The sequence below is a fragment of the Bacillus sp. S2(2019) genome, assembly GCF_005144805.1.
Lineage (GTDB): Bacteria > Bacillota > Bacilli > Bacillales > Bacillaceae > Bacillus > Bacillus altitudinis.
In genome coordinates this window covers 689444-804786 of record NZ_SWFL01000002.1, presented here as the reverse complement: position 1 = coordinate 804786, position 115343 = coordinate 689444, and the positions used below count along the sequence as shown (strand labels likewise).

The 115343-nt window shown below is 41.9% G+C and carries 121 protein-coding genes, 1 pseudogene and 3 riboswitches (2 of these 125 running past the window's edge); of the genes and pseudogenes, 89 read left to right on the top strand and 33 right to left on the bottom strand.

Translation table 11 applies throughout. The features are described 5' to 3' along the window. From FBF75_RS09255 to FBF75_RS09245, 3 genes are all read left to right on the top strand, one after another. Nucleotides 1-490, top strand: partial view of an immune inhibitor A domain-containing protein gene (locus FBF75_RS09255; protein ID WP_008345712.1) — the 3' portion only. 1892 nt of this gene lie to the left of the window's left edge; 490 of the gene's 2382 nt are visible here — the last part of the coding sequence; its start codon lies off the left edge, out of view; it ends in the stop codon at nucleotides 488-490. Nucleotides 491-697: 207 nt separating this feature from the next. Then, nucleotides 698-961 carry an ORF6C domain-containing protein gene (locus FBF75_RS09250; protein WP_008345710.1) on the top strand — a complete coding sequence of 88 codons (264 nt, stop codon included), beginning with the start codon at nucleotides 698-700 and terminating at the stop codon, nucleotides 959-961. Next, entirely contained in the window at nucleotides 958-1329 is a 372-nt protein-coding gene (locus FBF75_RS09245) for a DUF1304 domain-containing protein (protein ID WP_007498006.1), read from the top strand. The genes FBF75_RS09250 and FBF75_RS09245 overlap by 4 nt, the downstream gene beginning before the upstream one ends. Nucleotides 1330-1472: 143 nt before the next feature. On the opposite strand, the pseudogene FBF75_RS09240 reads toward FBF75_RS09245, so the two are convergent. Continuing rightward, nucleotides 1473-1667, bottom strand: a pseudogene (locus tag FBF75_RS09240) (hypothetical protein); the annotation flags it as partial. 224 nt (nucleotides 1668-1891) lie between these two features. Here FBF75_RS09240 and FBF75_RS09235 point away from each other — a divergent pair. From FBF75_RS09235 to bglH, 11 genes are all read left to right on the top strand, one after another. Further along, nucleotides 1892-2548 carry a type 1 glutamine amidotransferase domain-containing protein gene (locus FBF75_RS09235; protein ID WP_017358640.1) on the top strand — a complete coding sequence of 219 codons (657 nt, stop codon included), beginning with the start codon at nucleotides 1892-1894 and terminating at the stop codon, nucleotides 2546-2548. A 141-nt stretch (nucleotides 2549-2689) separates the two neighbouring features. Then, entirely contained in the window at nucleotides 2690-3817 is a 1128-nt protein-coding gene (locus FBF75_RS09230) for a hypothetical protein (RefSeq protein WP_136944656.1), read from the top strand. A 56-nt stretch (nucleotides 3818-3873) separates the two neighbouring features. Then, nucleotides 3874-3977, top strand: a riboswitch (TPP riboswitch). Between the two features lie 87 nt (nucleotides 3978-4064). Continuing rightward, entirely contained in the window at nucleotides 4065-4751 is a 687-nt protein-coding gene (gene tenA, locus FBF75_RS09225; RefSeq protein ID WP_136944655.1) for a thiaminase II, read from the top strand. Further along, entirely contained in the window at nucleotides 4748-5347 is a 600-nt protein-coding gene (locus FBF75_RS09220; RefSeq protein ID WP_019743666.1) for an ECF transporter S component, read from the top strand. Before tenA ends, FBF75_RS09220 begins: the two co-directional genes overlap by 4 nt. Continuing rightward, complete coding sequence (locus FBF75_RS09215; protein ID WP_136944654.1) at nucleotides 5322-6914, top strand: ABC transporter ATP-binding protein; 1593 nt, start codon at nucleotides 5322-5324, stop codon at nucleotides 6912-6914. The genes FBF75_RS09220 and FBF75_RS09215 overlap by 26 nt, the downstream gene beginning before the upstream one ends. Continuing rightward, nucleotides 6904-7638 (top strand): energy-coupling factor transporter transmembrane component T family protein, encoded by a 735-nt coding sequence (locus FBF75_RS09210; RefSeq protein WP_024719222.1) that lies wholly within the window; start codon nucleotides 6904-6906, stop codon nucleotides 7636-7638. The genes FBF75_RS09215 and FBF75_RS09210 overlap by 11 nt, the downstream gene beginning before the upstream one ends. A 149-nt stretch (nucleotides 7639-7787) precedes the next feature. Beyond that, a complete protein-coding gene (locus tag FBF75_RS09205) occupies nucleotides 7788-8627 on the top strand; it encodes a methyl-accepting chemotaxis protein (protein WP_008345693.1) in 840 nt (279 codons plus the stop codon). Between the two features lie 173 nt (nucleotides 8628-8800). Next, nucleotides 8801-9616 carry a YwqG family protein gene (locus tag FBF75_RS09200; protein ID WP_136944653.1) on the top strand — a complete coding sequence of 272 codons (816 nt, stop codon included), beginning with the start codon at nucleotides 8801-8803 and terminating at the stop codon, nucleotides 9614-9616. 224 nt (nucleotides 9617-9840) lie between these two features. After that, on the top strand, nucleotides 9841-10674 hold the full coding sequence (gene licT, locus FBF75_RS09195; protein WP_017358647.1) for a BglG family transcription antiterminator LicT: 834 nt from the start codon (nucleotides 9841-9843) through the stop codon (nucleotides 10672-10674). Nucleotides 10675-10999: 325 nt separating this feature from the next. Then, nucleotides 11000-12907 (top strand): beta-glucoside-specific PTS transporter subunit IIABC, encoded by a 1908-nt coding sequence (locus FBF75_RS09190; protein ID WP_136944652.1) that lies wholly within the window; start codon nucleotides 11000-11002, stop codon nucleotides 12905-12907. Beyond that, nucleotides 12879-14297 carry an aryl-phospho-beta-d-glucosidase gene (bglH, locus tag FBF75_RS09185; protein WP_098680786.1) on the top strand — a complete coding sequence of 473 codons (1419 nt, stop codon included), beginning with the start codon at nucleotides 12879-12881 and terminating at the stop codon, nucleotides 14295-14297. Before FBF75_RS09190 ends, bglH begins: the two co-directional genes overlap by 29 nt. Nucleotides 14298-14506: 209 nt before the next feature. On the opposite strand, the gene FBF75_RS09180 is transcribed toward bglH, so the two are convergent. The 3 genes from FBF75_RS09180 to FBF75_RS19825 all read right to left on the bottom strand — a co-directional run bounded on the left by FBF75_RS09180 (nucleotide 14507) and on the right by FBF75_RS19825 (nucleotide 16039). Beyond that, a complete protein-coding gene (locus FBF75_RS09180) occupies nucleotides 14507-14761 on the bottom strand; it encodes a hypothetical protein (RefSeq protein WP_017358650.1) in 255 nt (84 codons plus the stop codon). Between the two features lie 115 nt (nucleotides 14762-14876). Then, nucleotides 14877-15866, bottom strand: coding sequence for a GNAT family N-acetyltransferase (locus tag FBF75_RS09175; protein WP_017368347.1), 990 nt, complete (start codon nucleotides 15864-15866; stop codon nucleotides 14877-14879). Between the two features lie 71 nt (nucleotides 15867-15937). Continuing rightward, nucleotides 15938-16039 (bottom strand): PqqD family peptide modification chaperone, encoded by a 102-nt coding sequence (locus FBF75_RS19825; protein WP_231131646.1) that lies wholly within the window; start codon nucleotides 16037-16039, stop codon nucleotides 15938-15940. Between the two features lie 683 nt (nucleotides 16040-16722). Here FBF75_RS19825 and FBF75_RS09160 point away from each other — a divergent pair. Further along, nucleotides 16723-17268 carry a JmjC domain-containing protein gene (locus tag FBF75_RS09160; protein WP_234781019.1) on the top strand — a complete coding sequence of 182 codons (546 nt, stop codon included), beginning with the start codon at nucleotides 16723-16725 and terminating at the stop codon, nucleotides 17266-17268. Between the two features lie 213 nt (nucleotides 17269-17481). Here the strand turns inward: FBF75_RS09160 and FBF75_RS09155 are convergent, their stop codons facing one another. From FBF75_RS09155 to FBF75_RS09135, 5 genes are all read right to left on the bottom strand, one after another. Beyond that, a complete protein-coding gene (locus tag FBF75_RS09155) occupies nucleotides 17482-18603 on the bottom strand; it encodes a 5-methyltetrahydropteroyltriglutamate--homocysteine S-methyltransferase (RefSeq protein ID WP_017358654.1) in 1122 nt (373 codons plus the stop codon). Nucleotides 18604-18690: 87 nt separating this feature from the next. Further along, nucleotides 18691-18803, bottom strand: a riboswitch (SAM riboswitch). 81 nt (nucleotides 18804-18884) lie between these two features. Then, a complete protein-coding gene (locus FBF75_RS09150) occupies nucleotides 18885-20204 on the bottom strand; it encodes a gluconate:H+ symporter (protein WP_017358655.1) in 1320 nt (439 codons plus the stop codon). A 50-nt stretch (nucleotides 20205-20254) separates the two neighbouring features. Next, nucleotides 20255-21676 carry a four-carbon acid sugar kinase family protein gene (locus FBF75_RS09145; protein WP_136944651.1) on the bottom strand — a complete coding sequence of 474 codons (1422 nt, stop codon included), beginning with the start codon at nucleotides 21674-21676 and terminating at the stop codon, nucleotides 20255-20257. A 6-nt stretch (nucleotides 21677-21682) separates the two neighbouring features. Then, nucleotides 21683-22576: a 2-hydroxy-3-oxopropionate reductase gene (gene garR, locus FBF75_RS09140; RefSeq protein ID WP_017358657.1), complete on the bottom strand. Its 894-nt coding sequence runs from the start codon at nucleotides 22574-22576 to the stop codon at nucleotides 21683-21685. A gap of 200 nt (nucleotides 22577-22776) precedes the next feature. Then, the gene (locus FBF75_RS09135; RefSeq protein ID WP_017368342.1) at nucleotides 22777-23634 is read right to left on the bottom strand and encodes a MurR/RpiR family transcriptional regulator; all 858 of its coding nucleotides are present in this window, start codon (nucleotides 23632-23634) and stop codon (nucleotides 22777-22779) included. A 161-nt stretch (nucleotides 23635-23795) separates the two neighbouring features. On the opposite strand from FBF75_RS09135, the gene FBF75_RS09130 reads away from it, so the two are divergent. Further along, nucleotides 23796-24473 carry a DUF3298 and DUF4163 domain-containing protein gene (locus FBF75_RS09130; RefSeq protein ID WP_017368341.1) on the top strand — a complete coding sequence of 226 codons (678 nt, stop codon included), beginning with the start codon at nucleotides 23796-23798 and terminating at the stop codon, nucleotides 24471-24473. Nucleotides 24474-24552: 79 nt separating this feature from the next. Here FBF75_RS09130 and FBF75_RS09125 read toward each other — a convergent pair whose 3' ends face one another. Together FBF75_RS09125 and pepT are read right to left on the bottom strand one after the other, a co-directional pair. Continuing rightward, a complete protein-coding gene (locus tag FBF75_RS09125) occupies nucleotides 24553-24732 on the bottom strand; it encodes a hypothetical protein (RefSeq protein ID WP_008345664.1) in 180 nt (59 codons plus the stop codon). A 288-nt stretch (nucleotides 24733-25020) separates the two neighbouring features. After that, nucleotides 25021-26253, bottom strand: a complete 1233-nt coding sequence (pepT, locus tag FBF75_RS09120) for a peptidase T (protein WP_008345662.1) — start codon at nucleotides 26251-26253, stop codon at nucleotides 25021-25023. A gap of 226 nt (nucleotides 26254-26479) precedes the next feature. Here pepT and FBF75_RS09115 point away from each other — a divergent pair, with 226 nt between their 5' ends. The 5 genes from FBF75_RS09115 (at nucleotide 26480) to FBF75_RS09095 (ending at nucleotide 29876) form a co-directional block, all read left to right on the top strand. Continuing rightward, entirely contained in the window at nucleotides 26480-26803 is a 324-nt protein-coding gene (locus FBF75_RS09115; RefSeq protein WP_136944650.1) for a WXG100 family type VII secretion target, read from the top strand. A 4-nt stretch (nucleotides 26804-26807) separates the two neighbouring features. Then, on the top strand, nucleotides 26808-28004 hold the full coding sequence (locus FBF75_RS09110) for a DUF6861 domain-containing protein (RefSeq protein WP_017358662.1): 1197 nt from the start codon (nucleotides 26808-26810) through the stop codon (nucleotides 28002-28004). Between the two features lie 12 nt (nucleotides 28005-28016). Continuing rightward, entirely contained in the window at nucleotides 28017-28775 is a 759-nt protein-coding gene (locus FBF75_RS09105) for a hypothetical protein (RefSeq protein ID WP_136944649.1), read from the top strand. Nucleotides 28776-28796: 21 nt separating this feature from the next. Next, a complete protein-coding gene (locus FBF75_RS09100; RefSeq protein WP_007497966.1) occupies nucleotides 28797-29324 on the top strand; it encodes a YfjD family protein in 528 nt (175 codons plus the stop codon). A 96-nt stretch (nucleotides 29325-29420) separates the two neighbouring features. Further along, nucleotides 29421-29876, top strand: a complete 456-nt coding sequence (locus tag FBF75_RS09095) for a helix-turn-helix domain-containing protein (RefSeq protein ID WP_007497964.1) — start codon at nucleotides 29421-29423, stop codon at nucleotides 29874-29876. Between the two features lie 51 nt (nucleotides 29877-29927). Here FBF75_RS09095 and FBF75_RS09090 read toward each other — a convergent pair whose 3' ends face one another. Next, complete coding sequence (locus FBF75_RS09090; RefSeq protein ID WP_017368336.1) at nucleotides 29928-30275, bottom strand: helix-turn-helix domain-containing protein; 348 nt, start codon at nucleotides 30273-30275, stop codon at nucleotides 29928-29930. 206 nt (nucleotides 30276-30481) lie between these two features. Here FBF75_RS09090 and FBF75_RS09085 point away from each other — a divergent pair, with 206 nt between their 5' ends. The 6 genes from FBF75_RS09085 (at nucleotide 30482) to FBF75_RS09060 (ending at nucleotide 36206) form a co-directional block, all read left to right on the top strand. Continuing rightward, on the top strand, nucleotides 30482-31471 hold the full coding sequence (locus tag FBF75_RS09085; protein WP_017358664.1) for an asparaginase: 990 nt from the start codon (nucleotides 30482-30484) through the stop codon (nucleotides 31469-31471). Between the two features lie 28 nt (nucleotides 31472-31499). Further along, on the top strand, nucleotides 31500-32921 hold the full coding sequence (gene aspA, locus FBF75_RS09080; RefSeq protein WP_017368335.1) for an aspartate ammonia-lyase: 1422 nt from the start codon (nucleotides 31500-31502) through the stop codon (nucleotides 32919-32921). A 143-nt stretch (nucleotides 32922-33064) separates the two neighbouring features. Beyond that, nucleotides 33065-34471, top strand: a complete 1407-nt coding sequence (gene nhaC, locus FBF75_RS09075) for a Na+/H+ antiporter NhaC (RefSeq protein ID WP_017358666.1) — start codon at nucleotides 33065-33067, stop codon at nucleotides 34469-34471. A gap of 295 nt (nucleotides 34472-34766) precedes the next feature. After that, entirely contained in the window at nucleotides 34767-35192 is a 426-nt protein-coding gene (locus FBF75_RS09070) for a YwqH-like family protein (RefSeq protein ID WP_017358667.1), read from the top strand. Nucleotides 35193-35229: 37 nt separating this feature from the next. Further along, nucleotides 35230-35496: a YwqI/YxiC family protein gene (locus FBF75_RS09065; RefSeq protein ID WP_008345634.1), complete on the top strand. Its 267-nt coding sequence runs from the start codon at nucleotides 35230-35232 to the stop codon at nucleotides 35494-35496. A 284-nt stretch (nucleotides 35497-35780) separates the two neighbouring features. Further along, nucleotides 35781-36206: a YwqH-like family protein gene (locus tag FBF75_RS09060; protein ID WP_007497950.1), complete on the top strand. Its 426-nt coding sequence runs from the start codon at nucleotides 35781-35783 to the stop codon at nucleotides 36204-36206. A 47-nt stretch (nucleotides 36207-36253) separates the two neighbouring features. Here FBF75_RS09060 and FBF75_RS09055 read toward each other — a convergent pair whose 3' ends face one another. Further along, nucleotides 36254-36451: a hypothetical protein gene (locus FBF75_RS09055; RefSeq protein WP_025208222.1), complete on the bottom strand. Its 198-nt coding sequence runs from the start codon at nucleotides 36449-36451 to the stop codon at nucleotides 36254-36256. 137 nt (nucleotides 36452-36588) lie between these two features. On the opposite strand from FBF75_RS09055, the gene FBF75_RS09050 reads away from it, so the two are divergent. The 8 genes from FBF75_RS09050 to FBF75_RS09015 all read left to right on the top strand — a co-directional run bounded on the left by FBF75_RS09050 (nucleotide 36589) and on the right by FBF75_RS09015 (nucleotide 44597). Next, entirely contained in the window at nucleotides 36589-38547 is a 1959-nt protein-coding gene (locus FBF75_RS09050; protein ID WP_136944648.1) for a BglG family transcription antiterminator, read from the top strand. An 89-nt stretch (nucleotides 38548-38636) separates the two neighbouring features. Further along, nucleotides 38637-39947, top strand: a complete 1311-nt coding sequence (locus tag FBF75_RS09045) for a PTS sugar transporter subunit IIC (RefSeq protein ID WP_024719533.1) — start codon at nucleotides 38637-38639, stop codon at nucleotides 39945-39947. Between the two features lie 15 nt (nucleotides 39948-39962). Then, nucleotides 39963-41027, top strand: a complete 1065-nt coding sequence (gene uxuA / locus FBF75_RS09040; protein ID WP_136944647.1) for a mannonate dehydratase — start codon at nucleotides 39963-39965, stop codon at nucleotides 41025-41027. Beyond that, the gene (locus tag FBF75_RS09035; protein WP_136944646.1) at nucleotides 41024-42457 is read left to right on the top strand and encodes a glycoside hydrolase family 1 protein; all 1434 of its coding nucleotides are present in this window, start codon (nucleotides 41024-41026) and stop codon (nucleotides 42455-42457) included. The genes uxuA and FBF75_RS09035 overlap by 4 nt, the downstream gene beginning before the upstream one ends. A 12-nt stretch (nucleotides 42458-42469) precedes the next feature. Further along, complete coding sequence (locus FBF75_RS09030) at nucleotides 42470-42793, top strand: PTS sugar transporter subunit IIB (RefSeq protein WP_008345616.1); 324 nt, start codon at nucleotides 42470-42472, stop codon at nucleotides 42791-42793. Nucleotides 42794-42812: 19 nt separating this feature from the next. Beyond that, a complete protein-coding gene (locus FBF75_RS09025) occupies nucleotides 42813-43142 on the top strand; it encodes a PTS sugar transporter subunit IIA (RefSeq protein ID WP_008345614.1) in 330 nt (109 codons plus the stop codon). 64 nt (nucleotides 43143-43206) lie between these two features. Further along, nucleotides 43207-44061 (top strand): polysaccharide deacetylase family protein, encoded by an 855-nt coding sequence (locus FBF75_RS09020; protein WP_136944645.1) that lies wholly within the window; start codon nucleotides 43207-43209, stop codon nucleotides 44059-44061. Nucleotides 44062-44231: 170 nt separating this feature from the next. Then, a complete protein-coding gene (locus FBF75_RS09015; protein ID WP_017368328.1) occupies nucleotides 44232-44597 on the top strand; it encodes a VOC family protein in 366 nt (121 codons plus the stop codon). A gap of 69 nt (nucleotides 44598-44666) precedes the next feature. Here FBF75_RS09015 and ribD read toward each other — a convergent pair whose 3' ends face one another. From ribD to FBF75_RS09000, 3 genes are read right to left on the bottom strand one after another with little or no spacing between them, the layout of a single operon-like run. Continuing rightward, nucleotides 44667-45758 carry a bifunctional diaminohydroxyphosphoribosylaminopyrimidine deaminase/5-amino-6-(5-phosphoribosylamino)uracil reductase RibD gene (gene ribD / locus FBF75_RS09010; RefSeq protein ID WP_019743883.1) on the bottom strand — a complete coding sequence of 364 codons (1092 nt, stop codon included), beginning with the start codon at nucleotides 45756-45758 and terminating at the stop codon, nucleotides 44667-44669. Continuing rightward, on the bottom strand, nucleotides 45745-46506 hold the full coding sequence (locus tag FBF75_RS09005) for a GTP cyclohydrolase II (protein WP_008345606.1): 762 nt from the start codon (nucleotides 46504-46506) through the stop codon (nucleotides 45745-45747). The genes ribD and FBF75_RS09005 overlap by 14 nt, the downstream gene beginning before the upstream one ends. Further along, a complete protein-coding gene (locus FBF75_RS09000; protein WP_041091551.1) occupies nucleotides 46484-47377 on the bottom strand; it encodes a VOC family protein in 894 nt (297 codons plus the stop codon). The genes FBF75_RS09005 and FBF75_RS09000 overlap by 23 nt, the downstream gene beginning before the upstream one ends. Before the next feature lie 179 nt (nucleotides 47378-47556). Between FBF75_RS09000 and FBF75_RS08995 the strand changes: the two genes are divergently transcribed. From FBF75_RS08995 to cydC, 15 genes are all read left to right on the top strand, one after another. Beyond that, entirely contained in the window at nucleotides 47557-47889 is a 333-nt protein-coding gene (locus FBF75_RS08995; protein ID WP_007497926.1) for a winged helix-turn-helix transcriptional regulator, read from the top strand. A gap of 372 nt (nucleotides 47890-48261) precedes the next feature. Beyond that, nucleotides 48262-48720 carry an NEAT domain-containing protein gene (locus FBF75_RS08990; protein ID WP_136944644.1) on the top strand — a complete coding sequence of 153 codons (459 nt, stop codon included), beginning with the start codon at nucleotides 48262-48264 and terminating at the stop codon, nucleotides 48718-48720. Nucleotides 48721-48740: 20 nt separating this feature from the next. Beyond that, complete coding sequence (gene isdC / locus FBF75_RS08985) at nucleotides 48741-49397, top strand: heme uptake protein IsdC (protein ID WP_099496947.1); 657 nt, start codon at nucleotides 48741-48743, stop codon at nucleotides 49395-49397. Nucleotides 49398-49416: 19 nt separating this feature from the next. Further along, nucleotides 49417-51225 (top strand): NEAT domain-containing protein, encoded by a 1809-nt coding sequence (locus FBF75_RS08980; protein WP_099496946.1) that lies wholly within the window; start codon nucleotides 49417-49419, stop codon nucleotides 51223-51225. Between the two features lie 76 nt (nucleotides 51226-51301). Continuing rightward, nucleotides 51302-52189, top strand: coding sequence for a heme ABC transporter substrate-binding protein IsdE (isdE, locus tag FBF75_RS08975; RefSeq protein WP_099496945.1), 888 nt, complete (start codon nucleotides 51302-51304; stop codon nucleotides 52187-52189). A 33-nt stretch (nucleotides 52190-52222) separates the two neighbouring features. Then, entirely contained in the window at nucleotides 52223-53209 is a 987-nt protein-coding gene (locus FBF75_RS08970) for a FecCD family ABC transporter permease (protein ID WP_099496944.1), read from the top strand. Next, on the top strand, nucleotides 53196-53966 hold the full coding sequence (locus tag FBF75_RS08965; protein ID WP_008345591.1) for an ABC transporter ATP-binding protein: 771 nt from the start codon (nucleotides 53196-53198) through the stop codon (nucleotides 53964-53966). Before FBF75_RS08970 ends, FBF75_RS08965 begins: the two co-directional genes overlap by 14 nt. Before the next feature lie 26 nt (nucleotides 53967-53992). Beyond that, nucleotides 53993-54742: a class B sortase gene (gene srtB / locus FBF75_RS08960; protein ID WP_099496943.1), complete on the top strand. Its 750-nt coding sequence runs from the start codon at nucleotides 53993-53995 to the stop codon at nucleotides 54740-54742. Between the two features lie 18 nt (nucleotides 54743-54760). After that, on the top strand, nucleotides 54761-55699 hold the full coding sequence (locus tag FBF75_RS08955) for an ABC transporter substrate-binding protein (protein WP_099496942.1): 939 nt from the start codon (nucleotides 54761-54763) through the stop codon (nucleotides 55697-55699). Then, nucleotides 55696-56709, top strand: a complete 1014-nt coding sequence (locus FBF75_RS08950) for a FecCD family ABC transporter permease (RefSeq protein WP_099496941.1) — start codon at nucleotides 55696-55698, stop codon at nucleotides 56707-56709. Before FBF75_RS08955 ends, FBF75_RS08950 begins: the two co-directional genes overlap by 4 nt. 1 nt (nucleotide 56710) lies before the next feature. Further along, a complete protein-coding gene (gene isdG, locus FBF75_RS19920) occupies nucleotides 56711-57832 on the top strand; it encodes a heme oxygenase (RefSeq protein ID WP_025208211.1) in 1122 nt (373 codons plus the stop codon). Between the two features lie 329 nt (nucleotides 57833-58161). After that, complete coding sequence (locus FBF75_RS08940) at nucleotides 58162-59577, top strand: cytochrome ubiquinol oxidase subunit I (protein ID WP_072367996.1); 1416 nt, start codon at nucleotides 58162-58164, stop codon at nucleotides 59575-59577. Then, nucleotides 59564-60580, top strand: a complete 1017-nt coding sequence (cydB, locus tag FBF75_RS08935; RefSeq protein WP_039963052.1) for a cytochrome d ubiquinol oxidase subunit II — start codon at nucleotides 59564-59566, stop codon at nucleotides 60578-60580. The genes FBF75_RS08940 and cydB overlap by 14 nt, the downstream gene beginning before the upstream one ends. Continuing rightward, on the top strand, nucleotides 60580-62316 hold the full coding sequence (gene cydD / locus FBF75_RS08930) for a thiol reductant ABC exporter subunit CydD (protein ID WP_136944643.1): 1737 nt from the start codon (nucleotides 60580-60582) through the stop codon (nucleotides 62314-62316). The genes cydB and cydD overlap by 1 nt, the downstream gene beginning before the upstream one ends. Further along, on the top strand, nucleotides 62306-64042 hold the full coding sequence (gene cydC, locus FBF75_RS08925) for a thiol reductant ABC exporter subunit CydC (protein WP_136944642.1): 1737 nt from the start codon (nucleotides 62306-62308) through the stop codon (nucleotides 64040-64042). Before cydD ends, cydC begins: the two co-directional genes overlap by 11 nt. A 57-nt stretch (nucleotides 64043-64099) precedes the next feature. Here the strand turns inward: cydC and FBF75_RS08920 are convergent, their stop codons facing one another. After that, nucleotides 64100-65131, bottom strand: a complete 1032-nt coding sequence (locus FBF75_RS08920) for a pectate lyase family protein (protein WP_017358687.1) — start codon at nucleotides 65129-65131, stop codon at nucleotides 64100-64102. A 489-nt stretch (nucleotides 65132-65620) separates the two neighbouring features. On the opposite strand from FBF75_RS08920, the gene sigY reads away from it, so the two are divergent. From sigY to FBF75_RS08860, 13 genes are all read left to right on the top strand, one after another. Then, the gene (gene sigY / locus FBF75_RS08915) at nucleotides 65621-66151 is read left to right on the top strand and encodes an RNA polymerase sigma factor SigY (protein WP_017358688.1); all 531 of its coding nucleotides are present in this window, start codon (nucleotides 65621-65623) and stop codon (nucleotides 66149-66151) included. Continuing rightward, nucleotides 66151-66462 (top strand): YxlC family protein, encoded by a 312-nt coding sequence (locus tag FBF75_RS08910; RefSeq protein ID WP_008345570.1) that lies wholly within the window; start codon nucleotides 66151-66153, stop codon nucleotides 66460-66462. Before sigY ends, FBF75_RS08910 begins: the two co-directional genes overlap by 1 nt. Beyond that, the gene (locus tag FBF75_RS08905; protein WP_017358689.1) at nucleotides 66459-66671 is read left to right on the top strand and encodes a hypothetical protein; all 213 of its coding nucleotides are present in this window, start codon (nucleotides 66459-66461) and stop codon (nucleotides 66669-66671) included. Before FBF75_RS08910 ends, FBF75_RS08905 begins: the two co-directional genes overlap by 4 nt. Nucleotides 66672-66979: 308 nt before the next feature. Next, nucleotides 66980-68350 (top strand): NADP-specific glutamate dehydrogenase, encoded by a 1371-nt coding sequence (gene gdhA / locus FBF75_RS08900; RefSeq protein ID WP_017358690.1) that lies wholly within the window; start codon nucleotides 66980-66982, stop codon nucleotides 68348-68350. Between the two features lie 83 nt (nucleotides 68351-68433). Further along, a complete protein-coding gene (locus FBF75_RS19810) occupies nucleotides 68434-68547 on the top strand; it encodes a hypothetical protein (protein WP_008345567.1) in 114 nt (37 codons plus the stop codon). A gap of 111 nt (nucleotides 68548-68658) precedes the next feature. Beyond that, entirely contained in the window at nucleotides 68659-70041 is a 1383-nt protein-coding gene (locus tag FBF75_RS08895) for a copper amine oxidase (protein ID WP_099496940.1), read from the top strand. A gap of 68 nt (nucleotides 70042-70109) precedes the next feature. Continuing rightward, the gene (locus FBF75_RS08890; RefSeq protein WP_057078883.1) at nucleotides 70110-70724 is read left to right on the top strand and encodes a class F sortase; all 615 of its coding nucleotides are present in this window, start codon (nucleotides 70110-70112) and stop codon (nucleotides 70722-70724) included. Between the two features lie 242 nt (nucleotides 70725-70966). After that, complete coding sequence (locus tag FBF75_RS08885) at nucleotides 70967-72910, top strand: BglG family transcription antiterminator (protein WP_057078884.1); 1944 nt, start codon at nucleotides 70967-70969, stop codon at nucleotides 72908-72910. 121 nt (nucleotides 72911-73031) lie between these two features. Continuing rightward, the gene (locus FBF75_RS08880) at nucleotides 73032-73337 is read left to right on the top strand and encodes a PTS sugar transporter subunit IIB (protein WP_007497889.1); all 306 of its coding nucleotides are present in this window, start codon (nucleotides 73032-73034) and stop codon (nucleotides 73335-73337) included. A gap of 14 nt (nucleotides 73338-73351) precedes the next feature. Further along, on the top strand, nucleotides 73352-74701 hold the full coding sequence (celB, locus tag FBF75_RS08875; protein WP_007497888.1) for a PTS cellobiose transporter subunit IIC: 1350 nt from the start codon (nucleotides 73352-73354) through the stop codon (nucleotides 74699-74701). A gap of 26 nt (nucleotides 74702-74727) precedes the next feature. Then, nucleotides 74728-75054, top strand: coding sequence for a PTS lactose/cellobiose transporter subunit IIA (locus tag FBF75_RS08870; protein WP_008345561.1), 327 nt, complete (start codon nucleotides 74728-74730; stop codon nucleotides 75052-75054). Continuing rightward, nucleotides 75051-76379, top strand: a complete 1329-nt coding sequence (locus FBF75_RS08865; RefSeq protein WP_007497885.1) for a 6-phospho-beta-glucosidase — start codon at nucleotides 75051-75053, stop codon at nucleotides 76377-76379. The genes FBF75_RS08870 and FBF75_RS08865 overlap by 4 nt, the downstream gene beginning before the upstream one ends. 117 nt (nucleotides 76380-76496) lie before the next feature. Beyond that, nucleotides 76497-76895: a hypothetical protein gene (locus FBF75_RS08860; protein WP_007497884.1), complete on the top strand. Its 399-nt coding sequence runs from the start codon at nucleotides 76497-76499 to the stop codon at nucleotides 76893-76895. 324 nt (nucleotides 76896-77219) lie between these two features. Here FBF75_RS08860 and FBF75_RS08850 read toward each other — a convergent pair whose 3' ends face one another. Beyond that, complete coding sequence (locus tag FBF75_RS08850; RefSeq protein WP_136944641.1) at nucleotides 77220-78311, bottom strand: branched-chain amino acid aminotransferase; 1092 nt, start codon at nucleotides 78309-78311, stop codon at nucleotides 77220-77222. 359 nt (nucleotides 78312-78670) lie between these two features. Here FBF75_RS08850 and FBF75_RS08845 point away from each other — a divergent pair, with 359 nt between their 5' ends. From FBF75_RS08845 to ywaC, 5 genes are all read left to right on the top strand, one after another. Then, nucleotides 78671-80098: a DUF1565 domain-containing protein gene (locus tag FBF75_RS08845; protein WP_136944640.1), complete on the top strand. Its 1428-nt coding sequence runs from the start codon at nucleotides 78671-78673 to the stop codon at nucleotides 80096-80098. Between the two features lie 117 nt (nucleotides 80099-80215). Then, nucleotides 80216-80325, top strand: a riboswitch (SAM riboswitch). 173 nt (nucleotides 80326-80498) lie between these two features. Further along, on the top strand, nucleotides 80499-81617 hold the full coding sequence (locus FBF75_RS08840; protein ID WP_035389900.1) for a sugar ABC transporter substrate-binding protein: 1119 nt from the start codon (nucleotides 80499-80501) through the stop codon (nucleotides 81615-81617). Nucleotides 81618-81689: 72 nt separating this feature from the next. Further along, on the top strand, nucleotides 81690-83186 hold the full coding sequence (locus tag FBF75_RS08835) for a sugar ABC transporter ATP-binding protein (protein ID WP_136944639.1): 1497 nt from the start codon (nucleotides 81690-81692) through the stop codon (nucleotides 83184-83186). Next, nucleotides 83183-84196: an ABC transporter permease gene (locus FBF75_RS08830; RefSeq protein WP_046526779.1), complete on the top strand. Its 1014-nt coding sequence runs from the start codon at nucleotides 83183-83185 to the stop codon at nucleotides 84194-84196. Before FBF75_RS08835 ends, FBF75_RS08830 begins: the two co-directional genes overlap by 4 nt. Nucleotides 84197-84290: 94 nt before the next feature. After that, nucleotides 84291-84923, top strand: coding sequence for a GTP pyrophosphokinase YwaC (gene ywaC / locus FBF75_RS08825; protein ID WP_007497867.1), 633 nt, complete (start codon nucleotides 84291-84293; stop codon nucleotides 84921-84923). Between the two features lie 50 nt (nucleotides 84924-84973). Here the strand turns inward: ywaC and FBF75_RS19660 are convergent, their stop codons facing one another. Both FBF75_RS19660 and FBF75_RS08820 read right to left on the bottom strand, forming a co-directional pair. Then, nucleotides 84974-85123 (bottom strand): hypothetical protein, encoded by a 150-nt coding sequence (locus tag FBF75_RS19660; RefSeq protein ID WP_017368302.1) that lies wholly within the window; start codon nucleotides 85121-85123, stop codon nucleotides 84974-84976. A 19-nt stretch (nucleotides 85124-85142) separates the two neighbouring features. After that, nucleotides 85143-86228: a Rap family tetratricopeptide repeat protein gene (locus tag FBF75_RS08820; protein ID WP_136944638.1), complete on the bottom strand. Its 1086-nt coding sequence runs from the start codon at nucleotides 86226-86228 to the stop codon at nucleotides 85143-85145. A 529-nt stretch (nucleotides 86229-86757) separates the two neighbouring features. Here FBF75_RS08820 and FBF75_RS08815 point away from each other — a divergent pair. The 3 genes from FBF75_RS08815 (at nucleotide 86758) to FBF75_RS08805 (ending at nucleotide 88962) form a co-directional block, all read left to right on the top strand. Beyond that, nucleotides 86758-87522, top strand: a complete 765-nt coding sequence (locus FBF75_RS08815; RefSeq protein WP_007497862.1) for a transporter substrate-binding domain-containing protein — start codon at nucleotides 86758-86760, stop codon at nucleotides 87520-87522. 70 nt (nucleotides 87523-87592) lie between these two features. Next, nucleotides 87593-88237, top strand: coding sequence for an amino acid ABC transporter permease (locus FBF75_RS08810; RefSeq protein WP_007497860.1), 645 nt, complete (start codon nucleotides 87593-87595; stop codon nucleotides 88235-88237). Beyond that, complete coding sequence (locus tag FBF75_RS08805; protein ID WP_007497858.1) at nucleotides 88234-88962, top strand: amino acid ABC transporter ATP-binding protein; 729 nt, start codon at nucleotides 88234-88236, stop codon at nucleotides 88960-88962. The genes FBF75_RS08810 and FBF75_RS08805 overlap by 4 nt, the downstream gene beginning before the upstream one ends. Before the next feature lie 87 nt (nucleotides 88963-89049). On the opposite strand, the gene FBF75_RS08800 is transcribed toward FBF75_RS08805, so the two are convergent. Continuing rightward, nucleotides 89050-89433, bottom strand: coding sequence for a VOC family protein (locus tag FBF75_RS08800; protein ID WP_008345541.1), 384 nt, complete (start codon nucleotides 89431-89433; stop codon nucleotides 89050-89052). A 117-nt stretch (nucleotides 89434-89550) separates the two neighbouring features. On the opposite strand from FBF75_RS08800, the gene FBF75_RS08795 reads away from it, so the two are divergent. Beyond that, the gene (locus FBF75_RS08795; RefSeq protein ID WP_136944637.1) at nucleotides 89551-90732 is read left to right on the top strand and encodes a class I SAM-dependent rRNA methyltransferase; all 1182 of its coding nucleotides are present in this window, start codon (nucleotides 89551-89553) and stop codon (nucleotides 90730-90732) included. A gap of 37 nt (nucleotides 90733-90769) precedes the next feature. Here FBF75_RS08795 and FBF75_RS08790 read toward each other — a convergent pair whose 3' ends face one another. Next, the gene (locus FBF75_RS08790) at nucleotides 90770-91450 is read right to left on the bottom strand and encodes a CidB/LrgB family autolysis modulator (protein ID WP_007497850.1); all 681 of its coding nucleotides are present in this window, start codon (nucleotides 91448-91450) and stop codon (nucleotides 90770-90772) included. Then, nucleotides 91444-91827, bottom strand: coding sequence for a CidA/LrgA family holin-like protein (locus FBF75_RS08785; protein WP_008345527.1), 384 nt, complete (start codon nucleotides 91825-91827; stop codon nucleotides 91444-91446). The genes FBF75_RS08790 and FBF75_RS08785 overlap by 7 nt, the downstream gene beginning before the upstream one ends. A gap of 165 nt (nucleotides 91828-91992) precedes the next feature. On the opposite strand from FBF75_RS08785, the gene cidR reads away from it, so the two are divergent. From cidR to FBF75_RS08765, 4 genes are all read left to right on the top strand, one after another. Beyond that, nucleotides 91993-92880, top strand: coding sequence for a cidABC operon transcriptional activator CidR (cidR, locus tag FBF75_RS08780; RefSeq protein ID WP_035702495.1), 888 nt, complete (start codon nucleotides 91993-91995; stop codon nucleotides 92878-92880). A gap of 17 nt (nucleotides 92881-92897) precedes the next feature. After that, nucleotides 92898-93722, top strand: a complete 825-nt coding sequence (thiM, locus tag FBF75_RS08775; protein WP_136944636.1) for a hydroxyethylthiazole kinase — start codon at nucleotides 92898-92900, stop codon at nucleotides 93720-93722. Further along, nucleotides 93709-94398: a thiamine phosphate synthase gene (gene thiE, locus FBF75_RS08770; protein ID WP_025208193.1), complete on the top strand. Its 690-nt coding sequence runs from the start codon at nucleotides 93709-93711 to the stop codon at nucleotides 94396-94398. The genes thiM and thiE overlap by 14 nt, the downstream gene beginning before the upstream one ends. Before the next feature lie 113 nt (nucleotides 94399-94511). Then, a complete protein-coding gene (locus tag FBF75_RS08765; RefSeq protein WP_008345523.1) occupies nucleotides 94512-94886 on the top strand; it encodes a nuclear transport factor 2 family protein in 375 nt (124 codons plus the stop codon). Between the two features lie 349 nt (nucleotides 94887-95235). Here FBF75_RS08765 and FBF75_RS08760 read toward each other — a convergent pair whose 3' ends face one another. The 6 genes from FBF75_RS08760 to FBF75_RS08735 form a co-directional block, all read right to left on the bottom strand. Then, nucleotides 95236-95574 (bottom strand): DUF4288 domain-containing protein, encoded by a 339-nt coding sequence (locus FBF75_RS08760; protein ID WP_017360152.1) that lies wholly within the window; start codon nucleotides 95572-95574, stop codon nucleotides 95236-95238. Between the two features lie 294 nt (nucleotides 95575-95868). After that, on the bottom strand, nucleotides 95869-97407 hold the full coding sequence (locus FBF75_RS08755) for a solute symporter family protein (protein WP_136944635.1): 1539 nt from the start codon (nucleotides 97405-97407) through the stop codon (nucleotides 95869-95871). Continuing rightward, the gene (locus FBF75_RS08750; RefSeq protein ID WP_017360149.1) at nucleotides 97404-97718 is read right to left on the bottom strand and encodes a DUF485 domain-containing protein; all 315 of its coding nucleotides are present in this window, start codon (nucleotides 97716-97718) and stop codon (nucleotides 97404-97406) included. The genes FBF75_RS08755 and FBF75_RS08750 overlap by 4 nt, the downstream gene beginning before the upstream one ends. 107 nt (nucleotides 97719-97825) lie before the next feature. Next, nucleotides 97826-98494: a glycosyltransferase family protein gene (locus FBF75_RS08745; RefSeq protein ID WP_046526772.1), complete on the bottom strand. Its 669-nt coding sequence runs from the start codon at nucleotides 98492-98494 to the stop codon at nucleotides 97826-97828. Further along, a complete protein-coding gene (locus FBF75_RS08740) occupies nucleotides 98487-99176 on the bottom strand; it encodes a class I SAM-dependent methyltransferase (protein WP_017368290.1) in 690 nt (229 codons plus the stop codon). Before FBF75_RS08740 ends, FBF75_RS08745 begins: the two co-directional genes overlap by 8 nt. A 298-nt stretch (nucleotides 99177-99474) precedes the next feature. After that, nucleotides 99475-99615 (bottom strand): anti-repressor SinI family protein, encoded by a 141-nt coding sequence (locus tag FBF75_RS08735; RefSeq protein WP_008345506.1) that lies wholly within the window; start codon nucleotides 99613-99615, stop codon nucleotides 99475-99477. A 458-nt stretch (nucleotides 99616-100073) separates the two neighbouring features. Here FBF75_RS08735 and FBF75_RS08730 point away from each other — a divergent pair, with 458 nt between their 5' ends. Continuing rightward, nucleotides 100074-100457 (top strand): GtrA family protein, encoded by a 384-nt coding sequence (locus tag FBF75_RS08730; RefSeq protein ID WP_024719496.1) that lies wholly within the window; start codon nucleotides 100074-100076, stop codon nucleotides 100455-100457. 26 nt (nucleotides 100458-100483) lie between these two features. Next, nucleotides 100484-100741: a hypothetical protein gene (locus FBF75_RS08725; protein WP_008345502.1), complete on the top strand. Its 258-nt coding sequence runs from the start codon at nucleotides 100484-100486 to the stop codon at nucleotides 100739-100741. 34 nt (nucleotides 100742-100775) lie between these two features. Here FBF75_RS08725 and FBF75_RS08720 read toward each other — a convergent pair whose 3' ends face one another. Continuing rightward, on the bottom strand, nucleotides 100776-101621 hold the full coding sequence (locus FBF75_RS08720; protein ID WP_007497828.1) for an AraC family transcriptional regulator: 846 nt from the start codon (nucleotides 101619-101621) through the stop codon (nucleotides 100776-100778). 181 nt (nucleotides 101622-101802) lie between these two features. Here FBF75_RS08720 and FBF75_RS08715 point away from each other — a divergent pair, with 181 nt between their 5' ends. The 8 genes from FBF75_RS08715 (at nucleotide 101803) to qoxD (ending at nucleotide 111071) form a co-directional block, all read left to right on the top strand. Continuing rightward, complete coding sequence (locus tag FBF75_RS08715) at nucleotides 101803-102981, top strand: galactokinase (RefSeq protein ID WP_377862794.1); 1179 nt, start codon at nucleotides 101803-101805, stop codon at nucleotides 102979-102981. Next, entirely contained in the window at nucleotides 102981-103973 is a 993-nt protein-coding gene (galE, locus tag FBF75_RS08710) for a UDP-glucose 4-epimerase GalE (RefSeq protein WP_024719494.1), read from the top strand. Before FBF75_RS08715 ends, galE begins: the two co-directional genes overlap by 1 nt. A 31-nt stretch (nucleotides 103974-104004) precedes the next feature. Next, nucleotides 104005-105525 carry a UDP-glucose--hexose-1-phosphate uridylyltransferase gene (gene galT, locus FBF75_RS08705; protein ID WP_060832747.1) on the top strand — a complete coding sequence of 507 codons (1521 nt, stop codon included), beginning with the start codon at nucleotides 104005-104007 and terminating at the stop codon, nucleotides 105523-105525. Between the two features lie 7 nt (nucleotides 105526-105532). Further along, the gene (locus tag FBF75_RS08700; protein ID WP_136944633.1) at nucleotides 105533-106615 is read left to right on the top strand and encodes a M24 family metallopeptidase; all 1083 of its coding nucleotides are present in this window, start codon (nucleotides 105533-105535) and stop codon (nucleotides 106613-106615) included. A 514-nt stretch (nucleotides 106616-107129) separates the two neighbouring features. Then, a complete protein-coding gene (qoxA, locus tag FBF75_RS08695; protein ID WP_089374137.1) occupies nucleotides 107130-108086 on the top strand; it encodes a cytochrome aa3 quinol oxidase subunit II in 957 nt (318 codons plus the stop codon). A 27-nt stretch (nucleotides 108087-108113) separates the two neighbouring features. Further along, nucleotides 108114-110072 (top strand): cytochrome aa3 quinol oxidase subunit I, encoded by a 1959-nt coding sequence (gene qoxB / locus FBF75_RS08690; protein ID WP_008345496.1) that lies wholly within the window; start codon nucleotides 108114-108116, stop codon nucleotides 110070-110072. Then, nucleotides 110072-110689 carry a cytochrome aa3 quinol oxidase subunit III gene (qoxC, locus tag FBF75_RS08685; protein WP_099682291.1) on the top strand — a complete coding sequence of 206 codons (618 nt, stop codon included), beginning with the start codon at nucleotides 110072-110074 and terminating at the stop codon, nucleotides 110687-110689. Before qoxB ends, qoxC begins: the two co-directional genes overlap by 1 nt. Before the next feature lies 1 nt (nucleotide 110690). Beyond that, nucleotides 110691-111071, top strand: coding sequence for a cytochrome aa3 quinol oxidase subunit IV (gene qoxD, locus FBF75_RS08680; RefSeq protein WP_007497818.1), 381 nt, complete (start codon nucleotides 110691-110693; stop codon nucleotides 111069-111071). Between the two features lie 77 nt (nucleotides 111072-111148). Here the strand turns inward: qoxD and FBF75_RS08675 are convergent, their stop codons facing one another. Next, nucleotides 111149-111412 carry a spore morphogenesis/germination protein YwcE gene (locus tag FBF75_RS08675; RefSeq protein ID WP_008345491.1) on the bottom strand — a complete coding sequence of 88 codons (264 nt, stop codon included), beginning with the start codon at nucleotides 111410-111412 and terminating at the stop codon, nucleotides 111149-111151. Nucleotides 111413-111887: 475 nt separating this feature from the next. Between FBF75_RS08675 and FBF75_RS08670 the strand changes: the two genes are divergently transcribed. From FBF75_RS08670 to FBF75_RS08660, 3 genes are all read left to right on the top strand, one after another. Continuing rightward, a complete protein-coding gene (locus FBF75_RS08670) occupies nucleotides 111888-113099 on the top strand; it encodes an FtsW/RodA/SpoVE family cell cycle protein (RefSeq protein ID WP_008345489.1) in 1212 nt (403 codons plus the stop codon). Between the two features lie 110 nt (nucleotides 113100-113209). Continuing rightward, entirely contained in the window at nucleotides 113210-113959 is a 750-nt protein-coding gene (gene nfsA, locus FBF75_RS08665; RefSeq protein WP_017360135.1) for an oxygen-insensitive NADPH nitroreductase, read from the top strand. 54 nt (nucleotides 113960-114013) lie between these two features. Beyond that, the gene (locus tag FBF75_RS08660; protein WP_025208183.1) at nucleotides 114014-115018 is read left to right on the top strand and encodes an LLM class flavin-dependent oxidoreductase; all 1005 of its coding nucleotides are present in this window, start codon (nucleotides 114014-114016) and stop codon (nucleotides 115016-115018) included. Nucleotides 115019-115029: 11 nt separating this feature from the next. Here FBF75_RS08660 and FBF75_RS08655 read toward each other — a convergent pair whose 3' ends face one another. Next, nucleotides 115030-115257, bottom strand: coding sequence for a hypothetical protein (locus FBF75_RS08655; RefSeq protein ID WP_017360133.1), 228 nt, complete (start codon nucleotides 115255-115257; stop codon nucleotides 115030-115032). 81 nt (nucleotides 115258-115338) lie between these two features. Next, nucleotides 115339-115343, bottom strand: partial view of a S8 family peptidase gene (locus tag FBF75_RS08650; RefSeq protein WP_136944632.1) — the 3' end only. Its footprint extends 2419 nt past the window's final position; 5 of the gene's 2424 nt are visible here — the last part of the coding sequence; its start codon lies off the right edge, out of view; its stop codon occupies nucleotides 115339-115341.

Below are 115343 nucleotides of genomic sequence, written 5' to 3'. Positions count from 1 at the left end.
CGCTCAGTATTATTTACTAGAATGGCGCTCTTATGCTGATGTCGATAAAGGCTTAAAGCATATCAAACGAGGAGCAAGTCTGATGAGCTATAATAACGGTTTGGTCGTGTGGTACGTCGATCAATCGTACAGTGATAACTGGGTTGGAAAACATCCAGGGAACGGCTTCCTTGGAGTCGTAGATGCAGATCAACAAGTGTTGAAATGGAGTGACGGCTCTATTGCAGCGACAGGTTTCCAAGTACATGATGCAGCATTCTCTTTGAATCCAAGCACCAAGCTGAATATTGATTATACAGCGACAACAGGCTTAACCTTAGAGGATCGCTATATCCGCCCAACGCGTACATTTAGTGATAAAAAGAACTATGTGAATCCAAATAACCCGGATGCAGGACGTGATGTGCCAACATACGGCCTATCCTTTAAAGTCGTCGGACAAAGTAAGGACCGTTCTGTTGGAAAGGTATTAATTTCTAAAAGCAACTAAACAAAAAGCCGGATTCTATCCATGAATCCGGCTTTTTGATACGTTAAGACATGGATTTTTAGCGTATGACTCGTCTTTGATCGAATGTTTGTTCTTTTTTATTTTGATATCCGAATGAAACCATTATATAATAGAGATTGGAAGGTTTTTCTTTCATTCAATGTTCTTTTTAGTTGTTAAAAAACCAAGAAAGGATGAGCGTTACCAATGAGTTGTGTCACTGCCAAGCAATTAAAGGTGATTCGAGGGACGATGCAGACTTTTTGCAGCCATTTAGAGTATGATGGCCACGGTAAGCTTCATATTAATACCATCATGGCTTTTATTAAAAAGGAATTTGGTGTAAGAAAAATGAAGGACATTCCACAAAGTCGTTTTCATGAGGCGTTAGAGCTGATCCAAGACTTTGATTTATACACGGACAAAATACAAATACGAGACCGTCTATCAGAAAGGAATTCACTAAATTGAATATTTTAGCAATGATTTTAGTAGGAATTGTCGCTTTAGAGCACATTGTCATCATGTTACTAGAAATGTTTTTTATGGAATCAAAAATGGCGAAAAGATCTTTCAATCTGCCTGAACACTTACAAAAGGATCCAAATGTGAAAGTGATGTTTGCTAATCAAGGGCTATACAATGGCTTTCTAGCTGCTGGACTCATTTGGGGGCTCATTCTTGGTTCGAATACCGTAGGATATATGATTCAGCTATTTTTCGTTCTTTGTGTGTTCATCGCAGCAGTATTTGGCGGGGTGACGTCTAATAAATCGATTATCATCAAACAAGGGTTACCAGCTTTTCTTGCATTAATTGCACTTATCCTGGCTATATAATCCTATCAGCGTGATAGAAAACCTTTGCAGTTTAGGAAGGACGAGCATCGGAGCGAATTTGACATGGGTGAGCACCGAAGCGCAGGACTGACACCGAATGCGAGGGTTTGTCTACACAGTAAAGCCGCCCCAGAGGGCGGCTTTTATCTTTTACGCATTCCCATCAAACGAATAATGGACGTAAGACAAAGGGCAACAGCGACAGCCAATATGATTTTTCCATACATGACGCCCGTAAGATTCATTAAAAAGACAGCCAATATGATACAGAGCGTGATGATAATCATCACAATCGAATAGGTTTTCATCTCTTTTTCCACTCCTTTTAAATTCCCTCTAGCGCAAGAGGTCTGTCAATTGTTTCTCATATTATATCATTTCATCACAATTTTACATGAAATTCCCTGTCAATAGAATGTGACAGAATGATTAGATTTGAAGTGAGGCTATATTTTTTAAAAAATCGGGTATAACATAAAGAGTTGTATCCAAGTCTGATTGCTTGATATTTAATTGTGCAAAATATAAAATAGCCACATGATAAATAGAAAGGATGATAAAGTTGAGCAAGAACGTTTTATTAGTATCAACAAGCAGCTCAGAAATGAACGGACACCCAACAGGCTTATGGCTAGAAGAATTGGCCGAGCCATTTCATATTTTTAAAGAAAATGGACTCAACGTGCAAATCGTTTCAATAAAAGGTGGAACAGTACCGATCGATAAAAATTCAATTCCTGAAGGAGTTCCAGCACAATATCAAGATGTGTATGAATTACTTCAAGACACAAAGGCACTGACAGATGTAAACCCAGCTGAGTATGATGGCATTTTCTTTGCTGGAGGACATGGCCCAATGATCGACTTTGCATCCAATCAATTGGTTGCCGATGCGATCTTAGCGATTTCAGACAAAAATGGAGCCGTTGGGGCAGTTTGCCATGGCGTTTCTGCCTTTGTTGATGTGAAGGATCGTGATGGAAAATCATTTATCGACGGCAAGAAAATAACAGGATTCACAAATGAGGAAGAAGATGCTGTTCAGCTGACATCTAAAGTTCCATTTTTATTGGAAACAAAACTTCGCGAGCAAGGGGCAGCATTTGAAAAAGGCGATGCATTTGCGCCATTCGCTGTTGTAGATGGACAAATCATTACTGGACAAAATCCAGGATCAAGTGCAGAAACAGCACGCTTATTTGTCAAAACCATTGCATAAATCATCAAAAAAACCAGTCGTGACTCATACGGCTGGTTTTTTGTTATAAAAATTTCCTAAAAAAGTCCAAAACAAGTATTAGAAAAATGGTAAAATAATCACAGGGTAAAAAACCCAAATTAGGGAAAAGGGGATGTTCCTGTGAGAGCATTTTATGTCAAAATCACCGCCGCCTTACTGTCTATTTTATTGGTCACAACAGGTTTATTTTCACCAGCAATCAATGCAGAAGATGCACCAAAATCAAGTGAAAAAGTATCGCCACTGACTGAAAAAGCCATTCAGCAAGTGCAAGAGTCGTTTGAAAAGCAAGATAAAGGGACTGCGGTTCAACAGAAGGAAGTAAAAAAATCATTTAAAGTAGATAAGAAAAAAGGAATAAGTATTAAACGAAAAGCGGCTGCAGATGGAAAGATGCGTACGTCTGCCGTTCGCTCTATTGATGGACTAGCCATTAATCAATCGGCAGTTTTAAACGAGGAAGATCCAGTTGATTTATGGTTCTTAAGTACATCGTCCCCTCAGGCGCTCATCAGCCGGATTACCTCTCCAAATGCTGATTATTTCGTTCAGTTATTTGTTATTGATTATGAAGAAGGACAAGCTTATCCAACGGATCTGATTCAACCAGCAGGCAGTCTGCTTGCGTTAAGCAATTTACCAGCGGGTGATTATGCGTTTGGTATTACTAGCGGTGGAGACTTTGGAGACTCATATACATTACAGGTGAACGCAAAAAACCCACCAAATTTCACAGGTGCTGAATCCCTATCATCAACATTGCAATACTTTGTTGCTGCGTATGCCAATGGGGATGTTTTCGCAAATGGTACAAAAGTGTATAACAAACAATCTAAGACCGCCGATTATAAATGGGAGCGTGTATTTTATTTCTCATATGATGGAAAATATCAACAGAGAACGCATTCTGTTGACAGTGTAAAAGTGAAAAGTATTTCGGCACCAGTATCGTACTCTGCTCCATATGCGAGTTCCTCTGAGGCCATTCTTGTATACTTAGATGTGGAGACATTATTTATGTATCATGAATCATCGTTTGCTAGTGGGCAGTACTACCATAGCAGCTTTGTTGATACTCTCGGAAAGACAACGCCAAGGCGTTTAGACATTGATGACCTGACAAATTACGGAGATCATATTTTGGCTGTTGATTTAAAGACAGGAAAGCCAATTGATTTCTTCAGTGTCCTTAATTTCTACTATGCAGCAGGGATCGAGAAGCTGCCAACGATCAATACATTGAATTAAGATCGGCGGTTGACATCAAATCGCCACATGTGTAGAGTAAAGATAATTAAATGACAAAAGTCCACTAGGGGAGTCATGTATGACTGAGACAAGAGGAAATCTTGGACCCTTTGAACCTGATCTAGTTTGTACTAGCGGAGGGAAGTGGAGCTGGACCTTGTCTTATTCATGATTGAATCGATAAGAAGGCCGCTCCATTTGGGGTGGCTTTTTCATTTATTCAACTGAAAAAGAGGAGGCTTTTTTTATGACATTTTCAATGCAATTAAGGCAAGAAGCAGAACCATTATTTGAAGCGATTTATCAGCATCCGTTTGTGAGAGGACTAGCAGCAGGAGAACTCGAAAAGGAACAGATCATTCATTATGTCAAACAGGATGCAGAATATTTAAATGCCTTTATTAAAATTTATGCGGCAGCCATTAGCAGATGTACAGACAGAGAGGACATTACCTTTTTCCATCAACAAATGGCTTTTGTCCTTGATAGTGAGACACATCCTCATCAAAACCTTTGCCGAGTGGCAGGTGTCGCTTATGATGAACTGCAAGGTGCATCTTTGGCGCCAAGTGCTCATCACTATATTCATCACATGCTGCAAGTCGCCGAGGAAGGGACGCTAGGAGAAATCATTGCGGTTTTGCTCCCTTGCCCTTGGACCTATTGGGAAATAGGCAAACGAATGCTCAGAGATGTAGAGCCCGATCCTGCCCATCCATTCTATGAGTGGATCACGTTTTATGGCGGGTTAACGGACTCTGTTACAGTGGAGCTTTGCAAACGGCTTGATCAGTGGGCGGAAGAAGCAAGTGAGAAGGAAAAGAAGAAAATGAAACAGCACTTCATCTTAAGCTGTCAGCTTGAGTATAAATTCTGGGACATGGCCTTTACTGTCGAAGAGTGGCCTGTCCAAATGGAGGTGCATTCTTCATGACATGGAAGATGAAAGAAGTCGTTCTTGCTGTCATTTTATCAGTGGCATGCGGAGTTATCTATTTAGGGTGGTCGACGCTTTATTTACCGATTACAGCCCTTGTCGGTCCAGCAGGAGGCAACATCATGTTCGGAATTTGGGTCATTGCCAGTCCAATCGTTGCTTACATTATCCAAAAGCCAGGAGCTGCCCTCATCGCAGAAACAGCTGCCGCCGCCGTGGAATTACTGACAGGCAGCCACTTCGGTCTTTCTGCGCTTTTGATTGGTGTATGCCAAGGACTTGGAGCAGAAATCGCCTTCGCTCTATTTGGCTATAAGCGATATCGTATGTGGACACTCATGTTGTCTGGTGCCTTTGCAGCAGTAGGGGCAATGGCATATAGCCTCATTGCCAATGGATTCGGCTATTACACGCCTCAAGTGTTACTCATGACACTTGTCACTCAAGTCATCAGCGGTATGTTACTCGGCGGTTGCTTGGCAAAGGTTGTGGTGGATGCTTTATCTAAAACGGGTGTGCTGAATCAATATGCCATCATGAAAGAAAAACGAAGTAAGGGTGACCAGCATGGATTCATTTCTCGCGTGCAGTAATCTCACTGTCCGTTTTTATGAACAGGCGAATCCCGTTCTTCATCAAGTATCTCTTTCTATTCAAAAGGGGGAAAAGGTGCTGATATTAGGACCAAGTGGAAGCGGGAAATCTACGCTGATTTCTGTGCTTGCTGGTATTATTCCAGAGCATATGGAAGCTGAAGTACAGGGAGAAGTGATGCGGCAAAGGCATACTGGTGTCATGTTTCAAGACCCAGATTCGCAGTTTTGTATGCACCGAGTCAATGAAGAAATTGCGTTTAGCTTAGAGAATCGATCTGTCCCTCGAGAACAAATGGATGACATGATTCAACATCTCATGAAAAAGGTACAGCTGGATGTTGACCCAAATACAGATATTCATACCTTATCTGGCGGAATGAAGCAGCGGTTGGCGCTTGCTTGTTTACTAGCATTAGAGCCAGATGTCCTGTTCTTTGATGAACCGACTGCACAGCTTGATCCAGCAGGAAGAATGGAGATATTTCAATTGCTTCAGCAGCTTTCGGCTGAACAGAATCAGACGATGATTTTTGTGGAGCATGTGTTAGACGGTGTCATCGAGTGGATGGATCGGGTGATCTTGTTAGATCTTCAAGGCTGTATTATAGCAGATGGAACGCCAAAAGACGTGATGAACACATTTGAGGGAGAAATGAAAGAAGCCGGCATTTGGCGTCCGAAAATATTTCCCGATAAATGGTCCACTATCGTACAAGATCCGTTTCATCCACTGAGTCAAACACTCTTGCAAACCTTTGAGGCGAGAAAAGAACGTCATGAGACATCAACAAATCGAGAGACAATCATTCGCACAGATCATCTACAATTAAGCTACGGGAAAAAAAGCATTATAGATGACCTGCACCTTGATATAAAAGCAGGAGATTGGGTTGCGATCATCGGTGAAAATGGAAGCGGAAAAAGTACGTTTCTTAAACATGTCATCCGTTTAGAACCAATAAAGAAAGGTCACATTTTTTTAAAAGGAAAACACCTGAAAAAGTGGTCTGACCGAACATTATATGAAAAAGCAGGCTTTGTATTTCAAAATCCAGAACTTCAATTTATACAGGACACAGTGTTTGATGAAATCGCATTTGGTGGGAGACAGCGAAATTGGCCAGAGTCTGTGGTGCAAGAAAAAACGAATCAGCTATTGGCAGAGTTCGGTCTAGAGAAGCATAGAGACGCGCATCCTTTCACCTTAAGCTTAGGACAAAAAAGAAGATTAAGTGTTGCCACGATGCTTCTTTTTGATCAGGATGTACTCATTTTAGATGAGCCGACCTTCGGGCAGGATGAGAAAACGGCGAGGGAGTTAATCCGGCGTTTAAAAGAACGTCAACGACAAGGCACCACTATTATCATGGTCACACATGATATGGAACTCGTTGATGAGTGCGCTGATCAAGTGCTTGTTTTTCATCAAGGGGAGCATGTTTATGATGGTACGCCTTTTGATTTATTTTCTCATCAGGAACTTGTCACTTCCTGTGAGCTGAGAGTGCCGTTACATTATCGCTATATGGCTGAAAGAAAGGAAGTGATGACGATTGCAAAGTAATCACTCCTTTCTATCCACTGTAAATCCAGTCATGAAATTACTCGCCCATCTCCTTGCGATGTGCTGTCTGATGGCAATTTCTGATCCTAAAACGACGTTCATCATCTGGCTGTTTGCACTTGGAATTGGACTTGTCCTAGGCGGCTGGAATTTGAAATACCTCATCACCAGACTTGTACCTTATCTGCTCTTTTTCATTCTCGTGTTTTGGATGATCGCGGCCTTTGGCAAGGGAGATCATACAGTTTGGAAGTGGGCATGGTTTCATATCACAGAGGAGAGTTTAAGAAATGGGCTGACCATTTCTTTTAGAATGCTTGGCTTTGTGACATTTGGTCTCCTTTTTACATCAACAACTGATTTGACGGCCTTTATGATGAGCTTAATCCATCAATGCCGAATGTCACCCAAATGGGCATATGGGATGCTGGCAGGCTTCCGGTTTATCCCGTTGTTTCAAAGTGAATTGAAGCAAATGAAGGCTGCACATAAAATTAGAGGTTACAAGCAAAAAAACAGTTGGAAAGCGTTTATACGTTATGCACTCCCTCTTTTCACGCAAGGCGTACGGAAATCTGAACGACTAGCCATTGCGATGGAAGCAAGAGGCTTCACAGGGACGAGGGAGAGAACGTATTATCATGTCATCAGCACTTCATGGATCGACTGCATGTATCTTTTTTTCATCGTCATTAGTGTGTTGATATGCATCTTCTTCTTTTAAAAACAGCCACATTCTCTTGATGGAATGTGGCTGTTTTATATGTCTTAGGTCATTTGGTTGATATTAGTACACATTGCAGGCTGTAATAGATCATATAAAGAACCGATAAAGAGAGTGTACTGAGAAAAAGAGAGGATGAACGTGAGCGAATGTCACAGAGAATTGATAACATAATAGACGCTTTACCAATCGTTGGACTAGCTATGAGAGAGCAGCTAACCTTTTCTGTATTAGGGAAAGAGAAGGTTCTTTATTATCAGCAGCACGGGAACATTGACTTAGGGTTTAAAGCAGGCGACGTTGTAGCTCCCGGGTTCCAAAACTTTTCGATGTTGAAAAATGGGAGAGAGCCATCATTTATCCAGATTCCTAAAGAGGTGTACGGAATTCCTATGGACATCGTCGCCGTCCCGATTAAAGATGACAATGGTCAAGTAATCGCTGCCTTCTGTGTAGCATATGACCAAACGAATCAACAACGATTAGAACACATTATGACGGAAAGTAACGATGCTTCCGAAAAACTAGTCGCGATGGTACAGCAAGTGGCTGCACATTCAGAGGAACTACAAGCGACAAGTGAACAAATTCTACAAAATACAAAAACCACTGTCGAAAATTCCTCTAAAATCAACCAAGTGTCTAATCTCATCAAAGGTATCTCTGATCAAACGAACTTACTTGGACTCAATGCATCCATTGAGGCTGCAAGAGTCGGTGAAGCAGGAGCAGGCTTTGGGGTGGTTGCTACGGAAGTGAGAAAGCTGTCTACTCACGCGAAGCAAGCAACGACTGATATTGAAACAGCGCTAAAAGATGTGCAAGGCTCTATCAAAGGAATGGAAGAAGAAATAGCACAAATCGTGGCTTCATCTGAACATCAAGCAGAACTCGTTGGCACTTTCACAAAAATTATTGAGGGGCTGCACGAAACGAACGAAACGATGAAAACATTGGCAACAGACTTAGTGAATTATCAAGTGAAATAAATAAACGAATCACAAAACCTCCAGCCGTATCGGAGGTTTTTTAACGTGTTGAAGTGAGTTTTTTGTCATGATATTGACCGGTTTTTCACTGACAGGGAAGTTACACTTCTGTATGATAGAAAAAGAGAGACCTGTTTTGATCATTAGACCTATACATAAGGAGGAAGCCCATCTTGACACAATCAGCAAAGCTGCAAGAAGTACTTGCGCCTTACCGTCCATTGTTAGATCAAACTGAAAAACCACTGATTCAATTACAGATAAAACAAGGAAAAACAGGACCATATGACAGCAAAATATCAGGTGATCCTTATTTCCCAAAAAACGACGAATATCCCGTTGATGGAGAAGGCCATCCTATGAAGCTGCTGGCACAAATCAATTTCGGCCAGCTGCCAAAGCTGAAAGATTACCCAGAAACAGGACTTTTGCAAGTTTTTATTTCTGTACATGATGATCTTTATGGGATGAATATTGACCATAAAACAGAGCAAAAAGATTTTCGGATCAAATTTATTGAGGAACCTTTCTTAGCTGAAGAAGACTTATTGACTGATTTTTCATTCGTGAAAATTCCTGACGATTTTTATTTTCCAGTTACGAAGGAAGGTGCAATTACAGGTGAATTATCAAGCGAAACGATCAGTGTAGGGGATTTCCGCTTTGAAAAAGTCACAGGAAAGCAAAGCTGGGATCTATTCGAAGATGCTGTTGGTATTGATGGTGATGAAGCAGATCAATTGCTAGATGAATTTTATGAGACAGCAAGTGGTTTTGGCCATAAAGTTTGCGGATACCCAGGTTTTACACAAGAAGACCCGCGTACCTATGTAGACCAAGAACATACTGTGCTATTATTGCAAATTGACTCAGATGATGAAGTGGACATGTTGTGGGGAGATTGCGGCATTGCCAACTTTTTTATCAAACCAGAAGACCTCAAACGAAAACATTTCGAAAATGTCGTCTATAACTGGGATTGCTCCTAATTTTGTAAAAAACACTCTTTTTGAAGAGTGTTTTTTGTCTATTTTTAGCCTTTTTGCCCCTAAATCGTCATTTCTGAGAGGTAATATGTCATTCTTTCTAGTTGACCGTATCAAAAAAAAATGTAAAATCATCTTAAAGTCCTCTTTTTTGAAAATAATAATAAAATGACATATCAATCAACAATGAAATGCTCGAAAAAGCGGAATGTACTGGGGGGGATCAATTGATCATTTCGAAAGTAATCAACAATAATGTGGTCAGTGCGTATGATGACGAGCAGCATGAGCTGGTCATTATGGGTAGAGGGATTGCGTTTCAAAAGAAAAGCGGAGACCCGATTGACGAAGAACGTATCGAAAAAGTATTTTCCATTCAAAATAAAGATATATCAGAAAAATTCAAAACCCTGCTTTATGATATTCCGATCGAGTATATGCAAGTGTGTGAGGCAATTATCGATTACGCGAGAACGACCCTTAACAAAAATTTAAATGACAGCATCTATGTCACATTAACGGATCATATTACCTTTGCTATTGAACGTCATCAAAAAGGAATGGACATAAAAAATGCCTTGCTTTGGGAAATCAAACGGCTGTACAAAGAGGAATTCATGTGTGGTGTAGAAGCGATTCGGATCATACAGGACAAGCTCAACATCCATCTTCCCGAGGATGAAGCAGGCTTTATTGCGATGCATATTGTCAATGCAGAACTGAATGAGGAAATGCCGAATGTCATTCAAATTACAAAACTGATTCAAGATATTTTGAACATCGTAAAGTATCATTTCCAAATTGATTTGGACGAAGAATCATTAAATTATTTCCGTTTTGTCACGCATTTGAAGTTTTTTGGACAGCGTCTGTTTAACGAAACACAAATGGAAAATCAAAATGAGTTTCTGTATGAAGTGGTAAAGGAAAAAAATACAGCCGCTTTTCAATGTGCGGAGAAAATTAATGACTATGTTCAAAAAGAATACAACCGAAGTCTCATAGAAGATGAGATGTTATACTTAACTTTGCACATCGATCGAGTCATAAAAAGAAAATAAATCAAAAAGAAAGCGTTGACATATCAAAATTAACATGCTAATTTATAACTATAAACTCAATAACCCACAATCTTTTAGGATTGTTACTGGTCAAGCAGGCAAAACCTAAATCATTGTCCCTATCTTTGATAAGGCATGATTTAGGTTTTTTTGTATCTAAAGGCTTATAAAATTGAATAACGATCAATCGCTATGAAGGATTGTTACTGGTTAAGCAGGCAAAACCTAAATATCGATTAATGTCTGAATCGCTATTTTTCGGGCATTAATGGATGTTTAGGTTTTTTCTATATCAAGATGAAATCAACGATTGGAGGGTAACACAATGAACCACAAACAAACAGCAAAAGAAGTTCTAGAGCTTGTCGGCGGTGAAAAGAATGTAAAGCAAGTCACGCATTGTATGACAAGACTTCGCTTCAATTTATACGATGAAGGCAAAGCGGATAAGGAGAAGCTGCAATCAACAGATGGCGTCATGGGCGTGAATCAAAGCGGCGGTCAATACCATGTCATTATTGGCAACGACGTATCAAACGTCTATCAAGCAATGATTGCTGATTCTGGGTTATCAACAGATGTAAAGTCAGGCGATTCAGAAGAAGCATCAAAACAAAATGTGATTTCAAAGCTTTTCGATTTTATCTCTGGTGTCTTCACACCGATTCTTCCAGCCATCGCTGGAGCTGGTATGATCAAAGGAATCTTGGCATTAATGCTGACGTTCCAATGGATCTCAGATAAAAGCAGCACATATGCGATTTTAACAGCTATAGGAGACGGAGCCTTTTACTTCTTACCGATTCTGCTTGCTGTAAGCGTAGCCAAAAAAATTGGCACAAATCAGTATATCGCCGCTGCCATTGCAGCAGCCGCACTGCACCCGCAGCTCACTGCCTTACTAGGTGCAGGAAATACAGAATTTCTAGGCTTGCCAGTGGTTGCCGTTGTGTACTCTTCATCGGTGATTCCAATTCTACTCACTATCTGGCTCGGCTCATATGTGGAAAGATTCGCAGAAAAATATAGTCCGAAATCACTAAAAATCATTCTTGTTCCAACAGTTACACTTCTTGTCGTGGTACCAGTTATGCTTATCGCGGTTGGACCGCTTGGTGGGATTATCGGAAATGGCCTTTCAGGTGGAATTGATTTATTGTTCAAACATGCAGGTATTTTGGCCGGACTCTTAATCGGTGGATTTATGTCACCATTGATCATTACGGGCATGCACTATGCACTACTTCCAATCATGATCAACAACATTACATTAAACGGTTTTGACTTCATTCTTCCAATGATGTTTGTAGCGAATATGGCACAAGCAGGCGCAGCATTCGGTGTCTTCTTAAGATCAAAAAACAAAACATTCAAATCATTGGCGATGTCTACAAGTATCACTGCATTAATGGGTATTACTGAACCTGCTATGTATGGTGTGAACATGCGATTGAAAAAACCGTTCCTTGCAGCCCTCATTGGTGCAGCAGCAGGCGGCGTGTTCATGTCTATCTTCAAAGTAAAGTCATATGTGATATCAGGATCAGCAGGTCTTCCAGGTCTCCCAACGTTCATTGGACCGACATTTGTGTACTCCATCATTGGATTAGTGATCGGCTTTGTTGTAGCAACCATCATGACACTTGTTCTAGGGTTCAAAGATGTACCAGTGAAAGATGATACAAAAGCAGACAAACCAGAAGAAAAGAAAGACACAGTAGCGCTTCAAAATGAAGTGGTACAAAGCCCGCTTGAAGGTCAACTAAAGCCGCTCAATCAAGTAAATGATGCAACATTCTCTAATGAAATCATGGGTAAAGGAACAGCCATTGTCCCAACAGTTGGACGTGTAGTAGCCCCGTTCAACGGCAAGGTTGAAACCATTTTCCAAACGAAACATGCCATTGGTTTAAAGAGTGATCAAGGCACAGAGCTTCTCATCCATGTGGGGATTGATACAGTAAAACTTGGCGGTAAACATTTCACAAGTCATGTAGAGTCAGGTGATCTCGTTCAAGCAGGAGATCTGCTAGTTGAATTTGATATCAAGAGCATTCAGCAAGATGGCTATGATGTAACAACGCCAATTATCGTCACCAACACAAATGATTATGCACAAGTTAATGCGAAAACAGATGGGGCGATTACAGTAAAAGAGACATTGCTTACAGTCAGTGTAGAAGAAAATGAGGAGGGCATTCAACATGACCAATTTAGAAAAAACATTTCCTAAAGGTTTCTTATGGGGCGGCGCAGTAGCCGCCAACCAAATTGAAGGTGCTTATAACAAAGATGGAAAAGGCTTATCGACAGCGGATGTATCACCACACGGTATTATGCACCCATTCGATGAATCAATGAAAGACCTTAACTTATATCATGATGCGATCGACTTCTATCATCGCTACAAAGAAGATATTGCCCTGTTTGCAGAAATGGGATTCAAGTGCTTCAGACTATCCATTTCTTGGCCACGTATTTTCCCAAATGGCGACGATGCGGAACCGAATGAAGCGGGCCTCGCTTTCTATGAAAAAGTATTTGATGAACTGCATAAGCATGGAATTGAGCCAGTTGTCACGATCTCTCACTATGAAATGCCACTTGCACTTGTGAAAAACTACGGCGGATGGAGAAACCGTAAGCTTGTGGGTCTTTATGAAACATACGCTAAAACATTATTCACTCGCTTTAAAGATAAAGTGAAATATTGGATGACCTTCAATGAAATTAACGTCGTCTTACATGCTCCTTTCACAGGGGGCGGCCTTGTATTTGAAGAAGGCGAAGACGAGAAGAGCATTCAATATCAAGCAGCGCATCACCAATTTGTTGCAAGTGCTCTAGCTGTTAAAGCAGGACACGAAATCATTCCTGATGCGAAAATCGGTTGTATGATTGCAGCGATGACCACATATCCGTACAGCTCAAGACCTGAAGATATGTTTGCTGCGATTGATCAAGATCGTAAAACATTGTTCTTCTCAGATGTACAGGCAAGAGGCTATTACCCTGGATACATGAAACGTTATTTCCTGGAAAATAACATCAACATTGAATTCCAAGACGGTGACGAAGACATTCTAAGAAACCATACAGTCGACTATATTGGCTTCAGCTATTATATGAGTTTTGTGACAAGTACAGATCCAGAGGTTCTTGGACAAGTTACTGGTGGCAACCTATTTGAAGGCGTGAAAAACCCTTATCTAGAAGCAAGTGATTGGGGCTGGCAAATTGATCCAAAAGGACTTCGTACAACACTAAATCAACTATATGACCGCTACCAAAAACCATTGTTTATCGTAGAAAATGGATTGGGTGCTGTGGATCAAGTAGAAGAAGACGGCTCCATTCAAGACGATTACCGAATTGATTACCTCAGAAGTCATTTGCTCGAGGCAAGAGAAGCGATCGCAGACGGCGTTGATCTGATCGGCTATACAAGCTGGGGCCCAATTGACCTTGTCAGTGCATCAACAGCTGAAATGAAAAAACGCTACGGCTTCATTTATGTCGACCGTGATAACGAAGGAAAAGGTACATTAGATCGAAAGAAAAAGAAAAGCTTTGATTGGTATAAACAAGTGATCGCGACAAATGGAAAGCATTTAGACGACTAAATAGAGAAAATATTTGGTTTCTTTGAGAACACACGGTGTCATAAAACGATGAAAACAATTTGAATCGAGGCATTATCATTCTTTAGGTGTCACTTTGGAATGATAATGCTTTTTGTTTTATGAAAAAGACAAAATTGCACAAAAAATAAACCACACTTTAAATTTTTGCGTGGTTCAAATAAATCATATGATCTTTCGAATATATTTATTTATGCTTTTGAAGAAGAGCTTTGATCTTCAAAAAGTGGTTTTAATTCGATAATATCAAGTAATACTGATTCTTCAAGTCTTTCTTTTATATCTCTAAAGTTTTGATTATTTTGAGATAAAATATCTTTTATGGATTTGATACCATTGATTTTACTTAAAAAAGTAAACCATTCATAATCATCGCGTGAATCAACAAGGTATTCAATGTTATTATTAATAGTGATATATAATAAGTTATCCTCTTGTAAAGGCATTAAAACATCTATGTTTTCTTTTAGTATTGGAATGTGTAATGTATTAATCGTGAGAGCTGCGTCTTGGTTTAAGTTAAAAGTGAAATCGCAATAATAATCAATCTGCTTTTTATAGTCATCGTATCAACCTTTTTTCAAATTCTAATTCATCTTTGACATTTATTCCGTAATTTCCTATAGAGGGAATTGTCGGCTTAAGCATTCTTGCTTTATCAATTGCACCGATATAGATGTTTTTGAAAGAATATCCCTTTCTTTGATAAAACCTAATGGCATTTAAGTTATCATTACTAGTGATTAAATTAATAGATTGTATATTTTGTGTTTTTAGATGTTGTTCTAACTCAAAAAGCAATTTACTGCCAACCCCATGGTACTTTTCTAGAGCCTCTAAAGTCAGGATTTCCGCCTCTTCTTTGAATATTTTGTAAACTAATATTCCTACTATAGTATCTCCACGTTTAGCCAACATAATGTTTTCATTTAAAACATTATAAGTTGTCCCTTTAGACACCATAGTCGTTCCACCCCAATGTTCATTGAAAAAACATGTTAACCACGAAAAGTCTTTTGAACTTGGCTGAGTTACTGTCAATTCTTCTGAAAGAGACCATTTTTTTGAAAGCTGGATATGAGCTATTTCGTTGTCATTCGCTTGATCCTTAGAAAAATTGATTGAGATACCTAGTTTTTCGGCGTTTATTTGAGCAAGTTTTTGTGCGTAGTTCGAAAAATCTTCAGGGTCAATACCAAAATAAAAAAAACTTTCAGGTGGATTCTTTTTGTACCACAATTTGCTACTGATGACATATTCGTTTTGTTTTGTTTCAGTTATGTTGATATCATCATATAATAGTGCTCTTCCTTCAATAAACTCTACGACAAATTCATCTAATTTGTTTTGAGTAAATAAACGGTTTTTTTCTTGAAAATATCCTATTGCACTTAATTTACTGTGAATCCAATTAATTAAATCATCCTCGTTTAGTTCATGATCTCTTGCTAGTGCCATTAGCATTGCAATGTAATTAACGATTGTTTTGCTTCTCTTAGTTGAAATGTTTTTATAGATGTTTTCTAGAATATCATCATTCATTTTATTCATTTTACATATACAACTTCCTTTTCAATTAATTGTTTACTCAATGCTTGGGGGTCTTTGATACAAGTTTGAACTTATGTATCATATTCTTCAGCAATTTCCGTTACTATTGAAATAAACTCTCTTTGTCCGTCAATTCGTTCATAAAAATCAGCTGCGACTTGATTTAGGGACATGCCCGGTTCGATAATGATACTTTTTAAGTTCTTTCTTGTTCATTATCAGGATTTTTTACGAAAATTGTATTATTCTCCATTGTGATTCCCTTCATTCTTTTTTCTATAACAAGGTCCAAGATTGTAGCTTTGGCTCGTTTGTGTCAGGGTATGATTTAAGATTTTATTATCTTCAAAGGATATATGTATAGTTGATTTTCTTTGACAAAATCATTATATAAATAACATTCACCATGAGTCAGCAAAGATTGTACACTCCTTTCATAAAGTGTTAGGGTATGAAAAACTAGTTATTAATGTCCTCCAGCAACAACTACATTACGAATCTCAACAAGACATGGAGTTTTATAATTTTTTTGATGTAACATTCCTCTTATATATGTATTAAATTCCTATTTTATATCCTAACAAAAGAGATAATAGCATGTCATTTATATTTTTTTCAATATTTAAACAATGATTTTTTGACAAATTTTATGTTTATAAAGTAATAGTGATGAGTAGATTGATGTTGCAAATAGATTGATAGTTTGTAAAAAAGAAATTGGAGAAAATACAAAAGATGGCTAGAATCATCGGTTATTTTAATCTAGGAAGGCGTTTATGGTTTTAGAGAGCTGTATATCCACTAAATTGAATTCTAAATGGTATAGGATAATCTTTTAGGCTTGCCTGAGGGAACAATGGCAAAAGCAGTATTGTACGCTGTTAAAGAATCAGCTGGATTTTCAGCACATTTTGATGCGTATTGTAATTTCATTTTTCAACTTAAAGGGAAAAAGAAATGGAAGTTGGCTGAAAATTTTAATACAGTGAATCCACTTCAACATTATGAATTAATTGAGGCTCCTCATTTGCCAGATCCATTAAAGTCGTATTGGAATGGTGATTTTCCTGATGAAAATTTATCTAATGGTAGGGAATTGATTTTGGATACGGGATCATTTTTATTTCTTCCAAGAGGTTGTTGGCATTCAACTAGTTCTTCTGAAGAAACCATTGCATTAAACTTTACCTTCGGTCAGCCAGCTTGGCTAGATCTAATTTTAATAGAATTAAGGAATCGATTGATTCAAAAAGACGAATGGAGAGAACTCGTTAATATTGATCTTTTGGATGAAAATGAACGAAAAAAGGTAGAAGAAAAATTAAAATCAATGATAAATAATTTACCAAACGATTTCAAGGGAATTTCAGTAGGGGATATACTGGCAAGAAAGATGACTTAGATGTATATCAATCTACACAACTTGTTGTAAGACAACTTATGAGTATAAAAGATGGTTTTTAAGAAGATAACTTATATTCATTATCTTCTTAACTCTACTATAGAAGTATGACGATTAAACTTCATATAATGTTGATAGAGATGACAAAAAATAAAGAACCGCCAAAAAAGCGGTTCTTTATTATGACGGTAATCTTTTTCTGCAGATTTCCGCCTATTTCCACACTTGATCCGCAATCTCAATCACATGACGCAGCTTTTCCCATTGCTGCTCTTCTGTTAACAAATTGCCTTCCTCTGTTGAGGCGAATCCGCATTGTGGGCTCAAACAGATTTGGTTGATGTCCACATATTGAGCTGCTTCCTCGATTCGTCTTTTGATCTGATCAACGGGTTCAAGTTCCCCATACTTTGAAGTGACAAGACCTAGTACGATTTGAAGGTTTGGATTTTTCACATAACGCAGGGGTTCAAATCCGCCAGAACGGTCATCGTCGAATTCTAAGAAGAGACCATCCAAATCGAGACCTGCAAAAATCGTTTCTGCCGCTGCCTCATAACCACCTTCGGCTGCCCATGTTGATTTAAAGTTACCACGGCAAATGTGCATGGTGATCACTAAATCATCTGGTCGATCGGCAACTGCTTCATTGATTGTTTTCGCAAACGATTCACGCAGTTCATCTTCTTCGCGGCCAAAAGCTTTGATTTGTTCATGTCCTTTTTCAGAAAAGAACACAGCCCAAGCTGTATCATCTAGCTGTAAGTAACGGCAGCCTGCATCATAAAAAGCACGGATGGCTTTTTTATAAGCTTGTGCCACGTCACGGTGAAAATCATCTAAGCTGTCGTACACACCTTCTTCAAGCTTTCCACGGAAAAAGAGCATATTCGGACTTGGAATCGTCATTTTAGCCGTATGATCACCCGCGATGCTGTGAAGGAAGCGATAATCCTCCAGCATTGGATGATCAGTAAAATCAATCTTACCTGTTACTTTGATGCCTCTCGCTTTTGTCGTCGTATTGTGGAATTGAATGCCTTGGTCTGCTTCAAATCCTTCGACCCCATCAAGCCCTTCTAGAAAGTCAAAATGCCACCATGCACGTCTGAATTCTCCATCTGTGACAACCTCTAATCCAATTTCTTTTTGCTTCTCTACAATACGAGTGATTTCTTCGTTTTCAATTTGTCTGAGCTGTTCTGCTGTCAGTGTACCGTCTGCTTTTTGCTTGCGGGCTTCTTTGATGCGTTCAGAACGAAGTAAACTCCCTACTTGATCTGCGCGAAATGGCGGCTTTGTTGTTTTCTTACCAATGGTTTGTACTTGTGTCATGCTGAATCCCTTCTTTCTTCAAGTTATAAATCAAATAAAAAAGCTCTTCCTTGGATAAGGAAGAGCATCATATACTGTGAGATCTCTGCCTTATCTTCAAACAAGCATCAGCTTGCTTAAGGAATTAGCACCATTCTGTTCCTAGGAACAGCGGTTGCCGGGTTTCACAGGGCCAGTCCCTCCACCACTCTTAATAAGGTTACCTTTGATTCAATTTTCTTAATAAACACAATTATTCAATCTTTTCGAGAAAAAGTCAATGGTTTTTCCTATTTATTTTCCTACATAAACAAATCAGCGACGAGAACACCGGCTAATCCAACAAGTGATAGAACAGTCACCATCAATGTCCAAGTTTTAAAAGTTTGAGCCATCGACAAATTAAAGTATTCTTTGTAAATCCAGAAACCTGCATCATTCACATGAGAGAATGTTATACTGCCGGCGCCTGTTGCAATCACCATTAATTCTGGGCTGACTCCCGTCAAACCAATCAGCGGTGCAGAAATGCCAGCTGCTGTGAGACCCGCGACAGTTGCTGACCCTAAAGAGACACGAAGGACAGCTGCAATCAGCCAAGTGAGGAGCAGAGGAGACAGTGTGCTTCCTTGCATAATCCCTGCAATGTATTGATCAACGCCGCTGTCAATGAGCACCTGTTTAAAGGCGCCGCCGCCTGCAATGATCAATAGAATCATCGCAATGGAGCCAATTGAATCTGTAATCGACTTCATGACGTCCTGCATGCCCTTTCCTCTGCCAAGACCAAATGTGTAGATGGCAAGCAGCACAGAGATTAATAGGGCAATCGCCGGCTCGCCTAAAAACTCAGCTGCCGGTAGCAGCGGGGAGGACGGGAAGAAAATTTCTAAACATGCTCTGAATGTCATGAGCAATACAGGTAAAATAGCGGTGAAAATACTAATGCCGAAGCTTGGCATTTCCTCTTCTGTAAATTCCTTTGGATTAAACAAGTCCTTTGGAATGTGTGCATGCAGTTGGTCTTTCTTAAATAGTTTCGTAAACAGAAGTCCGCCTACTAAAACAGCAGGAATGGCTAAAATAATTCCAACCAATAAGGTTTGTCCCATGTTGGCTTGAAATACATTGGCAATGGCTGTCGGCCCTGGGTGAGGAGGGAGGAAGCCATGTGTGGTAATGAGTGCAGCGACGAGCGGCATTCCCACATACAACACAGGAAGTCTTGCGGCTTGAGCAATGGTAAAGACTAATGGAATAAGAATAATGAATCCGGTTTCATAAAATAGAGCAATTCCGATAACAAATCCAGTCAGCATCGTCGCCCATTGGATTTTCCCGATACCAAAGCGGTCGATGAGTGTCATGGCAATACGCTGAGCACCGCCAGAATCAGCCATCAATTTACCAAGCATCGCTCCAAAGCCAAGAACCAACGCCAGATGGCCGAGTGTACTTCCAAGCCCTTTTTCGACTGAAGCAATCGCTTCAAGTGGTGACATGCCTTCTAAAACGGCAACGATTAAAGAGACAATAATCAACGAAATGAAAGCGTTTAACTTAAAGACAACCATGAGTAAAAGTAATAACAAAACGCCAAGTCCGATAAAAACTAACGACATGATCTTTCCTCCTTTGTGCTGCATAAGGGAGCGTGAACGCCCCCTCTGCTTTATCCTTCAAGTATGTCTACTGCTTCTTTTAACGTATCCTTTGAGCCAACATTTCCCGGGAAAATCACATAAGACATAAATGGGAATTTGCTTTCTTCTCCTGTTTGCCAAACGGGAATACCTGGTTTGATTTGACCTGCGACGGTCGCACGTTTGACGCTGAGTCCTCTTGTTCCAATATCGCTTGAGGTGATTCCACCTTTGGCAATGAGGTACTTAGGGCGAATGGAGAGGCGCTGGACAATGCTTGTCACCGCATCACTAATCTGAACAGAGAGTTTCAATTCTTCCTCTCGGCGATTGTCTCCAAGATCAAGCCGTTCTCTCCTTGTATAAACAGCAACCGATTGTCCGGTTGTTAAAAGCCTTTCAGTTTGTTGAATCACGCGGTCAATTTCCTCTTGAAATGCTTCAGGTTCTAACACGAGGTGTGTATCAAATTCAATAAATGCAATGTCTTTATTTTGCTGCAGCGCTCGCAATTGTTCGGTTGTTTTTTTGACATGGGAACCGACCATGATGAGGCCACCGTGCGTGCTTTCTTCCTGTATTAAGTCTTGTCTAGTTAATAGTGCTTGATCCTCAACACCGCCAAGCACTTTTGTGAGAGCTGCCGCACTTCTAAATAGAAAGTGCTGACCTGCTTTGATGGCATCTATGAGGGCAACGACAAAGACTTTGACATCGTCATAGTCCACTGCATTCACAACCACCTTTTGAAAATCTTTCACGGTCATCAGCTGATCCTTGATTTGTTCAATACGTAAAGCCCGGATATCTTCTAAAGAAATATAAGTAGTGTTTTCCTTAGTGAACGATCCGTTTGATTTCTCTTCGATCCATTCTCCGAGGTGAGAAGATTGAAATCCGAATGTACGATCCAATGCAAATTCTGTGTCACCAGCAGGAATTAATTCGTGACCTTCCTGTACGTAGTGAATATTGCCAATCGTAAAGCGGCCGCCTTCTTTAAAAAAGGGAAGAAGAATTTCGCCGTCAAATTGGCGGGAGCTTTGCTGTTCAATGGTCGTTCTGAGAATTTCAGTCTCCAGTGGGAAATGTCCACGCAGGGTGGAATCCCCCCGGCTGACAATGATGAAATCTTGATCAAGCTGTTCAGCCGTTTTCACAATCGTTGATGCGATCGTTTCATGAAGAACCGCCGTTTCTTTCTCTGTCATACTGCGAGAGTTGGTTAAGATAAAGAACATACGGCTGTCTTCAAGAAAACCAGCCTCAATGCTTTTCTCTGACCAATCGGTGAAAACAGAGACGCCGTGTACCGTTTGAATGCCTGTTGGGTCATCGTCTAATACAATCACTTTATTGTGAAAATGGTTTAGTGCTTGTTCGTATGCTGATTGAATGCGGGCTGAATCCGCTTTCGGAATGGCATTTAGTAACTCAATGCTTTGTTTCATAGAACCTCATCCTTTCTTCACTTCAACATGAGCCATTTTTTCGTAATATTGAACGATTCCGCCGTGATCAAGTCCAGACTTTCCGTCCGCTTTGAGGGCGTGGAAGATTTCCAGCAGCTGACTAGAAAGCGGGAGAGGAACGCCGATATCGTGGGCAGTTTCCATGACATTGGTTAAATCCTTTAAGTTGATGTCAATACGTCCGCCAGGCTCAAAGTTTCGTTCTAAAATGAGAGGAACCTTCGCATCGAGTACAGCACTTCCTGCCAGTCCACCTCGGATGGCTTCATACATTTTATCAATCGCAATGCCAGACTTAGCGGCAAGGACGAGTGCCTCGGACATGGCAGCGATATTTAAGTTGACGATGATTTGATTCGCAAGCTTTGCGGTTGTCCCGCTTCCATTTGAACCAACTAATACGACATCTGTGCCCATGGCATAGAGGACATCCTTTACTTGTTCAAAGATCTCTTTTTCTCCGCCCGCCATAATCGCAAGTGTCCCGTCTATCGCCTTTGGCTCTCCGCCACTGACAGGAGCATCGATAAATTCGACCTGATGCTGTTTTGCCAGTGCCGCTAATGCTCTAGAAGTAACAGGTGAAATAGAGCTCATATCTATAATGATCGTGCCAGGTTTTGCTGTAGCCAATATGCCTTGTTCACCTGCTACGACTGCTTCTACATGCTCACCTTTTGGAAGCATCGTGATGATGATATCGCTTTCAGATGCTGCCTCAGCAGCTGATGCAGCGGCATTTGCGCCCACTTCTTTTAATGCTAGAACAGCTTCTGTATGAATATCGAAAACAGTCACAGTATGACCGGCTTTTAATAGATTGAGTGCCATAGGTTTCCCCATAATGCCTAATCCAATGAATCCAATTTGCTTTGCCATTTTGTCCGCCTCCTATTTAGAAACCCCTTACAAAAAGCGCTTTCTTTTCTTTTTGTTAGTATATATACTATCTTTCTAATTTAATAGTAGGAAATAAACTATTGTTCATTTAATGTACATGACGAAATAGGAATGTGTCAACGGAAAATATGAGAAAAGTCACAAAAAAAAGACCGGAAACAGCTCCGGTCTATTGTCGATTATGTTTTATTTTTAGCTACAGCTAATCGAGAACGTTTGACGTTGTCGATCGCATTTGATCCTAATTCTAAAACAGCTGCGACATACAAAACATCAATAATCACAAGCTGATTAATACGAGAAATCATTGAGTCAGAACGATAGGTTGTTTCTCTCGATGAACTGAGCAGATGAAAGTCGGATTTCTTGGCGAGCTCTGATTTCGGATAGCTCGTGATCGAGGCGACCGTTGCACCTTTTTCCTTTGCAAATTGCACGGCATCAAGGATTTCTCTACTTTCCCCTGAATGTGAGATCGCGACGATAAAATCATGTTCCGTTGCATGTGTTGCAATCATATTCATCATATGAGGATCACTGCATAGACTCACTTCAAAGCCAAGCTGGAGAAACTTATGATAGGCATCTCCGGCAATAAAACTGGAGGCACCTGCTCCAAAGAAGACTGTTTTATGTGCCTGTTTCATTTGCTCAATAAATTGTGTCACAGCTTGGTCTTCTAAAATATGCTTCATATCCTGAATAGAGTTGGTTGTTAACTCTATGACCTTATGTTTAATATCTGCGACACTATCAGATGCTTCGATCTCACCGTATATAGATTGAGGCGTATTGGTCGCAATATCCTGCGCGACATGGACACGAAACACTTGATAGGACTCATAGCCAATTTTTCGCAGAAAACGAAAGATCGTCGTTTCACTTGTGTTGCATTCAGCAGCGAGTGCACTAATCGAATGAAGCACAACTTTCTGAGGGTTTTGTAAAATGTAATTGGCAATCTTTTTCTGGGTAGGGGACAAACTATGAAATGTTGTCCGGATATGACTGAAAATATTCTCTTCTATGATAAACACCACACTTCATCTAACATTCTATCTTAAGCATACAGGAACTTATGAAAACGGTAAACAAACCTCACATGAAAAATAAAGAATAATATGGAAGAAAACACTTCTTTTGGTTCTTTTGTCATGGTATACTCAATTGGTAATAGACAAAAATGGGGGTTTTTACTATGACAATGAAAAAAGGCCTAACGATCAGCCTGCTCATTTTTTCGCTGATTGTTTCATTGTTTGCGCCAGTTGGATCTGCGGATGCCAAACAAGTGAAAAAAGCAAAAGTAAGTACACACTATTATAAAAAGAAAAAAACGTTTAAATATGCACAGGTGAAAAACCTTAGTAAAGCGCATATGAAAACCATCAACCATGATTTAAAAGAAGATATCGCATTTTCCTATTCTACGTATTTGTTCTTAAAGGACGAAGCGAAAAAAGAAGGCATTGGGAAGATCACATACGAGAGATCGTTTAAAACGAAATTTAACAATGGGAAGAAACTAAGTATCCTAAACTATGATTACATGAATGACGGTAGCATGCATGGGGATACGATGGTTACGAGCATGAACTATGTGTTAACAAAGAAAAAAACAAAGCAACTGTACTTTACAGATGTGGTAAAAACAAAGAAAAAGCGTACAAAAGTAAGAGATTATATCTATAACTACACAAAGAAGCATAAAAGTAAATTCTATGCGAATCTGAAAAAAAGCGATATTCAAATCGGCTACGACACGCAGTACTACTTCACGAAAAAGGGAATCGCTGTTGTCTTCCAGCCATATGAAATTTCACCGTACTATGTAGGAATTCCTATGATTCAAGTACCTGCGAAGGTGTATAAATAAACAAGAGAAACGGCCATGAATTTGGTCGTTTTTTTATACATAAAAAGAGCCCCTGGTGATGAGGCTCTTCTTTTTACATTTATACTTGTTTGGGTGCATCGTTTAGTGGGTGACGGCGTTTGCCGTTGTAGTGGCGGCGCATACGAAAGATTTCAAACTCCGAAAGCTCTGCGCTTTTTCGTTTTTGGGTGCGGTTATCTTTTTTGAAAGAGAATAGTAAGTAGCAGCAAAGTGAAGCGATAATCAATAAAATCATCATATGACATTCCTCCAATTCATCCTATTCTTTAAGTGTAGACAGGGTGAGTGATGTTTATAACTGAAAATAGTTAGCAAATAGCGTTTAGTTCTAAAGGTTTATTCTGGCTGCTTTTTTAGGTCTAAAATACTGGTTGTTTTTAACTATTATATTTCCAGTTATTTCACTCGTCAAGAAGAATTTTTCTGGGGTTGTCTCTATTAGTACGATTAAGTGTCATAAAAGTTTCAGAAAATTGTAAACTTTTATTAAAAAACCGTTCCCGAACAGGAACGGTTGTAAACATGTTTATGCTTTTTCTTCAAATAAACGTGCAATTTCCACGATCACTTCTGACGCTTTCAGCATGTTCTCTACAGAGATGAATTCATATTTACCATGGAAGTTTTCCCCGCCAGTAAAGATGTTTGGCGTTGGAAGTCCTTTATATGAAAGCTGTGAGCCATCTGTACCGCCGCGGATTGGTTCAATGACAGGTGTCACTGAGCGGTTTTCCATGGCTTCATGAGCGATGTCTACGATATGTTTAACTGGCTCAATTTTTTCTCTCATATTGTAATATTGATCCTGAATGCTAAGGGTGATGCTGTTTTCGCCGTAGACTGCTTTTAAGTCGTTTGCGATTTTTTCAAATAGTGCTTTGCGCTTGTTGAATTTCTCTTTATCAAAATCACGAATAATATATTGCAACTCTGCTTCTTCTACTTCTCCTACAAATCTTGTGAGGTGGAAAAAGCCTTCGTATCCTTCTGTGTATTCTGGAGATTCATCTGAAGGAAGTTTGTTGTGAAAGAGCATGCCGATCTTTGCAGCACTGACCATTTTGTCTTTTGCTGTCCCTGGATGGACGTTGTTTCCTTTAATTGATACTTTTGCACCTGCGGCGTTGAAGCTTTCATATTGAAGCTCTCCTAGCGGGCCGCCGTCAATCGTATAAGCATAAGAAGCGCCAAAGGCATCAACATCGAATTTGTGAGGTCCTCTGCCGATCTCTTCATCTGGTGTGAAGGCGACACGAATTTTTCCATGCTTGATTTCTGGATGCTCAATCAGGTAATGCATGGCGGTCATAATTTCTGCGATACCAGCTTTGTTATCTGCACCGAGCAGGGTCGTGCCATCAGTCGTGATGAGCGTATGTCCTTGGTATTTTTGTAAATTTGGAAACTGTGCTGGAGATAATACGATATGTAGATCTTCGTTTAACGTGATGTCCCCGCCTTGATAGTTCTCGTGAATCTGCGGTTTCACGTTCTTGCCAGTGAAGTCAGTGGCTGTGTCGATATGAGCCAGGAAGCCAATGGTTGGCACTTCTTTGTCTGTGTTAGATGGGATCGTGCCCATGACATAACCGTTTTCATCCATTGTCACTTCTTGAATGCCGATGGATTTCATCTCTTCAACTAGCTGCCTTGCTAGGTTCAGCTGTCCTTCAGTGGATGGGCAGCTCTCTATGTCTGCATCAGACTGTGTATCCACTTTTACATAACTTGTGAATCGCTGGATCATTTCCTCTTTCATCAATACGTCACTCCTTTTGTAGAATATGTTCATTTTATCATGTCTTGAATGCGCTTCATAACAAGAAAGGCTTTCTCTGACAATTAGAGAGGAAAAAGACCTACTTTTATTTTGCGATGTGCTGAATGGTTCTTTAGGGTGATTTTTTTGGGTGTCTTTTTATTTATAATGAGGACATATAAAATCATCCATTTGTACGTTAATTTGGGAGAAAGGGGTGCGAAAGTTGGATTCTAGTCAAACACTTGCACTCGCTCAAAAGTTCCAGGAAGCCGCTGATGGCATTCGGCAGTCGAAGCAGCTGCTTGAGAATCGGCTGAAGGCAGTTGGATCAGGCTGGCAAGGGGAAGCAAGAGATAAATTTGATCAAAGCTTTGAGGAAACAGCGGTACGCTATGATCAATTTGAAAAGGACTTGCTTGAAACAAGTCAGGAACTGCGGGATGCTGCTGTCAAAATCGAGGAACGTAAAGCTGAAATCGCCAAAATGGAAGAGCTTGAGCGAAAAAGGCGAGAAGAACGGAGAGAAAGAAATCGAGAAGGGAGATGATGTGATGGCGCGTGACATTGTAGTAGATCCAGATCAGCTGACAGGGCTGGCGAATGATTTTGTAGGAGAGCTTTCGGCCATCGAAACAAAGCACCACGATTTACATAGTGAACTGGATGGCCTCATCCTAGGCTGTGATCCCCGTTATCGAAGCTGTTTTTCTGGAGTAGGAGATGCATGGGGTTCTGGACAAGCCTTAATGAGCAAATTGAGCAGTGACGACATTGCCATTCGTCATGCAACGGATAAAATGGTCGAAGCTGATGATATTTTAAGGAAAATGTACAGTCTGTATGATCAATATGGTACACTCACGAGCCTAGCTGGTATTGTGATGATGCAGGCAAAATACTATGGGCTTGGCATGACGACTTTTATTAAAGAAAATGGCCGATATGCTGCGCAGCATTCAAAGCTCCTTCTTGATGTGACCGGACGGGTAGAAGGTACGAGATTTGACCGGTTGGCAAGGATTTGGCTGAGCAAAAAAGAATTATTAAAACGATCGAATTGGTCGATGGCTGACCTGGTCCATAAGAAATTTACAAAATTTTATCCTAGCGATACAGTGGCGTTCACGAACAGTGTACGTGATTTCACAAAAGGAAGTATCAATTGGAAGGACACAGCTGGCATCAAGTCTGTTCTGAAAAATGGTGCAAGATTTGCGAAAGGAAATGCTATCATTGCAACGGTCGTCACAGGTGCAACAGAAACGGTTGGCTGCGGTCTGAAAATTGCGGAGAACTATGCGGAATTTGGGGATCAGCCAGAAGTTCTCAAGCGTGAAAATGCAAAGGCTGTTGGAAATGCAGTGAATAATACGGTCTTTATTGCAGGCGGATCTGTTGCAGGTGCCGTTGTGGGCGGCGCTCTTGGAAGCTTTGCAGGACCGATTGGAACAGTGGTTGGCGGTGCGATAGGATCAGCAGTAGGTGGCTTTATTGGTGAAAAAGTCGCCAAGCTTACTTCTGGTTTTGCAGAACAGGTCGCAGTGAAATTAAAAGACCCAATTCATGCGGTTGTCGATAAAGGAAAAAAAGCATTTGAACTGGCAGGTCAAGGTGTTAAAGCAGTCAATGACACCATTGATCAAGCAAATCAGGTGATACATAAAGGAATAGAAAAAACAAAAGAAACCGCAGATTCGCTGTTGAAAGGTGCAGGTGATTTCTTGAAGGGCGCATTTTCTTTTGGATAAGGAGAGATCAAGTTGGATCAGCTAAGTCTAAGTATCGAGGAACTCATCTTTAGTTTTTACAGTGAAGGCTATTTTGAGCAAGGGATGTCTTTAAAGGAAGCCTATTATCCAGATGTAGAGGATGAACGTCTTGGATTTTTATTTGAAATTGCATGCCGCTCTTTGCTGGCAAAAGACGTGCTGGAATTTCGAAATAGACAATACCGTTATAAAGAAAAATACCGGCATTTCATTCAAGCCATGAACGATGCATCACATACCGTGAAAGCTTCAAGGTTTGGTGCATTAGATGAAGAGGTCAGTACGTCCTTTCATACGACTCAGGCAGGTGTGTATTCACACCATACGCTTTATGATCAACAAGTGCATCAGATTCACAAACTAAAAGACGATCAGCAGACTGTGGAGCAAGTGACAACCTTTTTGAACATACACATGAGTGAACACCTCACACCAGTCATCAATTTGCAGGCAGAAGAATTTGAACTGCTGTTAGAACAAGCCAGTCAAGGGAATGATGATTGGCCTTCTTTTCTAAATAAAGCAGAGAACCAAGAGCTTGTGAGGGCATTTGTTTCTGATGTAAGGGTTAGAAAAGGAAAAATGGATTCTTTGATGAAGGTCACTTATGATAAAAATAATACGCCGGATGTAGAGTCTATGATATTTGTTATTCCGGGGCAGAAGCATTCTTGGCTAGTGTCGGGCATGAAGGAAAATGAATTTCGGATAGAGACGGCTCATATGGACGGTTTACGTTCTATATTCTAATGGAGAAAAGGAGAATGGCGCTTGAATCCAAGTGAAGTAATAGAAGTGAGGAGCAGACCCTTTCTAAGAGTATGGGCATTCTTAGCAACGGGCGGGTTTGGCATCATCGGTATTTGGTTATTTTCAGAAGCTCTTACATTTGAATCGAATTATACGTTGTTTTTATTTTTAGGTGGATTATTAGGCATTGTCTATGGGTGGATCTCTTTTTTGATGATTCTTCCGGCTTTTACGAAGAGGGGAAATGTGATTTTTCGCATTCAGCGAGGAGAGAATGGCGCTGTTTTATACCGGCAACAAACAATCCCTTTTCAAGACATTCAATCTATTGATATGCGCAGGCATCGTTACAGTATCAGGGGATTTCTGTTCATGGATGTGCTCATTCGGAAAATGGATGGGAAATTGATCAAGATTCCGGCGTACAGTATTTTAGATGAAGAAGTATTTGAGCAAACGGTGAAACAAAACATTTATCCATATTTACATGAGACTGCCCAAGAAAATTGGAAACAGCAGCATGGTCATGGTGAAAAGCAGAATCAATAGATGTTTTAGCCATCATTCCATGAGGTGAGACGCCACTTTTTTTAAGAAATCGTGTATGATGTCAGTAAAGACTGAACAATCAAGAGGTGATGAGAGATGGACAAAGAAATGGTAATCGACCTCGTCACAGAACAAATGGCACGAATTCGAAAAGAAAAAAACTATACACAGGACCGCATGGCTGAGGTGCTTGGGCTATCCAAACGGCATTTGCAGCAGGTAGAAAAGAATCGTCTTCGCCTCAACTGGACGCAATCTGCGGCCGTATGTGCATTATTCAGGGATAGTGACATTTTAAAAGGGACACTTGGGGATGATCCGCTTGAGATTTTGGAAGTCGTCGCCCACGATGAATTGCATTTATCTGTTGAACGTACGATTGGCGGAAAGGTTTGGTGGCGGACGTCTGTGAAAAAAGGTACGTTTCGTCTCCAGCAAAATGTACTAAGCCAGCATTACCGCATCTTAGATGATGAGAATTATCGCTATTATAGTTCCTTTAATAAAGAAGAAGCGAAGCGGCGGTTAGAGGAATTAAGTGAGCTGTCGTAAGCAGAAAAAGAGAGGTCCCTCTATGACAGGGACCTCTCTTTTTTGTGTTGTTTATACTTTCAGAGTGTTTTTCGCCCGAATAAAGGCAACAAGCTGTTTGATTTCTTCATCTGTTAGTGGAACGCCGTCTACATGGATGGTTCCTTCTTTTGCTTCCGTCAGCTCAATTTTGATATCAGAGATTTTGCGTTGGATCTCTGGCTCGTCCGTTCTACCAAGTAAAAAATCAATGGACGTATCATACAAATCAGCCAGCAGTTTCACTGCTTCAAGCGAAGGTCGTCGGTACCCAGATTCGTAACCGGCATAGGTGCTTTTGGCGATACCTAGGCGATCTGCCGTATGCTGGAGAGACCATTTTTTCTTTTTTCTAAGGGTGGTTAAACGATCGAGTATCATACATGAACGCTCCTTTATATACAACAACAGTATATCATATTTTGACAAAGAGTGTACGCGTTATGCGTAATAATTTCTTGATTAATTCGCGTTATGTGACTATAATGGCAATGAAGGTACGCGTAAAGCGTATATTATAGAATAGCACAAGCTGGCTTATAATATGTGTGACAAACGAAGTAATTTTACTGAAAGAGGTGGACCTGTTGAAGAAATTATTGCTTTTAACCACTGGTGGGACGATTGCATCTGTAGAGAGTGAAAATGGTTTAGCTCCAGGTGTTAAAGCTGAGGACCTTTTAAGCTATTTAAACGAAATTAATGCAGACTACACAATGGACACAAAGTCCCTAATGAGTATAGATAGTACCAATATGCAGCCTGAATACTGGGTTGATATCGCAACAGCCATTTATGAAAATTATGATCAATATGACGGATTTGTCGTCACGCATGGTACGGACACAATGGCCTATACATCAGCAGCACTATCGTATATGCTGCAAAATCCTGATAAGCCAATTGTCATTACAGGGTCGCAAATCCCGATTACGTTTAAGAAAACAGATGCGAAGAAAAACATTACAGATGCGATTCGTTTTGCATGTGACGGTGTTGGCGGCGTATACGTCGTGTTTGATGGCAGAGTCATTCAAGGAACTCGCGCAATCAAACTAAGAACGAAAAGCTACGATGCATTTGAAAGTATTAACTACCCATATATTGCATCGATTGAAAATCATCAAATTGAATACAATAGCAAAGTAAAAAGATCATCAATGAAACCGCTTAAATTAGATGCATCCTTGAACACAGACGTTTGTTTATTAAAACTGCATCCAGGACTGAAGCCTGAGTTTTTAGATTCAATCAAAGGTTTGTACAAAGGGGTCGTCATTGAAAGCTACGGCAGCGGCGGAATTCCTTTCGAAGGAAGAAACCTTTTAGAAAAAATCAACGAATTGCTGGAAGAAGGCATTTCTGTTGTGATCACCACTCAGTGTCTCGAAGAAGGAGAAGACATGAGTGTGTATGAAGTAGGACGTAAAATCAATCAAGAACTGGTTGCTCGTTCAAGAAACATGAACACAGAAGCCATCGTGCCAAAGCTCATGTGGGCATTAGGTAAAACAACAGATCCACGAGAAGTGAAAAAGATTATGGAAACGCCAATCGCAGAAGATTTAGTGATTTAACTATTCTATAGAAAGCAGGTCATACGAGATGGTTCAAGCAACTTATCGTTACGAGAAGGATTTTCTAGGTGAAAAAGAAATTCCCGCAGACGTGTATTATGGTGTTCAAACGCTTCGTGCAAAAGAGAATTTCCCGATTACAGGATATCGCATGCATGAAGAACTCATTCGAGCATTTGCCATTGTCAAAAAAGCAGCAGCTCAAGCCAATATGGAAGTCGGACGTTTATATGAAGGAATTGGAAATGCGATCGTTCAAGCTTCAGATGAAGTGATTGAAGGCAAATTCCATGAATATTTCATCGTAGACCCGATTCAAGGCGGCGCAGGAACGTCTATGAATATGAATGCCAATGAGGTCATTGGAAACAGAGCCCTCGAGATCATGGGACATCAAAAGGGCGAATACATTCATTTAAGTCCAAACACACATGTGAACATGTCACAATCGACAAATGATTCGTTCCCAACGGCGATCCATATTGCAGTGCTCAAGCAGTTAGACATTTTACTTGAGACGATGCAGGCCATGCATGACGTATTTCAAAAGAAAGCAAAAGAATTCGATCATGTCATCAAAATGGGGCGTACTCATTTACAAGACGCTGTTCCGATCCGTTTAGGACAAGAGTTTGAAGCATACAGCCGTGTGCTCAGCCGTGATATTAAACGAATCAACCAATCAAAACAGCATTTATATGAAGTGAACATGGGTGCGACCGCTGTTGGGACAGGCCTCAATGCAGATCCTCGCTACATCGAAATCGTCGTGAAGAAGCTTGCTGATATTTCTGGACTGCCATTAGTAGGCGCAGAGCACCTCGTAGATGCGACGCAAAATACAGATGCATACACAGAAGTATCTGCTGCCTTAAAAGTATGCATGATGAACATGTCTAAAATTGCGAATGACCTTCGCTTAATGGCATCTGGCCCACGTGCAGGACTTGCTGAGATTGCATTGCCAGCCCGTCAGCCGGGATCATCCATTATGCCTGGAAAAGTCAATCCAGTCATGGCAGAGCTCATTAACCAAATCGCATTCCAGGTCATTGGGAACGACCACACCATCTGTCTTGCTTCTGAAGCAGGCCAGCTTGAGTTAAATGTGATGGAGCCTGTTCTGGTCTTTAACTTGCTTCAATCTATTAGTATAATGAATAACGGATTCCGCTCATTCACAGATCATTGTTTAGCGGACATCGAAGCAAATGAAAAACGTTTGAAAGAATATGTCGAAAAAAGTGCAGGTGTCATTACTGCGGTAAACCCTCACTTAGGCTATGAAGCCGCGGCTAGAATCGCAAGGGAAGCCATTTTAACAGGACAATCGATCAGAGATCTTTGCCTGCAAAATGATGTGTTAACAGAAGAAGAACTTGATATTATTTTGAATCCTTACGAGATGACAAAGCCTGGCATTGCGGGTGCAGAGCTCCTAGAGCGATAATAATATCAAAAATTTTATTTTATTAATATGTGGAATTGCCTGTGAAATAGAGAAAAACAGGCAATTCACTTTCTTTCGAATTGACACACTTTTTTCACAATATTTTGAAAACGCTTAACGCACGCACAAAGGGAGGAAACAAAATGAAAACACCACGTCTACCGTCTATTTTAGAAGTCGTGTCTGTACTTGGCTTATTTTTAGCAATTGTTTTATCATTCACTCTTTACTTCAAACTAGATATTCAGCTAGCATTGTTCATCTCATGGTTTATGGTTATTGCTTTAGGAATTCGTTTAGGGCATTCGTACAAAGACCTTCAAAATGCGATCACAAAAGGGATATCAAATGGATTAGAGGCTGTTTTAATCTTAATTGCAGTAGGTGCACTTGTTGGTACATGGATTGCTGGCGGTGTTGTACCCACGTTAATTTATTACGGACTGGAATTTATTCATCCTAATATCTTCTTATTAGCTACACTGATTATCTGTTCTATTATGTCTGTTGCTACTGGTACGTCTTGGGGTACAGTTGGAACGGCAGGTATTGCGATGATTGCGATTGGTGAAGGATTGGGTATCCCATTACCGATCGTAGCTGGGGCTGTTTTATCTGGCGCTTATTTTGGTGATAAATTATCTCCTCTATCTGATAGTACTGTGCTCGCTTCCTCTCTTTCAAAAGTGGACGTGCTGGCGCATGTAAGAGCCATGATGGTTTTATCCATACCGGCCTTTGTGATTACGGCTATTATGTTTACAATTACTGGATTTATGTATGGTGGAAGAAATATTGATCAAGATAAAGTAGAGTTTTTGAAACAAGCATTGCAGGATACATTCACGATTAATATTTGGATGATCATTCCGGCAGTCATTGTTGTCCTATTACTTGTATTGAAAAAACCGTCAATGCCTGTTATCGCAATTGGTGCACTGCTTGGGGCAGTCTGGGCGATGGCATTCCAAGGAATGAACCCAGCTGATGCGCTTGGTACAGCTTATAACGGCTTCTCTATTAATTCAGATGTAGATTTCTTAAATACACTGTTGAACCGTGGCGGTATTGTGAATATGTTAGGATCTCTAGTGGTCATTATTCTTGGACTTGGTTTTGGTGGAGTTCTTGAATACTTAGGCGTGTTAAAAGTGATCGTCGCAACATTCGAGAAAAAATTGCACAATGCAGGAAATGTGACACTGTCTACACTTGTAGTAGCATTCTTTGCGAATATCTTTGGTTGTGCAATGTATGTCTCATTAATTCTTACACCAAAAATCATGGAAAAAAGCTATGACAAATTAAAATTAGACAGACGTGTGTTATCTAGAAACTCTGAGGTTGGTGGAACACTTACGTCTGGTATGGTTCCATGGTCAGATAACGGAATTTACATGGCAGGGATTCTAGGCGTCTCGACATTCTCTTATTTACCATTTATGTGGCTGAGCTTTGTTGCCATTGGTCTTGCCATCATCTACGGATATACAGGGAAATTCATTTGGTACGTGAAAAATCAACAAGACTCAGAAGAATCGGCATCATAAGCCACTGCAAAAGCCGCCCCTCCCCCGGGCGGCTTTTGTTTGTCCTAGGACCGTAAGACTATGTATGTTTCCAGAAGGGTGGTTGTGTATTTTGACCCCCTATAAAAGAGGGCTTAAGGTGTGGTGTGAAGCAGATTGAAAGCATATTTATACCATAAAAAGGGCACAAATCCCTATTCAAACATGAGTCTTTGAACCTTATAATAACAATATTGGAAAAAGTGCGATTCACCATTACGCTCGTTTAGAGGGACTCTAAGCAGCGTTTTTATTTTTGACAGGAGGAGGAACCCATATGAGCTTATCGGATATGCTGTCTGCCCTTAACGGTGGCATTTCAAATAAAAAGGCAGAGATCGAAGAGAAAATTGCTCGACTCAAAAAGGCAAAAAGTAAGATTGAACGTGAACAAGATGCCGCAGAAACAGACCTAAAACAAATCAAGCAGCCAAAGCTTGGGGCCTCTTGGAAAGGGGAGCGGAGCCAAGATTTCAAATCAGAACGAAATGAAGCGCATGATGCGCTGCAAACGATCGTAAGCGATAAATATCCACGCTACGTGAGCCGAATCGAATTCAAAATCAGTACACTAGAAGCAGAGCAGGCTGCCTTATCCTTTGCCAGCTCTTTAGCTGGAGATGCCGCACGTTTGGCTGAAAAAGGAGAAGACGCAGTAGAAGACGCAAAACGCTTGATCTCAAAAGCATGGAGCAGCTTGTAAGCGAGCTTCATGCTGAACCAATCTGGAGGATATCATAATGGGACAAATTAAGTTAAACTACCAAACAGTGATGGATAAACTAGATGAAGTCTCCCAAGCAGTTGAAGCTTTAACAATGAAAAAAGCAGCAGATAAAGCTGGTGAAAACAGCCTTGAATTTGTAACCAAATGGACGGCACGTGAAGCAGAGGTGGGCGAAATGGTCTCAAGCTTTAAAGAAGCCTTAATCAAAAACGTTCAGGATACACGCTCAAATGTGAAGACGCTAAAAGAACAGGATGAAGCGATTGCGGCAAAATCATAAGCCCCAATCGTTTTATTGATAGCGTAGCTGAGTACGATGTAAAATATAGTCGTAAAGACTCATATATAATTCGGGATTTATGACCTTAGATTATTCCGTTTTTCTTCCAAACACCATGTTAAAAGGACACCTTTTCCCTATTTAAGCCTAAGGCTTTTCACCTTATACTATACTTAATGAAAGCGAACGATAGAAATGTCAGGACTGGAAAAAGCAGATGATCTGCCCGGTTTCAAAAACGCTGACGCCGTGCTTTCTTATGAGGTCTAATAGAGGTGGATGACATGAGTTTATCCGAGATGCTGCACCATCTGCATATGGGGATTGAAAACAAACGTGCAGAATTTGACGAAATGATCTCTCGGTTAAAGACAGCCAAAAGTAATATTCGAACAGAACAAGATCTTGCGCAGTCTGACATAAAGGAAATCAAGAAGCCTGCTCTAGATTCGTCATGGAAAGGTGAGAGAGGAACGGACTTTCACCGTCATCGGAAAGAAGCCTATCACGTGCTGCACGACATTGTGAACAATGAGTATGAAACCTATATTACGGAGATAGACCAAAAAATTATGCACTTTGAGTTAAAAAAAATGGAACTCGCTGTCGCTAGTAATTTTGCAGGAAGAGCCCAAGATGTGATGGAAAAAGGCGAGGATTTTGCAAAGGATGTCAAACATTTAATTGAACGGGGCTGGAAAGCTCTTTAATAAAATAAACGAAACAGCCGGCTGAACAAGCGGCTGTTTTTTTTGGTTTAGTCACATCCGCTGCTACCACCTGAATCACCACCGCAGGAGGCATCAGAAGCGTGATGTGTATACGAATCAGTATAGTTACTGGTTGTTGAACTGTGATGTGCAGAATGCCTAGAAGATGAACGCTTATCTTTTGGTGTAAACATGTGGGCGGTAATGGCGCCTAAAGAAGCTATGATGATGATGATAACAAACATGATGTATCCCTCCTCTTGTTTCATATTCATACGTTTGAGCCATAACAAAGTTCCCGGTCGGAAAGAAAAACTGGGCAAAGAGTTCTATTTTCGTTTATGATGATAGGCAAAAGTAATTGACCAAGGGAGGGGAGTCTATGTTATCTCTACGTCAGGAGGAGCTGTTGAGGCGGTTAATGCAGGCAGAGCAGGAGCTGACAGGTGAAGAAATTGCACGCCTGATAGGCGTCACATCACGAACAGTTCGAACAGATATGAAAGCGCTTAAATCAATATTAGAAGCACATGGGGCAACACTTCATATGAAACGTGGAGCAGGGTATACATTGACTGTCGAAGATTATGGAGCATTTCGTACTTTTTTGAAAAACTCAATGAGAGAAAGAAATGAAAAAAAGAATCAAGTTATTCCAAATCAGCCTGAGGATCGTATCTCTTATTTATTGAGAAGGCTTTTGTTGTCCGAAGACTATAAGAAATTAGATGAATTGGCCGAGGAATTATTTGTGAGTGAATCTACTGTGAAAAATGACCTGAAAGCAGTCAAGCATCTATTTTCTTTACATGGACTTTCTGTTGCACACCGACCTAAATATGGACTGAGGCTGACTGGAGATGAAATGAAATTAAGGTATTGTCTAGCTGAGCATGTGTTTCAGCAGGAGCATCCGAACCCTGCCCTTTTACCTGAAGAAACGTATCAATTGATTCAAGATATGGTGCGTTCACGTACAAAGGCAAGCGGCCTTCATGTCTCAGAGATCGGTTTAAGCAACTTAGTGACACATATCGCCATTGCGTGCAAACGAATTGAAGAGAAAAAATTGGTGATGATGCCGGAAGGAGAACTCAAAGACATTCAAACACAGCCCGCTTTTCAAGTGGCGAGGCAAATGGCAGAAGATATGCGTCACGTACTCGGTATAGATTTTCCATTATCTGAAATGGCCTATATTGCGATTCATTTAATGGGTGCAAAAATGATGGCGTATGGAGAAACGGGCCACACGCTATTTCACATGCTTGATGAAGAGCATTTCCGTTTAACTCACCAACTACTTGGTTATGTCGAAGAGCACATGTCACTTGATATTCAGACAGACAAGGAATTGATTGTGGGACTAAGTCTTCACCTGAGATCAGCGATTCATCGGTTCCGATATGATATGAACATCCGTAACCCCTATTTATCAGACATAAAAAGGCATTATCCGATTGCTTTTGAAGCAGGTGTCTATATGGGAAGATGGTTGAAGGAAAATGAGAATGTAGAGATTCATGAAGATGAAATCGGATATTTGGCGCTGCATATTGGTGCTGCCATAGAGCGGACAAAAACTCAGACTGTGAGAAAAAAATGCTTGATTGTGTGCGCAACGGGTGTCGCGAGCAGTCAGCTTCTTCTCCATAAGCTGAAGGCCGCCTTTAGCGAAAGGCTAGAGATTGCTGGTACTGCAAGTGTCAGTGACCTTTTGTCGTATGACTTGAGAAGTATCGATTTGATCATTAGTACCATCCCGCTTCAGAACACACTACCTGTGCCAGTGATTGATGTACATACGATCCTCAGTGAAGACGATATGTTGAGGCTGAAACAATTTGTACAGGGGTCACAAGAAATGGGGGTCTTGCGATATATCAGTCCGAAGATGACTTTTTTTCAGCAAGATCTACAAACAAGGGAAGAGGTTCTTCAATTTTTCGTGAATGTATTGCAGGAACAAAACCGAATCCCCGATGATTTTGAACAGCTATTGCTGGAAAGAGAGGAAGTGTCACCTACGTCGTTCGGTCATTTGGTCGCAATTCCTCACCCAATCAAACCGGCAACAGATGATACGTTTTGTGCGATCTGTACGTTGAGAAAACCAGTGCTGTGGGGCGAAGAGCGGGTACAGGTCGTCTGTTTGTTAAGTATACAGAAGACGTATCAGAAAGAATTGCAGTCACTTTATCAATTTCTTGTGCGTTTGACAGAGCAGAAGGAAGTGGTGGAGCAAATCATCAAAGCTGCTTCATTTGAAGAACTGACGGCGGCGCTGCACGTGTTGGAACAGCCAGATGAAAAAAAAGGATACCCATTTCCGCATCTGTGAGGAAAAAGATTGGATGTTAATGAAAGCGCTTTTAAAATAACATCAAAAAGGAGGATGATCACGAGTTTTTGTAAAGGGGGAGACGGATCATGAGCTTTAAAGAGAGAGCGGCCGACGTCATGGGACATGTCGCTTATCGTATTACAAATCAGAAATATATTATGGCGATTAAGCAAGCATTTGTCACATTAATGCCAATTATCATTACGGGGGCATTTGCTGTACTGGTCGCAAATATGATCATGAGCCCGGAAACGGGGCTTGCCCATTTTGAGATATTCAGGTTTTTAGCAGAGCTTCAGCCAATTATGAAGGCAATCAATTATGCCACGCTGAACTTTTTAACGATCGGGGCTGTGTTCCTCATCGGGATTGAGCTCGGGAAAATCAATGGACACAAATCATTGTTCCCAGGATTAATGGCATTGATTTCATTTATATCCGTTATTCCGACGACACTTCTTCTTGAAGTCGATGGATCAATGCGTGAGGTTGTCGATGTGCTGGCGAGGCAATTCTCCGATCCAAAAAGCTTATTTTTGGGTATGATCATTGCCATCGTCTCTGTAGAAATCTTTTGTAAGCTTACCGAGGTGAAGTGGCTGCAAATTAAGATGCCAGATTCTGTTCCATCAAATGTGGCGACGTCTTTTTCTTCACTTTTCCCATCAATTATTACGATTACAATCATTAGTTCATTCGGGTTTGCGTTTCATCGTGTGACAGGCATTTATTTGCATGAAGCGGTGTATAACGTCGTGCAGCGTCCGCTTGAAAGTGTTGTGCAGGGACTGCCTGGTATTTTAACGTTAATGTTTGTGGCTCAATTTTTCTGGGTGATCGGTATTCATGGCAACCAAATGATTAAACCGATTCGCGAGCCGCTGTTATTAGGATCAATTGCAGTGAATATGACAGCATTTCAAGAGGGCAAAGAGATTCCAAATATTATCACGATGCCATTTTGGGATGTGTATATGAGCATTGGTGGTTCGGGTGTGACGATTGGTCTGTTGATCGCCATTTTTATAGCAGGAAGAAGAGAAGAGATGCGGAGCATTGCCAAGCTTTCATCAGGACCTGGACTGTTTAACATCAATGAACCAGTTATTTTCGGATTACCTGTCATGTTGAACCCTGTGATGGCAATTCCGTTTATCGTTACACCACTCGTGACAGGTACGATTGGTTATATCGCAACCGCTACAGGTTTTGCGGGGAAAGCGGTGGTGATGGTGCCGTGGACGACACCTCCGATTGTGAATGCTTGGCTGTCTACCGCTGGCAGTATGGGGGCTGTCATCACACAGCTTATCTGTATTGTTGTCGCTGTTTTCATCTATTTACCTTTTGTCCTCTTATCCAACCGGAAGCCAGAAGCAGCACCTGATTCAGAATAGAAGGAGGGCTCATGAATGAACATGCAATTTAGATGGTATGGCAAAGAAGATCCTGTCTCCCTTTCATATATTCGGCAAATTCCCGGCTTGAAAGGGATTGTCAGTGCCGTCTATGATGTGCCGGCTGGCGATCTGTGGCCGGAGGAAAGTATTGCTCATTTAAAAGCGGAAATCGAACGTCACGATCTTGCTTTTGAAGTCGTAGAAAGTCTCCCGGTCCATGAAGATATTAAGCTGGGAAAGCCTAGCCGGGATGTTTATATCGAGCATTATCAAGAAAATATCCGGCGATTAGCAAGGCATGGTGTGAAGGCCATTTGTTATAACTTCATGCCAGTCCTTGATTGGACACGAACACAGCTCGATTTCCCACTAGCTGATCAATCGACGACTCTTGTTTATTTTCAGCATCAGCTTGAACAGATGGATATAGAAAAAGATCAACTTTCCTTACCAGGGTGGGATACGTCTTATACGCAGGAAGAAATGAGAAAGTTGATGGCTGCATACAGGGCATTGGGGGAGGAAGGGTTGTTTGAGAACCTAGACTATTTCTTGGGAAATATCCTTCCAGTTGCAGCGGAAGAGAACATGAACATGGCACTGCATCCAGATGACCCTCCTTGGAACATATTTGGTCTGCCCCGCATTGTCAGCTGTGAAGAACAAATAGATCGTATCCTTCAGCTCGATGAACGCTCACAGCATGGACTGACCTTTTGTTCCGGTTCCCTAGGCTGTAATGCGAAAAATGATGTTCCTGCACTTGCGAGAAAGTATGCTAAAAAAGGGCGTATACACTTTGCTCATTTACGCAATGTCAATTTGTATGAAAACGGTGATTTTGAAGAGTCGGCACACCTGTCGTCAGCAGGTAGCCTCGATATGGGAGCGATTGTGAACGTATTGTTTAAGGAAGGATTTGCTGGCTATGTCCGGCCAGATCATGGACGAATGATCTTTGGTGAGACGGGCAGACCTGGCTATGGATTATACGACCGAGCACTTGGAGCTATGTATTTACAAGGGATGTGGGAAGGACTTCAAATTCACACGAAGAAAGGTCAGGTGGCAACATGAACAAAATCGACATACCCAATGACTTTATTCTAGGTGCTGCGGCTTCTGCTTGGCAGACGGAGGGTTGGAAAGGGAAGAAACCGCATCAGGATTCGTATATAGACCTTTGGTATAAGGAGGGGTATCACGTATGGCACGAAGGATACGGACCAGCAGGAGCAACGAATTTTTACGAGCGCTATCCTGAAGATGTAGCCCTTATGAAGGAAATTGGGTTATCTCATTACCGGACATCGATCAATTGGTCGAGGTTTCTCATCGATTACGAGAATGGAATTGTAGATGAGACCTATGCTCGTTATATTGATGATTTCATCAATGAATTACTTGAAGCAGGTGTAGAGCCGATGTTTTGCTTAGAGCATTATGAGCTTCCTGCCGTTTTACTTGAAAAGTACGGCGGCTGGTCATCTAAACATGTTGTCGAGCTGTTTGTTCTTTATGCAGAAAAAGTGTTTGAACGCTATGGAGACCGGGTCAAATATTGGTTTACCTTTAATGAACCAATTGTTGTTCAGACTCGTGTGTATCTAGATGCTATTCGTTATCCTTTCGAGCAAAATACGAAGAAGTGGATGCAGTGGAACTATCATAAAGCCTTGGCGACAGCAAAAGTGGTGAAGCTGTTTCAGGAAATGGGCTTGAAGGAATCAGCCGGTGCAAAAATCGGGGTCATTCTCAATCCAGAAGTGACGTATGCGAGATCGACTGCGTCACATGATCAAGAAGCTGCCCGCATGTATGATTTGTTTTTTAATCGAGTGTTCTTAGATCCCTCCATTAAAGGCGAGTATCCAGAAGAACTGCTTGATGTATTGAAAAAGCATGACATTCTTTTCGATGCAACGGAAGAAGAGCTTCAGATCATTAAAGATCATACAGTCGATGTGGTCGGTCTTAATTTATACTATCCGCATCGCGTTAAGGCACCTAGCAAGGCTTGGAACGAAAATACACCGTTTCATCCATCTTATTATTACGATCTATTTGAGCTCCCAGGGAGAAAAATGAATCCATTCAGAGGTTGGGAAATCTATCCGAATATTGTCTATGATATGGGTATGAGAATAAAAGAGGAATACGGGAATATCGAGTGGTTTGTGGCTGAAAACGGTATGGGGGTCGAGCAGGAAGAACGGTTTAAAAACGAAGACGGCATCATTGATGATCAGTACCGAATTTCATTTATCAGTCAGCATTTGAAAAAAGCCCTTCAAGCGAAAAAAGAAGGTTCAAACTGCAAGGGATATATGCTGTGGGCTTTTACGGATAATGTCTCACCGATGAATGCATTCAAGAATCGCTACGGATTAGTAGAGATCCAGCTGGATAATGAACGGAATCGTCAGATGAAAGCGTCAGGATACTGGTACAAGACATTAATCCAAACGAGGAAATTAAGGGATGAACCAGATTTTATTTATCAATAGGAGTGATGGGATATGAAGCGAATCATTCTCGCTTGTGCAGCAGGAATGTCAACGTCGATTGTGGTATCTAAAATGAAGGCAGCCGCAGAAGGAAAAGGGCTGGATTATGAAATTTATGCGATACCTGAAGGGGCCATTGCGGACGAATTAGAAGAGCATGGGGACGATGTAAAGGTCATTTTGCTAGGGCCGCAAGTTAGCTTTATGAGAAAGGCAGCAGAAAAAACAGCGGCACCTTATCATATACCTGTCGATGTGGTAAATGTAAGATTATATGGAACAGCGAATGGAGAAAAAATTCTAGAACATGCACTGAAACTAGCAAATGAATCTTGAGCAATCGGAGGAGAAGCAGATGACGGTATTAGAGGAAATGCAGGGAGCAGCCTTTCAAATCATTGCCCATGCAGGTGAGGCACGAAGCCATTATGTAGAAGCCATTCGTCTAGCAAGAGCGGATGACTTTGAAGCAGCGCAGCAGTTGATTGAAAAAGGGGAGGAAGCGTTTCGAAGCATCCATGACCTGCACTTGTCACTGATACAAAAAGAGGCGGCAGGGGAACAGCTTCCCTTTTCTTTACTGCTCATACATGCAGAAGACCAAATGCTCACAACAGAGACCATCCATCTGCTTGCCATTGAAATGATCGAAATGTGTAAAAAAATGAATACCCTGTCAAAATAGATATAGTTATTAACCAATTTCTGTTATAATCATTCGATAGATAAAGAGAAAGCAGGATTGGTGAATGAAAAAAACATGTATGTGGCTTGCAGTTGGTCTAGTCATGCTGCTCATTTCGGGCTGTATGGGTACGAAACAGCAAACAGAAGGAAACCAGCAAGCCATCAAAGAGGTAAAGGGTCAAGGACAAACGAAAGAAACAACAGAAACGCAGCAAATTGAAGCGGCAGAGATAGACAAACAAAACTGGATTCAGCAAAAGGAACCCGTTGCACTTCCAATCTTGATGTATCACAGCATTTCTAGGGGTAATTCTTTACGTGTGCCAAAAAGCGAATTTGCGGCTCATATGAAGTGGCTGAAAGACAACGGCTATGTCACGCTGTCGCCGAAAGAGGCATATCAAGTTCTCGCGACCAATTCGACACCAAGTGAAAAGTATGTTCTTATCACATTTGACGATGGATATACGGATAACTACACAAAGGCATTTCCGATTTTAAAGGAATATGGAATGAAAGCCACGATTTTTATGATCGAGCAGTCCATCGGCCGCCCGCATCATTTAACCGATGCCCAAATGGATGATATGGTGGCGCATGGTATTTCAATAGAGAGTCACACCATTCATCATTTAGAGCTCAATCGTTTATCACAGAAGCAGCAGGAAGAAGAATTAAAAGGATCGAAGGTATTCTTTGACCAGCGGTTTTCCCAACAAACGGTCATGGTCAGCTATCCGGTCGGTCGCTATAACGAAGACACGCTGAAGCTGGCGAAGGAAGCAGGATATGAAATGGCTGTAACCACTGAACCAGGACATGCGAAAAAGGAACAAGGCATGATGTCCTTACACCGCCTGCGCATTTCACCGGGACTTTCACCCGAAAGCTTTGGCAGGCTGATAAAGGGAAATTGATCAATATTAGATCACAGATGTTTCACATGAAACATTTTACGACACGTTTCGTGGAGATGATTTGTGGATCGACAACATCATAGGGCTTGAGTACACATCTAGATATATTCTTCAGACGTGATCGTCACACATAATGTTTTTTAAATGATGTGAAAAGGGAGAGAGCAAAGATGTCAAATTTTCTTGGAATTGATCATGTCCAGTTAGCTGCCCCAAAGGGGAGTGAAGAGAAAGCACGTTTGTTTTTTGGAGAGATTCTAGGAATGAAGGAAATACCTAAGCCTGTTCACCTAGCAAAACGTGGTGGTGTTTGGTTTCAGTGTGGCAATCAACAGCTTCACATTGGCATTGAAGATCAATTTCAAGCAGCGAAAAAAGCTCATCCAGCTTTTCAAGTAAAAAAATTATCAAATGTAAAAGAGACATTAATGAAACATCACATTCTTATAAAGGAAGATCAGCCGTTAGATGGAGCCATCAGGTTTTATGTAGATGATCCATTTGGAAATCGAATTGAATTTTTAGAGAGACTGTAGAAAATAAATCTTGTGAGAAACAATAAGGATGTCGAGAAAATCTCGACATCCTTATTTTATGAAAGTATGTTATTGATAAACAGGATAACCCGTTATCTTTATATCTTTTCCCAGCGGTTCAAGAGAGAGTTGATCCAGTTCAATTGCATCACTCATGAGGCGTATGCCTTCGCCTCCGAAAAAAGAAGGAGAGAGTCGTCCGCCAATGAGCTTGGGCGCCATGTAGATGACGAGTTTATCGACCAGCTGCTGCTCTAAAAATGAGGCATTGATTTGTCCGCCGCCTTCAATCATCAGGGAGGAGATATTTCTTTCTCCGAGCACTTGAAGTACTTCTTGTAAGGGCACCCGGATATCGCTATCCGTCATGATGACGCTGACGCCAGCTGCTTCTAAAGCGGCTCGTTTTTCTTCATCGGCTTGTTTTGTTGTAAAGATCCAAGTTGGCGCCATTTGATCCGTGACCACCTTTGCTGTCAGCGGGATAGACAGTTTAGAGTCTAAGACAATTCGAATCGGATGATGACCGTTTGGAATGCGTGCTGTTAATGAAGGATCGTCGTGAATGACGGTTTGCGCACCGACCAAGATCGCATCGTTGATACTGCGAATGTGATGTGCATCATAACGGGACGTTTCTGATGTAATCCACTTGCTGTCAGACGTAGCAGATGCAATTTTTCCGTCTAACGTAATGCCTGCTTTGAGTGTCACGAAAGGCGTTTTTTTCGTAATAAAGTGGTTGAACACTTCATTCATGAGAATGGATTCCTGCTCCATGACGCCTGTGATGACTTGAATGCCTGCATCTTGTAAAATGGCAATCCCGCGCCCGGCAACAAGCGGGTTCGGATCCAGTGCAGCAACGACAACTTTTTCTACGCCAGCTTTCACAAGTGCTTCAGCGCATGGGCCTGTGCGGCCATGGTGGGAACAAGGCTCTAGTGTTACATAGATCGTGGCACCTTTTGCCTTGTCTCCAGCCATTTTAAGTGCATGAATTTCTGCATGTGGTTCGCCGGCCTTCATATGCGCCCCGACCCCAACAATTTCATTTTCTCGCACAATCACAGCCCCGACGAGCGGATTGGGAGATGTCTGACCTTTCATTGCTTCAGCATTTTCAAGGGCTAGTTTCATATATCGCTCATGATGTGGCAATCGTACGCACCTCTTGATCCGCTTTCATATGGCCTGAGCGGTTAATTTTTGTCTGCAAGTATTTTTCATTGAACTCAGAGACATCACCCCAAAGTGGAATCCGTCCAGAAAGAGAAAGGCCTGCATGACTGATAGCATCCGTCTTTTTCGGATTATTTGTGATCAGTCTGACTGGCTTTGTACGCAATGTTTGAAGAACAGCAATCGCTTCTTCATATTGACGTGTATCATCTTCAAAGCCTAGTGCTTCGTTCGCTTCTACTGTATCGTAGCCGTTTTCTTGCAAGATGTAGGCCATGGCTTTACTGAAAAGACCGATCCCGCGTCCTTCATGGTTGGCTAAATAAAACAGTGCGCCTGCTCCATTGTCCTCAATCATTCGCATAGACTGTTTCAATTGGAACCCACAATCACAGCGTTTGCTTCCGAAAATATCGCCGGTGTGGCAGATGGAATGCATGCGGATCAGCGCTTCATCAGCATGTTCGAAATCTCCGTAAACAAGGACGCTTGATTGCTGGTGATCTGCAAGTTCACGGGAGGAAAGGCTTTCGATTAAAGCTTCATCTGATAATGGTTCTTTCCCATCGTCTTTTAACCATGAATACCAGTTAAACATGACCGTTCTACCGTCTAAATTCACTGGCAGTTTAATAGGTCCAGTGATATATATAAATCCGTCTTCTTGCTGTACTCGTTTGATTTTATCTTTTAAAATGGCTGTTTTAACCTCTGTGTGTTTGTCCATATTCTACACCTTCTTTTTTGTCTGTTTCTTCAATCTGTAAACGAACGAGAACGCCAAATGGATCAATAAATTCGTTGCTTTTTCCTGTCGTGTTCATGTGAACACCTGCTTTTGTCAGACGTTCGACGACGGATGTTCTATCGTCTTCTTTTGGGAAAACCAGTGTATAGCTTCTAATTCCTGAAAAACGTGGATCAATGGCTCCTTTTCTCCCTCGTCCCCATGCATTAAAGGCAAGGTGGTGATGATAGATGCCACCAGCAACGAATAAGCTGGCTGGGGGAGCCATTCGGATATGAAAACCGAGCGTGTTCACATAAAAGGAATCGGCTTCTTCTGGGTTGAGATGGAAATGCAAGTGTCCCATGACTGTACCAGCCGGGAGTCCTTCCCAGGTGGAATCAGCGGCTTCTTGCAGGAGACCATCTCCATCAAGCGGGGCATTTCCGCCACCTTTCAGCTCTCCATGCTCACCTACCCATATGTCCTGAGGACGATCAGCATAAATCTCAACGCCGATGCCATCTGGATCACTTAAATAAATGGCTTCACTGAAAAAGTGATCGCTTGCTCCAATTAAAGGATAGCCTTTTTTGATCACATGCGCCAGCCATGTGCCCAGGTTTTTTCTGGTAGGTAATAAAACCGCAAAATGATAAAGTCCTGGCTCATGATCCGGCTTCTCTTTCAGCTGCACATCTTCTTTCAGCACAAGGATTGGTTCCTTTGCGTTGCTGCCAAGCGTGACAGTAGAATCCGTCTGTTCTAATAAAGTAAAACCTAAAATGTCTGTATAAAAAGGCAAAGAACGCTCAAAGCTGGACACATGTAATTCTGTTACACCTAATCTTACTTGCTCTATTGTATTCAAAGCTCGGTCATCTCCTTCATGTTATATGCATCTGTATGTTCAATGGTTTATTGAAAATTGATAAAAATGATTACCTTGTTACTTTTAGTAACTAAACTATATAATAGTTAGTGACTTATTTCAAGTAATTAATTATGTTATAATGAAAAAAAGTAGAGAAAAGCAGGAGGGAGTAAAGTATGGCTCAAGTAGATGGCTGTCCAATTACAGATGCCATGGAGATTTTAGGGAAGAAGTGGGTGATTCTCATCATCAATCAGCTTTTGACAGGGCCAAAACGTTTTTGTCAGCTAGAAAATGAAATGAACATCAGCGGACGGTTATTATCAGAAAGGCTGAAAGATTTAGAAGCTGAAGGACTTGTTGAGAAAAAAGTATATCCCGACATTCCAGTGCGGATTGAATATGAACTAACAGAACAAGGAAAGAAAATTGAACCAGTCATACGGGAAATGTATGCTTGGTCTTTAGAGCGAAAAAATAGTGAAAAGGGTGAACATGTCCCTTCTTAATCGACTTCGATCAGTGTCCCTGATCGATTTTTTTTTGTGATTTTCCAGAAATCTAAGTCAATAGTATGAAAAATGATGTTGACAATAATTTCATTCATCATATAATATCAAGGAGAAGAGGGTTCTTTTCCCTGTAATGGAATGGGGGAGGTTATGCCATGGTATCATGAATGGGACAGATTACCTAAACCGTGTATCACTACATCATGTAGCAGCAGACATCTTTGACTTGTCGAAAGCAAAGATTTATTTTTTAAACTCAATTGATAATGATTATCATAATCATTTATGAGTGTGATTCATACGCTGATAAAGGTTATTTTTTTTATTATCTATTGAGAATAATTATCAATATCAATTAGGAGGATATATATGAAATCACTTCGTTCAGCATCACACGTCTTATTATTCTTTAGCTTTGTTCTATTGTTTGCTCTAGCCCCGGTTAGCTCTGCCTCAGCAGCAGGCTTAGCAGATGGTCAATATTCAGCACAATATGTGGTATGGAAAGCAGACAGTGATTCAACTTCAACAGCAAATACGTATTTTGAAAAACCAGCTAAGCTTGTTGTGAAGGACGGAAAAATCAAAGCGCAAGTCACGTTAACGAACAGCTCTTGGATTACAAGCTTTAAAACATTGGATCAAGGTGTCTACAAAGATGCGAAGGTGATCAGTACAAACGCAGCTGCCAACAAGAGAACGGTAGAGTTCAATGTCAACAGCCTGACAGATGTTGTACCAGCTAAAGTGAGTGTGACTGTACTGGTCATTGGATATACAGGCAATTACGATATTCGCGTCAAGTTTGATGCAGCAACTGTTCAATAAAAAGGGAGGAAATTCATCTGATGAAAAAATGGATCAGGATGCCAGCCTTTGTGGCTGCATTATTGCTGGCACTTATACTGCCTTTTTCAAATGCACAGGCTGCCTCATTAAATGATGGTACATACTCCGTCAATTACACTGTGATGAAGGCCGAAGGGACTGCCGTTTCGATGGCAAATGATTACTGGCTGAAGCCGGCAAAAGTGATCGTGAAAAATGGCAAGCTGACTGTGCAAATGACCATTAAAAACAGCAGCTGGGTAACGGAATTTAAAGTGCCGGGAAATGGCGGCTATGTCGATACGACGATTCTATCAACGAATAAGAAAGCCAATACAAGGCTTGTTCAATTCCAAGCACAGAGTTTGTCTAAACCAATCAAGTCAAAAATCCATGTCACAGTCAAATCGGCTGATTATGATCACGACTATACCATCCAGCTGAAATTCGACGAAAGCAGCATCAAGTCACTTTCTTCTGACAATTCAAAAGAAACAGCAGGTGCAGCAAAACATCAAGAAACATCAAAAGAAACAACTAAAACAACTGATTCATCCACCAAAACAAAACAAGAAGAAAATCCTCAAACTGGTGATACAAGCCAGATGGGATGGCTCCTTGTGCTTGTCTTATGTTCAGGCGGGTTTTTAGCGAGAAAGTGGATCATCAAGCATTAACGGAAGGAAGTGTCATCTTTTGAAACGTCTTTTTCATCTACAGACAGCTATTCTGCTCGTTTTATTCAGTTTGTTGACTGCGTTTCAGCTGCCTCAAGGAACGGCTCAGGCGGCATCATTGGTTGATGGTGAATATACGGCCGGATTCACCATTTTAAAAAATGGCAGCACTGAAGCATCCATGATGGATACGTATACAGAAAAGCCAGCTAAGCTCATCATCGAAAATGGCAAGACGACTGCCTATCTTACGCTGAAGCAAAGCAAAGAAATCACAGATTTCAAGGTCGAACAAAATGGTTCTCTCGTCACCACTGAAACGGTCAGTGAAGATGAGACAGCGAATACGCGTGTGATCAAATTTGATGTAGCCGATGTATCAGCCAAATTAAATGGCTGGGTCAAAATTTACTGGGACTTAGGCGGCTTTATTTATGATGAGGCGTATGACGTACAGCTCGCTTTCGACGAGAGCAGTCTCACACTTGTCACGCCTGCGAAGCCAGACGATAGTGAAACAACACCTGATGATCAAAACGGTACGACGCCAGGCGACAGCGAAACAAAGCCGGATGATCAAAGCGGCACGACGCCAGGCGACAGCGAAACAAAGCCAGATGATCAAAACGGCACGACGCCAGGCGACAGCGAAACAAAGCCAGATGATCAAAACGGCACAACACCAGTTGATTCGACACAGAACCAATTAAAAGATGGTGTGTATCGTATCAACTACAGTGTGCTGAAGGGCGATGAGGATGAGGTATCTCGGATGAGCCAATACTTCTCACATCCAGCATCGTTAACCGTTAAAAATGGAACGCAAACCGTTTCCTTTACGGTGAAGGATCATACGTCAGTTGATTCTTTGAAAATAGAGAAAAACGGTTCTTATCAAGAAGTGAAAAACGTGAGCACAGATCAAGCAAAGAACACAAGAGTGGTTTCATTTGAAGTGTCTGATCTGAAAAAAGCAGTTAACGGAAAAGTACACATTGTAGTAGCAGCCGCTCACTATGATCAAACGTACGATATTCGTTTTCAATTTGATTCAAAAAGCATCGTTCCACTGAAGGACGGTCAAATAGAGGAAGAAACACCGGCTACACCAGAAACACCAAAACCAAATAAACCAGCACCAGACACAACGAACGGCGGAACGAATCAAGAGACAGTTCAGCTAAAAGACGGAGTATACAAGCTTCCTTTTTCAATGAAGAAAGCAGACAAAGATGAGCTTTCTCGCATGAACGATTACGTCGTGAGCCCTGCGACATTGGTGGTGAAAAATGGCCGCCATTTCGTTTCATACACTGTCAAGAATAGCTCAGCCATCACGTCGTTCCAAGTAGGAACCGGCGGTAAATTTGAAGAGACGCTAGTTGCAAAGGCTGATCAAAAAGCAGATACACGAGTGATTCAATATGAAGCAAAAAGTTTGAGTAGTGATCAGGCAGCACGCGTGAAAATTGACATTCCAGCTGCCAATTATCATGAGCAGTACGATGTCAAACTTGTCTATGATACGAAAGGCATCGCAAGTGGTGAAGGAAGCGGAATTGCGACGGTGATCGGAGACGATGAGAGCATCGGCTTTGTGAAAAATCCGAATGATCACGATTCTCAACCAAACCAGCCTGCGAATCTCGCACCAGAGGAAACGGGCGCAGAGCAGATGACCTTTACGCCATCAGATGACCAAACCAAGTCTGAGACAGGTCAGTTGAACCCGAAAACAGGAGATACTTCACTTCTTTGGGTGTACATTCTTTTATTCGGCGGGTCACTATTCGTGCTCGTCAGAAAGTATCAAACTCGTACAAGATAAAGAATCTATTTTAAGTGAGGTGCGCCATTCATCTCGGCGCATCCACTTCCTTTTTTCGAAAGGAGGCTTCCGTTTTTTGAAGCATCGAATGTTATGTACCCTGATCACGGCTCTATGTGTGTGCGTCTTCTTAGCAGGCTGCTCACAATCAGCTGAAAGCTCAGCGAAAGGCAAAAAAAGCGCAGCATCAAGTGCCCGCATTGTGGCAACGACTGTAGCTGCTGCTGAGATCATGGATGCGCTAGAGGTGGATCTTGTCGGGGTGCCAACAAGTCAAAAATCCTTGCCGGCTCGATACAAAGGACTCCCAGCAGTCGGTAACCCAATGAGCCCGGACATGGAAATCATCCAATCACTTCAACCGACAGATGTCCTGTCTGTCACGACCCTTCAATATGATTTAGAAACGCCTTTTCAACAAGCTTCTGTCCCTGCGACATACCTCAACCTTGAGAGCCTGGACAAGATGGAGAACGCCATCACAAAGCTTGGAGAAAAATATGATAGAAAGACACAAGCGAAACGCATTGTGGATGATTTTGAACAAAAAAAGAAAGACATACAAGAGAGAACGAAGGGAAAGACGAAGCCATCCGTTCTCATTTTGCTTGGTGTACCAGGCAGTTATTTAGTGGCAACAGAGAATTCGTATATCGGTGATCTTGTGCGTATTGCAGGAGGAAAGAACATCGTAAAAGGTGAGAAAATGGAGTATTTGGCATCCAATACGGAGTATTTACAAAAAGCCAATCCAGATATCATTCTCCGAGCCGCACATGGGATGCCGGATGAAGTCGTCAACATGTTTGATCAAGAATTTAAAACAAATGATATTTGGAAACATTTTAATGCGGTCAAACAAGACCGGGTGTACGACCTCGAAGAAAGCTTATTCGGGACAACAGGCAACTTAAAGGCAGCAGAGGCATTAGATGAATTAACTCGTATGTTGTACCCGTCATAAGCGGCGAATCTTAATGATAAAAGGACGTTCAAGATGAAAAAAACAGGGATTTTATTTCTGATAGTCAGTCTCTTACTAGCCGGCGTATTTATTTATTCCGCCATTACGGGGAGCATTCATGTTACACCGATTGAATTATTGGAAGGGCTTATGACCGGTCAACATGCACAGGTAGAAATCATTAAAGATTTAAGAATCCCCCGCATGCTCATTGCGATGTTTACAGGGGCGGCTTTATCTGTCTCCGGTGTCCTCTTGCAGTCTGTGATGAGGAATCCATTAGCAGATGCCGGTGTTATTGGTATTTCATCGGGAGCTAGCTTCTTTTCTTTAATGGCAATTACAGCGCTTCCTCAATTTTATTTCTACTCTCCTTTATTTTCAGTTTTAGGCGGGGCAATTGCCTGCTTCCTCGTATACGTGTTGTCTTGGAAAGGCGGCTTAAGCCCGATTCGAATGATTCTGGTGGGGATCGCCATCAATGCCATGTTTACAGGGTTGGCAGAAGCGTTTGTGACCATTTGCAGCTATTTCAATATCACCATTAATCAGTCGGGACAGTCGAATCTGACGATGAAAACGTGGGGAGATGTCCGTTTAATCGGTGTCTATGGCGTCATTGGGCTTGTGGTTGCGCTTTTCTTTAGCAGATGGTGTAACTTGCTTGCCCTTCAAGATAAGACGGCGAAAAACTTAGGATTGCGTGTGACCAGAATGCGCCTTTTGATTTCAATCACGGCGGTGTTATTAGCAGCGGTGACTGCTGCGGTAGCGGGCGTGATTGCCTTTGTCGGTTTGCTCATTCCCCATATCTCTAGAAGGCTCGTCGGTTCGGACCATCGGGTACTGATTCCATTTTCTGCGTTAAGCGGGGCCTTGCTCATTTTGACGGCTGATACGCTCGGCAGAACGCTTGTGGCACCAAATGAAATCCCTGCTTCTACAATCATGGCTGTCATTGGCGGGCCGTTTCTGATCTTTTTATTAAGAAGGGGGGATCGTCTGCATGGACATTCGTGAGGTGTCGTTTTCCTATGATCGGCAGAGGGACATTGTTCAATCGGTCACCACGCACATCGAAAAAGGAAAAATCACGACCATTATCGGTCCAAATGGCTCGGGCAAATCCACGCTGCTTTCCTTGATGGCACATAACCATTGTCCACATAAAGGACAGATTCATTTAGATGGGCAAGAGCTGAATGCGTTCAAGCCAAGGGAACTCGCGAGAAAGCTGGCAGTCGTACATCAGCAAAATGAAGCGCCGCTCGATTTAACGATCGAACGAGTCGTGGCATTTGGGAGAACGCCCTACCAGACGATGCGCGGCAGTGACAAGGAAGAGGATGAGAAAGCAATTGAGTGGGCACTGTCCTGTACAAAGCTGACGGATAAGCGAAAAGTGCCTCTCGCCTCATTGTCAGGCGGAGAACGGCAGCGTGTATGGATTGCCATGGCTTTAGCGCAAAAAACACCGATCCTTTTCTTAGATGAACCGACGACTTATTTGGATATGTATTATCAATTTGACATTCTGGAGCTCATTCGAGAGCTCAATGTCGAGCATGGATTAACCATCGTGATGGTCTTGCACGATATGAATCAGGCGATTCGCTATAGTGATGTCATCATCGCCATGAAAGATGGGCAAATCATCCGCGAAGGACGGCCAAATGATGTGTTAACAGAAGAGATGGTGCGGCACATTTATCATGTGTCCGTCACAATTAAGCAGGATGCAGAAACAGGGATGTATATCGTGCCTGTAGGCATATAAGTTGTGCAAAAAGCAGGTGAGACAGTGTGAAACGAGGGAAAAGAATCGGGCAGCGAATGCTGACGATCGTCTGTTTAGGTGTTTTTCTATATAGCGGTACTGCCATTGGCTTGGAGCTCTTAGGCTATTATCAAAATCGTCAGGTGCTTGCAAAGGCTCAGACACTTTACACACACGAGGATGGAATGAAACAGCGAAAACCTGGAGAAATTCGTCAGTCATTTGATGATTTGCGAAAGGTGAATGAAGACATTGTCGGTTGGATTGATATGAAGGACACGATGATTCAGTATCCAATTGTTCAGTCAAACGATAATGCATTCTATTTAACTCGTAATTATGTAAAGGATGACACACGGGCAGGCAGTATCTTTATGGATTATCGTAATGACGTCTTGCATGAAAGTCCCAATACAGTGGTGTACGGTCATCGAATGAGGGATGGGTCTATGTTTGCTGGTCTCACAAACTATTTGAAAAAAGATTTCTTCCAAGATCATCGCACATTTCAGTACGATACGCTGTATCAAAGCTATGAAGCAGAAATTTTTGCTGTGTATGAGACGACAGTCGATTTCGATTATATTCAGACTGATTTTCAGGATCTTGGTGAATATGCGCACTACTTGCAAGCTGTGCGTAGGAAGTCCATCTATCAAACGAAAACAGACGTATCCACAGATGACTTGATTCTCACATTATCGACCTGTGATCACGTGCTGGCACCTAAAAACAAGCGTCTCGTGGTACAGGCGAAGCTAAAGAAAGTTTACTAGAAAAGGAGAGACAGACGGTTGAAATGTTTACATGTGATTTTGGCAGGACTCGTCGTTGTGCTGCTCCTCGGCGGATGCAGCCAGGCGGCGCCTGTCGAGAATGAGAGCAAGCAAGGTGCGCTCAACATTCAGGATTTTGCCGGCAGAACATTATCGTTTCATGAATCACCTGAACGGATCGTCTCGTTGTCAACTGGCGACATGAGCATCATTTATGCCTTAGGTGGCCAGGTTGTCGGCCGGCCAACTGCCGAATTGCCAGACAATCTACAAAAGGCAAAGTCCGTACAATCAATTGGCACAACCCATCAATTTGATGTCGAGCTGATCACGAGTTTAAAGCCCGATGTGGTGCTTGGGAATGAATCATTAAACAGCAAGGATATCTCTACTATAGAAGGAATTGGTTCACAGCTTCTTTTGACAAGTGCCAACTCAGTGAAGGACATCCAGCGTCAAGTTTCTTTATTTGGTGATTTACTTGGAAAACAGCAAAAGGCCAAAGCGCTCAATGCTCAAATCGATCAGCGGATCAAGCAAGTGAAGCAGCCTGAGAAAAAAGTAAAGACGCTCGTTGTATATGGTGCGCCCGGCACATATATGGCGGCACTTCCGCAATCTTTAAGCGGTGATCTGCTGCGGATCGCTGGTGGGGCGAATATTGCTGAAAATGAACCAGCACTCGAAAAGTTTCCGCAATATGCACAAATCAATGCAGAAAAGGTAATCGAGGCCGATCCAGATCTCATTTTGCTGATGACACACAGCAATCCTGAAGATGTCAAAGCAGGCTTTATGAGTGAAATGAAGCAAAATGCGGCGTGGCACGATGTATCAGCTGTCAAAAATGGACACGTTGAGATTCTGCCAAGTGACCTATTTGGGACAAATCCAGGCGCAGAAGTCATCAGAGCGATCGATGAATTAGAGAAGAAATTGAAGCGATTGTCATCATGAAGATGAATGCAGAACTAGATTTTCAAAAAAGGCAGTCAAGACGAAAATGGCTGTTACCAGGATTGTTTCTCACTTTATGTGTGGGCGTCTGTCTAGGACTTGCGGTAGGTTCTGTCCAATTATCGCTGACGGATTTAATGGCTGTGTTCACGGGATCAGGTCTGCCTGTTCATGAAAAAATTGTCATGGATTTACGGCTGCCGCGTGTGCTCATTGGTTTTCTCGTTGGGGCCTGCCTCGCTGCATCAGGGGCGATTTTACAAGGAGTTGTCCGAAATCCACTGGCTGACCCTGGGATCATTGGTGTGACTGCGGGCGGCGGGTTAGCTGCTGTACTCAGCATGATTGTTCTTCCACAATTCACGTATTTGCTTCCGGCAGCCGCTTTTCTGGGCGCCTTATTAGCAGCTCTTGTCGTGTATATGCTGTCATTTGATCAAGGGGTTTCACCGCTTAAATTGATCTTGGCAGGTGTTGCCGTCAATGCCTTGCTCGGTGCGGTGATGAATGGATTTATGGTGCTTTACAGTGAGCGTGTGCAGGCTGTTTTGCCTTTTCTATCAGGGGGATTAAACGGACGGAGCTGGCATCATCTTAGCTTTGTGTCGCCATATGCGCTGGCTGGATTATGTCTTTGTTTTTTCGCCATTAAACCGTCCAATCTCCTTTTGCTTGGCGATGAATCGGCTCAACTATTGGGCCTTCGAGTAGAGCGGACTCGATTTTTTCTCATTGCGCTGGCCGCTCTTTTAGCTGGAGCAGCTGTCAGTGTCAGCGGTTTAATCGGTTTTGTCGGGCTTGTTGTGCCTCATTTTATCCGTCTTTTAATCGGAGATGACTACCGGTATTTGCTACCGATTTCAATGCTTGGAGGGGGCGTGCTTGTGGTCTTTGCTGATACAGCGGCACGGGTCTGGTTTACACCGGTTGAATTGCCTGTAGGGATCTTGCTTGCCTGCATCGGTGCACCTTTCTTCCTCTATTTATTAAAAAAGAAAGGGAGGGGTTAAGATGGATGTCATTGCAATGGATGACGTGAGTCTCAGTCAAGGCGGCTTTCGGCTGTCTTCCATTTCAGCAGCTGTTCCTAAAGGGAGTGTGACCGGAATCATTGGCCCGAATGGGTCAGGTAAGTCGACTTTTATCAAAGCGGCCGCACGACTGACCTCAATCGAAAGCGGCATGATTTACATTCACGACATCCCGCAAAAAGAGATGACGGCACAGGAGATCGCCAAGGAGGTGGCAGTTCTCATGCAAACAAGAACCGCCATTCCATCGATGACAGTACGTGAGTTGGTCGCACTTGGACGCAGTCCGCATCGTTCCATCTGGAAAAAAAGCACCACGTCAGATCATGAAGCGATTGAGTGGGCGCTTGAGGTGACGAATAGCCGCATGAATGCAAATAGAATGCTTCATACATTATCAGGCGGAGAAAGACAAAAGGCATATATTGCAATGGCACTGGCTCAGAAGACAGAGACCATCATTCTGGATGAGCCAACCACTTATTTAGACATTGCACATCAGCTTGAATTATTGGAGCTGCTCAAACAGCTGAATCAAACACATGGCATCACCATTTTAATGGTTCTCCATGACTTGCAGCAGGCCGCAAAATATTGTGACCGTCTCATTGCTATGAAGCGAGGTCAGGTGCATCAAATTGGCTCACCAAAAGAAGTGTTAACAGAAGACTTTTTCAAGGAGGTTTTTGGGATTCAGGCGGAGGTTCACTTAGACGGACCGCATCCGCTCATTATCCCCATTGCCTCCATTCAACAACAAAAGGGAGATGAACCAAACATGATTATTGTAAACAACCAAGTAAGAGTAGAAAAAGGCAGTGCCGACCACCTTGTTAAACGGTTTAACAAGCAGGGACAAGTAGAATTTATGGAAGGCTTTTTAGGTATGGAAGTATGGGTCACTCAGCAGACAACTGATTACGATGAAGTGACCATTCACACCCGCTGGAATCGAAAAGAAGACTTTGTGAATTGGACAAAATCTCAGGCATTTGGTGATGCGCACGCTCACGGAAAGGCGAAACCTGAAGGCCTGTTAAAAAACAAAATTACGTACTATGAAGTGCAAGTCACAAGACCCGCTTTACAGAAAAAAGCCTAAATATTCAAAAGCGCTGCAGCGAAGAAGCAGCGCTATTTTTTTTGTGATTGTCTCTTTCCGTCACATATTTTTGACAAAGTATTCAAACAACTGACACAATCCTATCCAAATTTTAGGTAAAATTTACTTTATTTTTGAAGCGCATGGGTGTAAAGTACAGGTATAAATAACTAACCGAATGAAAATCAAGAGTAAAATTTCACCGAGTGAACTATATCAAATGGACTTTCATTTGTGAATCATTGAACAAATAGTGAACTTTTTGTGAAATGGTGAGCATAAATATCTCGAATCATTCGGCATGCGAAAGTAAGGGAGGATGTAAGGTTGTGAGTGAGCTGTTTTTAGCAAGATTTCAATTTGCCTCTACGACATTATTTCATTTTATTTTTGTTCCTATGTCTATAGGTTTGGTATTTATCGTTGCATTGATGCAAACCCTTTATGTGGTGAAGAAAAAAGACATCTATAAAAAGATGGCAAAATTTTGGGGTCACCTTTTCTTAATTAACTTTGCAGTAGGTGTGGTGACAGGGATTCTGCAAGAATTCCAGTTTGGGATGAACTGGTCTGATTATTCAAGGTTTGTCGGGGATGTCTTTGGTGCACCGCTTGCCATTGAAGCGCTATTGGCCTTTTTCCTTGAATCGACCTTTATTGGTCTTTGGATATTCGGCTGGGACCGTCTGCCGAAAAAAATCCATTTGTTATGTATTTGGCTCGTTTCTCTTGGTACGATCTTTTCGGCGTTTTGGATTTTACTCGCCAACTCATTTATGCAGGAGCCAGTTGGATTTGTGATTAAAAATGGCCGTGCAGAAATGAATGACTTTGGGGCGCTCGTGACAAATCCGCAACTTTGGGTAGAGTTCCCGCACGTTCTGTTTGGTGCATTGGCAACCGGTGCTTTCTTTATCGCAGGAGTTAGTGCCTATAAAATGGTCAAAAAACAAGAAGTCGCCTTTTTCAAAAAATCTTTCCAGATTGCCATGGTGCTTGCTTTCATTTCTGGCTTAGGTGTAGCGTTCTCTGGACATGATCAAGCGAAACACTTAATGGAATCACAGCCGATGAAGATGGCAGCAAGTGAAGCCCTTTGGAAGGATAGTGGAGATCCAGCGGCTTGGACACTATTTGCCAACATTGACACAGATAAAAAAGAAAACTCTGCGGAGATCAATATTCCGTTTGCTTTAAGTTACTTGGCTTATTCGAAGTTTAGTGGAGATGTGCCAGGCATGCTGACCCTTCAAAAAGAATATGAAGCCAAGTTTGGTCCTGGAGATTACATTCCTCCAGTCAAAACAACCTTCTGGAGCTTTAGAATCATGGTGGGTGCCGGTATGTTGATGATTTTTGCTAGTATGATTGGTTTGTATTTGAGCTTTAGAAAAAAACTAGAATCAAACAAATGGTATTTACGCTTCATGGTATGGATGATTGCGTTCCCGTTTATTGCAAACTCAGCTGGTTGGATCATGACGGAAATTGGGCGTCAGCCGTGGACAGTCTTTGGTATGATGACAACCGCACAATCCATTTCACCAAACGTATCGTACGGCATGTTGCTATTCTCAGTCATTAGCTTTACGACCATTTATCTGATTCTTGCCATCGTGCTTGCCTACTTATTCATTCGAGAAATTAAAAAAGGTGCACATTCTGAAGAGAATACAGATCAAAAGGATGAAACGGACCTGTCTACAGATCCATTTGATGGAGGCGCATATCATGGCATATCTTAACGAGATTTGGTTTATTCTTGTCGCAGTACTGTTTGTTGGATTTTTCTTCTTAGAAGGATTTGATTTTGGTGTCGGGATGTCCATGCAGCTTCTTGGAAAAGATGCACATGAGCGCCGCATTTTAATCAATACGATTGGCCCTTTCTGGGATGCGAATGAGGTCTGGTTGATTACAGCAGGCGGAGCTATTTTCGCCGCTTTTCCTCACTGGTACGCTACGATGTTCAGCGGATACTATATTCCGTTTACGGTTCTCCTGCTAGCGCTCATTGGGCGGGGGGTCGCCTTTGAATTTAGAGGGAAGGTCGAGAAGGCTTCATGGATCAAAACGTGGGACTGGGTGATCTTCTTTGGCAGCCTGCTTCCGCCATTTTTACTCGGCGTGCTATTCACAAGTATTTTACGAGGAATGCCCATTGATCAAAGCATGAATATGTACGCTGGATTTACAGACTTTGTGAATCTTTATTCAGTGATCGGCGGGGTAGCTGTGACGGTTCTTTGCCTTCTGCATGGATTGATTTTCGTCACACTCCGCACTGAGGGTGATTTAAGAAATCGTGCAAGAAAGCTCGGTCAGCGTGTTTTATTGATTGCACTACCAGTTCTTGTTCTATTTGTTGGTGTGTCTATTCTTGAAACAGACATTTATACCGTACGTCCGATCATCACAATCCCTTTAACTGTACTCATTGTGGTTTGTTATGTAGCGGCTCTATTCTTTATGAGAAAAGAGCGTGATGGATGGACATTTTTATTCACAGGTGCAGGTATTATGGTGACAGTGACCATGCTTTTCACAGCATTATTCCCGCGTGTCATGATTAGTTCGATCAACCATGCATTCGACCTCACCATTCAAAACGCTGCATCAGGATCTTATTCACTGACGGTCATGACGATTGTTGCCATTTCTTTGCTGCCTTTTGTGCTTGGGTATCAAATCTGGAGCTACTATGTCTTCCGTAAACGTGTAAGCGGTAAGGAGCCAATGACCTACTAATGGATAAACGTTTGCTTCAACTAAAAGGAATGAGGGGGCTTCTTGCCCTCTTAGGTATTGTGTCAATCATCCAAGGAGCAAGTATCATTTTTCAAGCACAGTGGCTGGCACATGCCATAACAACGCTGTTTGACGGGAAGAGCCTCATGCAGGCAACACCTTATGTCTTGCTGTTTCTTGCTGCCTTTCTGGTGCGGCACGGTCTCACCTTGATGCGGGAGAAGGTCATGTTCACCTATTCTTCCCGAATTGGAGCAGACGTCAGAAAGCAGCTGTTGGACCAGCTGTTCCGTTTAGGGCCAGCTTTCACGAAGAAAAAAGGAACAGGAAAGCTTGTGACATTGGCGATGGAGGGCATTGCCCAATATCGTCAGTATTTACAGCTGTTTTTGCCGAAAATGGTGAACATGGCAGTTATTCCGGTGATGGTGCTTGTCTATGTTTGGACATTAGATGAAACATCTGCTGTCATTCTCATTGTCACGCTGCCAATTTTAATTGTTTTTATGATTTTGCTAGGACTTGTCGCTCAGCGTAAAGCGGCCAAACAATGGAGATCGTATGAGAAATTATCCAATCATTTTACTGATTCTCTCCGTGGCCTGGAAACGCTTCGCTACTTAGGGATTAGCAAAAAGCATTCTCGCAATATTGGAGAGGTCTCAAAGCGTTATCGAAAGGCGACGATGAGCACACTGAAAGTCGCCTTTCTTTCATCTTTTGCTCTCGATTTCTTTTCTATGCTGTCCATTGCGACTGTCGCTGTATTTCTCGGCTTGCGCTTAATTGAAGGAGATCTTTTGTTATTGCCGGCTTTGACCGCACTGATGCTCGCGCCAGAATATTTTTTGCCAGTCCGTGAAGTGGGAAATGATTATCATGCGACGTTAAACGGTAAAGAAGCGAATGAGGCGATTCAAGTGATTTTAGAGGAAAAGGGCTTCCGAGAGCAGGAGACACAATCCGTGCAGCTGAACGAGTGGAATGAGCAATCTGAGCTCACACTGCAAGATGTCAGTGTCTTGCATGATGAGCATGCACCATATTCGATTCAGGATGTGGACCTCACTGTGAAAGGAAAGAAAAAAATTGGGATCATCGGTGCCAGTGGTTCGGGGAAATCGACGTTAACGGATGTTCTCGGCGGTTTTGTTGAACCGTCTGCAGGTGAAATCATCCTAAACGGAAAGCCGCTTGCTCATTTACAGCTGGCGGCATGGCAAAAAGAAGTCGTTTATATGCCGCAGCATCCTTATTTATTTCACATGACACTGAGAGAAAATATTCGTTTTTATGAACCGAATGCAACCGATGAAGACGTCGAAAGAGCGGTGGAAGAGGCAGGTTTGTCTCATCTCGTAGCGGAACTCCCCAATGGACTGGATGAGGTCATTGGCGAACAGGGCAGAGGACTGAGCGGCGGACAAGCGCAGCGGATTGCACTCGCTCGCACAGTGCTCGGCCAGCGATCCATTATGCTGTTAGATGAACCAACGGCTCATCTGGATATTGAGACAGAGTATGAATTAAAGAAAACAATGCTTCCATTGTTTGAAAATAAACTTGTGTTTTTAGCCACACACAGACTTCATTGGATGACGGATATGGATGAAATCATTGTGATGGATCATGGGACGATTGCAGAGATGGGGACTCATGAATCATTAATGGAAAGAAAAGGTGTGTACTATCAATTGGTACAGGAACAAATGGGGGCGGTCACACATGGTCAGTAAAGGCTGGTTTATACCTTATATCAAGGAGAATCAAAAGCTGTTTGCCTTGGTGCTTTTTTTAGGGGCGATTGCGGTGTTTTCTGCTTCTATGCTCATGTATACGTCAGGGTTCCTCATTTCAAAAGCTGCCACAAGACCTGAGAATATCTTGATGGTCTATGTCCCAATCGTGGCAGTACGTACCTTTGGTATTTCACGCTCAGCGGCTCGTTATGCAGAGAGACTGGCGAGTCATCAACTCATTTTGACGATGATTGAAAAAATGCGGGTACGTCTTTATGATATGGCTGAACGAAGTGCCAAACAGACGAAGCTTGGAACAGGTGAAATGCTTGGGCTGTTATCAGAAGATGTGGAGAGATTACAGGATGCGTATTTAAAAACAATTTTTCCATCCATCGGTGCGCTGCTTTTATATGCCGCTTCGATTGGAGCACTTGGGCTTTTTTCATGGCCTTTTGCCGGATTGATGCTGCTTTATATGGCGCTGCTCGTATTTGTATTCCCATACATCACAGTACTTGTGAACCGGGCACGACAAATTCAAATGAAGAAAGGCAGAAATGAACTGTACAGCCATTTAACAGATGCCGTCATGGGCGTGAGTGACTGGTTGTTTAGCGGCAGACAGAACGATTTTGTTGAAGGCTATGAACGAAAAGAAGCAAAGCTATTAGCACTCGAAGCGGCAAAGCATCGGTTTATCCGTCTGCGCCAATTTTTAGCACAGCTAGTCATTGGAGGAGCAGTCGTCTTTGTCGTGTATTGGAGCGGCTCAGTCGTTCAGGCTGGTTCTATGCCGCACACGCTCATCGCAGCCTTTGTGCTTGTGCTGTTTCCATTAACAGAAGCTTTTCTTCCGCTGTCAGATGCAGCAGGTGATATTCCTGTTTATCAGCATGCCGTCAGCAGATTAAATCATTATGAAAAGCAATCGTATGAAGGATTAGTGAAGAGGGAGGCAGCAGACGAGACACCCGTCTCTGATGGCGTTGAAGCGGTCTGTTTTGATCAAGTCACCTTCGGATATGAAGTCAATCAACATGTACTAAAGCATTTTTCGTTTTCACTGAAGCAAGGTGAATCGCTCGCTCTTTTAGGAAAAAGCGGTGCAGGCAAATCGACCATTTTAAAATTGTTAGAAGGGGCAGTCGTGCCAAATCAAGGGGTTGTCAGCATTCAGGGGAAACCGGTACAAAGCATTCAAGAGGAGATTTCCTCCTATGTGTCTGTACTCAATCAACAGCCCTATTTATTCGATACATCTGTTTTAAACAACATTCGCTTAGGTTCTCCAGAAGCGACAGAAGAGCAAGTAAAAGAAGCCGCGCGGCAAGTGCAGCTGCACGATTACATTGAGTCTTTGCCAGAAGGTTATCACACAGGTGTACAAGAGACAGGGGTTCGTTTCTCTGGTGGAGAAAGGCAGCGTATGGCCCTAGCTCGGATTTTGCTGCAAAACACACCGATTGTTGTATTAGATGAGCCAACCGTCGGGCTTGATCCACGCACAGAGCGTGAATTGCTTGAAACAATCTTCCGTGTGTTAAAAGGAAAAACAGTCATTTGGATCACCCATCATCTCACTGGCTGTGAGGCATGTGACCGTATGATGTTTATTGAAGATGGACGCATTGAGATGCAGGGGCAGCATCATGATTTGCTGAAAGAAAATGTGCGTTATCAAAAGCTGTATGAAATGGACCGTCCATTTTCGGTCGTGTAAAAAATGGATGACAAGAACGTTCGGACAGAAGATTTCTGCCCGAACGTTTTTTTGAGATTAAGGATTTACTTTTCCTACACCCGCATTTGATACAACTTCTGATTTCACATTGTTCACGTTAAGCAAAGAGTAGTTATAAGGAGGGTTGTACGTACCTGTTGAAGACGTTGGCAGGCTACCTGTGCTGTTAATATAAGAGTTGTTGATGACATGCCAAGTACCGACTTGACGGCTGTCCCAGCTGCCGATGGCATTTTTCGTGTTTTCAAATACGTTGTGTTCAATTCTCATTTTCGCGCCCATACGTGAATTAATCGCTGTTGTTAGGATGTTTTTATAATAGTTGTTATACACATGGCCTTCCCCGAAGCGCATAGACGGTACACGAGAGTTCAAGTTTTCAAAACGGTTGTTGTGGAACGTGATTTTTCTGTTGTAGTTATCGTTATCGGAGCTGCCCATCAGCATCGTTTTCCAGCTGTCATGGACATAGTTCCATGAGAACGTAATGTAATCAGAGTCATTTTTCACATCGAATAACCCATCATAGTCATCTTTATCAGAGTTTAAAGTGTTGTAGAGTTCATTATGGTCGACCCATACGTTTTTAGAGGCACCTTCGATTCCGATGGCATCTTTATCACCGATTTTGCTGTGATGGATTTTGAGGTTGCGGATGATGACGTTATTGGCGCGCCATACTTTAATACCAATCCCGTTAAATTCGCCGTTTGTCCCTTTACCGACGATGGAGACATTGTTTGTATCTTTCACATCAATTTTATTGGCTGAAGTATTAGAAGGAGTAATGGTTCCGTCTACCACGATTTTCAATTTTTCATTTGTTCCTTTGCTTTTGAGGGCAGCTAATAGTTCATTTCCGGTTTTCACCGTCACCGTTTTACCGCCTTCACCGCCTGTTGTACCGCCATTTAATGTGGAGAATCCTTGCTGATTAAAATTGGCCATAATCGAAGGGCTTTCTGGATATTTCGTTGCTGCTTTTGCCTCCCCATTTGGCGCAAATAATGAAGTCACGAGACCAACCGCTAACACACCAGCTAACATTGGAACTTTTTTCTTCAACATGAACATCTCCATTCTATATTTTGTTTTAATGTAAACGTTTCCAAAATAAGCTGCGATTCAATCGCTCCTCCTTCCTTCGCCAGCATCGCCTCTTTCGGAATGTAGGAAGAGCATAGCACGCAAAAAGGTATCATCGGCTAAGAATTGAAACGAAGTATTCCACGATTTTCAAGGAAACTAAGGCAATGATTATTTCAATTTATCTACATGAGACAAGGATCATTGACGATAGGTATTGGGGTAACCTAGTGATTATGAAAAGGACGTTCCCCATTTGAAGGAAAATCAAGATGATTACAAAAGCGTCATTTTGTTAGAGACAAAGACATGTCATAATCATTACATAAGAAAAAAATGGATATCAAATAGATCCATGCGCTGAACAGCAGGTAGAAAAGGCTCCAATTTAAAAAAAGAAGGTCTATTTTAAACGATGCGATCACCGGTGTCGTCTAATCAATAAGAGAAAGAGAGGAAGGAGGGACGTGTTTGGAGCAGACCGAGGAGACTTTATGGATTAAGCGGGCAAAACAGGGGGATGATGCCGCATTTACCGCCCTTTATCGGCATCATTATTCGTTTCTTTACCGTTATTTGATGAAATTGACCCTTCAACAAGAGCTGACAGAGGAGATCATGCAAGAAACGATGCTCAAAGCGTACATGAAACTTTCTTCTTTTAGAGGAGATTCATTATTTTCAACATGGCTCATGTCCATTGCATCTAGACAATTTTTAGATCATCAAAAGAAAAGAAAACGTGAACATACGAGAGAAGGAAAGGCGAATCAAGAAGCCATCCGCCGGTTCAAATGGGATGTTCAGCAAAAAGGCCATACTTGGCATGACATGTGGGATGCTTTAAATGAGTTAAAGGCTCAGGAGAGAGCACCGATCCTTCTCCATTACTATTATGGCTTTACTTACCCTGAAATCGCTTCGATGCTCGGGGTGAGAGAAGGTACGGTGAAATCGAGGGTTCATCATGGGATCAAGAAAATTCGAAAGGAGTGGGACTGATGAAAGAAGATCGTTTCGCCGATCGTTTAAAAGAGGAGCTGCAGGAGCTCGATGAACAAATTGAAGTAGAAAAGCCGAGTGAACAAGCTTTGATGTTGATGCTAAAGCAGGCAAAGGAAAAAGAGAAAAAACGTTTTAAACAAGAAGTGCTGGCGTACATCATCGTCAGTCTGACCATCATGACACTTTTTGCAGCTGCCATTACTCATTTGCCCATCATCTTCATTCTTCTCCAAGTGGTGAGCGTGCCACTCTGTGTGGTTGTCGGCATCAAGGAATATCAACAGATTAAAGGAGGGTCTTCCTTATGAGTCAGACAGAAATGATCATCTTATTGTGCGTATTGCCGTTACTGTTTGCACAAGGATTTCTCTTATTTATGGATGCCAAGAAAAGAGGACGTTATAAATGGTTCTGGGGCATCATTGGGTTAATCAACTTCCCATCTTCTTCTATTTTATATTGGCTGTGTGTTGTCTTACCTGATCGGAAAAGAGGAGAAAAGCTCAGAAAAGATTGAAAGACGTTGTAAAACTTTTGACCTTTTTTTTGAATGATCATCATCTAGAAAAAGTGAAAGTTTCATGAATGTGTCAAAGAAAGCGGGATGTTGAACGTCCAGTTCGTCATTTCTAGCACGATAGTCATTCTTTGAGCGGGTCATCTTCATGATGAAAGGTGATCCTGCTTGATCTATCTCATTTCGGCATCGTTTTCATCTGTTATCAATATTGATCAGTTTTTACAAATGGTGTTAAATTAATCTCAATATGCGTTAGAAAATCTAACAACCAAAGAGTGAGATATTGACAAGGAGGCAGATGAGACATGTTGACCTTAGATCGAGCAGCACAAACAGCACAAAGCTACATCCACCGTGTGCTAGAGGATGTAGAAAAACGGAATCCAGGCGAGGCGGAATTCCAGCAAGCTGTGAAAGAAATTCTGGAATCCCTCGTCCCGGTTTTTGCAAAACACCCAGAGTATGAAAAACAGGGGATCTTAGAACGCTTAATTGAGCCTGAGCGGCTTGTGATGTTTCGTGTACCGTGGGTAGACGATGAAGGCAAAGTACAGGTGAACAGAGGATTCAGGGTTCAATTTAATAGTGCCATCGGTCCTTATAAGGGGGGCATTCGTTTCCACCCATCGGTCAATGCAAGCATCATCAAGTTTTTAGGATTTGAACAAATCTTTAAAAACGCACTGACAGGTTTGCCGATCGGCGGAGGAAAAGGTGGATCAGATTTTGACCCTAAAGGGAAATCTGATGGAGAAATCATGCGTTTTGTTCAAAGTTTTATGAGTGAACTCAGTCGTTATATTGGACCTGATCAAGATGTACCGGCAGGAGATATTGGGGTAGGTGCACGCGAAATTGGCTATATGTTCGGCCAGTACAAAAAAATGCGTGGTGCGTATGAAGCAGGTGTCCTGACAGGAAAAAGTCCTGGTTTTGGAGGCAGCTTAGCGAGAAAAGAAGCGACAGGCTATGGACTGGTGTACTTTATGGAAGAAATGTTAAAAGCCCACGGAATGCAATTTGAAGGGCGATCTGTTGTTGTGTCTGGGTCAGGAAATGTATCGATTTATGCGATGGAAAAAGTATTGGAATTAGGCGGAAAGGTTGTGGCTTGTAGTGATTCAAGCGGAGCCATTTACGATCCTCAAGGCATTTCACTTGAGACAGTGAAGCAGCTGAAGGAAGTCGACAACCAGCGAATTGGTGCCTACATAGACATTCACCCGCATGCTGAATTGATTGAAGATTGCGAACAAATTTGGTCTCTCCCTTGTGACATTGCGCTGCCATGTGCGACCCAAAATGAAATTTCAGAGTCGCAAGCACAGCAGCTAGTGGCAAACGGTGTCATCGCTGTAGGAGAAGGGGCCAATATGCCGTCCACACTTGGGGCCGTCAAAGTATTTGAACAACATGATATTTTGTTTGCACCAGCAAAAGCGGCAAATGCTGGCGGAGTGGGTGTTTCGGCGTTAGAAATGGCGCAAAACAGTGCGAGAATGTCTTGGACTTTTGAAGAAGTAGATGGTCAGTTGAAACAAATGATGCAGTCGATTTATCGTCAGTGTACCGAGACTGCTGAAGAATACGGACACTCTGGAAACTTAATGGTAGGCGCAAATATTGCAGGATTTCGCAAAGTGGCAGATGCCATGATCGCACAAGGCGTCATTTAACTCCTGCTCTCCCGCACCTGTTTATTTCATGACAAGATCGGGAATTGTCTTGTAAGAATGACAATAAGGAGGCGCGGGAGAAAATGAAAAAGTGGCTGAAACAAATTGTCAAATGGGCACCAGTGATTTATCCAGTGGTGAGGAAAATATACAAAGAACGAAAAGCATCCAAAAGTCGTAACGTATCAGCCGGGTAATCCGGCTTTTTTTTATGAAATGAATGAAACAAAAAAATATGCTGTGGGAATGATCCATTTCACTTCTCTCTCCGTTAAGTACATAACAAACGGAAAGAGGAGGCAAAACAGATGAAAATGAAAAAAGCATTTTTAACGATCCCGCTTAGTGCAGCATTATTATTACCAACTGCTCAAATGGCAAGTGCACACGAAGGACATATGCATGGGGATGCAAAAAAGTCGTCATCATCACAAGAGGTGTCAAATAAAGCAACGGATCTTCGCGCAGCGCTTGATCAGCTGTTCTCAGAACATGCTTATTTAGCAGTGATCACGATGCAAAAGGGAATTGATGGAAGTGAAGATTTTGATCAAGCAGCAGCAGCGTTAAATGAAAACACGAATGATCTATCAAATGCGATCGCCTCTGTGTATGGAAAAAAAGCAGGGAAACAATTCAAAGAGATTTGGTCAAGCCATATCGGTTACTTTGTTGATTATGTACAAGCAACAGCAAAAAAAGATGAAGCAGGTAAAAAGAAAGCGGTCAAAGAGCTTGATCAATACCGCATGAAACAAGCTGATATGCTTGATAAAGCAACGGATGGAAGATTGAAAGCAAGTGAACTTGAAGAAGGTTTAAAAATGCACGTCAATGAACTGCTAAAAGCTTTTGACAGTTACACAGAAAAGGATTTTGATACAACCTATGAAACGGTCAGAAAATCCATTCATCATATGTTTGAAGTAGGTAAAGGCGTATCATGGGCGATTACAGATCAATTTCCTGGGAAATTTGATCAAAAATCAGTGGATACTCCAGCCGCAGATCTTCGTGAGGATTTAAACTACTTGTTCTCAGAGCATTTGGCACTCGCGGTAGTGGCTATGCAAAAAGGGAATGATGGCAGCAAGGACTTTGACCAAGCGGCAGCAGCGTTAAATGAAAACACGAATGATCTATCAGATGCGATCGCTTCTGTTTATGGAAAAGATGCAGGAAAACAATTTAAAACGATCTGGTCAAGTCATATCGGATATTTAGTTGATTATGTTAAAGCGGATGCATCAGGAGACGAGCAAGCAAAAGAGAAGGCTGTTAAAGATTTAGATGCTTACCGTATGAAACAAGCAAAATTTTTAGATCAAGCGACAGATGGCCGCTTGAAGGCGACTGACTTAGAAGCCGGGTTGAAAACCCATATTGATGAGCTCATCAAAACGTACACGTCTTATCACAATGGCGAATATGATCAGCTGTACCCGACTGTCAGAGAAGCATACGGCCATATGTTCATGGTTGGTCAAGATGTCGCATCAGCTATTGTCGATCAGCATCCTGAATTATTCAAATCCAACAAGCCAAATGAGATGCCGAAAACAGGTATGGGAGGCACAGCCGGTCCATTAGGTATGTCATATGAAGCATTTGCTGGGATGATGGCAAGTCTCATCTTAGCCGGAGGTGCAGTGGGCGCGTTCTTCCTCATTCGCCGTAAACCATCAAATTAAACAATATCAAGACAAGAGGGAACGTGCACAATCGTGCCGTTCCTTTCTTCAAAAGGAGGTCGACTTGCGTGAAAAGATGGCTGTTTGGTATTCTTACGCTTCTCATCATCACGGGCTGCGCATCCCAATCAATAGATGAAAAGTCATCCTCTGAAACTGCATCATCTCCTGAGCCAATGACAGCAAAACAAGCCAAGAATCAATCTCATTCACACGACACGTTAAAAGATGAGCCATCGGGTATTGTCCCCGCTGACATCTCCATTCCAGCGATTGATGTCCAAGCAAAAGTGGAGAAAACGACTTTATCAAAGGATGGCAGTATGGGTGTTCCGCAAAATACAGATCACACGGCTTGGTTTGAAGATGGTCCGAAGCCTGGTGATAAAGGGAATGCTGTCATAAATGGACATGTTGATAATAAGTGGGGTCCAGCTGTTTTTTATCGACTAAAGGAGCTAAAAAAGGGAGACAAAGTCATTGTGACATCCTCGTCAGGTGAAAAGCGAACCTTTGAGGTTCTCAAGTTGAAAAGCTATCCGCGTGATGAGAAACCAAATGCTTTTTTCGGGTACGCCTTTACACGGAATCTCAATTTCATCACATGTACGGGAACTTTTGATCATGCAGCCGGTACACATGAAAAAAGATTGGTTGTCTTTACACAACTGATTTCCTCATAAGAAAAAGGCGGATACACGGAGGTGTAACGCCTTTTTTTCATGATTTCCACAACAGCATCTTAGAAGAAGATTCATAGGTCATTAGATATGGTTGGTTGTATAAATAGGGGCGTTTGTCATATAAATGAGTTGGCAATTTTTATTTCTTTTCAGTAGAATATGAGTAATGAAGAGAACTGTAAGCGTATACAACCTGTCCAAACAAGGCAGATTCTCCACCCTAAATGAAGGAGGCCGACCTAATGCTGAGTAAAAGACTGGCGCACATTTTAAGTCAGCTGATGGCAGCTGAGACTCCTCTCACGAGCGCAGCGCTTTCTGTCAGTTTACAAGTGACAAGCCGCACCATCCGAACAGACATCAAGGAACTGAATGAGCGTCTAGCCCCATATCAAGCAGCTGTATCAGCTGTTAGAGGCGCTGGCTATGAGCTGTTGATCAACGATGAGAATGCCTTTCGCCGTTTTATGAAGGAAGAAGTCGAACAGGAAGAACCGCTTGCTGTTCTTCCAGAAGAACGAGTTCGATTTATTTTGAAAAAGCTGCTTCTAGCGGAATCATATGTGAAGCTGGAAGACTTACAGGAGCAGCTGTTTATTAGTAAATCGACGATGAGTAATGACATGAAATGGGTCAAACGTAAGCTCGAACCCTTTGATCTGAAGCTGGAAGCAAAGCCGAATAAAGGCTGCCGGATTAAAGGATCTGAGATGAAAATCCGTTATTGCATGTCAGAATATTTATTCAATGAACGGCGTTCCTATCAAACAATGCTGGACACGGCGGTTACGATTTTGCCAAAACATGAGCTGGAATTGATTCAGAGAACCATGATTGATTATATCAACGAGGAAAAAATGAATCTATCAGACATTTGCATGAATAATTTAATTGTTCATATTGCTATTGCCTGTAAACGGATTAGACACGGAAACTATGTATCTGTGCTGCCTGAAGAAATCAACGAAATCCCAAGGGCAAAAGAATACAAGGTAGCCAAAAAAATGGTTGAGCGTCTTGAAGGGCTGCTGGATGTCTCATTTCCACAAGAGGAAATCGTTTATATCGCCATCCATTTGCTAGGAACAGCCAAAATGGTACAGTCTTTTTCAACGGGCGGTCAAAAACAAATTGTGGATGATGACACGAGCCGTCTTGTTCAGCTGATGCTGAAAGCCATTGATCAAAAATTGCAGCTGGATTTAGCGGGAGATGCGGAATTGCTGATTGGCCTCAGTTTGCACTTAAAGCCAGCGATCAATCGGTGTAAGTATGGAATGAATTTAAGAAATCCAATGCTAGATGAGATCAAAGCGGGCTATCCAATTGCCTTTGAAGCAGGGATTGTGGCGAGCAGGGTCATTGAAGAAGAGACAGGTTTGTCCATTCATGAAAATGAGATCGGCTATATGGCACTTCATTTTGGTGCGGCCTTAGAGCGCAGGAAAATGGAGATACCACCGAAGCGATGCCTGATTGTCTGTGCGTCTGGTGCAGGGAGTGCAAGGCTACTTCAAGATCGTTTGCGGTCACAATTTGGGTCGAAGCTGACCATTTTAGGAACAGCAGAGCTTTATTCCCTTCCGCATGTCTCTTTACATGCATTGGATTTAATTATTACGACCATTCCCATTCATATGGATTTACCGATTCCTGTCATTCAAGTGAACACGATTTTAGGAGGCAGTGATTTTTTAAAAATAGAAGAAGCTTTGACAAGTGAAACAAGAGTGACATTAGCCACGCAATATATGAAAAAGGAATTGGTCTTTACAAAACGCGCCTTTCAAACAAAGGAAGAGGTCATACACTTTCTCACGCAAAAGGTCATTGACATGGGCTTAGCGCCAGTAGAACTTACACAATCTGTGATGGAAAGAGAAGAGTCTGCACCGACTTCATTTGGGCATTATACAGCGATTCCGCATCCGATGACCCCGCTGACAGAAGAGACGTTTTGGGCGATCTGTACATTAGAAAAACCGATTATTTGGGGAGAGAAAAAAGTTCAATTTGTGTGCTTGCTTTGTGTCGAAAAAGAGAATGCCAAAGACTTAAAAGGCATGTACCGTCTGCTTGGAGAGCTTGTCCATCATGTGAAATTTATTCAGCACCTCATCACCTGTGACACCTTTGAAGACATGCTGGATGTCATGGATAAAAAAGCGCCTTCGTACAAGAACTAATGGTGTGATATTAACTTTTTCCGCTTCCTAAAGGAAAAAGTATGGGTGTTTATGAAAGCGGTTTCATAATATGATGAATGTGTAAAGAAAAGCTTCATACTTCAAAAAGGGGGCGTTTACAATGAACATTTTATTAGTTTGTGCAGCAGGTATGTCAACAAGCTTACTTGTCACAAAAATGGAGAAAAGTGCACAAGAACAAGGAAAAGACTATCGTATTTGGGCAGTATCTGGAGATGCTGCAAAAAATCATATTGATCAAGCCGATGTGCTTTTATTAGGACCTCAAGTTCGTTATTTATTACCGCAAATGAAAAAACTCGGAGAAGACAAAGGAATTCCAGTAGACGTGATTAATACCGTGCATTATGGCGTATGTAATGGTGCTGAGGTTTTAAAATCTGCTGAACAGTTAGTGAACGGATAAAGGGGGCGGAAGGGATGAATGGATTCAACCGATTTCTAGAAGAGAAGGTTATGCCGTTTGCAGGGAAGATTGCCGCTCAAAGACATTTACAAGCATTGCGTGACGGAATTGTTTTAACCATGCCTCTCATTATCGTCGGTTCACTGTTTCTCATTTTAGCCAACCTTCCGATTCCAGGATACAGCGATTTTATGGCAAGTGTCTTCGGAGCCGAATGGGCCACGAAACTATCCTATCCTGTGAATGCCACCTTTGACATTATGGCACTTGTTGCGACCTTTGGGATCGCGTACAGGTTAGCTGAAAAGTATGCAGTCGATGCACTGTCATCTGGTGCAATTGCTGTCGCAGCTTTCCTTCTAGCCACACCTTATCAAGTCCCGTTCACACCTGAAGGATCAACAGAAGCTATCCTCGTGAATGGCGGTATTCCCGTCACACTGATGGGCAGTAAAGGGCTATTCGTTGCCATGATTATTGCCATGCTTTCCACCGAAATTTACCGCTTTATTGTACAGCGGAATATTGTCATCAAAATGCCTGATGGTGTACCGCCAGCAGTTAGTAAATCGTTTATCGCACTTATTCCAGGTTTTGTGGTCATCACGCTGATCTGGGTCGCTAGGCTTCTGATTGAGATGACACCTTTTGAGAGTATTCATAATATCATCACGGTCTTAATCGGCACACCACTATCCATTCTTGGTGGAAGCTTAGGCGGAAGTATCGTTGCCATCGGTGTGCAAATGCTCCTCTGGGCATGTGGTATTCACGGAGCCACCATTGTCGGCGGAGTCATGGGTCCGATTTGGCTCGGTGCGATGGATGAAAACCGTCTTGCCTTCCAAGCAGGAGAAGTGCTGCCGAATATTTTCACAGCGCAGTTCTTTGAAATCTTTATCAATGTCGGCGGAAGCGGCGCGACGCTTGCTTTGGTACTGACCATGATCTTGCGTGCGAGAAGTAAACAAATGAAACAGCTTGGCCGTCTTGCGATTGGGCCAGCCATCTTTAACATCAACGAACCGATCATTTTTGGAATGCCGATTGTGATGAACCCAATGCTTCTCATTCCGTTTATCCTTACGCCAATTATGATGATCATCACCACATATATCGGAATGAGCACAGGACTTGTAGCAAAACCGGCAGGGATCGCTGTCCCGTGGACAATGCCGCCAATCATTTCAGGCTATCTCGCAACAGGCGGGAAAATCTCTGGCGCGGTCATGCAGCTGATTAACCTTGCCTTGTCATTTGCGCTATACTATCCATTCTTTAGAATGTGGGATAAGCAGAAATTGAAAGAAGAAAATGAGCTTGAAGCAAAAGCATCAACAGATGAAAATGTCGTCAGCATGTAATAGAGGGAACAAGGGGGATGCGGCCGATGGAAATGGAACAAATTGTGTTTCAACTCATCTTGCACGGTGGTAATGGCAGAAGCTCGGCCATGGAGGCCATTACATGTGCAAAGCAAGGCAATTTTGATGAGGCGAAGCAAAAATTGCAGGAAGCACAAGACGCGTTAAATGAGGCGCATCACGCACAGACAGAGCTAATCCAAGGAGAAATCAGAGGAGAGAAAACCGACGTCAGTCTCTTGATGATTCATGCACAGGATCATCTGATGAACGCTATGACCGTCAAGGAGCTTGCAGCTGAAATCATTGAGCTCCATGAAAAAATGAAGCAATTCGGAGGTGTCAATTCATGAAAGACGGAATCAAAATTGTCACAATAGGCGGTGGATCAAGCTATACGCCTGAGCTCGTCGAAGGGTTTATTAAACGATATCAAGAATTGCCTGTAAAGGAATTATGGCTTGTGGATATTGAAGCAGGTCAGGAAAAGTTGAACATCGTGGGTGCCCTTGCAAAACGTATGGTTGAAAAAGCAGGTTTGCCGATTGAAGTGCACCTCACCCTTGACCGCCGGGCAGCTCTGAAAGATGCGGACTTTGTCACGACACAATTTCGTGTAGGACTGCTCGAAGCCAGAGCCAAGGATGAAAGAATCCCACTTAAATATGGCGTCATTGGACAGGAAACGAATGGTCCAGGCGGTTTATTTAAAGGTCTACGCACCATTCCAGTCATTCTAGACATCGTGAAGGATATGGAAGAGCTTTGCCCAGATGCCTGGCTGGTGAACTTTACAAATCCAGCAGGCATGGTCACAGAGGCGGTGTTACGCTACACGAATCTGAAAAAAGTGGTCGGTCTATGCAATGTGCCGATTGGAATCAAAATGGGCATTGCAAAAGCGCTGGATGTCGATGTCGAACGCATTGAAGTACAATTTGCAGGCCTCAATCACATGGTCTATGGCTTAGATGTGTATTTAGACGGGGTCAGCATTATGGATCAAGTGCTCGATGAATTAGGAAATCCAAATAGCCAGTGGTCGATGAGGAATATTGAAGCGAAAAACTGGGAGCCTTCTTTCGTCAAAGGCTTAGGGGTTATTCCATGTCCGTATCATCGTTATTACTATAAAACGAAAGATATGCTGGAGGAAGAACAAAAAGCGGCTCAAGAAAAAGGAACAAGAGCAGAGGTTGTGCAGCAAGTCGAGCATGAATTGTTTGAGTTATATAAAGACCCAGATTTATCGATTAAACCGCCGCAACTCGAAAAAAGAGGCGGAGCTTATTACAGCGATGCAGCATGTAATTTGATCAGCTCCATCTATAATGATAAACATGACATTCAACCGGTAAACACAGTGAACAGAGGAGCGATTGCCAGCATTCCGGCCGAATCAGCGGTTGAAGTGAACTGTATCATTACAAAGGACGGACCAAAACCAATCGCGACAGGTGATCTGCCTGTGGCTGTGAGAGGACTCGTTCAACAAATCAAGTCTTTCGAGCGTGTGGCAGCTGAAGCAGCTGTGACAGGAGATTACGAGACGGCTCTTGTCGCCATGACCATCAATCCACTCGTTCCTTCTGACGAAATTGCAAAGCAAATCTTAGATGAAATGCTTGAAGCGCACCGTGAATATTTACCGCAGTTCTTCAAATCAGTGAATGCGTAAAATAAAATGGCCCCTTTATGGGGTCGTTTTTTATGATTTTTTCATATGGAAACCGGAGAAAGCAGTGTATGATAGAAAAAACAACATGTACTGCTTCAAAGAAAGGACGGTTAGAATATGGTGGCAATTGGGTTAATGCTTTACGGCTTTATCGTTCAACCTCTACTTAGTTACGGCACAGTGGTTTTGTTTTTGTATGGAATCATCGCTTCATTTATTGGCCTGATTCGGCATAGACAGGATGTGTGGATGTATGTTCTCCGCCTGCTCGTTTGTTTTACTATTCCAGTAACCAATCTGTTAATGTATTTCGCAACCATCGGTGGAGATGAAAGAGACTTTGATTTCCAGCCGATGCCGCCAGTTTATCATCTTGTTTTTATCCTAGAAATCATCATCGTCTTTTTACCAGAGATCTTTTTACTGATCGAGAGAAAGCGGAGTATCAAAGGGAAACAGTGGATATATGCAGGGGCCATTGTGGGGATATCGGTCTTGTTTTGGTGCACGCTTTGATGAGAGGCTGATGGACATCTAAGTCTTTTTCGCCTTTTTGTTGCGTAACCTCTTTCGCCTCACTTTTACAAAAGTAATGGAAAGAACAAAGATAGAAATTCCGAGAAACTTAAATAGAAAACGGGTGAAGAACGATGAATCATCGAAACCTGTAGCGATGATGATTGATCCGATGCAAATCCCAAAGAACGCTAGTAAATAAGTAAAAAACATATCATCACTCCTTAAGCGTGGAATAGATCCATATTTTCCATTATGAGGTAGTGAAGGAGATAAAGAAACAAAAAAAGAACCCTTCATCAAATGAAAGGTTCTTTAGCTTGCTTATGCCTGCTTGACGACCGAATCGACTTCTACTGTCCAGCCGAAGATATCTGGCTGAGTTCCTTTTTGGATTCCGGTAATCGCTTCGTACAATTTCTTCGATACTTCGCCTGTTTGACCATTTTGAATGACGTATGGCTGATCGTCATAAATTAATTCACCGACAGGAGAAATGACGGCTGCCGTTCCTGTCCCGAAGATTTCTTCAAGTTCACCGGATTGATGTGCTTCAATTAACTCATCAATTGAAATTTTACGTTCTGTCACAGGGATTTCCCAATGCTTTAACAGCTCAAGCACAGAATTCCGTGTGATCCCTTCTAAAATGCTGCCATTCAGTTCAGGCGTCACGATTTCTCCATTGATTTTAAAGAAGATATTCATACTGCCGACTTCTTCAATGTACTTTTTCTCGATGCCATCAAGCCACAGGACTTGTGAAAATCCTTTTGTTTCAGCAACTTGCTGTGCTTTCAAGCTCGATGCATAGTTTCCAGCTGTTTTGGCATTCCCTGTTCCGCCTTTAACGGCGCGGACAAATTCGTTTTCCACCGCAATTTTGACCGGATGGATGCCTTCTTTATAATAAGAACCTACTGGAGATAAAATGATGATCAGCTTATAGGTGCTTGACGGTGCAACACCTAAATAGGGCTCAGTAGAAATAATGAATGGACGAATATACAAAGAAGTGCCCTCTGCATCAGGTACCCAATCCTTATCAATGCGAATGAGTTCATTTAAGCCTTCTAAAACCGTTTCTGTATCAATTTGCGGGATACATAGACGGTCATTTGATCTGTTTAAGCGTTCCATATTTTTTTCGGGACGGAATAAAAGAATCTTTTGATCCTCAGACACATACGCCTTTAAGCCTTCAAAAACAGATTGGCCATAATGATAAACCATAGAAGCTGGGTCCATTGGAATCGCCTGATAAGGGATAATTCTCGGATCATACCAGCCTTTATCAATTGAATAATCCATCACAAACATGTGGTCTGTGAAGATTTTTCCGAATTCAAGTTGATCAGATTGAGGTTTTGGTTTTTTTGTTGAACTAAGTTCAACGCGGATGGGTTGTTTTGGCATCGTAAATCTCCTTGCTGTTTGATTATTTGAAAATTCTAATAATATGAAATAATTATGATTCTATTCTATACCTTCACAAAATATTAGCAATAGGTTTTCTGGAATTCAGACAAGAAAAATCTGTTAAAGCGCTTTCCTCCTCTCTGTCGTGTTTTTACTGAAGTTTCCCCTTAGAAATAAAATCCAATTTCATTATTAACTGATTAATCTGACAATTTAAAAGCGATTTGTTTTCCTGTAAGATATTCTTTCAACCATACACCTTTTGACTAGTACATTGCAAGGGGCATTGCCATATTTTAATCCTCTTTTTTTTAACCGATAAAGGTAGAAGAGAGTGGAAGGGAGCAAACAACGAGATGAAACGAATGATATCAGGCGCCTTATTGATTTTATTGATGACCGCCATTAGTTTTGGCTGTCAAGCGATGACGGAGGAGGCTGGTGCGAAGCAAGGTACTGCCTATTACGTCGCAGCAAATGGGAACGACAAACATCCAGGGACAAAGCAAAAGCCTTTCCGTACGCTGAAAAAAGCGGCAAGTATCGCGAAAGCTGGGACAACAGTTTATATGAGAGGCGGTACATACAAAGAGAAATTGATTGTCCGCCATTCTGGAACAAAGAAAGCACCAGTTGTTTTTCAAGCGTATGGAAAAGAGAAGCCTGTCATTAGCGGAGCATCTCTTAAAGGAAATCAAGCAGACGGTGGTCTTGTGAAGATTGATCAAAAAAGCTATATCACCCTGAAAGGGCTGACAGTCGGTCATATTAAAACGAATCAAGAAGATGTGACACCCATCGGTATATTCATCACAGGAAGCGGCAAAGGCGTCAAACTGCTTAACAACCGTGTGTACGACATTCAGACGACACATCAAAATGGGAATGCTCATGGCATTGCGGTCTATGGAACGAAAGCACCTGCAGCCATTGAAGACATTGAAATCAAAGGAAACACTGTGGAAAAGTTAAAGCTAGGTTTTAGTGAAGCCCTTGTGCTAAACGGAAACGTTAAAAAATTCCGCGTGACACATAATACAGTCCGGCATACGGACAATATCGGGATTGATTTAATTGGTTTTGAAAATGTCGCACCTTCTAAAAAGTATGATCAAGTGAGAAATGGTGTCGTATCTAGAAACAAAGTTTATGAGATTACGAGTGTTGGGAATCCAGCGTACGGCAAGGATATCTCCGCAGGAGGAATCTATGTGGATGGCGGGAAAGACATCGTGATTGATCATAACATCAGCCATCATAATGACCTTGGGATTGAGGTCACAAGTGAACATAAAGGGAAGATGGCCGAACGCATTCGCATTGAGCACAATCAAGTATATTTAAATCGTTATACAGGCATCTCCATTGGCGGATATGACAAGAAGCGCGGCGGAACGACAAACACGACCATCTCCCATAACATTTTGTATAAAAATGACACAGCCGGCTTAGAAGGCGGTCAATTGCTCATGCAATATCAATCGGTGAACAATCGAATCACGAATAATATCATGACAGCCAGTGCTTCGCATTACTTAGTCGTGAATCTCTACGAAGTGAACAAGAAGAATACATTCCAAAAGAATGTCTACGATGACCGCAAAGGTGCAAAAGCCTCTCAGTGGGTATGGCGAGGGAAATGGATGGAAGGCTACAAAACGTATCGCTCGAAAAGCGGTCAAGATAAAGGATCAGCACACCTCAATCCCCAATTTGTGAATGAGAAAAAATATGATTTCCGTCTTAAGGCATCTTCACCTGCTAAGAAAATCATCGGCAGTTAAACAAGGTATACGGTGTAAATGATCATTTTAGAAATTTTCAAAAAAGTCATTGACATTGATGAGACATCACATTAAAGTAAAGAAGACATTTCAACTAAATCAAATTTCATAACGGATCTCTTATCAAGAGAGGCAGAGGGACTGGCCCTATGACGCCCAGCAACCGTTTCTATTTAAGAAATTGGTGCTAATTCCTGCAAAGCTGTTACAGCTTTGACAGATAAGAGAGGAAGACTTCCCGATACATGTTTCATGCAACGGTGATCAAGCCTCTCTTTATCAAGAGAGGCTTTTTTTGATCTCTTTTTTGAGAATCAAACGACGGGGTTCACAGGCATATTTCCACTTTTTTACCTAGTTTTCCGATGTGAAAAATAAAACAACTTGAGGAGGAACAGCAATGAAACGTAAATATTGGACATCATCTCTTGTATTATTGACGGTCCTGACCGTGCTATTATCTGGTTGCGGTACGGGATCAAGCGCAGGCTCAAAGGCTAATGCAAACGAAAAGGTTTCCTTTGACAATGTCCCGAAGCGATTTGCAAAAGGACAGGGAGCAAAAATTAAAGTCATCCGTAAAATTGGCGGGGACGATCATACCGCTCAGTTTTTAGCAGGAACGAAGGCAGAAGGGGAAGCGCTAGGCTTTACAGTAGATGTCTACACGGCAAATGGTGATACGGCGAAGTTTCATGATGCCATTTCTCAAGCACTAGAAGAAAACTATGATGGCTTTATCATCTCTCATGGGGATGATGAGGCGACAGTCGCTGATGTGAAGAAGATCACGGCGAAAGGCATTCCAGTTGTGGCGTTTGATTCAAATCCGAAGCTGAAGGATATCAAAGGAGTCACAGTGACGTCTCAAGATGACGAGCAATTAGCGAAAAAATCATTAGATGCACTCGTGGCTGATTTTAAAGGGAAAGCAAATATTGCGTATCTTTGGGTAGACGGATTCCCTCCAATGGTGAGACGAAACAAGGTGTACCAAGAAACGCTCAAACAGCATACAGGGATCAAGGAACTTGACCGATTTGGCGTTGCGGCCTCTGATACATCAGTTCAAACACAAAATGCGGTTGCGGCTATGCTAAATAAATATCCAAAGGGTAAACTGGATGCGATTTTTGCCACGTGGGATGCATTTGCGATTGGTGCTGCAAGAGCTTTAAAAGAAGCAGGAAGAACCGAAGTGAAAATATACGGTATTGATGTATCTAATGCCGATCTCCAAGAAATGACTGCGAAAGACAGTCCTTGGAAGTACACTGCCGCTGTCGATCCGAAGCTCATTGGTGCAATCGACGTAAGGATTCTTGCGAAGAAACTAGCTGGTGAGAAAACGCCATCTTCCTATGACCTTGAGGCCTCTCTCATTTCACAAAAGCAGCTTCAGGATGCAGGAAAGGCCATCAATATGGTCAATCTTGCAGAAGAAGTAAAAGGATTCGGATCATCGACTGCTTTTGAAGAAGACTGGATGAAGACCTTGAAGAAGCATTATGCAAAATAAACCACGTGCACTCTCTTTTCATAGAGGGTGTTTCGTTTTTCAATTGACGATCAGGAGAGAAGGAGGACACCTATGACAACGCCGCTTGTTCATATGAAAAACATTTCGATTGAATTCCCAGGAGTCAAAGCGTTAGATCAAGCAAATTTCACATTAAAAAAAGGCACAGTCCATGCCCTGATTGGGGCTAACGGTGCTGGGAAGTCAACGTTAATGAAAGTTCTCTCTGGTGCTCATTCACATTTTGAAGGAACCATCCACATCAATGGCGAGGCGGCGACCATTCATACTCCGAAGGATGCGGCCTCATACGGTGTGCAGACCGTCCATCAAGAAGTGGATACAGCTCTAGTGCCATATTTAAGTGTTGGCGAAAATATGATGATCCATGAAATTGAGAAAAATCCATTCGTCCGCTGGAAAGAGATTCACCGCAAGGCAGCACAGCTGTTAAAAGAGATGGACATTGACATCTCGACGAAGCGTCTTGTGAGTGATTTGACACTGGCAGAAAAACAAATGGTGCTCATTGCCAAGGCTGTGTCGATCAAATGCAGCATTTTAATTTTGGATGAACCAACCGCTCCACTTAGTCATGCAGAAACAAGCAAGCTATTCTCAATGATTCATCAATTGAAAAAGAACGGCACAGGCATCATTTTTATCTCGCATCGCATGCCAGAAATTTTCAACATCTGTGATGAACTGACTGTGATGAAGAATGGAACCGATGTGGCGGCACACCTCATTAAAGAAACCGATCCAAAGCAGGTCATTGAAGAAATGCTTGGCGCGCCATTAGAGGAACAATTCCCATCTCGTACAACGCTTGAGGATGCACCGATTGTGCTTGACGTGAAAGAGTTGCATGACCAGCATAAATTAAACAACATTCATCTTCATGTGAAAAAAGGAGAAATTCTCGGGATTGCAGGACTAGTCGGTGCTGGTAAAACAGAATTGTGCAAAGCCCTATTCGGCGCCTCAGAAAAAAAGTCAGGCACTGTGCAGCTGCATGGTCAAACCATTCATATCAAGTCGCCTCATCACGCTGTGAGAGCGGGTATTGCCCTTGTGCCTGAAGAACGGAGAAAAGAAGGGATTCTAACAGAAGAAACTGTTGGATGGAACGTAACAGCTGCAAGTCTACGTTCGTTTACACGGCCGTTCAGCTTCTTACATCGTTCTAAGGAACGGAAGGCAGCAGATGGAATCGTCAAGCGGCTTGGCGTCAAGACACCTTCTCTTGAAGCGAAGGTGAAGCATCTATCTGGTGGAAATCAGCAAAAGATTGCAATTGGAAAATGGCTGTTGGCTGAGGCGGATGTCTATCTCTTTGATGAACCAACCAAAGGTGTAGACGTTGGAGCAAAAAAGGACATTTTCTCTCTCATTGCAGAACTAGCTGAAAGAGGAAAAGCGGTTATTTATGCTTCAAGTGAGCTTTCAGAAATTGCAGGAATCGCCGACCGAGTATACGTCTTATATGATGGCAGCATTGCCCGGGAAATGACGGCACCAATGACTGAAGAAGAGCTTTTATATCATTCAACAGGAGGACAATCATGAGTGAACGACAAGTTTCAGCCCCAGTTCAACAAATCAAGAAACAGCGGCCATCCTTTCATCTGTTTGATTTCTTTTATCAATATGGCACCATCTTAACGATTGTCGTATTGATTGTTGTCTTTGCGGCAGCCAATCCGGCATTTTTACAGTCAGGAAATATCATCAATATTTTACGATCGATCTCGATTGTAACCATCATTGCGGTAGGGCTGACGATCTCACTAGCAGTGAACGGCTTTGATTTATCTGTAGGCTCAGTTGCTACGTTATCAAATGCAATTGTGATCTCCATGTTTGTATGGTTCTCGCAAAACCCACTCATTGCGATCCTTTCTGCGCTGGCGGCTTCTCTTATTGTCGGTTTGCTGAATGCTTGGATGATTGTCAAAATGAAGATTCCAGATATGCTCATGACACTAGCCATGATGTTTATCATTCAAGGGCTGGCACAAACCTATACGAAAGGTGCGACCATTTCTGAAAATATGGTGCTGCCTGATGGCACTTTTTCAACTGGCACCATCCCTGCCTTTTTCAGCAAGATTGGGCAGGTACCCTATATCATTTTGATTATGGCGGCCATTGTGCTTTTTGCACATGTTTTTATGACTTACACAAAGCATGGGCGATTGATGTATATCATTGGTGGAAATAAAGAAGCCGCCCGATTGTCTGGTATTCATGTGAACAAATACAAAATCGCAGCATATCTGTTGTCTGCCTTATTTGCGGCGATCGGTGGTATCGTGCTGGCATCAAGGGTGATGACAGCAGAAATTAACGCAGGAACGCCATATTTAATGGATGGGGTAGCTGCTGCTTTTATCGGGTTTTCAGTCATGGGAGCAGGTAAACCAAACGCATTCGGTACGTTTATTGGTGCGGTGCTCATCGGTATTTTGCAAAATGGACTTGTGATGATGTCTGTCCCGTATTATGCAATGGATATCGTGAAAGGATCTGTGCTTGCACTGGCACTCGCGCTGACTTATTACAAACAGCGGAGCTAAGATGTATTTTTTTAAAACCATTTGCGTCCTCTCTCCGTCTAGTAAACGGAAAGCAGTGTAACAGCTGTTTGCCAAAAGGAGATGACAAAAAGAAATGAATATGTCAGCAACTCATGTAGAAGATTTGAAAAGTGTCATGGAAGACTGGAAAAATGAATTATTAGTATATAAATTTGCATTAGATGAAATGGATACAAAGTTTTCGATTATTAGTCAGGAATATAATTTAATCCATGGACACAACCCAATAGAGCATACTAAATCACGGATCAAATCCTTTGAAAGCATCGTGAATAAACTAGCGAGAAAAGGATGTGACATCACCACACAATGTGCCAAGGAGTACATACATGATATCGCTGGTGTCCGCATCATCTGTTCGTTTATTCAAGATATCTATAACATTATTGATGTTCTGAGGCAAAGAGAGGATTTAAAGATCCTTGAAGTGAAGGATTACATTCAGCATCCGAAACCAAATGGCTATCGAAGTCTTCATTTAATTGTTGAGATTCCTGTTTACTTAACGAATCGTGTGGAGCATGTGAAGGTTGAAATTCAGGTGCGGACCATTGCGATGGATTTCTGGGCGAGTCTCGAACATAAAATCTATTATAAACTGCAAAACGATGTTCCTCATCAGCTCACCGATGAACTAAAGGAAGCGGCAGATATCGCTCACTACTTAGATGAAAAAATGCAAAATATCAAACGAGAAATTGATTAACCAATAAAAAGAGTAGCTGTTTTGAATGACAGCTACTCTTTTCAGTCTTATTAAGGGTTGGTGCCTCGATCTCTCTTTTGAATGATCGTACCGTCATCTTGCGATTGTGCAGACGGGCTGCCTTTTTGTGTAGAAGTACCAATCCAAACACCTGTGAACAAGAGCGCAAAAATCGCGCTTGAGATCAGCCATTTTTTCATCATACATCACTCCATCTTCTTAACAAGTTTTGAATGACAACGCCTTGTTCTGAAAATAAATCGCTTCTTTAGGTAGACCATTTTCAGTTAAGTAGGCGGCTACATCCTGACAGATAGCCTCAAGATCAACAAGGAAATTCATAGATTCTAATTGATCACAATAAGAAATGATCTGCTCAATCATGTTGTTTGGCTGGAGCATCAATGTTTCTAAAATGGATAATTTAAGTGAAATGTTTCGTTGTTTTAAATTTTCTGCTTTTTGAAGTGAAAGCTGTACATAATAGTGGAACAAACCAGGCTTTTTCAGCTTAAATAGCGCTTTCGTGTAGGCATACAAGGCCAGTAAATAGCCGCCTGGGGAAGAAGTTTCGAATGACTCAATCAATAAAGCTTTTTCTAGGAGCGGCACAGCTTCACTGTATTCATTTCTTAGACTTTTAATAAAAGCTGCATTGCAATATGCGTGGCCAAGTAAATCCGGATCCTCCATCTGTTCTAGTGAGTAAATCACCTGTTGAAACAAAGTTTCTGCCTCATCATATTTAGATTGATCCGCATAATTCAGAGCAAGCATCATTTGACAGCTGATTGATTTTTTCACATAACATGGATCTGCGTCGTAAATAGACGAAGCCTTTTTTAAGTGGTGGATGGAGAGAAGTGTGGATCTTATATTATAGTATAGACAGCCTGTTTTATAATGGAATTCTGCTTTTTCAATGTCATCATGAACGAGATCTAATTTATCCTCTGCCAATTTCAAATGGTGAAATGCTGAATCTTGATTCCCTCTGCGCATTTCATACATGCCTTTAAAGAAATAGAAATAGTAGCTGAGCATATCATCTGTACGAATCGCATTTTCATCCACAAAAAGACTGTGATCTAACGAAGCTGTATCTTCGACTAAATCTTTGAAACGGTATTCTAAAAGTTGATAGTAGAGTAAGACGTCTTGATTCTCTTCCATTCGATCAAATGCTTGAAGAATCTCTCCTTTTAGCTGTATGGCTTCTTGTATGTCTCTTTTTTTCATCAAGACATACCAGTCATTTAGCATATTTGCTACATCAACGGATGACAAAACACCTGTTTCTGCCAATTGGTATCCTCCTTTCTTCACCTATTCATTTCTGCGGATTCTTATTTGTCTGAATCATCTTTCCATATTAAGTATCTTCTTATATTTTAAGCGGTCTATCTCAATTTGTAAAACATGTTTTTTGATGTAAATTCAACCAGTAGTGAAAAAAATAGGGAGTAGCGATCAAATTGTATACGCTTACATTTTTTTAGGTAAAAAGAGGATGTTGGAAAAAATATATCAGGATATCAATAGGGGAAGAGAGACAGTGAAAGAGGTTTTTTTCATAGGTGAGAAAGAAGTGGTATTGATAAAGGGGTGTTCTCGGTTTTTTGTGAGATTATATCACATGAATATTGTGAAACATGATTCTTTCAGAATAAAATGAGTTATTCGCAAAAAAGTAAAATTTAAAGAGACTATCGATCTAGAATTGTATGGATCTTTGGTATTGATAAAAAATATCACACAGTATAGCTTTAGCGTGGTATAGTAAGATTGTTGTTGCGAATATTTAGACAAAACTGACAATTGGGGGTCGTGTTTTATGAAGAAATCGATGTTACTGATCATGGGACTAATTGTTGTGCTCGTCATGGCAGCCTGTGGTTCAAAATCAGACAGCGGTTCGGGAGAAGGCAAAGGCACATATAAAATCGGGATAGATGTAACATATCCGCCATTTGAATTTGAAAAGGGCGGAAAAACGGTGGGAATAGACGTTGATTTAATTAACGCCATTGCGAAAGACCAAGACTTCAAAGTGAAACTTGAAGCAATGGATTTCTCAGGGATCATTCCAGCGATGCAAGCAGGTCAGCTTGATGTTGGAATGGGTGGTATGAGTATTACAGATGAGCGTAAAAAGAAAGTGGATTTCTCAGATCCATACTTCGACGCTGGTCTGACAGTTGTTGTGAAAAAGGACAGCAGCATCAAATCGATTGATGATTTAAAGGGGAAAAAGCTAGCTGTTAAAAATGGGACAACAGGTGCAAAATTTGCAACAGATAACGCAGACAAATATGGGTATGAAGTAGTTCAATTCAATGACAGTCCATCTATGTTCCAAGAAGTATCTAATGGAAATGCAGATGCTTTAATTGAGGATTATCCTGTCATTACGTATGCGATCGCACAGCAAGACTTGAAATTGAAAACAGTTGGAGATCGCTTGAATGGAGACCAATACGGGATCTCAGTGATGAAGGGTAAAAACCAGGACTTATTGAAGAAAATCAATAAAGGGCTGGAAAACCTAAAGAAAAACGGTGAATATGACAAAATTATTGAGAAATATTTGAAGTCATAACACAAGCGAGGCGCGCTCAGAGCGCGCTTTCTTTATGTGTCAACCATATGTGAATTAGGGAGGGAGAAACATGGATACGATTGTTAATGCATTTCCGTATTTAATGGATGGTTTGCAAACCACATTATATATCTTTGTTGTTGCTATCATTTTAGGTTTTATCATCGGGTTGATTGTGGCACTATTCCGCCTATCACCATTTAAAATCTTGAACTTTATTTCACTCGTTTTTGTCAATGCCATTCGAGGTACGCCATTTATCGTACAGCTATTCTTCATTTATTTTGGGCTTAATACACTTGAATTCATTTCACTTGACCGAGTGCCGGCAGGGATTATTACAGTAGCGATTAACGCAGGAGCTTATTTCTCAGAAATTATTCGTGCAGGGATTCAGTCCATCGATAAAGGACAAACTGAAGCCGCACGCTCTTTAGGATTCACAGGTGGACAAAACATGCGCTTTATCGTCCTTCCACAGGCATTTCGCCGTATGCTTCCAGCCATTACGAACCAAGCCATCATCAGTTTGAAGGACACCTCTCTTTTATCGATTATCGGTATTGCTGATATCATGCAGCGGGGACAAGTTCAAGCATCGGCTACCTTTGATCCTTTGAATGTCTGGCTCATTGTCGGTGTCATTTATTTCGTGATCATTTATTTACTTTCTCTACTGGCTAGCTACGCAGAAAGGAGATTTGATGTGAAATGAGTATGATTACGGTGAAAAACTTGAAGAAATCCTTTGGTGATAACGAAGTCTTAAAGGATATTAATGCAGTCATCGAGGAAAAAGAGGTTGTATGTGTCATTGGTCCTTCAGGATCAGGGAAAAGCACATTTCTCAGATGTCTCAATAAATTAGAGGATATTACGGCTGGGGAAGTTGTTGTCCACGGACATACGATTACAGACCCAAAAGTGAATATCAATAAAGTACGACAAGAAGTTGGTATGGTGTTTCAGCACTTTAATTTATTTCCTCATAAAACCGTGTTAGAAAATATCACGATCGCACCGGTGAAAGTAAAAGGGATGGAGAAGAAAGCGGCAGTCGATAAAGCATTAGACTTGCTTGAAAAGGTCGGCTTGAAAGACAAGGCCAAAAGTTACCCTAACCAATTATCTGGTGGACAAAAACAGCGTGTTGCCATTGCAAGAGCCTTGGCGATGGACCCGAAAGTGCTCTTATTCGATGAGCCGACATCTGCTCTTGACCCTGAGGTCGTTGGGGATGTATTAGCTGTTATGAAACAATTAGCAGTCGAAGGAATGACGATGATTGTCGTCACACATGAAATGGGTTTTGCAAGAGAAGTGGGAGACCGTGTGATCTTTATGGATGGCGGATATATCGTCGAAGAAGACAAACCAGAAGCACTCTTTGGAAACCCGCAGCACGAGCGTACCAAATTGTTTCTTAGTAAGGTGCTATAAAAAAAGAGTAAGAGCAGGTATGCTCTTACTCTTTTTCTTTTGTGACGAGAATGAATATACCGATTCGCATGCATTTCCTAGGAAATATTATCGTTGGAAGAACTCAATCCACTCTTGGTCTGGCCCTCGGAAAAAGAAGTAGCAATAGCCATTGGGCAATGTTGTGATTTCTTCATCTATTAGCTCAATTTGCAGCTTTTGAATACGGTTGAATTCCGCGTGGATATTATCTGTTGTGAAGGCGAGATGGTGGACCTTTCCTTCAGATGGAAGGTCACTGCTATACCCTTGAATGAGTTCGATTTCCGTTTCTGCTTCGTCTTTAAAGCCAAGAAAGGCAAGTTCAATGACTCCGTTTGTATGAGTGATGCGATCCTTTAATTTCATGCCCACCACTTTTTCATAAAAATCAATGGACTGATCAATATTTGTCACCATAATCCCTGTATGATCTAAGCGTAATGTTGTCAAAAAAGAGCCTCCTCTATGTCGAGTTGATATTTTTCTCCTCATCTTATCATAATAGAAGTAACGTATACATTCATATGGTAGGATAGAGAGAGTCAATTTAGGATAAGGATGACACAAATGAAAAAAATCTCATTAAAACAAACATTTGCAGAACAAGTGAAAAAGGGATATCCGCTTATTTCAAAAGATGCTGTGTCGCGTGTGAATGGTGTACAGGAAGGCGAACTCATTGAATGGGTAGATGAAAGAGGCTCTTTTTTAGGGAAAGGATATTATGGTGTGCAAAATAAAGGCATCGGTTGGGTACTTTCCTTTGACGCTAACGAAAAAATAGATCAGGCCTTTTTTGTTTCTAAACTTGAACAGGCATCCAAAAGCAGAACGCATCTATTTCGTGATGCACAGACGACGGCTTTCCGTGTGTTCAATGGAGAAGGGGATGGAATTGGTGGAATCACGATTGATTATTATGATGGATTCTATCTCATCCAATGGTATAGCGAAGGTGTTTATACATTAAAAGAAGATGTATTGGCTGCGATTGAGCAGGTGTATCCTAACTATAAAGGCATTTATGAAAAGAAGCGGTTTGATACGTCTGGACAATATATCGAAGATGACGATTTTGTAAAAGGGGAGAAAGGTGAATTTCCTCTTATCGTCAAAGAAAATGGGATGAACGTGGCGGTTTATCTAAATGATGGTGCGATGACAGGTATTTTCCTTGATCAGCGTCATGTGCGAAAAGCAATTCGAGATCGCTATGCAAAAGGAAAGACCGTCCTTAATACGTTCTCCTATACCGGCGCTTTCTCTGTAGCAGCAGCGCTTGGCGGAGCAAACCGTACGACAAGTGTAGATGTTGCAAACCGCAGTTTGAAAAAAACATCTGAGCAGTTTGAAGTGAATGGCATTGATGTAGACGGGCAGGATATCAAAGTCATGGATGTCTTTAAATATTTCCCGTTTGCGGCGAAAAAAGGCTGGAGCTATGATGTTGTGATCTTGGACCCACCATCCTTTGCACGAACGAAGAAACACACATTCAGTGCAGCGAAGGATTATAAGAAACTATTAAAAGAAGCCATCCAGATCACAGCTGAGAACGGCGTCATTGTGGCGTCAACCAATAGCAGTGCATTTGGGATGAAAAAGTTTAAAGGATTTATTGCACAGGCCTTTAAAGAATCTGGGAAAACGTATCGTATTCTTGAGGAATATACACTTCCTGAGGACTTCCGTACAACGAAAAATTATCCTGAGGGGAACTATTTAAAGGTTGTCTTCATCCAAGCATAAGAAAAAGCCATTTTCCGATAGAGGGAAATGGCTTTTTCTATAGGGCAAACGACATCAGGATAGGCGCTGCACATAATGTAATAATGGCCGAAATGATCATGGACACACTTGAGATCGTGCCTGAGACCGAGCTCAGTTCAAAGGCCTTCGATGTGCCTGCACCATGTGCTCCTGTACCAAGCAGAACGCCCATTGCAATGTCATTATCAATACGGAAATAACGGATAACCAATGGTCCAATGATTGAGCCAAATAATGCTGTTAAAATGACGAATACAGCCGTAACGGACGGCATCCCGCCAATCATTTCAGACACACTCATCGCAACAGGTGTTGTGACGGATCTTGGGACGAGGCTCTCGATCAGACTCGTGTCCAAATGAAACAATTTGGCGATAAACGCTGTTGATAAAATTGCAACGATAGAACCGCAAGCCACATTCAAAATAATTTCTACTGCATGCTTCTTCAGAATGTGAAAATACTTATATAAAGGAATGGCAAATGCCACAGTCGCAGGTTGAAGCATATTTGTCAGCCATTTTCCGCCTTGATTGTAAGCATCGTAAGGAATGTTCACGATTAACAGCAAGACCACAAGAACAACCGGTGTCACAAGTAAAGGGGAGACATAGACTTTCGGATGACGTTTATAAACCGCTTTTGATCCGAGATAGATCAGAATGGTTAGGATCAAAAATAGTCCGCCAACTAACATAGCTTTTTTCGCTCCTTTCTTTTCGCAATCATCTGCGTCATCATGCCAGTCGAGAGCATGACCACAAAGGTACTAAGTAAAACCACAAGGACAATACTTGTGCCAGATTGAGAAAGTAATGTTCCGTAATCAATCACACCTACTGCTGAAGGGATAAAGAAGAGCAGCAGTTCTCCGAGCAGCCATACGGCGCCAAGTTCAATCCATTTTAATTTAATGATGTTAAAATGAAGTAATAAGAAAATGACAAGAATGCCTAAGATCGTGCCCGGAATTCTCAAATGCAAAAAGGCCGCCAGCACATTCATCAATTTCGCAAAAGCAAATAAAGCCATAATCTGAAGGGTAGCAATCAGCGACGTTTTGAGCAATTGCACTTTCTGTTCACTCCTTTTTCTATATAAATTGTTCACTGTTTCACAAAAACAACACAACGTTCTAATCGGTGAGCTTACTTTAAAGTGTACAGCACGTTCTATTATAGGTAAAATACATATATCGAATAGTTAGTATTCCTTTTGTCTATAGAAAGGGTGAACCATGTGGACATCAGACATTTAACATATTTCTTAGAAGTGGCACGGTTAAAGAGTTTTACGAAAGCATCGCAATCGCTCTATGTGTCGCAGCCGACCATTTCCAAGATGGTCAAAAACCTTGAGGATGAGCTAGGTGTGCAGTTGTTTTACCGTAATGGCAGACAGGTTGAAATGACAGATGCTGGACAAACCATGTATACACAGGCGAGTGAAATCACACAGTCCTTTCAGAATTTAACGAGTGAATTAAATGATTTAATGAATGTGAAAAAAGGACATATCCGAATAGGACTGCCGCCCATGATTGGATCAAGCTTTTTCCCAAATGTGATGGGGGAATTCCGCCAGCAGTATCCAGATGTCACCTTTCAATTGGTGGAGCATGGCTCCATTAAAGTAGAGGAAGGGGTAGAGGATGGATCATTAGATATTGGTGTCATTGTTCTGCCTGCAAATGATAAAATTTTTCATACATACACCATCATTAAAGAGGATATGAAGCTTGTCACCCATCCATCACATCCGATGGCAGGACGTGATGAGGTTCATTTGGCTGATTTAAAGGAAGAGTCTTTTATTTTCTTTCGAGAAGATTTCGTTCTGCACAGCCGAATCTTAAATGAATGTATGAATGCGGGATTCAGGCCGAACGTTATTTATGAAACGTCACAATGGGATTTCATCAGTGAAATGGTTGCTGAGAACCTTGGAATCGGGCTTCTGCCTGAACGGATTTGCCGTGATCTAGATCCTGATAAAGTGAGGATCATTTCCTTAAATCCGTCTATTCCTTGGCATTTGGGTGTCATTTGGCGAAAGGACCGCTACTTGTCCTTTGCTGCAAGAGAATGGTTAAAGCATACAAAATCCTATGTGTGGGATGCAGAGTAAAAGGGAGGACGATACAGATGAAATTAAGCTGCGTGTCTCATCTTTTGGAAAAGGTTCGAGCGGAAAATCCGCTTGTCCATAATATCACCAACCAAGTTGTGACGAACTTTACAGCGAATGGACTGCTTGCTTTAGGTGCTTCTCCAGTCATGGCAAATGCCAAAGAAGAAGTGGCAGAAATGGCGCAATTAGCGGATGCACTTGTGCTGAATATCGGCACACTAACAAAGGATACGGTGGAGGCGATGGTCATTGCTGGACAAGCGGCCAATGAAAAAGGTGTACCGGTTCTATTAGATCCTGTTGGTGTTGGTGCGACAACGTTTCGGACGAGTGCGGCGAAACAGCTGTTACAGCAAGTGGGCATCACTGTTGTCAGAGGGAATGCTGCTGAAATAGCTCATTTAATTGGAGTGAAAGGCTGGCAGTCAAAAGGGGTTGATGCAAAAGGGGCAAATGGAGATGTATCGTCTTTAGCAAAGCAGGCGGCAAAAGCCCTTCAAACCGTTGTGGCGATTACAGGGGAAGTGGATGTCGTGTCAGATGGAGAAGAGGTTCTGTCTATTCATAATGGACACGAATGGTTAACCAAGGTGACAGGGACTGGCTGTTTACTCACCTCTGTCATAGGGGCATTTTGTGCAACAGGGGAACGGCCCATTCATGCGTCGGCATCAGCTCTGCTGTTTTATGGTGTCGCTGCAGAAAAGGCAGCTCAGCAGACAGAAGAGAAAGGGCCAGGCACCTTTCAAATCGAATTGTTAAACGCGCTATCCAATACAAATGGTCAAGATGTGATCACGTTAGGGAAAATAGGGGGAGTTTTGCATGACGAAGGTTGATCAGCAGCTAATCAAACAGCAATTATCGGTTTATTTTATTATGGGAACAGCGAATACAAGCCGGCATCCGCTTGATGTGGTGAAAGAGGCCATTCAAGGCGGGATCACGATGTTTCAGTTTCGTGAAAAGGGTGAAGGTGCTCTGCAAGGTGAAGAAAAGAAAAAAATCGCTCAGCAGATTCAAGCACTTTGCCAAGAAGCGAATATTCCCTTTATCGTAAATGATGATGTACAACTTGCAATCGATCTTGATGCAGATGGTGTCCATGTTGGGCAGGAAGATACACTTGCACAAGATGTACGGCAAAGAATCGGGAATAAAATATTAGGCGTGTCCACGCACAATCTAGATGAAGTGAGGCAAGCGATGAAGGACGGGGCAGATTACGTTGGGATGGGTCCAGTCTATCCTACAGAAACAAAAAAGGATACACGCAGTGTCCAAGGTGTTTCTTTAATCAACGAAGTACGTCAACACGGTCTTCACATTCCTATTGTGGGCATCGGCGGTATCACATATGAAAATGCGGCACCAGTCATCCAAGCGGGAGCCGATGGCATTAGCATCATTAGCGCCATTAGCCAAAGCGCTGATCCGAAAAAAGCTGCGGAAGAACTAACATCTCTCGTCGAGTCAGAGAAAGCAGCTCTTTCATCTCTAAAAGACATGGATTGACTCATCCATGTCTTTTCTTATCTGCGTGAAAAATAGACAGTAGAGATACAATTGTGTACAATCTAATTGTTCGATTATTTTCGAAATGACAGGTAAATAAAGGAGAATGAATGATGGAAGTGCTCGATACGTATTTTCGCCGATATGATGAAGCGGGAAAAGGGCAAGAGCAAATGAACGAATTGCTGGCATTGTTTTCAGATGATGTCATGATTGTCTTAAATGGTGCTGAAAAGCCTGGCATCCAAGCGTTCACACAGTTTTTGAACACATTTTTCCACGTACATGAAGACATTAAGCATATGTGGGATGGCTGGGTGAAACGTGAAGATGGGAAGTATGAAACAAACTGGGCTGTTTGCGGAAAGTTAACAGACGGTCGTGTATATACAGCAGAAGGCATTGATATTGCGGAGCTGGATGATCAAGGAAAGATCGTTTATTTAGAAAACGTCCCGAAAAACCCAGAGTTATTCCAGCGATATTAAAAAGCCGGCAGAGCGGATATTATCCCCTCTAATTAGACAGTATGAGATAATAAGCAAGCATGAGACTTGCTTATTATTAGATTTATTTATCCGTAAATAGCTTATCAATCAAACTTATAGCAACAAAACAAAATGGAAATGCAATGAAAATGTACAGAACGTTTTTAGGTACAAACATATTGTAATAATAGAAAAATACACTCATAAATAAAATCATCACTGCATACTTGATTATCCTCTTCACAACAGTCCTCCTAATATATATCTACCCAACCATTATTAGTGCACTTATCCCTCTTATCTAACTGTTTAGCAATTTGAGTTCACACACTGGTAGCTTAGACTTCTTTTATTTGTCTAACGAATAAGCGTCAATCGCTTCTTTAGCAGATGTTTCTTGATCAAAAAGAAGATATCGGCTGTACACTTCGCTTAAATGCAGGGGACCTTCGTCTAAGTTTTCAACTAGCTCAAAGATATCTAGTACGGCTACTAGTTTTGTGGTTGTTTGTCCATGATCCCCATTTTCAAATGTCTCATCTGGAAAATGGTCTTTGACGATTTGTTTCACTTTTCGATTGTTTTTTGCTCTCACTAAAATGATTCGTTCCTCAAAGATTTTATCCGGTCTCACCTTTGGTGAGGAGCTAGATTCAAATAATAATTTTGCTGAGTACAATTTATGCATATGTTTCACTTCTTCCTTGTGGGGTGAATTTCCAGTATGTGTTTAAAATGATAACATAGGAATAACAAGAGAAGTCTATGGGGGTAATAGGGTTGAAAAGAATCATTGATAACAGAGGAGAAGTTCATGAAATTCTGCTGATCGTCATCACATGCTGTTCGTTGATCACGTTGAGGAAATGTGACAAGTTAGAAAGATATAAAGAGAGATTAAAAGGCCAATTTATCCCATATTGAGTACAGTTTTGAAATAGCAAGCACTGAAAAAGCCGGCAGAGCAGCCGGCTTTTTCTCATCAATCTGTATCCATATGCATACCTGTGTGTGCTTTTACCTGAATTTCTGTAAAGGTGTCTTCATCTGCTTTTTCAGAGGAGAAAATGGTGCCTAAGTAAGCCGCAAGGAATCCGAACGGGATCGAGATAATCCCAGGGTTCGATAGTGGGATAAGCGGCTCTCCTGTGAAAATGGCTGCCCCTGATGGGTCCCAGACGCTTGGGCTGAGTGACACGATCAGGAGTGCGCTCAGAAGGCCTGTTAAGCTTCCTGCGATAGCACCTGTTGAGTTAAATCGTTTCCAAAAGACAGTGAAGATAATCAACGGTAAATTCGCACTTGCTGCCACTGCGAAGGCAAGTGACACAAGAAAAGCGACGTTTAAAGATTGCGCAAATAATGCAAGAATGATGGAAAGGATGGCCACGCCGATAGAAGCAAAGCGTGCCGCCTTCACCTGTTCCCGTTCACTCGCTTTCCCTTTGCGGATAATCTGGCTATAAAAGTCATGAGCAAAGGCAGACGCGGCGGATAAAACGAGACCGGTGACCACTGCCAGTATAGTCGCAAAGGCAATAGCGGAAACAAAGGCAAATAATAAATCTCCCCCCAGTGCCTGTGCAAGCAGTGGCGCTGCCATGTTTCCTGCTGCATCGGCTGCCGTAATTGCATCTGTTCCGACAAAAGCAGCGGCACCGAAGCCGAGGAAAACCGTCATTAAATAAAAAATCCCGATGATCCACGTAGCAGATAGAACAGATTTACGCGCCGAAATGGCATCCTTTACCGTATAAAAACGGATCAAAATATGCGGCAAACCTGCTGTTCCTAGCACAAGGGCAAGGTTCAGAGACAGGGTCTCTAAAGGCACATCATATTTATTTCCCGGGTGAAGAAATGCCCCACCAAGCGGGGTCGCTGTTTTCATCTGCTCAAACATCTTCAGCAGGCTAAAATCAAACTTGGCAAACACAAGCAGCGAAATAATCAGCGTGCCCAGCATGAGAAGCACAGCTTTCGTGATCTGTACCCAGCTGGTTGCGATCATGCCGCCAAACACGACATAAATGGTCATCAAGACACCTACGATCAGCACCGCAATCCAGTAATCAATGCCAAGAAGCAGTTTGATTAATGCACCTGCCCCAACAAGCTGTGCAATCATATAAAAAGTGGAAACCGTGATGGTGTTAAAAGCAGCCACGCCTCGAATAGCAGGGCGTTTGAATCGTGCAGCAATCATATCAGCCATCGTATATTTTCCTAGATTTCGAAGCGGTTCAGCCACGACATAAAGGACGACAAGATACGCTACAAGAAAACCAATACTATAGAAAAAGCCGTCAAATCCATTTAAGGCGATCATGCCGGCGATCCCTAAAAATGAAGCAGCAGACATATAGTCCCCGGCGATGGCAAGGCCGTTCTGAAATCCAGTCAGTCCGCCGCCTGCGGTGTAAAAATCACTCGCATTGCTTGTTTTTTTCGCAGCAAAATACGTGATGACCAATGTGAGCCCTACGATCGCTATGAATAAAATAAAAGCGGTCATGCTCATTCGTCATCACCTCTTGATTCAATTTTTAAAGCGCTTACATATTTGTCGAACTGAGCTGCTTTTTTTGCATAAAGCCCACATAAAACCCATGTCATCACAAATTGCGTGAGGGCAAATAACCAAGCCCACGTGATCGCTCCAATTGCTGGCGTGTTCAAAAAGGTGAAGTAGGATGTAGCAACCGGAAGTGAAAAGTAAAAGAGAAAAAAGAAAATCGTCATCGGTACGATAAATCTGCGTTTTTCCTCAAGAAGTTTTCGAAAATCCTTTGAAGCGGCAACCTTCTTATAATGAACGTTTTTGTCTGCCATTGTTTCCTCCTTTGTACGAATTAGGGACAAGGTACTCCAATGCATATGAGACGATCTGGTTGTTTATGACAGTATATCATAAAAAAGGCACCCGAAAAGGGTGCTTTCTATCGATAATTTGCAAGAAATGTTTGTCTTGCTTTTTCATATGCTTCTGCATCAAAATGATCTCCGCATTTGTGAATACACCAGGGCTCCACTTGCCTTGCAATCCCAACCTCATATCCTTGCTGTGCAAACTCAAAAGATTGTGACACATCATAAAAATGAAAGCCGTCTAAAAGATCCTCACGCCACTTGATATCATATTGTGTTGCCATAAAAAGACCGTCAATAGCAGAAGCTTTGATATAACCTTGGGGCTCTGTCTGTGGATGACCAGATTCAAACGTCAGTAGCTGATAGGTGTCGTGCCGATATTCAATGACTTTCCCTCTGCAATCATGGCTCTCCCACCAGATTCCATTGTCTGGCACACTTTCTGCACCTATTACCCCAAGCATGCCAAGTGACGGATTTTGCAAGAAAAGTGGGATCAGCTCGAGAAGCATATGCTGTTTGACGATGAGTGTATCTTGATGAAGATAAATTTTAAACTGTGCAGGATGAGTGAGAGCTTCATTGTATCCAGAGGCCATACTTGATGCATGTCTAATGGGCAAAACCTCTACATGATACCCGTGCGGAGCAGGAAGTGAAGCGAGCTGCCGGAAGCAAGCTTGAAACATCGACTCATCATTTACACATAAAACAAATAAGATGGTGGGGCTACTCATTGAGTTGAACCGCCTCAACCACGTATTGATAGGCTGTCGCTGCCTCGTTAAAATCAAAACGGATGCCATGTTTTACGAGTAATTCATGTAGATCATTCATGACGCCCGTATAGGAAGGGTGTTGTACACGAATGGTTTCAAGCTCACGAACATGAAACCCGGCTGACTGAAAGAGGGCATGAATTTCGTGAAGGGTAAAGAAGCGTAAATGTGTTTGATCCATTAATCCTGCATCTGTATAAGAAAATCTCCCAGCCAGTAATTCTAAAACCGTTGAAATATGACCAATATTCGGAATGGAAGACAAGATGACCCCTTCCTTTTTCAGAAAAGGTTTGACCTTTTTTAAAACGGCCCAAGGGTCCAATAAATGTTCAAGAACATCTCCGAAAATGATGCAGTCAAATTGTTCATGCTGATAAGGCAGCGCCATCTGTTCAATATTGCCGCATAAAACATGATCCAGCGCTTTCTCAGCCTGCTTTGCTGCATCTTCAAAAGATTCAATTCCATATATGGTACGGTCTTGTTGTTTTAAGACTTTTCCAAGCTGGCCTGTGCCGCATCCGATATCCAAGATAGACGTCCATTCCTTGCGAATACGATGGACAATCACAGGGTTCACACCGTGATAATATTGATCCTTCTTTTGATGATAATAAGATAGGGAATCTGAACTCACGCGCCACCCACCTTTCTTCTTTCTTGTGTCTTATGCTTAATATATGGGTGGGGAGCTTGGTTTTATAACGAAAATGGGCAATTTTCATGAATGACAGCTAAAAAGGGGTCATATAAAGAACAGGGAACGGACTGTCCTCCTAAAAATAGAAAGACAGAACCCCATTGAGTGGAAGGGATTGGTATGATGAGGTGTTCAATTATTGTAGCGTATCGTCATGAAAGGATGTTTAAAAGGTCAATTGACAGGTTAGAACTTTAGCCAAAGCAATCTGAAAGACAAAGGATAACGGCGTTGATTACGGTTTGTTTATCATCTTCTGATCACCGTTGGATGTTAAAAAAGCTTGTATTTCCTCGATGCCTAGTCCAATTTTTTTCGCTTCTTGAATCAAATAAACCCACTCTTCGTCAACTCTTCTTTTCACTTGCGTATCCATAATATCCTCCAGTTCAATAAGACATATTCATCTGCAACCAATGACTTGAACAAACCGTCTAGTAACTGTACGTGTATGTGAATGGAGTACAAAAATAGATTTTTGTCGAAAAATGATGACATTTAACCTATTTTGTAAAATCTATCACCTACCACGTCCCTAAAAAAATGACTAAAAAACCCATAAATATTGAATTCTTACTTCTCATAATAAACAATTGTAAAGTCAGTTAAAAGATTATAAATTAAAATAATGATAAAGACCTAAATCATTTGACTCATATAAACCCATAAGGTTGACATATGCCATCAGCGAGAACAAATTTCATCTTTACAGGACGCACATATTGTTCGTTTGGGAAGTTCTTCTTAAGATGGTATTCTAAAAGAAACAGAATTCACCAAGAAGGAATGAAGAAAGACATGTATAGCCTTTTTCAAAAGTATCAAGAAGTTGTCATGTATCTGATCATGGGTGTGTGTACAACCATTGTCAACATAGTCAGCTTCTATTTATTCGTTGAGATGTTTTCTATGGATTACAAAACAGCAACGGTTGTTTCATGGGTATTTGCTGTGCTCTTTGCTTATATCACCAATAAGAAGTATGTCTTCAAGCAAAAGGCTCGTGACACAAAAAGCCTGATGCGTGAGCTTTCTTCATTTTTTAGTGTCCGTCTCATGTCTCTAGGTGTAGATCTGGGGTTGATGATTTTATTTGTGAGCCAAATGGCGCTCAACGAAACCGTCGCAAAAATTCTTGTTAACTTTGTGATTGTCGTGGTCAATTATGTCGCCAGTAAATGGTTCGTCTTCAAGAAAACAAAAGAAGATGCGATTTAACACATGAAAAAGATAGGTGATGTGAAATGAGCAGCAGGCCAGACGAATTATATGATGCCATATATCAACAAACAGAAAAGCAGCATGAACAAGTGTTGAGGCTAGTCAAGGAAATGACCGCACATCCAGAAGCATTTTCTGAGCAAGAAAAGGAAAAGATCAACCGAATGGACATTGCGCTTCAAACAGCAACGGACATTTTAGAAAATTTAATGACCCCTGATACGCAAATGACCATTGTTTTAAGACAAGGGAGAATTCGTGTTGACCTGACGAAAGCGTAAAAGAAGCAGCCAATTGAAAAGCGGCTGCTTTTTATTATGCATCGCTTGTTTCCCGGAGTTGCTTTGGAGACATGCCGATTTTCTTTCGAAAGACTTTATTCAAGTAATTCGCGTTTCGGTAGCCGCACTGTATGGCGATTTCTTCAATCGAGTATTTCGTTGTTTTCAGTAACGTTTCCGCCTTTTCTAAACGAATATTGGTTAAATAATGAATCGGTGTGAAGCCAGTGGCCTTTTTGAATTCCCTCGTAAAATGACTTTTGGATAAACGTGCCGCAGCTGCCATATCGTCAGGCCCAATCTCCTCGTGAAAATGGTGGCTTGCAAATAAGGCCGCTTGGACGATGGGCTCAGGCCATTTCTCCATTTGTCCCTCAAGCTTTGGCAAATATGAATACAGTTCCATGACAAATTGATAAGCAAGGCTAGACCCCTCAAATGGATTGGTAATCCGTCTTTCACTGGCTTCATCATAAATCTTCTTTAGCAGGCGGATCGGTTTGGAATTCGGATGAAAACGCATGACCTGCTTTCCTTGATCGATAAATTGATCAAAGCAAAGGTCACAGGCTTCCCCATAAAGTGTTAAATAGAGAAATTCCCAATGTTCACTGTCTTCTGGAAAATAGTATTGATAAGCACTGGGGCTTTTCACCAGAAAGGCCTGTCCAGGCAATACTTTGAATCGTTTCTGTCCGATTTCAATCATGCCGTGTCCAGACAGTGTGAGCTGAAAGATGCACTTGCCCTGATCCTTCCGCTCTACGCCATTCCAGCTGTATAACGAAGATGATTGAACTTCCCAGCCAACAGACCAGATTTGGGCCGGCAATGTCACATCAGAATGGTGAAAACGAAATGCAAATGCTTCCTTCTTCAAATTGGAAACCCTCCTTCACAGCAAAAAACAACCTTTTTCTATTTTGAATCATGTTACACCTCATATCACATCGTACCATTCACAGCAAAAAAAGGGTATTTTTTAACGATTTTTTTACCATTGAACTTCAGCTGACGGGGCAACTAAAATAAGATTATCAGAAGAGAAAAGGGGAATGGATATGATCGACACATTACGAGCAGCATTTTACCAGCAATTTGGAGATCAGGATGAACTCCGCTATTTTTTCGCCCCAGGCAGAGTCAATCTGATTGGTGAACACACAGATTATAATGGGGGCCATGTCTTTCCATGTGCACTCACCCTTGGTACATATGCTGCGGGAGCAAGACGATCAGATGGACGCGTCAGAATGTATTCCTTGAATTTTGAAGAAGAAGGTGTGAAAGAGTTCGACCTTTTTGAAATCGCTTTCTCAGAATCAGACGGCTGGGCGAATTATCCGAAGGGAGTATTCCAACAGTTTATCGAAGCAGGCATGGATGTGAAAGAAGGCTTTGATATTGTATATGCCGGCAATATCCCAAATGGCGCAGGCCTGTCATCCTCTGCCTCTATTGAGCTCGTCACGGCTGTCTTGATCAATGAATGGTCGTCATTCGGCGTAACGCAAATCGACCTAGCCCTTCTTGCGCAGCGTGCTGAAAATGAGTTTATTGGCGTGAACTGCGGCATTATGGATCAATTTTCAATTAGTCTTGGAAAAGAAGGTCACGCTATTTTGCTCAATTGTGACACACTTTCCTTTGAATACAGCCCATTTCGGCAAGAGGGTCTGGCACTTGTCATTGCCAATACAAATAAAAAACGAACACTTGCAGATTCCAAATACAATGAACGCCGTTCAGAATGTCAATCGGCTTTAAACGATCTTAGAAAAGAACGAGATATTGCGCATTTATGTGAGCTCACGGTGGATGAATTCGCTACGCATGAACATTTGATACAAGATGAAACGTGTAGAAGACGTGCAAGACATGCCATCACGGAAAACGAGAGGACCATGAAAGCAGTAAATTTTCTGAAAGATGATAAAATGGAAGAACTAGGTGCACTCATGAAGGCATCTCACCTTTCTTTAAAGAATGATTATGAAGTCACTGGGCATGAGCTAGATGCACTGGCCGAAGCCGCATGGCAACATCCAGGGGCGATTGGTTCCCGTATGACAGGTGCTGGCTTTGGGGGCTGTACCGTCAGCATTGTGAAAGAAGAGCTACTGGACTCATTTATAGAAGAAACAGGTGCGATTTATCAAGAAAAAACAGGCATTCAAGCCTCTTTTTACACAGCTGGAATTGGAGGCGGCGCTAGAGAATTAACGAAGGAGGAATTTTGATGGCAATTTTAGTATGTGGGGGAGCAGGTTTTATTGGCAGTCATGCGGTAGCGGCTCTTTTGGCTAAAGGAGAACAAGTGGTGATTGTGGATAATTTGCAGACAGGTCATAAAGAGGCAGTCGTAAAGGGTGCCGTATTAGAAGAGGGAGATTTAAGGGATCATGCTTTTTTAAGACGGGTTTTTCAAACGCATGACATAGAAGCGGTCATGCACTTTGCGGCAGATTCACTTGTTGGAGAAAGTGTAACAGACCCGCTGAAGTACTATGACAACAATGTCGGAGGGGCAACGGCTTTACTTCAGGTGATGAATGAATTTGATGTGAAACGCATTGTATTCTCTTCAACTGCTGCGACATATGGTGAACCAAAGCGTGTACCGATCGTTGAAACGGATGAGACGAACCCAACGAATCCTTATGGGGAAACAAAGCTCGCGATTGAAAAAATGCTGAAGTGGTCTGAGCAGGCATATGGTATCGAATACGTTGTGCTTCGCTATTTTAATGTAGCCGGTGCTCATACAGAAGGGATTGTCGGTGAAGATCATCAGCCAGAAACGCATTTAATCCCAATTATTCTGCAAGTGGCATTAGGAAAACGTGATCAAATCATGATTTACGGTGATGATTATGAAACAGAGGATGGCACATGTATTAGAGACTACATTCATGTCATGGATTTAGTAGAGGCGCACATTCTGGCGGTTGAGCGTCTGCGTGAAGGAAAAGGAAGCGCGACGTACAACTTAGGGAACGGCACAGGCTTCTCTGTGAAGCAGGTCGTAGAAGCCGCAAGAGAAGTGACAGGTCATGCCATTCCAGCACAGGTGGCAGAAAGACGTGCGGGTGATCCAGCTAAGCTGATTGCTTCATCAGAAAAAGCGCTGAAAGAACTAGGATGGAAGCCGCAATATGCAGATCTCCACACCATCATTCAAAGTGCATGGGATTGGTTTCAGAAACATCCAGATGGCTATCAAAGTGAGTAACGTGTAGCAGGCAGGGGAGGAGACAAAGGGAATGGCGATTGATATTTTTGAAAAGCTAGAACAGCTGATTCAATATGGGGTTAATAAAGAGCTGATCTCACCACTAGATATGGATTATACAAGGAACCGGCTGCTAGAGGTGCTTGGTCTCGATGATGCTGAGGCAAGAACAGTCTCAGGAGACAGCGACCTTGAAGACATCTTAATGCCAATGCTCGATTGGGCAGTTGAAACAGGTCTTATTCCTGACGGGACAGATACGTATCGTGATTTATTAGATGCCAAAATCATGGGCTGCTTGGTGGCGCCTCCGAGTGTCATCTATGCGAAGTTTGAAGAGAAACGCAAGCATTACGGACCAAAGGCAGCGACAAGCTGGTTTTATGAAATGCAGCAGCATGCCCACTATATTCATACAGGCAGAATCGCCAAAAATGTGCAGTGGTTTACACCGACAGAAGATGGTGAGCTTGAGATCACGATTAATCTATCGAAACCGGAAAAGGACCCAAAAGCGATCGCTGAAGCCAAAAAGCTTAGTCAAAAGCAATATCCTCTTTGTCTCCTTTGTAAAGAAAACGTTGGGTTTGGGGGACGCATCAATCACCCAGCAAGACAGAATCACCGGATTATTCCGGTGACACTTACAAATGAGTCGTGGTTTATGCAATTCTCGCCGTATGTGTATTACAACGAACATTGTATTGTGTTCAAGGGCGAGCATGAACCAATGCAGATATCTAAAAAGACCTTCGAGCGTCTGCTTTCCTTCATATCGATATATCCGCACTATTTCATAGGATCAAATGCTGATCTTCCCATTGTTGGAGGCAGCATATTAAGTCATGACCATTTTCAAGGTGGTGCTCATGAATTTCCGATGGCGAAAGCAGAGATGGAAGAAGTGTTTTCTCTCGAAAAGTTTCCGAGGGTGAAGGCAGGTATTGTGAAATGGCCGATGTCAGTGATCAGGCTTCAAAGCAGCGACCAGCAGACACTTGCGAAGGCAGCGGATTTTATATTAAATGAGTGGAAAATGTATTCAGATCCAGAAGCGGGGCTGTTCTCTCATACAGGAGAGACCCCGCACAATACCATTACACCAATCGCACGCCGTCATGGGGATGAGTACGAATTAGATCTCGTGCTACGAAATAATCGTACAGACAAGCAGCACCCAGGCGGAATCTTCCACCCGCACAAAGAAGTTCATCATATTAAAAAAGAGAATATCGGATTAATCGAAGTCATGGGTCTCGCCGTCCTTCCTGGAAGATTAGCAGAGGAATTAAGCCAGCTAAAAGCGGCGCTGCTATCCAAAAACCCTCTTGAAGAAATCAAAGCCTGTCCGCCTATCATGAAGCACGAGTCATGGGCAGAGCGTCTGATCGAAGAGAATACCTTTACGAAGGACAACGTAGAAACCATTTTACAAAAAGAAATCGGCCTCATTTTTTCTCGTATACTCGCGCAGGCGGGTGTGTTTAAAAGAACAGAGCAAGGGAAAACAGCATTTAAACGTTTCGTTCAAACACTCCATACAGGCAGGTGATGAGTTGATGATTGAACAGGTAAGAACTTTAATGGAAGAAAAACAACTCGATGGTGTTCTGATTCAAAAGCGTAATAACTTTTCTTGGCTTACAGGAGGAAGAAGAAACCACATTGTGTTAAACACGCCAGAGGGCGTTTGTCAGCTACTTGTGTTGAAAGACGACATTGTTCTAGTTGTGAATCAAATGGAAGAAAAACGAATCATTGAAGAAGAAATGGCGTATTTTGACCATCCCTTTCAAGTCGTCACAATGGATTGGTTTGAGGATGAGACTCCTTACATTCAAACACTCATAAAAGACAAACGAATCGGTGCGGATATTCACATGGAAGGAGTGGAATGGATCGAACCCGATTTGTCTCGTGTTCGATCAATCCTTTCAGCACCACAGCTCAGCCAATACGAAACCCTTTGTCATGACACAGCTGTTATTGTAGAAAGTGTCTGTCAAGAAATCGTTCCAGGACAGACGGAGCATGAAATTGCTTCGCTTGTTGCTCAAAGAGCGATCGGGCAGGGGATGACGATAGAAGTGCTACTCGTGGCGACAGATGACCGGATTCATCAATATCGCCACCCGATCCCAACAGAAAAAGCACTTCAAAAGCATGCACTGGTTGTCCTTTGTGCTGAACGGCATGGACTCGTGGCAAATGTCACAAGATCCGTTTACTTTGGACAGCTACCAAAGGAGCTTGAAGAAAACAAGGAAAGGCTTGCGCGAATTGACACGGTCATGAATGCAGCCACTCGTCCAGGGAACACCATTGGAGATGTATTGAAGGCAGGCATTGCTCAATATGAAAAAGAAGGATTTCCTGATAGCTGGAAAAAGCTTCACCAAGGAGGGAGGACTGGATTTGTGTCTAGAGAGATCATTGCAGTTCCTTCATCCGTGGAAGAGATCCAGCTTCATCAAGTATTCACTTGGAATCCTTCCTTACCAGGATTGAAATCAGAGGATACGATGGTCGTAGAGAAAGAGGGGAATCGCTTTTTAACCTATACAGGCAAGTGGACGTATATAGACATAGAACATGAAGGAAGCATCTATAGGCGACCAGACATTTTGGTGAGAGATGAATAAATGAGAAACCGGCGATGAGCCGGTTTTTTGCTGGAAGTCTTTAGTGAGTTTCCACTCATTTATCACCATTACCAATCATTACAGCGCATAGGCGAGCGATCGATACTTTCTTTTCTTGTCGACTTGCGTTAAAATGAGTAAGGTTTTTGTTAAATATGGGGATACCTATTTCGGAATTGTTTACCTAGATAAAATTTCATAAAGTTAAATTGAAATTTGACCAAACTTTTTTATTGTGGTAAACCTAAATTTGACAAAGTTCTTGATTGTATGTCCTTTGCCTTCAACTCTCAACTTTTCAAAATCCTAGAAATTTATTGTGTGTGCAATAATATATATTTATGTCGAATTTATGACATTTTAATAGAAATCTGTTGAAAAATAAATGAACTTTTGAAAAAAGGGAAGCTAACTCCAACAGATTTTGATAGCATTACAAAGGGAAGAAAAGTTTTCGAAGGCAGATGGCTTTTCACAATTATTCAGCAATTTATACATTATTTAAGGAAGGATGGTGATCTTCTTGTTCAGAGCCATTAAACCTATGCTTTTATTAGCGATGCTCGTGAGTGTTTTTGTATTAGGAGGTTGCAGCAATATCGCTGTTTTAGATCCTAAAGGACCAGTCGCAGCACAACAAAAAGACTTAATCCTTTTATCTATTGGATTCATGCTCTTTATCGTTGGTGCGGTATTTGTACTGTTTACCATCATTTTGGTTAAATACCGTGAGCGTAAGGACGTTGGAAACGCCTCTTATAACCCAGAACTACACGGGAATACGCTTCTAGAAGTTGTCTGGACAGTGATCCCAATATTAATCGTTGCTGCCCTTTCAGTTCCAACTGTAAAAACCATTTACTCTTTGGAAGAGGCGCCTCAAGCAACAAGTCATAAAGATCCACTTGTCGTTTATGCTACAGCAGTTGATTGGAAATGGATCTTCAGCTATCCAGAGGAAAATATTGAAACAGTGAACTACTTAAACATTCCAAAAGATCAGCCGGTTTTATTTAAAATCACTTCTGCTGATACAATGGCATCACTATGGATTCCTCAGCTAGGCGGGGAGAAGTATGCGATGGCTGGAATGGAAATGGAACAATATCTTCAAGCTGATGAAGTAGGCACATATGAAGGAAGAAACGCCAACTTCACAGGCGAAGGCTTTGCTCAGCAAAAATTCAAAGTCAATGCGATGACGCAGTCTGACTATGATAAATGGGTAAATAAAACGAAAAAAGAAGCACCAAAGTTAACGAAGAAAACGTATGACTACTTGATGCTTCCTGATGCTGCAGATGTGCAGACATTCTCATCAACACATTTATCTTTTGCGAAGCACGGAGAGGATTCTGAATATGCACTCCAAGCACGCAAACGTTTAGGTTACCAATCAGTTTCTCCGCATTCCAAGACAGATCCTTTCGAGAATGTGAAGAACTATAAAAGAAAACTAGAAAACGAATAAACTGACTAAGGAAAGGAGGAGGCCGTTATGCATTTAAAATGGGATGAGTTTTTTGTAACTGGAGACCCATTAATTCTTGGTGCGCAAATTTCTATCGCTCTTACTTCTATTGCCATTGTGTTTGTTTTAACCTACTTCAAAAAGTGGAAATGGCTCTGGAAAGAATGGCTGACATCAGTTGATCATAAAAAGCTTGGAATCATGTATATCCTTGCTGCTGTGATTATGTTCTTCCGCGGTGGGGTAGACGGACTGATGATGCGCGCGCAGCTGGCGCTTCCTAATAATACGTTTTTAGATTCAAACCACTATAATGAAATTTTCACAACGCATGGTACGATCATGATTTTATTCATGGCGATGCCATTCTTAATTGGTTTAATCAACGTCGTGGTTCCTCTTCAAATTGGTGCACGTGACGTTGCATTCCCGTATTTGAACAACTTGAGCTTCTGGACATTTATGGTCGGAGCAATGCTGTTCAACATTTCCTTCGTTATTGGAGGATCACCAAGTGCAGGCTGGACGAGTTACATGCCGCTCGCCGGAAATGATTTCTCACCAGGACCTGGACAGAACTACTACTTGCTCGGGCTCCAAATTGCAGGTATTGGTACACTAATGACAGGTATTAACTTCATGGTGACCATCTTAAAAATGCGTACCAAAGGTATGACGCTTATGCGTATGCCGATGTTTACATGGACAACATTGATCACGTCTGTCATTATCGTTTTCGCATTCCCTGTTTTAACAGTTGCTTTAGCACTTATGACATTCGATCGTTTATTCGGTTCAGCATTCTTTACACTCGAAGCGGGCGGTATGCCAATGCTTTGGGCGAACCTTTTCTGGATTTGGGGACATCCTGAGGTATATATCGTTATCCTGCCGGCTTTCGGTATTTTCTCAGAAATCTTTGCGACGTTCTCAAGAAAGCAGTTGTTTGGTTACAAAGCGATGGTTGTATCGATTGTGGCAATCTCTGTTCTTAGTTTCCTTGTGTGGGTTCACCACTTCTTTACAATGGGGAACAGTGCAGCGGTTAACTCATTCTTCTCGATTACAACAATGGCGATTTCTGTACCAACAGGTGTGAAAATCTTTAACTGGCTCTTTACAATGTATCGAGGCCGTATCAGTTTTACATCCCCAATGCTTTGGGCACTTGGTTTCATCCCGAACTTCGTAATCGGTGGTGTGACTGGGGTTATGCTTGCGATGGCAGCTGCGGATTACCAGTACCATAACACGTACTTCTTAGTATCCCACTTCCACTATGTATTAATCGCAGGTACTGTATTTGCTTGTTTTGCAGGTCTTGTTTTCTGGTATCCGAAAATGTTTGGTTACAAGTTAAACGAACGAATCGGCAAATGGTTCTTCTGGGTATTCATGATCGGATTTAACATCTGTTTCTTCCCGCAGTACTTCTTAGGACTGCAAGGAATGCCAAGACGTATTTATACGTATGGACCAGAAGATGGCTGGACTGCACTAAACTTTATTTCAACAATTGGTGCATTCATGATGGGTATCGGATTCATCATCCTTTGCTATAACATTTACTACAGCTGGAGACACGCGAAACGTGAAGTGTCTGGAGACAGCTGGGGAGAAGGACGTACGCTTGACTGGGCGACATCTTCTGCAATTCCGCCGCATTATAACTTTGCAGCACTTCCAGAAGTGACGTCACCAGATGCATTCCATCATTGGAAGCAAAACAATGTAGACGTTCATCCTGAAAAAGAATTCAAGAAAATTCACATGCCGCACAATTCAGGCAGACCGCTTATCATGTCTGCATTCTTCGGACTTGGTGCATTCGGTCTTGTATTTGAATGGTACTGGATTGGCGTTATCGGCTTAATCGGTGTATTCGCAACAATGATTTTACGTTCATTTGAATATGACGATGGCTACTATATTCCTGTTGAAGAAGTGATTGAAACAGAGAAAAAGAATAAGGAGGCGCAGAAGTAATGGGACATAATGATAGCAGCTATGCAAATGCACCGCTTGAATATCAGTCTGAAACAGGACGTTTAAACATCCTTGGTTTCTGGATATTCCTTGGCGCGGAAATCGTGTTATTCTCAACACTTTTTGCGACCTACTTTGTTCTTCATGGCAGAACAGCTGGCGGCGTTTTGCCAGCTGAGCTATTTGATATGAAGCTTGTATTGATCATGACATTCCTGCTATTGGTGAGTTCATTTACATGCGGGATTGCCGTTCATGAAATGCGCCGTGGAAGTACAAAAGGGGTTGTCATTTGGACGATCCTCACACTGCTTCTAGGTGCAGGCTTCGTTGGGTTTGAGATTTACGAGTTCTTCCATTATGTACATGAGGGTGCGAGCATTCATACAAGTGCATACTGGTCTGCATTCTTTGTTCTTTTAGGAACTCACGGATTACACGTATCCATCGGTATCTTCTGGATTACCGGGGTCTTGTTCCAAATTAAAAAACGTGGATTAACTCCACAAACAGCAGCGAAGATCTTTATCTCAAGTCTATATTGGCATTTCCTTGATGTTGTATGGATTTTCATCTTCACAGCTGTGTACTTGATCGGATTAGGGGGGCTTTTGTGATATGGCTGGAAAAACACATTCCTCAGCAGAGCACGAACACTTCCCTTGGAAACACGTAGTTGGCTTCATTCTCTCCATTGTGCTAACCATCTTAGCATTCTGGATTGCCATCGGAGCTGAAATTGGCAGTTCCGCAAAACTATGGATTATCTTTGGTTTTGCCTTCATTCAAGCATTCTTGCAGCTGTTCATGTTCATGCACATGACAGAGAGTGAGAACGGGACTGTTCAAGTCGGAAATACTTTGTTTGGTCTGTTCTGTGCGATCATTTTCGTCATCGGGTCTGTTTGGATCTTCGCGGCTCACTACAGCCACGGAGAGAACAGCAAAGACGGTTATTCACCATCTGCGCCAAAGCAGTCTGAGCATTCAGAGAAATAATAAAAAACCACTCATCTTTCATAGATGAGTGGTTTTTATGCTGATTGTGATAACGCTTCCAATTGATGATGCGAAATCTATCTGCTGCTGAATCTTTTGCGAATGAATGGAAGTCCATAGATGAGGAAAGCTGCAATGTGAGCCAGAATCACGTTAATGGCAAAGAATGCGATCATGAAGGTATGTCCTGCTGGAGATAAACTGCTTGTCATGTAAAGACCGAAGAAAATCCACATAATCATGATGGGTGGAATAGATGCTAATGCAATCTTTCTGTTTTCCAACCATAAAAACAGGGGTGTAGCTGTTGCAATACATAGGTACGCAAAGAACATATCCATCGTATCCAACTCCTTTGTAAGTTGATGTTCAATTCAAATGAGAGGTCAGGATGCAATTGTGTCTGTTTTTAGGAGATATTGTGAACATTTTGTTACAAATATTATACCACAATTGACTTTGAAGTAAACTCAATAATTGGAAAATGGGCCTTATTCCGCAGAAATTGTTTTTTTCTTATACCTCAGTTAAGCTTATGCTGGCAAGATGTTCACCTTTCATATCGCCACATAAGTCATTGAATTTTCCCCTTAAAATCTGTAAAATAATCTTTTTAAAGGACTTATGATCGGTTGTCATGATAGAGTAGAAAGGAATTTTTTCCTATTGTTAGGATGAAAAGTATTTCATTTTTTGAAATTAGAATGGAACCTTTCAGGTGTCACTTCCGTCATATTTAAGGTGAGTTGCTTTTGTGAAAATTTCAATCTAATATAAATAAGGGCTTTTATGTTTTGTAATAAGGGTGGTTAGTTCATGAACAAGCAGAATACATCTCCTTACTATCAAGGAGATTTGATTTTTATATTTTTAGCCTTCTTTGCCATCAGTGTCATCGCTATTTATGCTGCGGGACAGTTTGGGCAATATGGATCTAATGCATGGACCAGACAGATCATTTACTACATGGTCGGGGTCATCTGTATTGTGGCTATTAATTACTTCGATCTGGAACAATTAGAAAAGTTGAGCTTATATATTTTTATAGGCGGCATTATGCTCTTAATTCTTTTAAAAATTGCTCCTGCACAAATTGCAGGTCATGATTTTGCTCCAATTAAAAATGGTGCAAAAAGTTGGTTTGTGTTACCGGGAATTGGAACATTTCAGCCTTCAGAGTTCATGAAAATTGGTTTGATTATGATGCTCGCCTCTGTTATTGGGAAGGCAACCCCAAGAGGAAAACGAACATTAGAAGATGATATTTTCCTACTATTAAAAATTGCCGGCGTGGCTGCTGTACCAGTCGGACTCATCTTTTTGCAAGATGCAGGTACGGCTGCGGTATGTATGTTTATTGTCGTTGTCATGGTCTTTTTATCAGGGGTCAACTGGAAATTGATCTCTCTCATCGGTTCAGTGGTTGTGCTCTTAGTTGCCGCTGTGTTAGCCGTGATTATTCTATTCCCTGATTTCGCACAAAAGATCGGGATTCAGCAGTATCAGATCAACCGGATTACCGCTTGGCTGCCTGATAGTTCTTCGACAGCCAACCAAGCCCAGACACAGGATGCGTCTGGATCGGATAAATATCAAGTCGAGCAAGCCATTATGGCAATTGGGGCAGGACAAATTTTCGGGAACGGTGTTAAAAACTTAAAAGTTTATGTTCCAGAAGCACAGACAGATATGATTTTCTCTATCATAGGGGAAGCCTTTGGTTTTGTCGGCTGCGCATTTGTGGTGATCATGTTCTTCTTCCTGATTTACAGGCTTGTTGTGTTGATTGACCGTATCCATCCTTATAGCCGGTTTGCGTCATTTTTCTGTGTAGGATATACAGCATTGATTGTCATCCATACATTCCAGAACATTGGCATGAACATAGGCGTCATGCCTGTAACGGGGATACCACTCTTATTCATCAGCTTCGGGGGAAGCTCTGTTTTATCAGTTCTGATTGGATTTGGTATCGCCTATAATGCAAGTGTTCAATTAACGAAATATCAAAGTTATTTATTTAAATAAAACGGGTAAAGGGCAGTCTAAGCGTAGGCTGCCTTTTTGGTGTGAGTTCTAACTTTTGAAAAGCAATATTCATTTGTCTTATGATAGTAGGAGTGAAGGAGGTCTTCGAATTGAATAAAACGATAGAAACCATCTTAAATCATCGGTCCATCCGTTCGTTTACAGATGAGCGTCTGACAGACGAAGAAGTGCTGACACTTATCAAAAGTGCACAGGCTGCTTCGACATCAAGCTATGTACAGGCGTATAGTATCATTGGTGTAACAGATCAGGAGAAGAAGGCGAAGCTTGCTGAACTGGCTGGAAATCAGCCATACGTTGAGAAGAATGGGCATTTTTTTGTTTTCTGTGCAGACTTGAAACGCCACGACTATATCGCAAAAAAAGCAGGGAAAAACCATCAAGAAGCGCTTGAGAATACTGAAGCCTTTCTGATCAGTGTGATTGATGCGGCGCTCGCTGCGCAAAATGTCAGTGTCGCCGCAGAATCTATGGGACTTGGCATCTGCTATATCGGCGGACTGCGTAATCAGCTGAAGGAAGTATCAGAATTACTTGAAACGCCTTCCTATGTGCTGCCGCTATTCGGCCTGGCCATAGGACATCCTGCCAATTCATCATCTCAAAAGGAACGGTTGCCCGTTGAGCTGATCTATCATGAAAACACATATCAGCAAGACGAAGCTCATGTGGATCGTTATTTAAAAGAATACGATGATCGTATTTCATCATATTATGAAGAACGAACAAACGGTGAGAGAAAAGATACATGGTCTGAGCAAATGCTTCGAGGCTTTAGCCAGCCAAAACGTGCTTTCCTCGGAGATTTTGTGAAAGAGAAGGGCTTTAATCGAAAATAAATCAGGAAATCCCCCTTTCAAGTGAGAGAGGGGGATTTCTGTAAGAGGTGCGACATCATGAAATTAAGTATACTGGATCAATCTCCATTGATTGGAGATGCGACGCCTGCTGAGGCGCTGAAGCAAACAGTCGAGCTGGCGAAGCAGGCAGAGAAATGGGGTTATCATCGATTTTGGGTATCAGAGCATCACTTTTCAAACCGGCTCGCAGGATCGAGTCCAGAGGTGCTTCTCGGTCATTTATCAGCTGTGACGTCACATATCCGTATTGGTTCAGGTGGCGTCATGCTGCCCCACTACAGTGCCTATAAAGTAGCAGAGAACTTCAGAGTGCTCGAAGCCTTGGCTCCGGGCAGAATTGATCTTGGCATTGGACGTGCTCCTGGAGGTATGCCGATCTCCTCCATTGCCCTTCATCATGGAGAACGGAAGCGACTTGGTGATCAATACCCTGAGCAGGTAGAAGAATTAAGGGTGTATTTACATGATTTAGCCGATGAATTTTATCCGCTGCCTCACCTGACCGCTTCTCCGAAAGTAGATACTGCCCCAGAGGTATGGATGTTAGGTTCCTCTGGAGGAAGTGCACGGCTTGCCGCAAAAGCAGGTGCAGGCTATACGTTTGCTCTTTTCATTAATGGAGAAGGCGGAGAAGACTCTGTGTCGCAGTATATCAACCGATTTGAACCTTCAGAATTTGGTGGTGAGCCGCGTGTCAGTCTTGCGGTCTTCGTTTTATGTGCAGAAACAGAGGAACAGGCAGAAAAATTGGCTGTTAGCTTAGATTTATCATTATTAGCTAACGAACAAGGACAGAACCTTGGCGGCTTTCCTTCATTTGAACAGGCAAAGGACTATTCCTACAGTCCATATGAACAAAAACGAGTAGCAGCCAATCGACAGAGAATGGTTGTTGGCACGCCAGCCTCTGTGAAGCAGCAGCTGACAGAACTCGCAAAGGCGTATCGTACAGATGAAGTGATCGCTGTGACCATCACACATCACATGCAAGACCGTCTCACATCGTATCGTTTATTAAAAGAAGCTTTTGACGCATAACTTATGTGAATTTACCGTCTGCGCAGCCAATAAAAGGGATAGAGGAGCATCATGGTGAGAATAAAGGCAGCTGTCACCGCCAAGCTAAGCGGATAAATGCAGGTGGTATAGACAGTCAGTTCACATGCTTGATGAAAAGGACGAGGCTGTTTTGCATGTAAAAAGGTAAAAAAATAAACCAAGGTGATCGTGAGAAAAAAAGCCGTCATAAAAGAAACGATCCATAGCCATATCAACATGAATTTCTCTTTCCTCCATATATGATAGAAAAGCCTTGTTGAGCTGATGGGCTCATACAAGGCTTTTTATGTGATTCTTGTTTATT

What these genes read in the sequence shown, in the direction of transcription:
- FBF75_RS09250 (WP_008345710.1), top strand. Translation starts at nt 698, where the DNA reads ATGAGTTGTGTCACTGCCAAGCAATTAAAGGTGATTCGAGGGACGATG.
- tenA (WP_136944655.1), top strand. Translation starts at nt 4,065, where the DNA reads ATGACATTTTCAATGCAATTAAGGCAAGAAGCAGAACCATTATTTGAA.
- FBF75_RS09220 (WP_019743666.1), top strand. Translation starts at nt 4,748, where the DNA reads ATGACATGGAAGATGAAAGAAGTCGTTCTTGCTGTCATTTTATCAGTG.
- FBF75_RS09215 (WP_136944654.1), top strand. Translation starts at nt 5,322, where the DNA reads ATGGATTCATTTCTCGCGTGCAGTAATCTCACTGTCCGTTTTTATGAA.
- FBF75_RS09205 (WP_008345693.1), top strand. Translation starts at nt 7,788, where the DNA reads ATGTCACAGAGAATTGATAACATAATAGACGCTTTACCAATCGTTGGA.
- FBF75_RS09190 (WP_136944652.1), top strand. Translation starts at nt 11,000, where the DNA reads ATGAACCACAAACAAACAGCAAAAGAAGTTCTAGAGCTTGTCGGCGGT.
- bglH (WP_098680786.1), top strand. Translation starts at nt 12,879, where the DNA reads ATGACCAATTTAGAAAAAACATTTCCTAAAGGTTTCTTATGGGGCGGC.
- FBF75_RS09180 (WP_017358650.1), bottom strand. Translation starts at nt 14,761, where the DNA reads ATGCCTTTACAAGAGGATAACTTATTATATATCACTATTAATAATAAC.
- FBF75_RS09175 (WP_017368347.1), bottom strand. Translation starts at nt 15,866, where the DNA reads ATGAATAAAATGAATGATGATATTCTAGAAAACATCTATAAAAACATT.
- FBF75_RS19825 (WP_231131646.1), bottom strand. Translation starts at nt 16,039, where the DNA reads ATGTCCCTAAATCAAGTCGCAGCTGATTTTTATGAACGAATTGACGGA.
- FBF75_RS09160 (WP_234781019.1), top strand. Translation starts at nt 16,723, where the DNA reads ATGGCAAAAGCAGTATTGTACGCTGTTAAAGAATCAGCTGGATTTTCA.
- FBF75_RS09155 (WP_017358654.1), bottom strand. Translation starts at nt 18,603, where the DNA reads ATGACACAAGTACAAACCATTGGTAAGAAAACAACAAAGCCGCCATTT.
- FBF75_RS09150 (WP_017358655.1), bottom strand. Translation starts at nt 20,204, where the DNA reads ATGTCGTTAGTTTTTATCGGACTTGGCGTTTTGTTATTACTTTTACTC.
- FBF75_RS09145 (WP_136944651.1), bottom strand. Translation starts at nt 21,676, where the DNA reads ATGAAACAAAGCATTGAGTTACTAAATGCCATTCCGAAAGCGGATTCA.
- garR (WP_017358657.1), bottom strand. Translation starts at nt 22,576, where the DNA reads ATGGCAAAGCAAATTGGATTCATTGGATTAGGCATTATGGGGAAACCT.
- FBF75_RS09130 (WP_017368341.1), top strand. Translation starts at nt 23,796, where the DNA reads ATGACAATGAAAAAAGGCCTAACGATCAGCCTGCTCATTTTTTCGCTG.
- FBF75_RS09125 (WP_008345664.1), bottom strand. Translation starts at nt 24,732, where the DNA reads ATGATGATTTTATTGATTATCGCTTCACTTTGCTGCTACTTACTATTC.
- pepT (WP_008345662.1), bottom strand. Translation starts at nt 26,253, where the DNA reads ATGAAAGAGGAAATGATCCAGCGATTCACAAGTTATGTAAAAGTGGAT.
- FBF75_RS09110 (WP_017358662.1), top strand. Translation starts at nt 26,808, where the DNA reads ATGGCGCGTGACATTGTAGTAGATCCAGATCAGCTGACAGGGCTGGCG.
- FBF75_RS09095 (WP_007497964.1), top strand. Translation starts at nt 29,421, where the DNA reads ATGGACAAAGAAATGGTAATCGACCTCGTCACAGAACAAATGGCACGA.
- FBF75_RS09090 (WP_017368336.1), bottom strand. Translation starts at nt 30,275, where the DNA reads ATGATACTCGATCGTTTAACCACCCTTAGAAAAAAGAAAAAATGGTCT.
- aspA (WP_017368335.1), top strand. Translation starts at nt 31,500, where the DNA reads ATGGTTCAAGCAACTTATCGTTACGAGAAGGATTTTCTAGGTGAAAAA.
- nhaC (WP_017358666.1), top strand. Translation starts at nt 33,065, where the DNA reads ATGAAAACACCACGTCTACCGTCTATTTTAGAAGTCGTGTCTGTACTT.
- FBF75_RS09070 (WP_017358667.1), top strand. Translation starts at nt 34,767, where the DNA reads ATGAGCTTATCGGATATGCTGTCTGCCCTTAACGGTGGCATTTCAAAT.
- FBF75_RS09065 (WP_008345634.1), top strand. Translation starts at nt 35,230, where the DNA reads ATGGGACAAATTAAGTTAAACTACCAAACAGTGATGGATAAACTAGAT.
- FBF75_RS09060 (WP_007497950.1), top strand. Translation starts at nt 35,781, where the DNA reads ATGAGTTTATCCGAGATGCTGCACCATCTGCATATGGGGATTGAAAAC.
- FBF75_RS09055 (WP_025208222.1), bottom strand. Translation starts at nt 36,451, where the DNA reads ATGTTTGTTATCATCATCATCATAGCTTCTTTAGGCGCCATTACCGCC.
- FBF75_RS09050 (WP_136944648.1), top strand. Translation starts at nt 36,589, where the DNA reads ATGTTATCTCTACGTCAGGAGGAGCTGTTGAGGCGGTTAATGCAGGCA.
- FBF75_RS09045 (WP_024719533.1), top strand. Translation starts at nt 38,637, where the DNA reads ATGAGCTTTAAAGAGAGAGCGGCCGACGTCATGGGACATGTCGCTTAT.
- uxuA (WP_136944647.1), top strand. Translation starts at nt 39,963, where the DNA reads ATGAACATGCAATTTAGATGGTATGGCAAAGAAGATCCTGTCTCCCTT.
- FBF75_RS09035 (WP_136944646.1), top strand. Translation starts at nt 41,024, where the DNA reads ATGAACAAAATCGACATACCCAATGACTTTATTCTAGGTGCTGCGGCT.
- FBF75_RS09030 (WP_008345616.1), top strand. Translation starts at nt 42,470, where the DNA reads ATGAAGCGAATCATTCTCGCTTGTGCAGCAGGAATGTCAACGTCGATT.
- FBF75_RS09025 (WP_008345614.1), top strand. Translation starts at nt 42,813, where the DNA reads ATGACGGTATTAGAGGAAATGCAGGGAGCAGCCTTTCAAATCATTGCC.
- FBF75_RS09020 (WP_136944645.1), top strand. Translation starts at nt 43,207, where the DNA reads ATGAAAAAAACATGTATGTGGCTTGCAGTTGGTCTAGTCATGCTGCTC.
- FBF75_RS09015 (WP_017368328.1), top strand. Translation starts at nt 44,232, where the DNA reads ATGTCAAATTTTCTTGGAATTGATCATGTCCAGTTAGCTGCCCCAAAG.
- FBF75_RS09005 (WP_008345606.1), bottom strand. Translation starts at nt 46,506, where the DNA reads ATGGACAAACACACAGAGGTTAAAACAGCCATTTTAAAAGATAAAATC.
- FBF75_RS08995 (WP_007497926.1), top strand. Translation starts at nt 47,557, where the DNA reads ATGGCTCAAGTAGATGGCTGTCCAATTACAGATGCCATGGAGATTTTA.
- FBF75_RS08990 (WP_136944644.1), top strand. Translation starts at nt 48,262, where the DNA reads ATGAAATCACTTCGTTCAGCATCACACGTCTTATTATTCTTTAGCTTT.
- isdC (WP_099496947.1), top strand. Translation starts at nt 48,741, where the DNA reads ATGAAAAAATGGATCAGGATGCCAGCCTTTGTGGCTGCATTATTGCTG.
- FBF75_RS08970 (WP_099496944.1), top strand. Translation starts at nt 52,223, where the DNA reads ATGAAAAAAACAGGGATTTTATTTCTGATAGTCAGTCTCTTACTAGCC.
- FBF75_RS08965 (WP_008345591.1), top strand. Translation starts at nt 53,196, where the DNA reads ATGGACATTCGTGAGGTGTCGTTTTCCTATGATCGGCAGAGGGACATT.
- FBF75_RS08950 (WP_099496941.1), top strand. Translation starts at nt 55,696, where the DNA reads ATGAAGATGAATGCAGAACTAGATTTTCAAAAAAGGCAGTCAAGACGA.
- isdG (WP_025208211.1), top strand. Translation starts at nt 56,711, where the DNA reads ATGGATGTCATTGCAATGGATGACGTGAGTCTCAGTCAAGGCGGCTTT.
- cydB (WP_039963052.1), top strand. Translation starts at nt 59,564, where the DNA reads ATGGCATATCTTAACGAGATTTGGTTTATTCTTGTCGCAGTACTGTTT.
- cydD (WP_136944643.1), top strand. Translation starts at nt 60,580, where the DNA reads ATGGATAAACGTTTGCTTCAACTAAAAGGAATGAGGGGGCTTCTTGCC.
- cydC (WP_136944642.1), top strand. Translation starts at nt 62,306, where the DNA reads ATGGTCAGTAAAGGCTGGTTTATACCTTATATCAAGGAGAATCAAAAG.
- FBF75_RS08920 (WP_017358687.1), bottom strand. Translation starts at nt 65,131, where the DNA reads ATGTTGAAGAAAAAAGTTCCAATGTTAGCTGGTGTGTTAGCGGTTGGT.
- FBF75_RS08910 (WP_008345570.1), top strand. Translation starts at nt 66,151, where the DNA reads ATGAAAGAAGATCGTTTCGCCGATCGTTTAAAAGAGGAGCTGCAGGAG.
- FBF75_RS08905 (WP_017358689.1), top strand. Translation starts at nt 66,459, where the DNA reads ATGAGTCAGACAGAAATGATCATCTTATTGTGCGTATTGCCGTTACTG.
- gdhA (WP_017358690.1), top strand. Translation starts at nt 66,980, where the DNA reads ATGTTGACCTTAGATCGAGCAGCACAAACAGCACAAAGCTACATCCAC.
- FBF75_RS19810 (WP_008345567.1), top strand. Translation starts at nt 68,434, where the DNA reads ATGAAAAAGTGGCTGAAACAAATTGTCAAATGGGCACCAGTGATTTAT.
- FBF75_RS08895 (WP_099496940.1), top strand. Translation starts at nt 68,659, where the DNA reads ATGAAAATGAAAAAAGCATTTTTAACGATCCCGCTTAGTGCAGCATTA.
- FBF75_RS08885 (WP_057078884.1), top strand. Translation starts at nt 70,967, where the DNA reads ATGCTGAGTAAAAGACTGGCGCACATTTTAAGTCAGCTGATGGCAGCT.
- FBF75_RS08880 (WP_007497889.1), top strand. Translation starts at nt 73,032, where the DNA reads ATGAACATTTTATTAGTTTGTGCAGCAGGTATGTCAACAAGCTTACTT.
- celB (WP_007497888.1), top strand. Translation starts at nt 73,352, where the DNA reads ATGAATGGATTCAACCGATTTCTAGAAGAGAAGGTTATGCCGTTTGCA.
- FBF75_RS08870 (WP_008345561.1), top strand. Translation starts at nt 74,728, where the DNA reads ATGGAAATGGAACAAATTGTGTTTCAACTCATCTTGCACGGTGGTAAT.
- FBF75_RS08865 (WP_007497885.1), top strand. Translation starts at nt 75,051, where the DNA reads ATGAAAGACGGAATCAAAATTGTCACAATAGGCGGTGGATCAAGCTAT.
- FBF75_RS08860 (WP_007497884.1), top strand. Translation starts at nt 76,497, where the DNA reads ATGGTGGCAATTGGGTTAATGCTTTACGGCTTTATCGTTCAACCTCTA.
- FBF75_RS08850 (WP_136944641.1), bottom strand. Translation starts at nt 78,311, where the DNA reads ATGCCAAAACAACCCATCCGCGTTGAACTTAGTTCAACAAAAAAACCA.
- FBF75_RS08845 (WP_136944640.1), top strand. Translation starts at nt 78,671, where the DNA reads ATGAAACGAATGATATCAGGCGCCTTATTGATTTTATTGATGACCGCC.
- FBF75_RS08840 (WP_035389900.1), top strand. Translation starts at nt 80,499, where the DNA reads ATGAAACGTAAATATTGGACATCATCTCTTGTATTATTGACGGTCCTG.
- FBF75_RS08835 (WP_136944639.1), top strand. Translation starts at nt 81,690, where the DNA reads ATGACAACGCCGCTTGTTCATATGAAAAACATTTCGATTGAATTCCCA.
- FBF75_RS08830 (WP_046526779.1), top strand. Translation starts at nt 83,183, where the DNA reads ATGAGTGAACGACAAGTTTCAGCCCCAGTTCAACAAATCAAGAAACAG.
- ywaC (WP_007497867.1), top strand. Translation starts at nt 84,291, where the DNA reads ATGAATATGTCAGCAACTCATGTAGAAGATTTGAAAAGTGTCATGGAA.
- FBF75_RS19660 (WP_017368302.1), bottom strand. Translation starts at nt 85,123, where the DNA reads ATGAAAAAATGGCTGATCTCAAGCGCGATTTTTGCGCTCTTGTTCACA.
- FBF75_RS08815 (WP_007497862.1), top strand. Translation starts at nt 86,758, where the DNA reads ATGAAGAAATCGATGTTACTGATCATGGGACTAATTGTTGTGCTCGTC.
- FBF75_RS08810 (WP_007497860.1), top strand. Translation starts at nt 87,593, where the DNA reads ATGGATACGATTGTTAATGCATTTCCGTATTTAATGGATGGTTTGCAA.
- FBF75_RS08805 (WP_007497858.1), top strand. Translation starts at nt 88,234, where the DNA reads ATGAGTATGATTACGGTGAAAAACTTGAAGAAATCCTTTGGTGATAAC.
- FBF75_RS08795 (WP_136944637.1), top strand. Translation starts at nt 89,551, where the DNA reads ATGAAAAAAATCTCATTAAAACAAACATTTGCAGAACAAGTGAAAAAG.
- FBF75_RS08790 (WP_007497850.1), bottom strand. Translation starts at nt 91,450, where the DNA reads ATGTTAGTTGGCGGACTATTTTTGATCCTAACCATTCTGATCTATCTC.
- thiM (WP_136944636.1), top strand. Translation starts at nt 92,898, where the DNA reads ATGAAATTAAGCTGCGTGTCTCATCTTTTGGAAAAGGTTCGAGCGGAA.
- thiE (WP_025208193.1), top strand. Translation starts at nt 93,709, where the DNA reads ATGACGAAGGTTGATCAGCAGCTAATCAAACAGCAATTATCGGTTTAT.
- FBF75_RS08765 (WP_008345523.1), top strand. Translation starts at nt 94,512, where the DNA reads ATGGAAGTGCTCGATACGTATTTTCGCCGATATGATGAAGCGGGAAAA.
- FBF75_RS08760 (WP_017360152.1), bottom strand. Translation starts at nt 95,574, where the DNA reads ATGCATAAATTGTACTCAGCAAAATTATTATTTGAATCTAGCTCCTCA.
- FBF75_RS08755 (WP_136944635.1), bottom strand. Translation starts at nt 97,407, where the DNA reads ATGAGCATGACCGCTTTTATTTTATTCATAGCGATCGTAGGGCTCACA.
- FBF75_RS08750 (WP_017360149.1), bottom strand. Translation starts at nt 97,718, where the DNA reads ATGGCAGACAAAAACGTTCATTATAAGAAGGTTGCCGCTTCAAAGGAT.
- FBF75_RS08745 (WP_046526772.1), bottom strand. Translation starts at nt 98,494, where the DNA reads ATGAGTAGCCCCACCATCTTATTTGTTTTATGTGTAAATGATGAGTCG.
- FBF75_RS08735 (WP_008345506.1), bottom strand. Translation starts at nt 99,615, where the DNA reads ATGGATACGCAAGTGAAAAGAAGAGTTGACGAAGAGTGGGTTTATTTG.
- FBF75_RS08730 (WP_024719496.1), top strand. Translation starts at nt 100,074, where the DNA reads ATGTATCTGATCATGGGTGTGTGTACAACCATTGTCAACATAGTCAGC.
- FBF75_RS08725 (WP_008345502.1), top strand. Translation starts at nt 100,484, where the DNA reads ATGAGCAGCAGGCCAGACGAATTATATGATGCCATATATCAACAAACA.
- FBF75_RS08715 (WP_377862794.1), top strand. Translation starts at nt 101,803, where the DNA reads ATGATCGACACATTACGAGCAGCATTTTACCAGCAATTTGGAGATCAG.
- galE (WP_024719494.1), top strand. Translation starts at nt 102,981, where the DNA reads ATGGCAATTTTAGTATGTGGGGGAGCAGGTTTTATTGGCAGTCATGCG.
- galT (WP_060832747.1), top strand. Translation starts at nt 104,005, where the DNA reads ATGGCGATTGATATTTTTGAAAAGCTAGAACAGCTGATTCAATATGGG.
- FBF75_RS08700 (WP_136944633.1), top strand. Translation starts at nt 105,533, where the DNA reads ATGATTGAACAGGTAAGAACTTTAATGGAAGAAAAACAACTCGATGGT.
- qoxB (WP_008345496.1), top strand. Translation starts at nt 108,114, where the DNA reads ATGCATTTAAAATGGGATGAGTTTTTTGTAACTGGAGACCCATTAATT.
- qoxC (WP_099682291.1), top strand. Translation starts at nt 110,072, where the DNA reads ATGGGACATAATGATAGCAGCTATGCAAATGCACCGCTTGAATATCAG.
- qoxD (WP_007497818.1), top strand. Translation starts at nt 110,691, where the DNA reads ATGGCTGGAAAAACACATTCCTCAGCAGAGCACGAACACTTCCCTTGG.
- FBF75_RS08675 (WP_008345491.1), bottom strand. Translation starts at nt 111,412, where the DNA reads ATGGATATGTTCTTTGCGTACCTATGTATTGCAACAGCTACACCCCTG.
- FBF75_RS08670 (WP_008345489.1), top strand. Translation starts at nt 111,888, where the DNA reads ATGAACAAGCAGAATACATCTCCTTACTATCAAGGAGATTTGATTTTT.
- FBF75_RS08655 (WP_017360133.1), bottom strand. Translation starts at nt 115,257, where the DNA reads ATGTTGATATGGCTATGGATCGTTTCTTTTATGACGGCTTTTTTTCTC.